Annotated in this window: 112 protein-coding genes, 3 tRNA genes and 2 pseudogenes (1 of these 117 only partly in view); 61 read left to right on the top strand and 56 right to left on the bottom strand. The window is 70.8% G+C overall.

Annotated features, from left to right (window positions below):
- A partial coding sequence (locus CR938_RS00005) for a hypothetical protein (protein WP_162123031.1) occupies positions 1-180 on the top strand: 180 nt, incomplete at its 5' end.
- An 819-nt stretch (positions 181-999) separates the two neighbouring features.
- Here the strand turns inward: CR938_RS00005 and CR938_RS00010 are convergent.
- Positions 1,000-1,995 carry a phage portal protein gene (locus CR938_RS00010; protein WP_162123032.1) on the bottom strand — a complete coding sequence of 332 codons (996 nt, stop codon included), beginning with the start codon at positions 1,993-1,995 and terminating at the stop codon, positions 1,000-1,002.
- Positions 1,995-3,761 carry a terminase large subunit domain-containing protein gene (locus tag CR938_RS00015; RefSeq protein WP_281350192.1) on the bottom strand — a complete coding sequence of 589 codons (1,767 nt, stop codon included), beginning with the start codon at positions 3,759-3,761 and terminating at the stop codon, positions 1,995-1,997. Before CR938_RS00015 ends, CR938_RS00010 begins: the two co-directional genes overlap by 1 nt.
- A gap of 151 nt (positions 3,762-3,912) precedes the next feature.
- Between CR938_RS00015 and CR938_RS00020 the strand changes: the two genes are divergently transcribed.
- The 25 genes from CR938_RS00020 to CR938_RS00140 all read left to right on the top strand — a co-directional run bounded on the left by CR938_RS00020 (position 3,913) and on the right by CR938_RS00140 (position 21,667).
- Positions 3,913-4,713 (top strand): GPO family capsid scaffolding protein, encoded by an 801-nt coding sequence (locus tag CR938_RS00020; RefSeq protein ID WP_162123033.1) that lies wholly within the window; start codon positions 3,913-3,915, stop codon positions 4,711-4,713.
- 14 nt (positions 4,714-4,727) lie between these two features.
- A complete protein-coding gene (locus CR938_RS00025) occupies positions 4,728-5,741 on the top strand; it encodes a phage major capsid protein, P2 family (protein WP_162123034.1) in 1,014 nt (337 codons plus the stop codon).
- An 11-nt stretch (positions 5,742-5,752) separates the two neighbouring features.
- Complete coding sequence (gene gpM, locus CR938_RS00030) at positions 5,753-6,610, top strand: phage terminase small subunit (RefSeq protein WP_246190910.1); 858 nt, start codon at positions 5,753-5,755, stop codon at positions 6,608-6,610.
- Positions 6,611-6,706: 96 nt separating this feature from the next.
- Positions 6,707-7,168 carry a head completion/stabilization protein gene (locus tag CR938_RS00035; protein ID WP_162123035.1) on the top strand — a complete coding sequence of 154 codons (462 nt, stop codon included), beginning with the start codon at positions 6,707-6,709 and terminating at the stop codon, positions 7,166-7,168.
- Positions 7,168-7,380, top strand: coding sequence for a tail protein X (locus CR938_RS00040; RefSeq protein ID WP_211365139.1), 213 nt, complete (start codon positions 7,168-7,170; stop codon positions 7,378-7,380). The genes CR938_RS00035 and CR938_RS00040 overlap by 1 nt, the downstream gene beginning before the upstream one ends.
- A gap of 3 nt (positions 7,381-7,383) precedes the next feature.
- Positions 7,384-7,710, top strand: coding sequence for a phage holin family protein (locus CR938_RS00045; RefSeq protein ID WP_162123036.1), 327 nt, complete (start codon positions 7,384-7,386; stop codon positions 7,708-7,710).
- Positions 7,703-8,338: a glycoside hydrolase family 19 protein gene (locus CR938_RS00050; protein ID WP_425502381.1), complete on the top strand. Its 636-nt coding sequence runs from the start codon at positions 7,703-7,705 to the stop codon at positions 8,336-8,338. Before CR938_RS00045 ends, CR938_RS00050 begins: the two co-directional genes overlap by 8 nt.
- Positions 8,338-8,898, top strand: a complete 561-nt coding sequence (locus tag CR938_RS00055) for a hypothetical protein (protein WP_246190914.1) — start codon at positions 8,338-8,340, stop codon at positions 8,896-8,898. Before CR938_RS00050 ends, CR938_RS00055 begins: the two co-directional genes overlap by 1 nt.
- Positions 8,895-9,308, top strand: a complete 414-nt coding sequence (locus CR938_RS00060; protein WP_162123037.1) for a phage tail protein — start codon at positions 8,895-8,897, stop codon at positions 9,306-9,308. Before CR938_RS00055 ends, CR938_RS00060 begins: the two co-directional genes overlap by 4 nt.
- The gene (locus CR938_RS00065) at positions 9,305-9,763 is read left to right on the top strand and encodes a phage virion morphogenesis protein (RefSeq protein ID WP_162123038.1); all 459 of its coding nucleotides are present in this window, start codon (positions 9,305-9,307) and stop codon (positions 9,761-9,763) included. Before CR938_RS00060 ends, CR938_RS00065 begins: the two co-directional genes overlap by 4 nt.
- 84 nt (positions 9,764-9,847) lie before the next feature.
- Positions 9,848-10,744 carry a baseplate assembly protein gene (locus CR938_RS00070; RefSeq protein WP_162123136.1) on the top strand — a complete coding sequence of 299 codons (897 nt, stop codon included), beginning with the start codon at positions 9,848-9,850 and terminating at the stop codon, positions 10,742-10,744.
- A complete protein-coding gene (locus CR938_RS00075; protein ID WP_246190916.1) occupies positions 10,737-11,279 on the top strand; it encodes a phage tail protein I in 543 nt (180 codons plus the stop codon). The genes CR938_RS00070 and CR938_RS00075 overlap by 8 nt, the downstream gene beginning before the upstream one ends.
- The gene (locus CR938_RS00080) at positions 11,276-12,817 is read left to right on the top strand and encodes a tail fiber domain-containing protein (RefSeq protein WP_162123040.1); all 1,542 of its coding nucleotides are present in this window, start codon (positions 11,276-11,278) and stop codon (positions 12,815-12,817) included. The genes CR938_RS00075 and CR938_RS00080 overlap by 4 nt, the downstream gene beginning before the upstream one ends.
- A complete protein-coding gene (locus tag CR938_RS00085) occupies positions 12,814-13,179 on the top strand; it encodes a hypothetical protein (RefSeq protein WP_162123041.1) in 366 nt (121 codons plus the stop codon). The genes CR938_RS00080 and CR938_RS00085 overlap by 4 nt, the downstream gene beginning before the upstream one ends.
- A complete protein-coding gene (locus CR938_RS00090) occupies positions 13,179-13,829 on the top strand; it encodes a hypothetical protein (RefSeq protein WP_162123042.1) in 651 nt (216 codons plus the stop codon). The genes CR938_RS00085 and CR938_RS00090 overlap by 1 nt, the downstream gene beginning before the upstream one ends.
- A 108-nt stretch (positions 13,830-13,937) precedes the next feature.
- A complete protein-coding gene (locus CR938_RS00095; protein WP_162123043.1) occupies positions 13,938-14,528 on the top strand; it encodes a phage baseplate assembly protein V in 591 nt (196 codons plus the stop codon).
- The gene (locus CR938_RS00100; protein WP_162123044.1) at positions 14,525-14,878 is read left to right on the top strand and encodes a GPW/gp25 family protein; all 354 of its coding nucleotides are present in this window, start codon (positions 14,525-14,527) and stop codon (positions 14,876-14,878) included. The genes CR938_RS00095 and CR938_RS00100 overlap by 4 nt, the downstream gene beginning before the upstream one ends.
- 21 nt (positions 14,879-14,899) lie before the next feature.
- Entirely contained in the window at positions 14,900-16,090 is a 1,191-nt protein-coding gene (locus CR938_RS00105; RefSeq protein ID WP_162123045.1) for a phage tail sheath protein, read from the top strand.
- Positions 16,091-16,112: 22 nt separating this feature from the next.
- Positions 16,113-16,622, top strand: coding sequence for a phage major tail tube protein (locus tag CR938_RS00110; RefSeq protein ID WP_162123046.1), 510 nt, complete (start codon positions 16,113-16,115; stop codon positions 16,620-16,622).
- Between the two features lie 180 nt (positions 16,623-16,802).
- Entirely contained in the window at positions 16,803-17,096 is a 294-nt protein-coding gene (locus CR938_RS00115) for a phage tail assembly protein (RefSeq protein ID WP_162123047.1), read from the top strand.
- The gene (locus CR938_RS00120; protein ID WP_425502383.1) at positions 17,093-17,224 is read left to right on the top strand and encodes a GpE family phage tail protein; all 132 of its coding nucleotides are present in this window, start codon (positions 17,093-17,095) and stop codon (positions 17,222-17,224) included. The genes CR938_RS00115 and CR938_RS00120 overlap by 4 nt, the downstream gene beginning before the upstream one ends.
- Before the next feature lie 15 nt (positions 17,225-17,239).
- Positions 17,240-17,485, top strand: coding sequence for a hypothetical protein (locus CR938_RS00125; RefSeq protein WP_162123048.1), 246 nt, complete (start codon positions 17,240-17,242; stop codon positions 17,483-17,485).
- Between the two features lie 33 nt (positions 17,486-17,518).
- Positions 17,519-20,227, top strand: coding sequence for a phage tail tape measure protein (locus tag CR938_RS00130; protein ID WP_162123049.1), 2,709 nt, complete (start codon positions 17,519-17,521; stop codon positions 20,225-20,227).
- Positions 20,228-20,237: 10 nt separating this feature from the next.
- Positions 20,238-20,651, top strand: coding sequence for a phage tail protein (locus CR938_RS00135; RefSeq protein WP_162123050.1), 414 nt, complete (start codon positions 20,238-20,240; stop codon positions 20,649-20,651).
- Positions 20,648-21,667: a phage late control D family protein gene (locus CR938_RS00140; RefSeq protein WP_162123051.1), complete on the top strand. Its 1,020-nt coding sequence runs from the start codon at positions 20,648-20,650 to the stop codon at positions 21,665-21,667. The genes CR938_RS00135 and CR938_RS00140 overlap by 4 nt, the downstream gene beginning before the upstream one ends.
- Before the next feature lie 66 nt (positions 21,668-21,733).
- Here CR938_RS00140 and CR938_RS00145 read toward each other — a convergent pair whose 3' ends face one another.
- On the bottom strand, positions 21,734-22,084 hold the full coding sequence (locus CR938_RS00145; protein ID WP_281350193.1) for a helix-turn-helix domain-containing protein: 351 nt from the start codon (positions 22,082-22,084) through the stop codon (positions 21,734-21,736).
- 88 nt (positions 22,085-22,172) lie between these two features.
- Here CR938_RS00145 and CR938_RS00150 point away from each other — a divergent pair, with 88 nt between their 5' ends.
- The 3 genes from CR938_RS00150 to CR938_RS00160 all read left to right on the top strand — a co-directional run bounded on the left by CR938_RS00150 (position 22,173) and on the right by CR938_RS00160 (position 23,048).
- The gene (locus CR938_RS00150) at positions 22,173-22,400 is read left to right on the top strand and encodes a helix-turn-helix domain-containing protein (RefSeq protein WP_162123053.1); all 228 of its coding nucleotides are present in this window, start codon (positions 22,173-22,175) and stop codon (positions 22,398-22,400) included.
- A 67-nt stretch (positions 22,401-22,467) separates the two neighbouring features.
- A complete protein-coding gene (locus CR938_RS00155) occupies positions 22,468-22,773 on the top strand; it encodes a hypothetical protein (protein ID WP_162123030.1) in 306 nt (101 codons plus the stop codon).
- The gene (locus tag CR938_RS00160) at positions 22,761-23,048 is read left to right on the top strand and encodes a hypothetical protein (RefSeq protein WP_162123054.1); all 288 of its coding nucleotides are present in this window, start codon (positions 22,761-22,763) and stop codon (positions 23,046-23,048) included. The genes CR938_RS00155 and CR938_RS00160 overlap by 13 nt, the downstream gene beginning before the upstream one ends.
- A 13-nt stretch (positions 23,049-23,061) precedes the next feature.
- Here CR938_RS00160 and CR938_RS00165 read toward each other — a convergent pair whose 3' ends face one another.
- The 4 genes from CR938_RS00165 to CR938_RS00180 all read right to left on the bottom strand — a co-directional run bounded on the left by CR938_RS00165 (position 23,062) and on the right by CR938_RS00180 (position 24,989).
- A complete protein-coding gene (locus CR938_RS00165; RefSeq protein ID WP_162123055.1) occupies positions 23,062-23,424 on the bottom strand; it encodes an HVO_A0114 family putative DNA-binding protein in 363 nt (120 codons plus the stop codon).
- 19 nt (positions 23,425-23,443) lie between these two features.
- Positions 23,444-23,869, bottom strand: a complete 426-nt coding sequence (locus CR938_RS00170; protein ID WP_162123056.1) for a type II toxin-antitoxin system HicB family antitoxin — start codon at positions 23,867-23,869, stop codon at positions 23,444-23,446.
- Between the two features lie 9 nt (positions 23,870-23,878).
- A complete protein-coding gene (locus CR938_RS00175; RefSeq protein ID WP_162123057.1) occupies positions 23,879-24,061 on the bottom strand; it encodes a type II toxin-antitoxin system HicA family toxin in 183 nt (60 codons plus the stop codon).
- A 442-nt stretch (positions 24,062-24,503) separates the two neighbouring features.
- Positions 24,504-24,989: a hypothetical protein gene (locus CR938_RS00180; protein WP_162123058.1), complete on the bottom strand. Its 486-nt coding sequence runs from the start codon at positions 24,987-24,989 to the stop codon at positions 24,504-24,506.
- Positions 24,990-25,290: 301 nt separating this feature from the next.
- On the opposite strand from CR938_RS00180, the gene CR938_RS00185 reads away from it, so the two are divergent.
- The 6 genes from CR938_RS00185 (at position 25,291) to CR938_RS14880 (ending at position 31,224) form a co-directional block, all read left to right on the top strand.
- Positions 25,291-25,542 (top strand): hypothetical protein, encoded by a 252-nt coding sequence (locus CR938_RS00185; protein ID WP_162123059.1) that lies wholly within the window; start codon positions 25,291-25,293, stop codon positions 25,540-25,542.
- Positions 25,539-25,793 carry a hypothetical protein gene (locus CR938_RS00190; RefSeq protein WP_162123060.1) on the top strand — a complete coding sequence of 85 codons (255 nt, stop codon included), beginning with the start codon at positions 25,539-25,541 and terminating at the stop codon, positions 25,791-25,793. The genes CR938_RS00185 and CR938_RS00190 overlap by 4 nt, the downstream gene beginning before the upstream one ends.
- Positions 25,790-26,545 (top strand): KilA-N domain-containing protein, encoded by a 756-nt coding sequence (locus tag CR938_RS00195; protein ID WP_162123061.1) that lies wholly within the window; start codon positions 25,790-25,792, stop codon positions 26,543-26,545. The genes CR938_RS00190 and CR938_RS00195 overlap by 4 nt, the downstream gene beginning before the upstream one ends.
- Positions 26,542-26,778, top strand: coding sequence for a hypothetical protein (locus CR938_RS00200; protein ID WP_162123062.1), 237 nt, complete (start codon positions 26,542-26,544; stop codon positions 26,776-26,778). The genes CR938_RS00195 and CR938_RS00200 overlap by 4 nt, the downstream gene beginning before the upstream one ends.
- Positions 26,768-29,494, top strand: coding sequence for a toprim domain-containing protein (locus CR938_RS00205; RefSeq protein WP_162123063.1), 2,727 nt, complete (start codon positions 26,768-26,770; stop codon positions 29,492-29,494). Before CR938_RS00200 ends, CR938_RS00205 begins: the two co-directional genes overlap by 11 nt.
- 179 nt (positions 29,495-29,673) lie before the next feature.
- Complete coding sequence (locus CR938_RS14880; RefSeq protein WP_425502385.1) at positions 29,674-31,224, top strand: recombinase family protein; 1,551 nt, start codon at positions 29,674-29,676, stop codon at positions 31,222-31,224.
- On the opposite strand, the gene CR938_RS00220 is transcribed toward CR938_RS14880, so the two are convergent.
- From CR938_RS00220 to accD, 21 genes and pseudogenes are all read right to left on the bottom strand, one after another.
- A tRNA-Met gene (locus CR938_RS00220) sits at positions 31,181-31,257 on the bottom strand. The two genes, CR938_RS14880 and CR938_RS00220, sit on opposite strands and share 44 nt — an antisense overlap.
- A gap of 142 nt (positions 31,258-31,399) precedes the next feature.
- Positions 31,400-32,848, bottom strand: coding sequence for an NADH-quinone oxidoreductase subunit NuoN (nuoN, locus tag CR938_RS00225; RefSeq protein ID WP_162123064.1), 1,449 nt, complete (start codon positions 32,846-32,848; stop codon positions 31,400-31,402).
- 13 nt (positions 32,849-32,861) lie between these two features.
- The gene (locus CR938_RS00230) at positions 32,862-34,367 is read right to left on the bottom strand and encodes an NADH-quinone oxidoreductase subunit M (protein WP_162123065.1); all 1,506 of its coding nucleotides are present in this window, start codon (positions 34,365-34,367) and stop codon (positions 32,862-32,864) included.
- Positions 34,368-34,392: 25 nt separating this feature from the next.
- Positions 34,393-36,492, bottom strand: a complete 2,100-nt coding sequence (nuoL, locus tag CR938_RS00235; protein WP_162123066.1) for an NADH-quinone oxidoreductase subunit L — start codon at positions 36,490-36,492, stop codon at positions 34,393-34,395.
- Between the two features lie 244 nt (positions 36,493-36,736).
- The gene (nuoK, locus tag CR938_RS00240; RefSeq protein ID WP_162123067.1) at positions 36,737-37,042 is read right to left on the bottom strand and encodes an NADH-quinone oxidoreductase subunit NuoK; all 306 of its coding nucleotides are present in this window, start codon (positions 37,040-37,042) and stop codon (positions 36,737-36,739) included.
- Positions 37,039-37,686: an NADH-quinone oxidoreductase subunit J gene (locus CR938_RS00245; protein ID WP_162123068.1), complete on the bottom strand. Its 648-nt coding sequence runs from the start codon at positions 37,684-37,686 to the stop codon at positions 37,039-37,041. Before CR938_RS00245 ends, nuoK begins: the two co-directional genes overlap by 4 nt.
- Positions 37,687-37,693: 7 nt before the next feature.
- Positions 37,694-38,182 (bottom strand): NADH-quinone oxidoreductase subunit NuoI, encoded by a 489-nt coding sequence (gene nuoI, locus CR938_RS00250; protein WP_162123069.1) that lies wholly within the window; start codon positions 38,180-38,182, stop codon positions 37,694-37,696.
- A gap of 4 nt (positions 38,183-38,186) precedes the next feature.
- Positions 38,187-39,278, bottom strand: a complete 1,092-nt coding sequence (gene nuoH, locus CR938_RS00255) for an NADH-quinone oxidoreductase subunit NuoH (protein ID WP_162123070.1) — start codon at positions 39,276-39,278, stop codon at positions 38,187-38,189.
- Positions 39,275-41,515, bottom strand: a complete 2,241-nt coding sequence (gene nuoG / locus CR938_RS00260; RefSeq protein WP_162123071.1) for an NADH-quinone oxidoreductase subunit NuoG — start codon at positions 41,513-41,515, stop codon at positions 39,275-39,277. Before nuoG ends, nuoH begins: the two co-directional genes overlap by 4 nt.
- The gene (gene nuoF / locus CR938_RS00265; RefSeq protein WP_162123072.1) at positions 41,512-42,873 is read right to left on the bottom strand and encodes an NADH-quinone oxidoreductase subunit NuoF; all 1,362 of its coding nucleotides are present in this window, start codon (positions 42,871-42,873) and stop codon (positions 41,512-41,514) included. The genes nuoG and nuoF overlap by 4 nt, the downstream gene beginning before the upstream one ends.
- Positions 42,874-42,880: 7 nt before the next feature.
- Positions 42,881-43,408 (bottom strand): NADH-quinone oxidoreductase subunit NuoE, encoded by a 528-nt coding sequence (gene nuoE / locus CR938_RS00270; protein ID WP_162123073.1) that lies wholly within the window; start codon positions 43,406-43,408, stop codon positions 42,881-42,883.
- Positions 43,405-44,705, bottom strand: a pseudogene (locus tag CR938_RS00275) (NADH-quinone oxidoreductase subunit D). The gene nuoE and the pseudogene CR938_RS00275 overlap by 4 nt, the downstream one beginning before the upstream one ends.
- A gap of 8 nt (positions 44,706-44,713) precedes the next feature.
- On the bottom strand, positions 44,714-45,466 hold the full coding sequence (locus CR938_RS00280) for an NADH-quinone oxidoreductase subunit C (protein ID WP_162123074.1): 753 nt from the start codon (positions 45,464-45,466) through the stop codon (positions 44,714-44,716).
- A gap of 27 nt (positions 45,467-45,493) precedes the next feature.
- Positions 45,494-46,069, bottom strand: coding sequence for a NuoB/complex I 20 kDa subunit family protein (locus CR938_RS00285; protein WP_162123075.1), 576 nt, complete (start codon positions 46,067-46,069; stop codon positions 45,494-45,496).
- Positions 46,060-46,416: an NADH-quinone oxidoreductase subunit A gene (locus CR938_RS00290; protein ID WP_162123076.1), complete on the bottom strand. Its 357-nt coding sequence runs from the start codon at positions 46,414-46,416 to the stop codon at positions 46,060-46,062. The genes CR938_RS00285 and CR938_RS00290 overlap by 10 nt, the downstream gene beginning before the upstream one ends.
- A gap of 336 nt (positions 46,417-46,752) precedes the next feature.
- A tRNA-Leu gene (locus CR938_RS00295) sits at positions 46,753-46,837 on the bottom strand.
- Positions 46,838-46,878: 41 nt separating this feature from the next.
- On the bottom strand, positions 46,879-47,322 hold the full coding sequence (secG, locus tag CR938_RS00300; RefSeq protein ID WP_162123077.1) for a preprotein translocase subunit SecG: 444 nt from the start codon (positions 47,320-47,322) through the stop codon (positions 46,879-46,881).
- Positions 47,323-47,336: 14 nt separating this feature from the next.
- Positions 47,337-48,095: a triose-phosphate isomerase gene (tpiA, locus tag CR938_RS00305; RefSeq protein ID WP_162123078.1), complete on the bottom strand. Its 759-nt coding sequence runs from the start codon at positions 48,093-48,095 to the stop codon at positions 47,337-47,339.
- Positions 48,096-48,188: 93 nt separating this feature from the next.
- Complete coding sequence (locus CR938_RS00310; RefSeq protein ID WP_162123079.1) at positions 48,189-49,127, bottom strand: isopenicillin N synthase family dioxygenase; 939 nt, start codon at positions 49,125-49,127, stop codon at positions 48,189-48,191.
- Positions 49,128-49,195: 68 nt separating this feature from the next.
- Positions 49,196-50,554, bottom strand: coding sequence for a phosphoglucosamine mutase (glmM, locus tag CR938_RS00315; RefSeq protein ID WP_162123080.1), 1,359 nt, complete (start codon positions 50,552-50,554; stop codon positions 49,196-49,198).
- Complete coding sequence (gene accD, locus CR938_RS00320) at positions 50,551-51,429, bottom strand: acetyl-CoA carboxylase, carboxyltransferase subunit beta (RefSeq protein ID WP_162123081.1); 879 nt, start codon at positions 51,427-51,429, stop codon at positions 50,551-50,553. Before accD ends, glmM begins: the two co-directional genes overlap by 4 nt.
- 151 nt (positions 51,430-51,580) lie before the next feature.
- Between accD and CR938_RS00325 the strand changes: the two genes are divergently transcribed.
- Positions 51,581-52,051: a DUF4442 domain-containing protein gene (locus tag CR938_RS00325; RefSeq protein ID WP_162123082.1), complete on the top strand. Its 471-nt coding sequence runs from the start codon at positions 51,581-51,583 to the stop codon at positions 52,049-52,051.
- Here CR938_RS00325 and CR938_RS00330 read toward each other — a convergent pair.
- Positions 52,003-53,379 carry a hypothetical protein gene (locus CR938_RS00330; RefSeq protein WP_162123083.1) on the bottom strand — a complete coding sequence of 459 codons (1,377 nt, stop codon included), beginning with the start codon at positions 53,377-53,379 and terminating at the stop codon, positions 52,003-52,005. The two genes, CR938_RS00325 and CR938_RS00330, sit on opposite strands and share 49 nt — an antisense overlap.
- A gap of 65 nt (positions 53,380-53,444) precedes the next feature.
- On the opposite strand from CR938_RS00330, the gene CR938_RS00335 reads away from it, so the two are divergent.
- The 5 genes from CR938_RS00335 (at position 53,445) to CR938_RS14885 (ending at position 60,599) form a co-directional block, all read left to right on the top strand.
- Positions 53,445-54,122: a DUF502 domain-containing protein gene (locus CR938_RS00335; protein WP_162123084.1), complete on the top strand. Its 678-nt coding sequence runs from the start codon at positions 53,445-53,447 to the stop codon at positions 54,120-54,122.
- A gap of 20 nt (positions 54,123-54,142) precedes the next feature.
- The gene (locus tag CR938_RS00340) at positions 54,143-54,901 is read left to right on the top strand and encodes a queuosine precursor transporter (RefSeq protein WP_162123139.1); all 759 of its coding nucleotides are present in this window, start codon (positions 54,143-54,145) and stop codon (positions 54,899-54,901) included.
- A 74-nt stretch (positions 54,902-54,975) separates the two neighbouring features.
- Entirely contained in the window at positions 54,976-56,013 is a 1,038-nt protein-coding gene (locus CR938_RS00345) for a serine hydrolase domain-containing protein (protein WP_162123085.1), read from the top strand.
- A gap of 95 nt (positions 56,014-56,108) precedes the next feature.
- The gene (locus tag CR938_RS00350; protein ID WP_162123140.1) at positions 56,109-57,005 is read left to right on the top strand and encodes an ABC transporter ATP-binding protein; all 897 of its coding nucleotides are present in this window, start codon (positions 56,109-56,111) and stop codon (positions 57,003-57,005) included.
- 2,595 nt (positions 57,006-59,600) lie between these two features.
- Entirely contained in the window at positions 59,601-60,599 is a 999-nt protein-coding gene (locus CR938_RS14885; protein ID WP_425502386.1) for a M1 family aminopeptidase, read from the top strand.
- A gap of 48 nt (positions 60,600-60,647) precedes the next feature.
- Here the strand turns inward: CR938_RS14885 and CR938_RS00360 are convergent, their stop codons facing one another.
- Together CR938_RS00360 and CR938_RS00365 are read right to left on the bottom strand one after the other, a co-directional pair.
- Positions 60,648-62,282 carry a phytoene desaturase family protein gene (locus tag CR938_RS00360; RefSeq protein ID WP_162123087.1) on the bottom strand — a complete coding sequence of 545 codons (1,635 nt, stop codon included), beginning with the start codon at positions 62,280-62,282 and terminating at the stop codon, positions 60,648-60,650.
- Between the two features lie 62 nt (positions 62,283-62,344).
- Positions 62,345-63,718 carry an MBL fold metallo-hydrolase RNA specificity domain-containing protein gene (locus CR938_RS00365; RefSeq protein ID WP_162123088.1) on the bottom strand — a complete coding sequence of 458 codons (1,374 nt, stop codon included), beginning with the start codon at positions 63,716-63,718 and terminating at the stop codon, positions 62,345-62,347.
- 170 nt (positions 63,719-63,888) lie between these two features.
- On the opposite strand from CR938_RS00365, the gene CR938_RS00370 reads away from it, so the two are divergent.
- Together CR938_RS00370 and CR938_RS00375 are read left to right on the top strand one after the other, a co-directional pair.
- Entirely contained in the window at positions 63,889-65,949 is a 2,061-nt protein-coding gene (locus tag CR938_RS00370) for a M13 family metallopeptidase (protein WP_162123141.1), read from the top strand.
- Between the two features lie 136 nt (positions 65,950-66,085).
- Positions 66,086-68,095 (top strand): M13-type metalloendopeptidase, encoded by a 2,010-nt coding sequence (locus CR938_RS00375; protein WP_162123089.1) that lies wholly within the window; start codon positions 66,086-66,088, stop codon positions 68,093-68,095.
- Positions 68,096-68,108: 13 nt separating this feature from the next.
- Here the strand turns inward: CR938_RS00375 and CR938_RS00380 are convergent, their stop codons facing one another.
- Positions 68,109-68,783 (bottom strand): rhomboid family intramembrane serine protease, encoded by a 675-nt coding sequence (locus CR938_RS00380; protein ID WP_162123090.1) that lies wholly within the window; start codon positions 68,781-68,783, stop codon positions 68,109-68,111.
- A 48-nt stretch (positions 68,784-68,831) separates the two neighbouring features.
- A complete protein-coding gene (locus CR938_RS00385) occupies positions 68,832-69,176 on the bottom strand; it encodes an MGMT family protein (protein WP_162123091.1) in 345 nt (114 codons plus the stop codon).
- A 43-nt stretch (positions 69,177-69,219) separates the two neighbouring features.
- Here CR938_RS00385 and CR938_RS00390 point away from each other — a divergent pair, with 43 nt between their 5' ends.
- The gene (locus CR938_RS00390; RefSeq protein WP_162123092.1) at positions 69,220-69,630 is read left to right on the top strand and encodes a hypothetical protein; all 411 of its coding nucleotides are present in this window, start codon (positions 69,220-69,222) and stop codon (positions 69,628-69,630) included.
- 34 nt (positions 69,631-69,664) lie between these two features.
- On the opposite strand, the gene CR938_RS00395 is transcribed toward CR938_RS00390, so the two are convergent.
- Both CR938_RS00395 and CR938_RS00400 read right to left on the bottom strand, forming a co-directional pair.
- A complete protein-coding gene (locus CR938_RS00395) occupies positions 69,665-70,786 on the bottom strand; it encodes an inorganic phosphate transporter (RefSeq protein ID WP_162123093.1) in 1,122 nt (373 codons plus the stop codon).
- A 70-nt stretch (positions 70,787-70,856) separates the two neighbouring features.
- The gene (locus CR938_RS00400; RefSeq protein ID WP_162123094.1) at positions 70,857-71,483 is read right to left on the bottom strand and encodes a DUF47 domain-containing protein; all 627 of its coding nucleotides are present in this window, start codon (positions 71,481-71,483) and stop codon (positions 70,857-70,859) included.
- A 216-nt stretch (positions 71,484-71,699) separates the two neighbouring features.
- On the opposite strand from CR938_RS00400, the gene CR938_RS00405 reads away from it, so the two are divergent.
- Both CR938_RS00405 and CR938_RS00410 read left to right on the top strand, forming a co-directional pair.
- Entirely contained in the window at positions 71,700-73,046 is a 1,347-nt protein-coding gene (locus tag CR938_RS00405; protein ID WP_162123095.1) for a hemolysin family protein, read from the top strand.
- Positions 73,030-73,665 (top strand): exopolysaccharide biosynthesis protein, encoded by a 636-nt coding sequence (locus CR938_RS00410; RefSeq protein WP_162123096.1) that lies wholly within the window; start codon positions 73,030-73,032, stop codon positions 73,663-73,665. The genes CR938_RS00405 and CR938_RS00410 overlap by 17 nt, the downstream gene beginning before the upstream one ends.
- A gap of 9 nt (positions 73,666-73,674) precedes the next feature.
- Here the strand turns inward: CR938_RS00410 and CR938_RS00415 are convergent, their stop codons facing one another.
- From CR938_RS00415 to CR938_RS00425, 3 genes are read right to left on the bottom strand one after another with little or no spacing between them, the layout of a single operon-like run.
- Complete coding sequence (locus CR938_RS00415) at positions 73,675-75,798, bottom strand: putative bifunctional diguanylate cyclase/phosphodiesterase (RefSeq protein WP_162123097.1); 2,124 nt, start codon at positions 75,796-75,798, stop codon at positions 73,675-73,677.
- The gene (locus CR938_RS00420) at positions 75,795-76,739 is read right to left on the bottom strand and encodes a phosphate/phosphite/phosphonate ABC transporter substrate-binding protein (protein WP_246190919.1); all 945 of its coding nucleotides are present in this window, start codon (positions 76,737-76,739) and stop codon (positions 75,795-75,797) included. Before CR938_RS00420 ends, CR938_RS00415 begins: the two co-directional genes overlap by 4 nt.
- A 26-nt stretch (positions 76,740-76,765) precedes the next feature.
- Entirely contained in the window at positions 76,766-77,584 is an 819-nt protein-coding gene (locus CR938_RS00425) for an RNA methyltransferase (RefSeq protein WP_162123098.1), read from the bottom strand.
- Between the two features lie 91 nt (positions 77,585-77,675).
- Here CR938_RS00425 and CR938_RS00430 point away from each other — a divergent pair, with 91 nt between their 5' ends.
- Positions 77,676-78,500, top strand: a complete 825-nt coding sequence (locus CR938_RS00430) for an inositol monophosphatase family protein (protein WP_162123099.1) — start codon at positions 77,676-77,678, stop codon at positions 78,498-78,500.
- A 291-nt stretch (positions 78,501-78,791) separates the two neighbouring features.
- On the opposite strand, the gene secF is transcribed toward CR938_RS00430, so the two are convergent.
- From secF to CR938_RS00460, 6 genes are all read right to left on the bottom strand, one after another.
- Entirely contained in the window at positions 78,792-79,757 is a 966-nt protein-coding gene (secF, locus tag CR938_RS00435) for a protein translocase subunit SecF (RefSeq protein ID WP_162123100.1), read from the bottom strand.
- Positions 79,758-79,773: 16 nt separating this feature from the next.
- Positions 79,774-81,615 carry a protein translocase subunit SecD gene (gene secD, locus CR938_RS00440; protein ID WP_162123101.1) on the bottom strand — a complete coding sequence of 614 codons (1,842 nt, stop codon included), beginning with the start codon at positions 81,613-81,615 and terminating at the stop codon, positions 79,774-79,776.
- Between the two features lie 59 nt (positions 81,616-81,674).
- Positions 81,675-82,016 carry a preprotein translocase subunit YajC gene (yajC, locus tag CR938_RS00445; RefSeq protein WP_162123102.1) on the bottom strand — a complete coding sequence of 114 codons (342 nt, stop codon included), beginning with the start codon at positions 82,014-82,016 and terminating at the stop codon, positions 81,675-81,677.
- Between the two features lie 150 nt (positions 82,017-82,166).
- Complete coding sequence (tgt, locus tag CR938_RS00450; RefSeq protein WP_162123103.1) at positions 82,167-83,285, bottom strand: tRNA guanosine(34) transglycosylase Tgt; 1,119 nt, start codon at positions 83,283-83,285, stop codon at positions 82,167-82,169.
- 85 nt (positions 83,286-83,370) lie between these two features.
- Positions 83,371-84,438: a tRNA preQ1(34) S-adenosylmethionine ribosyltransferase-isomerase QueA gene (queA, locus tag CR938_RS00455; protein WP_162123104.1), complete on the bottom strand. Its 1,068-nt coding sequence runs from the start codon at positions 84,436-84,438 to the stop codon at positions 83,371-83,373.
- Between the two features lie 37 nt (positions 84,439-84,475).
- Positions 84,476-84,907 (bottom strand): Lrp/AsnC family transcriptional regulator, encoded by a 432-nt coding sequence (locus CR938_RS00460; protein ID WP_162123105.1) that lies wholly within the window; start codon positions 84,905-84,907, stop codon positions 84,476-84,478.
- 187 nt (positions 84,908-85,094) lie between these two features.
- Here CR938_RS00460 and CR938_RS00465 point away from each other — a divergent pair, with 187 nt between their 5' ends.
- The gene (locus tag CR938_RS00465) at positions 85,095-86,588 is read left to right on the top strand and encodes an aminotransferase class III-fold pyridoxal phosphate-dependent enzyme (protein ID WP_162123106.1); all 1,494 of its coding nucleotides are present in this window, start codon (positions 85,095-85,097) and stop codon (positions 86,586-86,588) included.
- Between the two features lie 48 nt (positions 86,589-86,636).
- Here CR938_RS00465 and CR938_RS00470 read toward each other — a convergent pair whose 3' ends face one another.
- A complete protein-coding gene (locus CR938_RS00470) occupies positions 86,637-87,260 on the bottom strand; it encodes an inorganic diphosphatase (protein WP_162123107.1) in 624 nt (207 codons plus the stop codon).
- Positions 87,257-88,390: an NHL repeat-containing protein gene (locus CR938_RS00475; RefSeq protein WP_162123108.1), complete on the bottom strand. Its 1,134-nt coding sequence runs from the start codon at positions 88,388-88,390 to the stop codon at positions 87,257-87,259. Before CR938_RS00475 ends, CR938_RS00470 begins: the two co-directional genes overlap by 4 nt.
- 163 nt (positions 88,391-88,553) lie before the next feature.
- On the opposite strand from CR938_RS00475, the gene CR938_RS00480 reads away from it, so the two are divergent.
- A complete protein-coding gene (locus CR938_RS00480; protein ID WP_162123109.1) occupies positions 88,554-90,941 on the top strand; it encodes a TonB-dependent receptor plug domain-containing protein in 2,388 nt (795 codons plus the stop codon).
- A gap of 524 nt (positions 90,942-91,465) precedes the next feature.
- Positions 91,466-92,098, top strand: coding sequence for a uracil phosphoribosyltransferase (gene upp, locus CR938_RS00485; protein WP_162123110.1), 633 nt, complete (start codon positions 91,466-91,468; stop codon positions 92,096-92,098).
- 268 nt (positions 92,099-92,366) lie between these two features.
- Here upp and CR938_RS00490 read toward each other — a convergent pair.
- The 7 genes and pseudogenes from CR938_RS00490 to rsmD form a co-directional block, all read right to left on the bottom strand.
- Positions 92,367-94,100: pseudogene (locus CR938_RS00490) on the bottom strand (glycoside hydrolase family 9 protein); the annotation flags it as partial.
- 109 nt (positions 94,101-94,209) lie between these two features.
- A complete protein-coding gene (locus tag CR938_RS00495; RefSeq protein WP_162123112.1) occupies positions 94,210-95,100 on the bottom strand; it encodes an MBL fold metallo-hydrolase in 891 nt (296 codons plus the stop codon).
- 49 nt (positions 95,101-95,149) lie between these two features.
- A complete protein-coding gene (gene ggt / locus CR938_RS00500; protein WP_162123113.1) occupies positions 95,150-96,910 on the bottom strand; it encodes a gamma-glutamyltransferase in 1,761 nt (586 codons plus the stop codon).
- On the bottom strand, positions 96,907-97,188 hold the full coding sequence (locus CR938_RS00505) for a YfhL family 4Fe-4S dicluster ferredoxin (RefSeq protein WP_162123143.1): 282 nt from the start codon (positions 97,186-97,188) through the stop codon (positions 96,907-96,909). Before CR938_RS00505 ends, ggt begins: the two co-directional genes overlap by 4 nt.
- Before the next feature lie 51 nt (positions 97,189-97,239).
- Positions 97,240-97,743, bottom strand: a complete 504-nt coding sequence (locus CR938_RS00510) for a hypothetical protein (protein ID WP_162123114.1) — start codon at positions 97,741-97,743, stop codon at positions 97,240-97,242.
- 34 nt (positions 97,744-97,777) lie between these two features.
- Positions 97,778-98,281, bottom strand: coding sequence for a pantetheine-phosphate adenylyltransferase (gene coaD / locus CR938_RS00515; protein ID WP_162123115.1), 504 nt, complete (start codon positions 98,279-98,281; stop codon positions 97,778-97,780).
- Between the two features lie 10 nt (positions 98,282-98,291).
- Positions 98,292-98,924: a 16S rRNA (guanine(966)-N(2))-methyltransferase RsmD gene (gene rsmD / locus CR938_RS00520; protein ID WP_162123116.1), complete on the bottom strand. Its 633-nt coding sequence runs from the start codon at positions 98,922-98,924 to the stop codon at positions 98,292-98,294.
- Between the two features lie 84 nt (positions 98,925-99,008).
- Here rsmD and ftsY point away from each other — a divergent pair, with 84 nt between their 5' ends.
- From ftsY to CR938_RS00535, 3 genes are read left to right on the top strand one after another with little or no spacing between them, the layout of a single operon-like run.
- On the top strand, positions 99,009-100,226 hold the full coding sequence (gene ftsY / locus CR938_RS00525; protein WP_162123117.1) for a signal recognition particle-docking protein FtsY: 1,218 nt from the start codon (positions 99,009-99,011) through the stop codon (positions 100,224-100,226).
- Entirely contained in the window at positions 100,226-101,311 is a 1,086-nt protein-coding gene (gene mutY, locus CR938_RS00530) for an A/G-specific adenine glycosylase (protein ID WP_162123118.1), read from the top strand. Before ftsY ends, mutY begins: the two co-directional genes overlap by 1 nt.
- A 2-nt stretch (positions 101,312-101,313) precedes the next feature.
- Positions 101,314-101,589, top strand: a complete 276-nt coding sequence (locus CR938_RS00535; RefSeq protein ID WP_162123119.1) for an oxidative damage protection protein — start codon at positions 101,314-101,316, stop codon at positions 101,587-101,589.
- A 48-nt stretch (positions 101,590-101,637) separates the two neighbouring features.
- Here CR938_RS00535 and CR938_RS00540 read toward each other — a convergent pair whose 3' ends face one another.
- Entirely contained in the window at positions 101,638-102,096 is a 459-nt protein-coding gene (locus CR938_RS00540; RefSeq protein ID WP_162123120.1) for a DUF6491 family protein, read from the bottom strand.
- Positions 102,097-102,257: 161 nt separating this feature from the next.
- On the opposite strand from CR938_RS00540, the gene CR938_RS00545 reads away from it, so the two are divergent.
- From CR938_RS00545 to dxs, 6 genes are all read left to right on the top strand, one after another.
- Positions 102,258-102,333 (top strand) — tRNA-Phe (locus tag CR938_RS00545).
- 208 nt (positions 102,334-102,541) lie between these two features.
- A complete protein-coding gene (locus CR938_RS00550) occupies positions 102,542-102,733 on the top strand; it encodes a hypothetical protein (RefSeq protein WP_162123121.1) in 192 nt (63 codons plus the stop codon).
- Positions 102,734-102,810: 77 nt separating this feature from the next.
- Positions 102,811-103,365, top strand: a complete 555-nt coding sequence (locus tag CR938_RS00555; RefSeq protein ID WP_162123122.1) for a lipocalin family protein — start codon at positions 102,811-102,813, stop codon at positions 103,363-103,365.
- A 33-nt stretch (positions 103,366-103,398) separates the two neighbouring features.
- A complete protein-coding gene (locus tag CR938_RS00560; RefSeq protein ID WP_162123123.1) occupies positions 103,399-103,884 on the top strand; it encodes an LEA/WHy family protein in 486 nt (161 codons plus the stop codon).
- Between the two features lie 46 nt (positions 103,885-103,930).
- Complete coding sequence (locus CR938_RS00565) at positions 103,931-104,581, top strand: HNH endonuclease (RefSeq protein WP_162123124.1); 651 nt, start codon at positions 103,931-103,933, stop codon at positions 104,579-104,581.
- Between the two features lie 93 nt (positions 104,582-104,674).
- Complete coding sequence (dxs, locus tag CR938_RS00570) at positions 104,675-106,585, top strand: 1-deoxy-D-xylulose-5-phosphate synthase (protein WP_162123125.1); 1,911 nt, start codon at positions 104,675-104,677, stop codon at positions 106,583-106,585.
- Here the strand turns inward: dxs and CR938_RS00575 are convergent.
- Positions 106,530-107,696, bottom strand: coding sequence for a TraB/GumN family protein (locus tag CR938_RS00575; RefSeq protein ID WP_162123126.1), 1,167 nt, complete (start codon positions 107,694-107,696; stop codon positions 106,530-106,532). The genes dxs and CR938_RS00575 overlap by 56 nt on opposite strands.
- Before the next feature lie 128 nt (positions 107,697-107,824).
- On the opposite strand from CR938_RS00575, the gene CR938_RS00580 reads away from it, so the two are divergent.
- On the top strand, positions 107,825-108,058 hold the full coding sequence (locus CR938_RS00580; RefSeq protein WP_162123127.1) for a hypothetical protein: 234 nt from the start codon (positions 107,825-107,827) through the stop codon (positions 108,056-108,058).
- A 236-nt stretch (positions 108,059-108,294) separates the two neighbouring features.
- A complete protein-coding gene (locus CR938_RS00585) occupies positions 108,295-108,876 on the top strand; it encodes a hypothetical protein (RefSeq protein ID WP_162123128.1) in 582 nt (193 codons plus the stop codon).
- A 975-nt stretch (positions 108,877-109,851) separates the two neighbouring features.
- Here CR938_RS00585 and CR938_RS00590 read toward each other — a convergent pair.
- On the bottom strand, positions 109,852-111,282 hold the 3' portion of the coding sequence (locus CR938_RS00590) for a YfjI family protein (RefSeq protein WP_162123129.1). 645 nt of this gene lie beyond the right edge of the window; 1,431 of the gene's 2,076 nt are visible here — the last part of the coding sequence; its start codon lies beyond the right edge, outside the window — the gene reads right to left on this strand; the stop codon is at positions 109,852-109,854.

The following is a 111,282-nucleotide window of genomic DNA, read 5'->3' on the forward strand; positions in this document are numbered from 1 at the left end:
ACCCTCGCCGCCCGCGAAGTGCTGGCCGAACTGGCTCCGGACGGCATCACCGTCACCACAAGCGAAAACGGCGACCTCGTCGCCGAGATCGCCGCTTCGCCTGTGCAGCTAAATGTGGTAGCGGGGGGGCGCTCCGTACTCTGGCTGTCACAGCCGATTCGGATCAACATCCTTCGCTGAGCGCGGCATTCTACAGATCGACCAGTCAGAGGACAAGTCGCCCGGCTACCAGTCTGGCGGCAGCCACACGCTCCGTCGTTGTTGTGAGCTCCGGGCGCGGGGCTGGGGCCGATCGACTTTGCCGTGGCCGGGCAGCGCTCGGCCACCGCTCTGCCGGCTGCCCAGGAGACCATGTGTTGCGCTTGTCATGGAAGTGACGGAGATCGCCCTGATTCAAAAAAATCTGTGACCATCGGAAACGGGTTACAAAGGTTACATGCCGGTTCTCATTGAGATTTACCACTTACAATTCAATGACTTATGTAACATTGTTAAAGGTTACATTTGGGTAACTTTTAGGTTGTCATGCAACCTTGCAGAAGGTTGCTTCGTCGACCTCGACAGCCCTTTAAAATCAATGACATAACCTCGCATGCAACCTGATGTAACCTTTCCGGGTTGCATGATTACTTCATGCAAATCAATCACTTAACCTGGAAATTCGGGGCATGTAACCTTTGCAACCCGTTTCCGATGGGCACGGAGAAATTGGCCCGCCGCGGCCGGCCCTCCCCCCTCATGTTCCACGCAGGGAATCGCAGGGTTCCACGCGCCCACGTCAGCGACGCCACGCCTGATGCGCCGTGGCGATCCTCCACTTGCGGGTGTGCAGAAAAAACCGCATGCGAAGCGCCGGCGTGGCGCGGGGAGAATGCGGCGCGCGGCTGGTGCCGGCGGTGGGGGCGGACGCCGCGGCACGAAAAAGCCGCCTCGAGGGCGGCTTGTGGGGAGGGCTGGGGCCGGGCAGGGCTGCTGCGGGGCAGCAGATATCCTGGCGCGCTACGGTTGATGCTGGAACCGGGTGAAGCGGATCACCTCTTCCCCCACCCAGTCGTTGACCTTGAGCATCCTGTGCTGGAGCGGCTCGAGCTCCAGCATCGCCCAGACCTGGGCGGCCTTGCCGATGTCGCCGAACCCGCCGGCATTCGTCGGCACCACGCCCAGCAGCTGCGGCGGCACGCGCAGCGCGGCGAGCATGTCGTCGCGCGTGATGTTCTTGACGCCGGTGAACTCGTCCTTGGCGGCGACTTCGCTGACCGGGATCAGCTGGATGCCATCCTTCTTGCCGTTGGGCGAGTGGAGGAACAGGTTGCGGAAGTTGCCCGGCCCCCGGGCGTTCTTGAGCGCATCGCGCAGTGCGCTGACGTCAGCGTCGTTCACCTGTGGATCCGATAGGTACAGGATGAACCCGGCGTGGCTGCCGTTGTTGTAGTACTTGCGCCGGAACAGCGTAGCCGATTCGTTGAGCAGCGCCGCCTGCATGGCCGGCAACCACTCGGGCAGCCCGTAAATCTCCTGGTCCACGCTGGCTTCGCGCAGCTGGAACACTTTGCCGCGCGGAAATTCATGGTCCTGCCCCCAGCCTGTGACCTGGAAGAACCGCCCCGGGTCCACGCCGCGGCGCACGTACCGGGCCAACGGCGGAACCAGGGCCTGCGGCGCGCCCAGCCGATTGTCGCGGCGTTCGAGGTAGGCCATGCCGAAGGTGAGCCAGTCAGTGGCGAACTGCTCGAACGCCTCCCGCGACAGCAGCCGGTGCGGCACGAAGGTGCGTGCCAGCATGTTGCGCTTGAACATCAGCCCGGTCTGCAGGTAGACGTTGCTGCGCGTCAATCGCGCCAGCGCATGCAGTGGCAGCGGCGGCTCGTACCAGCGTCCGTTTTTCCAGCACTCCACGTAATCCAGCAACCCGCGCGAATCGAGCACGGGTTCCGGGTCACCAAACGTGAAGGCCTCGATACGCGGCTCCTGCGTCGCCGTGGTCTCGTGGATCATTACAGGATCTCCATCATGCTGCCGGAGCGCCCGGCCTGGCTCTCCAGCGGTTCGTTATGCAGGGCGTGCATCAGCGCCCAGGCCAGATCGGCGTGGCCGGTGATCCGGTTGCGCCCAGCGGTATAGGTCACCTGCCGGCCGCTGGCGGTCACCGTCTTCTGGATCGCGAGCAGCGCCTGGGTGAGATCGGTCCAGCCGGCGTCGTACTGCAAACGACGGTTCTTGATCACGTCGTAGGCCTTGAGCACCAGGGCGTTTTTCAGTTCGACCGAGTACTGCATGGCCGTCACCGCCGGGAAGAACTGCCGCACCAACTGCGCCACGCCGGACCCCATGCCGGTGGCATCGATGCCGATATAGGTGACCCAGTACCGATCGGTGACCTTGCGTATCGCCTCCGCCTGGGCCGCGAAGTCCATGCCCCGGAACTGGTGCCGCTCCAGCACCCGAAACGGCTCGCCCGGCGTGGTCGGCGCAGCCACCACCACCAGTCCGGCGCTGTCGCCGGTCTCCGCCGGGTCGTAGCCCACCCACACCGGACGATCGCCGTAAGGCCGCACGGCGAACGGCTTGAAGTCCCCGGCCCAATCGACCAGGGCGTCCACCTGGCACGGCTGCAGCATCGCCAGCGGAAATACGCTGGCGCTGTCGTCGATGAACTTGCACAGAAACAGATTCGCGAAATCCTCCGCGCTGTACTCCAGCCGCAATTCCTCGATGTCGAACAGCGTGCAGCCGGCGCGCTCGGCATCCTCGATGGTGACGATCTGGCGCCAGATGCGGTCCTCGCACAGCCGCCCGCTGGCCAGCGCCTTGTGGCTCACGTCGATCTCGATCTGCTGCGCCGCAGTACGCCCCTTGTTGAGCCGGGTGCCATCCCAGAACGGACAGGCCTCGTGCGCCAACGTGCTGGGCGTGCTGAAGTAGGTCTTTCGCCAATGCTTGTGTGTGGCCATGGCGCTGGCCAGCTTGTTCAGCTCGCCGAACCTCGGCACCCAGAAAAACTCGTCGAAGTAGAAATCGCCGTGGTAGCCCTGCGCGGTTCGGCTGCTGGTACTGACGAAACGGATTTCCGCACCGTTGTCCAGCTTGATCAGGTCATCGTTGGCGCGCAGCTCGCGGTCCAGAACCTGGCGCACGAAGTCCTGCATGTAGTTTTTGAAGATGAAGCTCTGGTTCTTGCTGGCCGACAGGAAAATCTTGTTGTGGCCGGTTTCCAGCGCATCCACCAGCGCCTCGCGGGCGAAGTAGAACGTCGCGCCGATCTGGCGGCTCTTGAGGATGACCCGGGTACGCTGGTTCTTCTCGCGATACCACGCCCGCTGGTACTCGAAGCAGGCGTCCAGGAACGCATCCTTCAGCCGCTCGATTTCATCATCGCTGAAGGCATTCTTCTTCGGCGGCTTCTTCGGCCCTGCATTGCGGTTGGCCACCGCGGGGTTCAGGTCCGCTTCGTTGCCCCCGCCCTGGTAGCGCTGGATGCGCGCCTGCCGCTCCAGCTGCCGGTGCAGCAGGTCAATCTCCTTGAAGTCCCCTCCGCTCTTGCCCTCCTTCAGGATCAACTGCACCAGCCGCGCCTCCAGCGCCCCGCCGATCCGCTCCACGTTGCCGGCGTCGTCCCACCCGTCCCGGGCTTTCCAGGCATGGACCGTTTTCTCGTTCAGTGCCAGCTCGCGCGCGATCTCGCACACGCGCCATCCCGTCCAGTACAGGAAACGGGCACGCCGGCGCGGGTCCATGTCGACGTAGGCAGCATTCTCGATCACGGCAGCCAGCCTGCGTGATGCGGCTCAACCTCCGAAGTTCTCCACGGCGTAAATCGTCCATCTACACCGCGCCCGCGTTGCCGCCGGCTGCCGGCCTGCCCACCCTGCTGAACCGAGATAGCGCCGCAGGCGCGTTGGGAACGAGGCCAGCATGAGCAAGAAGTACCGCAGCAAGTGGTTCCGCGTCGCGGTCGAAGGCGCCACGATCGACGGGCGCAGCATCGACCGTAAGTGGATCGAGGAAGCCGCTGCCAACTATGACCGCAACACCTATGGCGCGCGCGTGTGGATCGAGCACCTGCGCAGTCTGACTGCGGACGACAGCAGCCTGTTCCCGGCCGTTGGCGACGTGCTTGCGCTGAAGGCCGAGGAGGTGTCCATCGGCGGCGAGAAGAAGCTGGCCCTGTACGCGCAGATCGAACCCACCGAAAAGCTGGTGGAGATCGTCAACACCCGCAAGCAGAAGATCTACACCAGCGTGGAGATCACACCGAAATTCGCCGACACCGGCCAGGCCTACCTGACCGGCCTGGGCGTCACCGACAGCCCGGCCAGCCTCGGCACTGAAGCGCTGGTATTCAGCGCCGTGCGCCGGCAGCGCGGCGACCGTGTCTACAGCCCCGGCGAGGAGACGCTGATCGAGTTCGAGGAAGCAGACGCGCCCTCGAAGCTGGATGCGCTGTTCGCCAGGCTGGAGACCCTGCTGGGCGGCAAGCCGGCACGTCATGACCCGGGCCCGGAACCACTGCCCGCCCTGGTGCGCGAGTTCGCTGAGACCGCGCGCAGCGATGTCGCGGAACTGCGCGCCGCCCTGGACCGGAACGCCACCGCCCTGGCGGAGCTGCGCGCCGACGTCACCGCCCTGCGCGACCAGTTGTCCGCCACGTCGGACGGCAGCCCCCCACGTCCGGTCGTCGCCGGCGCCCACAACATCGCCCTCACCGAATTCTGAGATCCGGAGCCCCCATGCGCACTGCCACCCGAACCCACTTCGACGCCTATCTGTCGCGGATCGCGCAGCTCAACGGCGTGTCCGATGCCACCCGCATCTTCAGCACCAGCCCCAGCGTCCAGCAGACGCTGGAGACGAAGATGCAGGAGTCCAGCGAATTCCTGCGCCAGATCAACATGATCGGCGTGCGCGACCTGGCGGGCCAGAAAGTGGGCCTCACCATCACCAGCACCATTGCCAGCCGCACCGACACCAGCGGCAGCGGCGTGCGCAGCCCCATCAATGTGGCCGACACCGACGCCCGGGGCTACGAGTGCAAGCAGACCAATTTCGACACCGGCATCCCCTATGCCCTGCTGGACGCCTGGGCGAAGTTCCCGGACTTCCAGACGCGCCTGAGCAACGCGATCCTGCGCCAGCAGGCGCTGGACCGGATCATGATCGGCTTCAACGGCGTCAGCGCCGCGGCCACCACGGACCGAGCCACGCATCCGCTGCTGCAGGACGTGAACATCGGCTGGCTGCAGCACTACCGCGACGACGCCCCGGCCCGCGTGCTGGACGAAGGCGCCACCAGCGGCGTGGTCAAGGTGGGCGGCACCAACCCGGACTACGCCAACCTCGACGCGCTGGTCATGGACGCCGTCAACAGCCTGATCGAACCCTGGTACCAGGACGACACCCGCCTGGTGGCGATCGTCGGCCGCGACCTGCTCAACGACAAGTACTTCCAGATCGTCAACCGCAACCTGGACCCGACCGAGCAGCTGGCCGCCGACATCATCACCAGCCGCAAGCAACTGGGCGGCCTGCCGGCGGTGCGCGTGCCGTACTTCCCCACCGGCACCATCCTGATCACGGCCCTGTCCAACCTCTCGCTGTACTGGCAGGAGGACGGCCGCCGCCGCTACATCCGCGACGAGCCGGAGAAGAACCGCGTCGCCAACTACGAATCGTCCAACGACGCCTACGTCGTCGAGGACTACGGCTTCGGCTGCCTGATCGAGAACATCCAGCTGGGCGACTGACGGAGGCCCGAATGAGCATTGCCCGACGCAGTTTCGAGGCCAAAGCGGCCGCCCACCGGCGCGCGCGCGCCGCCGCCGCGGCCGAGGTCGCGCGCAAGGCCACCGCCGCGGCCGAGCCCACCCGCGTCCAGCCCGCGATCGCCACGGCGGTCATGCCGGCACCGGTGCAGACCCCGGCCCAGCGCACCCGGGTACGCAAGCAGGTGACGGTGGAGCAGGCCGATGGCAGCGCCCTGCGAGGCGACCTCACCCAGTACGAACAGCACCTGGCCAAGCTCCAGCAGGACCGGCTGCGGCTCAAGCAAGTGCAGTCCAAGGCCGCCAAGTCCCAGATCAAGCGCGAGCTGGTGGCCGAATACGACCCCTACCTGGACGGCGTGCTGGCCGCCGACACCGGCTCCCCCGACGAAGTGCTGACCACCTTGCTGGTGTGGAACATCGATGCCGGCCGGTTCGAGCGTGCCCTGGAGCTGGCCGCCTATGCCTTCCGCCACGGCCTGGAAACCGCCGACCGCTTCAGGCGCACCCTCGGCACCCTGGTGGCCGAGGAAATCGCCGAGGCCGCGCTGGACGCCCTGGCCGCAGGCGACGCCGTCGGCCACGTGCCCGTGGACGTGCTGGCCCGCACTGCCGACCTGGTGACCGGCCAGGACATGCCCGACGAAGTGCGCGCCAAGCTCTTCCTCGCCCTGGGCCGCAGCGTGCTGGCGAATGCCGGGGACGCCGGGGACGCGCCCGGCGCCGAATCGCTGTCCCATGCCGTGGACTGGCTGCAACAGGCCATCGCCCTGCACGCCGGATGCGGCGGCAAGAAGGATCTGGAGCGCGCCCAGCGCCTCCTGAAGAAACAGGCCGGCCCTGCCGGCTGACCAGGCGCCCCCGCGCACCCGCCGGCTCCGGGCATCACGCGGCCTCTCTCCCCGCGTGCGCTGCCCGGACCACCGGCGACCTGAACAGGAACCACCATGTCCGGCTTCATCGCCACCGCCCCGTCCACCGCGTCCGGCCTCGCCAACGACGGCTGGTGGCCCGACGTGTCCGTGCAGGCCGTGCGCGACGAGCTGCGCCTGGACGGCACCGTGACCGAAGCCCGCCTCGAGGCCGCCCTGCTGGCCGCGGTGATGACCGTGAACGACGAACTGGCCGCCTGGCGCGCCGCCCGGGAAGCGGAAGGCCACGCCACCCTGGCCGACGTACCCGCCCCGCAGATCGGCGGCGCGTCGCGCCTGGTGCGGCTGTACCTGCGCGCCACCGCGTGCTGCGCCGCGGCCGACATCGCCGAGCAGTACCGCAGCTTCGATGCGACCAGCGCGGGAAACCAGCGCGCCGACGCCCTGACCCCCTCGATCGACGAACTGCGCCGCAACCAGCGCTGGGCGATCCGCGACCTGCTCGGCGCCGGCCGCGTCACCGTGGACCTGATCTGATGCGCGTCGCCGCACGCCAGCACGACACCCTCGACGCCCTGTGCTGGCGCCACCTGGGCCGCACCGCCGGCGTCGTCGAACAGGCGCTGGACCTCAACCCCGGCCTGGCCGCGCTCGGCCCGGTCCTGCCCATCGGCACCGTGGTCATCCTGCCGGACACCCCCCCTGCCACCGAACCCCACGTCCAACGCCTCGTACAGCTCTGGAACTGACCCATGCACACCCCACGCGACCCCACCAGCATCAGCCTGCTGACCTACGCCTGGGTCATTGCGCTGTCGTCATTCGGCGGCCTGGCCAGCTTCCTGGGCAAGTACCGCCGCGGCGAAGTGCGCGCGATCAACATCACCGAGCTTGTCGGCGAACTGGTGATCAGCGCCTTCGCCGGCATCATCACCTACTACCTGTGCACGTGGTCGCAGCTGGATCCGATGCTGACCGCCGCCCTGGTCGGCATCTGCGGGCATATGGGCAGTCGCGCAGTGCTGCTGGCCGAGCAGCGCCTGCGTCGCATGTTCGACCGCATGGGACCCCATGCTTGACGCTGCCACCTTGTCCCACGTGATGGGATGTCCGATGCGCCGCGCCGCCCACTGGGCCACCCCTCTTGCCCGTGCCATGGAACGCCACGGCATCACCACCCCCCGTCGCGCCGCGCACTTCCTGGCCCAGATCGGACACGAGAGCGCGAGCCTCTCGCGCCTGGAGGAGAACCTCGACTACAGCGCCGCCCGTCTGCGCGAGGTCTGGCCATCCCGGTTCGACGCCGCCACCGCCCGCGCCTACGCCCGCCAGCCCGAACGCATCGCCAACCGCGTCTACGCCAACCGCCTGGGCAATGGCGACGAAGCCAGCGGCGACGGCTGGACCTACCGCGGCCGCGGACCGATCCAGCTCACCGGCCGCGCCAACTACCGCCGCATGGCCCGGATCACCGGCCTGCCCCTGGAGGCCCAACCAGCGCTAGCCGCCGAGATCGACGCGGGCGCACTGATCGCCGCGGCGTGGTGGCAGGACGCGGGACTGAACACGCTGGCCGACACCGGCGACATCCTCGATGTCAGCCGCCGGGTGAACCTGGGCACCACCCGGACCCACCGCATGCCCAATGGGCTGTCGGACCGGATCACCCGCACCCGCCGCGCCCTGGCACTGCTGGAGGCCGCCTGATGCCGTCGCTGCGCCTGCTCTCCTCGATGGCCCTGGTGGCGGTACTGGCCCTGGCCGCCGCCGGTGGCTGGTGGCAGGCGCGCCGTCTGGCCGCCGCGCAGGCGGCCGTCTCACAGGCCGCCGCCGAACGTGAGGCCCTGCATGCCACGCTGGCGCGCCTGCGGGCCGAACTCGATGCCGCCCGCGCCACGCCCACCCTCATCACCCGTTACGTCGACCGCGTGCAGCACGTCCAGGCTGCCGCCCACGCCATCCGCCAGGAGATCCCTGCCCATGTCACGCCTGCTGCCGATGCTGCCTGCCCTGTGCCTGCTGGCTTCGTGCGCATCCACGACGCCGCGGCCGCCGGCCTGCCCGCCCCGGACCCCGCCGCCGGAGATCCTGATGCGCCCGCCCCCGGCCTTGCGCTCTCTACCGTCGCCGACACCGTCGCCGACAACTACGCCACCTGCCACGCCATCACCGAGCAACTGACCGCGCTGCAAGACTGGGCGCAGCGCCAAGCCGCGACCGAGCAGCAGCCGGAAACTGCGGCTGCCGATGCCATGGTGACCCGATGATCAAGCCTGCCGCGCTGCGCGCCGCGCTCACCGCCGCCCTGCCCGACCTGGCCCGCGACCCGGACCGGCTGCTGGTCTTCATCGACGCCGGCAGCGTCGTCTCCACCCACGCCGAGGGGCGCAGCTTCGAATACCGCTACACCCTCAACATGATCATCACCGACTTCACCGGCGACCCGGACGCGGTGATGATCCCGCTGCTGGACTGGGTGCGCGAGCACCAGCCGGAACTGATGGCCAACTGGACCCACCACGAGCGGATCACCTTCGAAGTGGACGTGCTGGCCAACGACGCCGTGGACCTGTCGATCGCCCTGCCCCTGACCGAACGCGTGGGCGTGCATACCGACGCCGAAGGCGGCACCGCCATCGAACACTACCCCGAGCCGCCCCGCTGGCCGGCCCCATGAGCGAGCTGGACGCACTGGAAACCTGGGCGGCGCCGCTGCTGGCGCGGCTGCAGCCGGCCCAGCGCACCCGCCTGGCCCGCGCCATCGGCACTGCCCTGCGGCGCAGCCAGGGCCAACGCATCGCCCGCCAGCGCAACCCGGACGGCAGCCCCTACGCCCCGCGTCGCACACGTGCACGCGTGCGCGACAAGGCCGGCCGCATCCGCCGCACCCGGGCGATGTTCGCCGGCCTGCGCAAGGCCCGGTATTTGATCGTCCGGGCAGGCCCGGACAGCGTCGCTGTGGGGTTCATCGGTCGCACCGCCCGTATCGCCCGCGTCCACCAGGAGGGGCTGGTCGATGCCGTGGCCCCAGGGGGCCCGCGCGTACGCTACCCGCGGCGCGTCCTGCTGGGGTTCACCGACGCCGACCGTGACCGGATCCGACACCTGCTGTTCGAGCACCTGGGCGCATGATCCCGCACGGCATGTACGGCGCCCGGTTGTACCGCCCCGGCTTACCGCATGGCATGGATGCGCGATCCCGATTCCGGGGCGACCATGCCAGCCATGACCTTCACCGCGGTCGACCTCTCGCGCCTGCCCGTCCCGGACATCATCGAGCAGCTCGACTACGAAACGCTGCTCGCCGATGCGCTGGCCCAACTGCGCGCCCTCGACCCGACCTTCGACGCCCTGGTCGAATCCGATCCCGCCTACAAGATCCTGCAAGTTGCGGTGTACCGCGAACTGCTGCTGCGGCAGGACTTCAACGAACGCCTGAAGGGCACCATGCTGGCCTACGCCACCGGCGCGGCCCTGGACCACCTGGGCGCGCTGATGGGCGTGCAACGGCTCGTCCTGGACCCGGGCGATCCAGGCAACGGCATCCCCGAAACGCTCGAATCGGACACCGACTTCCGCCGCCGGATCCAACTGGCGCCGGAGGGATTCTCCGTCGCCGGCCCCGAGGGCGCATACGTCTACCACGCACTGGCGGCCCATCCGGACGTGCTCGATGCCAGCGCCACCAGCCCCTCCCCCGGCGAGGTGGTGGTCACCGTGCTGTCGCGGCATGGTGACGGCAGCGCATCTTCGTCCCTGCTCGATGCCGTATCGGCGTCGCTGTCCAGCGACGACGTGCGCCCCATGACCGACCACGTGACCGTGCAGGGGGCCACCATCGTCCCCTACGCGATCGCCGCCACCCTCTACACCTACGCCGGCCCGGATCCGGCCGTGGTGCTCGCCACGGCCCAACGCCGGCTGCAGGCCTACGTGTCGCAGTCCCATCGGCTGGGCCGCGACGTCGCCCTCTCCGGCATTTTGGCCGCCCTGCATGCCGAAGGTGTCCAGCGCGTGGCCCTGTCTGCTCCCACTGCCGACATCGTGGTCGACCGCACCCAGGCGGCCTGGTGCGCCAGCATCGACATCGCGCATGGAGGCGTCGATGAGTAGCCTGCTGCCGCCGAATGCCACCCAGGCCGAACGTGCGCTGGAGGCCGTCACAGCCCGCATCGGCAGCGTTCCCATCCCGCTGCCTGCGCTGATCGACCCCGCCACCTGCCCCGAGCCGCTGCTGCCGTGGCTGGCCTGGGCGTTGTCGGTGGACAACTGGTCGGCCGACTGGCCCGTGGCCGTCAAACGCGCCCAGGTCGCCAACGCCATCCCGATCCAGCGCCGCAAGGGCACCGCGGCCAGCGTTCGGCAACTGGTGGCCGCCTTCGGCGGCAACATCGCCCTCCGTGAGTGGTGGCAGCAATCGCCGCCAGGCACCCCGCACACGTTCGACATGACGCTGACCGTCGCTGCCGGCACTGCGGCCGATCCAGCGTTCATCGATGCCGTCATCCTCGGCGTCCACCGCACCAAACCGGTCCGCAGCCACTTCACATTCACCCTGGGCCTGTCGGCGGCCGGCGCCCTCGGGCTGGCCGCTGCGGCGCGCCTGATCGCCTACCGCCGCCTGCACCTGCAGCAACCTGCCCCATGACGACCCTGCCCATCCACATCACGGCCCAGGGCCGCGCCGCCCTGGTCAACGCCACCCACACCGGCACCGCCCCGGTGACGATCGCCAGCGTCGGCGTCACCGAGACCTGGTTCGACCCGTCCACCGACCCGCCGGCCCTGCCCGGTCAGCTCAAGACCCTGTCCACCATCGCCGGCACGGTCGTGGCCGCCGACGTGATCCACGTGACCCTCCGCGACGACAGCGCGGACGCCTACGACCTGCGCGGCTTCGGCCTGTACCTGGATGACGGCACCCTGTTCGCCGTCCACGCCCAACCCGACGTGATCCTGGCCAAGACGGCCAGCACGATGCTGCTGCTGTCGGCCGACATCCAGCTGGCCGACATCGATGCCGCCAGCATCACATTCGGCGATGCCAGCTTCGCCAACCCGCCCGCCTCCGAAACCGTCTCCGGCGTGCTGCGCCTGGCCACCGACGCCCAGGCCATCGCCGGCACCGACCGCACCCGCGCGGTACCGCCGGGCGCGCTCAAAGCGGCACTGGACGCACGCCTGGGCCCGGCGGCCCCATCCTCGTTCATCAAGGGCCTGCTGTCGCTGGCCACGGCTGCCGCCCTGCGCGCCGCCCTGTCCATCAAGTCGGCTGCGCTGAAGGACGAAGGCGCGGGCAAAGGCCTGGACGCCGACACCGTCGACGGACGTCACGCAGCCGAGTTCGCAGCGGCCGCGCATACGCACGGCTGGACCGACATCATCGGCACGCCCACCGCTTTCCCTCCGGCCGCGCATACGCACGGCTGGACCGACATCACCGGCACGCCCACCGCTTTCCCTCCGGCCGCCCACACGCACGCGGCGGCTGACATCATCAGCGGCACGCTGAATGCCGACCGTATTCCGACGCTGGCGATATCCAAAGTGGCGGGCCTGCAGGGCGCGCTGGACGGCAAGGCCAACTCCGATCACACGCACTCGGCTTCGGACATCACCAGCGGCACGCTTTCTGACGCGCGGCTGCCGAGCACGATGCATGGCAAGACGTTCCTGGACAGCTGCACGATCAAGGGAGGTCTTGCCCTTGGCTCGCAGGCAATCTATCTGTACGAGAAAAGCAGCGACGGCAGCCTTGGCGTTCGTGTTGGTCCCGAAGGTGGGCCGCACGGCTGGTTTTCGTTCAATGCGGACGGAAGGTTTGTCGTGCCAAACAACGGCGCCAGCTTTGGCGGAACCGTCTATGCAAGCTACGTGACGGCAAGCGGGTTTTCGGTTGCCTCGTCACGCAAGCTGAAGCGCGACATCAGGCCGCTACACGTCGACGCCGACATCGTCGACCGCTTCCAGCCCGTGACCTTCCGGTACAAGGCCGCGCCCGAACGCGAAGTCGCCGGCCTGATCCGCGAGGATGTCGCCGACATCTTCCCGCTGGCGTGTACCGAAGACGGCATCGACTATGGCCAGCTGGTACCCCTGCTGATCGCAACGATCCAGCACGACCGCGCCCAGCTACGCGACCTGGCCGCTCGCGTGGCGGCGCTCGAACACCGGAGCAACGCATGACCAACACCCGCATCCGCACCGACGCACTCGGCAATCGCATCGAGCGCATCGCGACAGAGACTCACATCTTCTATGACCCGGCCCATCCCGCCACGGCGCAGATCGTCTTCCAGGGCGAGGAATACCTGACCGATGCCGGTGGCGATACCATCGTCGCGAAGATCGACGGCCGGCAGTCGCTCCGCATCGAGCTGGCGGACATTGCCGCCAAGACCTACGACGCCGGCACTGACCCTGTGACCGGGGCCAATCTGTCGCAGATCAGCCCCGCTGGTATCGCGCAGATCATCCGCGCGGTGTACGACGCCGAGCACAACCTGGCCCATGCCGCTGGCGTCGCCGATCCTGAAGGCGCAGCATGATGCCTGCCGGGTACCGCAACAGCGCCGGCGTCGACTTCGACGAACTCTTCGACCCATACGAGCAGGGCGAAAAACCGGCACCCACGGGCTATCGCACGTCCGATGGCGCTGACCTGTGCGAGCGATATGCACCGCTCGCATACGGCAGCAAGGGGCCGGATGTCGGGTACCGCAACAGCGCCGGCTTGGACCTGTCGAACCTGTGGGCGGCGCGGGGCACGGCGCAATACATCACCTGGAACTTGCCGCCAATCGTCGCGGCCGGCAATTCGAATCAGCTTCACCCGAACGGCCACGCCTCGTTCGAACTTCGCAACAACGGGGAAATTTGGACCTACGTCAACAACCCAGGCGCGGTCGCGAACAAGCTTGCGAACTACGTTTCCGATCCGTCGAAGCTGTCGCAATACGAAGTCCTGGTCACGAAGACATCCGGCAACGCGACTGTCGAGAACGCGGGGTCGTGGCAGAACCTGGGCACGTCCCGATGGTTCGGCTACGACGTGAACGTGTTGGACACGACCTATACCGCCGTTTGCACGGTTCAGATTCGCAAGGTCGGGACGACGACCATCGTCGCCAGCACGACGGCCAGCCTTAGCGCGCGCTGGAGTTCCGCCGGCGGTGGCGGGCCGCCGATCTTGGAGTAAGCGCGGACATTCCCGCGGCGCGAATTATCGACATACGCAAGTCCGTATGCACTGCCATTACACGACACAACGCTGCCGCCGCCGCCACCGTCGCGGCAGGATGCTCGCATGACCCGCTCCGCTGCACTCGACCGCATTGCCAACCTGATCCGCTTCGGCACCGTTGCCGAGCGCGACCTGACACGCGCCCTGGTGCGGGTGCGCAGCGGCGGGCTGCTGAGCGACTGGCTTCCGTGGTTGGTGCCGCATGCCGGGGCCGGGCGTACCGACTGGTCGCCGCCCGCGCTGGGCGAACAGGTCCTGGTCCTGTGCGTGGAGGGCGATGCCACTGCGGGCGTCGTGCTGCGCGCCCTGTACTCCGACGACGTGGCGCCCCCGGCCAACGCCGGGGACGTGCACCGCAGCGTCTACGCCGACGGCGCGGTGGTCGAGTACGACGCCGCCGCGCACGCACTGACCGCCACCCTGCCCGCCGGCGCCACCGCCACGCTCACCGCCGATGGCGGCATCACCCTGAACGGCCCGGTGACGATCAACGGCACCTGCGATATCAGCGAAACGCTCACTGTCGCGGCGGACATCGACAGCAGCGGCACCCTCACCGCCAGCACCGACGTGGTGGGCGGCGGCATCAGCCTCAAGGGCCACAAGCACACCGGCGTCCAGACCGGCAGCGGCGTGACCGGAGGTCCGCAGTGAGGGGCATGAGCGCCGCTAACGGCAAAGCGCTGGAGGGCGCCGCGCACGTGGCGCAATCCATCGCCGACATCCTCACCACCCCCGTCGGCACCCGGGTCATGCGACGCGACTACGGCTCGCTGCTGCCGGAGCTGATCGACCAGCCCATCACCCCCGCCGTGCTCACCCGCATCTACGGTGCCATCGCGGGCGCGCTCATGCGCTGGGAGCCCCGCCTGCGCATCACCCGCATTGCCCTGGCCAGCGGCAGCGCCCACGGTGCGTTCACCGTCCACCTGGACGGCCACCGTACCGACGTCCCCCTGGCAAGCGAATACACGCGCCTGTCCCTACCGCTCATCTTCCGCTAGGCCGCATCGAGGAGCCGATCCATGCCCGACATCTACCACCACGGCGTACTGGTCAACGAGATCAACACCGGCGCCCGCCCCATCCGCACCGTCTCCACCGCCGTGATCGGTCTGGTGGCCACGGCCGACGACGCCGATGCGACCGTCTTCCCGCTGGACCGCCCGGCCCTGGTCACCGACGTGGCGGCCGCGCTGGCCGCAGCCGGCACCACGGGCACCTTGCGCCCGGCCCTGCAGGGCATCGCAGACCAGTGCAGCCCGGTGGTGGTGGTGGTGCGCGTGGCCGAAGGGACCGGCGAGAGCCCGGAAGAGATCGAAGCCGCAACCACCAGCAACGTGATCGGCACCGACACCGCCGACGGCAAGACCGGCCTGCAGGCCCTGCTGGTGGCCGAGGCGCAACTGGGCGTGCGGCCGCGGATCCTGGGCGCGCCCGGCCTGGACACCCCGCCCGTGGCCACGGCGCTGGTCACCATCGCGCAGCAACTGCGCGCCATGGCCTATGCCGCGGCCTGGGGCTGCAAGGACGTGGCGGAGGCCGTGCTCTACCGCGACCAGTTCGCCGCACGCGAGCTGATGCTGATCTGGCCGGACTTCCTGGCATGGGACACCGCCGCCTCGGCCACTGTGGCCGTGCCCGCCGTGGCCCGCGCCCTGGGCTTGCGGGCGAAGATCGACCAGGAACAGGGCTGGCACAAGACCCTCTCCAACGTGGCCGTCAACGGCGTGACCGGCATCAGCAAGGACGTGAGCTTCAACCTCCAGTCGCCCAATACCGACGCAGGCACGCTCAATGCCGCGGACGTGACCACCCTGGTCAACATGAACGGCTATCGATTCTGGGGCAGCCGCACCTGCAGCGACGACCCGCTGTTCGCCTTCGAAAGCGCCACCCGCAGCGGCCAGATCATCGCCGACACCATCGCCCACGGGATTGCCGGATTCGTCGACAAGCCCCTGCACCCCTCGATCGTCAAGGACATCGTCGAATCCATCAACGCCAAGCTGCGCAGCCTGGTCGCCCAGGGCTACCTGATCGGCGCCAGTTGCTGGTACGACGCCGACAACAATCCGGTCTCGGGCCTGTCTGCCGGCCAGCTGCGCATCGACTACGACTACACCCCGGTGCCGCCGATCGAGCAACTGGGCCTGAACCAGCGCATCACCGACAGCTACTTCGCCGACTTCGCCGCCCGCGTGGCCGGCACCTGATTCCGACTCCCCGGAGACGCCCATGGCACTGCCCCGCAAGCTGAAGAACTTCAACGTCTTCGTCGATGGCGAAAGCTTCATCGGCCAGGCCAAAACCATCACCCTGCCCACCCTCACCCGCAAGATGGAAGACTGGCGCGGCGGCGGCATGTCCGGCCCGGTGAAGGCGGACCTCGGCCAGGAGCCCATCGAGTTCAAGGCCGTCTACGGCGGCCTCATGCGCCCCCTGCTGGCCCAGTACGGGGTGACCACCCACGACGGCGTGCAGATTCGCTTCGCCGGCGCCTACCAGCGCGACGACACCGGTGCGGTGGACGCCGTGGAAGTGGTGGTGCGCGGCCGCCACAGCGAGATCGAATTCGGCGATGCCGCCGCCGGCGAGGACACCGAGTTCACGGTCACGACCCAGTGCAGCTACTACAAGCTCACGGTCAACGGCGCCGTCGTGGTGGAGATCGACCTGCCCAACATGGTCGAGACCTACGGCGGCACCGACGTCATGCGCACCATCCGCAACGCCATCGGCATGTAACCGTTCCCTGCGAGCGCGCCGGGAAGCCGGCCGCGCGCGCCGGACGCTGCGACGGACGGGCGCCTCACCCCCGCCGGAGCGGCCCCGGATGCCAGCCGGTGGAGCGCCACCCGACAGTGAGGCTCGGGAGCGCCGGCCGACGCCCGGCGCAACACCCCATTCCCCTGCCTGGAGATCCGCATGAGCAACCCCGACGTCGTCACCGTGCCGCTGGACACGCCCATCACCCGCGGCGAGCAGACCATCGACAGCCTCACCCTGCGCCGGCCCGACGCCGGCAGCCTGCGCGGCCTGAAGCTGTTCGACGTGGTGCAGATGGACGTGCTGGCACTGCAGACCCTGCTGCCGCGCATCACCGCCCCCACCCTCACCAGCGCCGACGTCGCGGCCCTGTCCGCCCCGGACCTGTTCAAGCTGGGCGCCGAGGTCGCCGCTTTTTTCGTGCCGAAGGAGCCCGCCACGGCCTCCCCGTGACCGTGGACGACGCCATGGCCGACATCGCCGCCGTGTTCCACTGGCCGCCTTCGGAAATGGCCGCCTGGTCGCTGGCCGAGCTGATGGACTGGCGGGAACGGGCCCGCCTGCGCAGCGGAGGCGAGTGATGCTAGAGTGCGCCCATGACGCTGCTCATTCTCGTCTTCGCGGGGACCGGCCTGGCCTTCCTCGGCCTGATGGTGCTGTGGGCGCTCTCGCTCATGGTCGAGCCGTTCATCGGCAAGGCGCCCGCCGGCCCCTTGCCCACGGCGGAAACCGCACAGGCGCCGACCACTACGCACCGCACGCGCCTGCGCGACCGCGTGCTGCTGGTGCTGCTGGCCTCCGCCCTGGTGGGCGCCGCCCTGCAACTGTCTGGCCTGATCTGACGCGGGGCGGCGCCGTGCGCGGGAGGGCCGCGCATGGCTGACACCCTGCAACTGAAGGTCGTCCTGTCGGCCATCGACAAGGCCACCGGCCCGCTGAAGAAGCTCATGGCCGGCAGCCAGGGCGTGGCGTCGGCCCTGCGCGAGCAGTACGACGCCCAGCGCCAGCTGAAAGCCCAGCTGGCGGACATCCGCGCCTTCCGCACCCAGACCGATGCCGTGCGCCGTGCCCACGCCGCCTTCGAGGCGCAACAGGCCAAGGTGCGCGAGCTGGCGGCCCAGATGCGCGCCGCCGAGGCGCCGGGCAAGCAACTGACCCGGGCCTTCGACCAGGCCCGCCAGCAGGCCGCCCGGCTCAAGGCCGCCCACCAGCAGCAGGCCGAGGCCTTGCAACGCCTGCGCGGCACGCTGGCCGCGGCCGGCATCGGCACCCGCGACCTGGGCAGCCACGAGCGCCGCCTGCGCGGCGAGCTCGAACGCACCTCGGCCGCCATCGCACAGCAGAAAACCCAGCTGGACAGGCTGGCCAGCGCCCAGGCGCGCGCCCAGAAGCTGCACAGCGGCGGTATGACCGTGGCCGCCCATGGCGCCGGCATGGCATTCGCCGGCCAGCGCGTCCTGCGCGCCGCGGCCGCCCCGGTAGCCGAGGCGATCAGCTTCGAGTCGGCGCTGGCCGACGTGCGCAAGGTGGTGGACGGGCTGGAGGATCCGGTGGCCTTCCGGCAGATGGGCCGCGACATCCAGGATTTGTCCATGCGCCTGCCGATGACGCAGCAGGGCATCGCCCAGATCGTCGCCGCCGCCGGCCAGGCCGGCATCGCCCGCGAAGAGCTGCTGCGCTTTGCCGAAGACGCCGGGCAGATGGGCGTGGCATTCGACATCACCGCCGACGAGGCCGGCCAGATGATGGCCACCTGGCGCACGGCCTTCCGCGCCACCCAGGACGAGGTGGTGGAACTGGCCGACCAGATCAACTACCTGGGCAACACCACCTCGGCGAGCGTGCAGAAGATCAGCGACGTGGTCACCCGCATCGGCGCGCTGGCCGAAGTGGCCGGCCTGCAGCGTGGCGAGTTGGCGGCGCTGGGCGCCACCATTACCGGCGTGGGCGTGCAGGAGGAGATCGCCGCCACGGGCATCAAGAATCTGCTGCTGCGCCTGACCGCCGGCGAGGCCGCCGCCAAGAGCCAGCGCGCCGCGTTCGAGAAACTGGGCCTGAGCGCTGAGCGGGTGGCCGCCGCCATGCAGACCGATGCCAAGGGCACCATCCTGGACGTGCTCGAGCGCATCGGCACCCTCGATGCCGACGTGCAGGCCTCCGTGCTGAGCAAGCTGTTCGGCACCGAATCGGTCGGGGCCATCGCCCCGCTGCTGACCAACCTGCCCCAGTTGCGCGAGAACCTGGACAAGGTGGCCGATGCCCAGCGCTACGGCGGCAGCATGGCCGCCGAGTACGCCACCCGCATGGGCGCTTCAGAGAACGCCCTGCAACTGGCCAGGAACGCCGCGCGGGTGCTGGCCGCCGGCGTGGGGGAGACCCTGCTGCCGACCATCAAGGCGCTGGCCGCCAGCGTGGCCGGGATGATCGAGCGCATGGTCAAGTGGGTCCGCGCCAACCCCGGTCTGGTCCGTGCCCTGGCGCTGGCCGCGGCCGGCGGTGCGGCGCTGGTCACCGCCCTGGGTAGCCTGCTGACCGTCGGCGGCCTCGGCGCGATGGCCCTGGGGCAGATCCTGAAGGTGGCCAGCCTGCTGTCCGGCGGCGCCGGCCTGGCCGGCCTGCTGGGCACCCTGGGCGGCCTGTTGCCCCCCCTGCTGCTGGTGGCCGGCGCCGGCCTGCTGATCTGGAAGTTCTGGCAGCCGATCAAGGCCTTCCTGAGCGGGGTGTGGGACGGGTTCGTGCAGGGCTTGCAGCCGGTGCTGCCCGTGCTGGGCATGCTGCGCGAGACCTTGGGCAAGATCCTCGCACCCGCAGCGACCGGCGAGGCGTCACTGCTCAGGATCGCCAACGTCGGCCAGCTGGTCGGCGACATCCTTGGCCGGCTGGCGACCCTCGTCATCGTCCCCCTGGGGCTGGCGCTCCAGGGCCTGGTCATGTTCATCCAGTGGGTCGGCACGCAGATCGGCCGGTTTGCCGGCTTCATCGTCGGCCACCTGTCCGCGCTGGGGACGATCCTCCAGGGCGTGTTCACCCTGGATGCGGGCACCGTCATGGCCGGCTTCCTGGCGCTGTGGCAGAACATCAACCAGTTCTTCGGCGGCCTGCCGGCCAGGCTGGCCAGCTTCGGCGTGGCCATGGTGCAGGGGCTGGTGGACGGCATCCGCTCGATGCTCGGTGCCCCGGGGCGCGCGTTGGCGGAGATGGCCGACGGCGCCATCGGCACGCTCAAGACGCTGCTCGACATCAACAGCCCCAGCCGCGTGTTCGCCCAGCTGGGCCAGCACACCATCGCCGGCCTGACGCAGGGCATCGAGGCCGCCCGCCGCGGACCGGTGGCGGCGGTGGCCGGCATTGCCGGACAGGTCACGCGGGCCGCCGGCACCGCGCTGGCCGCCGGCAGCCTGGCCGCGCCCGTGGCCATGGCCGGTACGCCAGGACCTGCCGCTGCGCCGCACTACGAGATCCACGTCTACGCCGCCCCGGGCATGGACGCGCAGGCCGTGGCCCGCGCCGTGGCCGCCGAATTGGACCGCCGCGAAGCAGCCCGCGCCGCGCGCCGCCGGTCCACCCTGGGCGACATCGACTGAGGACCGCCGCATGCTCATGTGCCTGGGCACGTTCGTTTTCGGCCTGACCACCCTGCCCTACCAGCAACTGCAACGGCAGGCGGCATGGCGGCATGCGGCCAGCGATCGCATCGGCGCCCGCGCCGCGCACCAGTTCCTGGGCGTGGGCGAGGAAACCGTCACCCTTTCGGGCTGGATCGCCCCGGAGCTGGCCGGCTCCCTGCTCTCGCTGGACGCCCTGCGCGACATGGCCGACGCCGGCCAGCCGCAGGCGCTGGTGGACGGCACCGGCCAGGTGCATGGCGCCTTCGTGATCACCGGCCTGGACCAGACCCAGACCCTGTTCTACCCCGACGGCACCCCACGCCGGGTGGAGTTCCAGCTGGCCCTGCGCCGCGTGGCGGAGGACACCATGGCCGGCCCCGGGGCCAGCGCCAAGCCATGAGCACCGCACGCTACCCGACCCCCGCGTGGCGTGTGACCCTGGACGGCACCGACCTGACCGCCCGCATCGCCCCGCGCCTGCTGTCCCTGGAGCTCACCGAATGCCGCGGCGGCGAGGCCGACCAGCTGAGCCTGGCCCTGCACGACCACGACGGCCGCCTGGCCCTGCCGCGACGCGGCGCCGTGCTGCGCGTGGCGCTGGGCTGGCACGGCAGCGGACTGGTGGACAAGGGCGCGTTCCGCGTCGACGAGGTCGAGCACAGCGGCGCGCCCGACAGCGTGACCGTGCGTGCGCGCAGTGCCGACCTCACCGCCGGCATGCGCACCCGCCGAGAACGCAGCTGGCATGCCACCACCCTGGGCGCCGTGCTGCGTGCGATGGCCAGCGAGCATGGCCTGATCCCGCGCATCGCACCGTCCCTGGCCAGCACCCCGCTGGCGCATCTGGACCAGCAGAACGAAAGCGACGTGGCCTTGCTGACGCGGCTGGGCCAGCGCTTCGACGCCGTGGCCTCGGTCAAGGCCGGCGCTCTGGTCTTCGTCCCCATCGGCAGCGGCACCACCGCCGGCGGCGACCCGCTGCCCGGCATCACCCTGACCCGCGCCGACGGCGACCGCCACCGCTATAGCACGGCCGACCGCGACACCTACACCGGCGTGCGCGCGTACTGGAACGACCGCCCGGGCGCCCGCCGCCGCTCCGTGCTGGTGGGCGACGACGGCAACGTCCGGGCCTTGCGCGAGACCTACAGCAGCGAACGGGTGGCCCGCGAGCACGCCGACGCCGAATGGAAACGCCTGCAGCGCGGCACCGCCCGCTTCGAACTGCAACTGGCCCTGGGCCGCGCCGACCTGTCTCCCGAGCAGCGCGTCACCGTGACCGGCTTCAAGCCCGAGATCGACGGCACCGGCTGGCTGGTCGTGCGCACCAGCCACACCGTGACCGGCGACAGCGGCTTCACCACGCGCGTGGAGATGGAGCGCGACGCGGGAGACGGGAGTCAGGCGGCCAACTGACCGGCCAGCCCCAGCACACTGTCCATAGCATTCCCCCTGAATGCGTAACGCTCCAATAGGATCAGCTTAACCCGCCTTCCGCTGCGCGGCTACCGGTGCCGCTGCCCCCGATTGCGCCAACGCAGCGCTGGCCGAATCCAGCGCCGCGCGGCCCTTGGCGTCGCTGGCGCGGTAGTTGGCCAGCAGCGCGGCCTCGCGCGAGGTCAGCTGGCTGGCATTGCGCTGCCCGGTGAGCACGTACAGCACATCCACGCCGTGAGCGGCCCAGGCGGCCAGTGCGGCCGCGTCCGGGCTCCGCTCGTCCGCTTCGTACTGCGATAGCGTCCGCCGCGACTTCAGCCCTGCGGCCTCGGCGAACTGGGTCTGGGTCATGCCGAGCCGGGTCCGCTCCTCGGCCAGCCGCTTCCCTATGGTCACATTCGCTCCCTCAAATTATTGACAATGGGCACGAACGATCACATCATCCGCCCCGATGGGTTCAGAGTACCCCACCGGAGAAGCGAGCATGCATCCCAACCAAGTCCGCGCCCGCTTGATGGAGCAGGGCCTGTCCTACCGACAGTGGGCACTCGCGCGGGGCTTCGACCCCCATGCAGTTGCCCTGGTGGTCAGGCGCTATGCCGGCGCCAGCACGCTGCCCCGCGGGCGGCAGTCGTACCGGATCCTGCGCGACCTGTCCCGGACCATCGGCCAGGAAGTCACGCCTGGCGTCCTGCGCGGCGACGGCCTGTAAGCGGTCCGCGGGCATGTCTACCACCGGCACACGTGTGGTCTTCCGCTGCGAGGCCTGCGGAGGCGCATTGCGCAAGCGCAGCAGCTTCCGCTCCCACCAGTTCTTGCGGCACGACCTCTGGCAATGCACCAACCCACTGTGCAGCGCCAGCTACGTCGGCTTCAGCGAGCTGACATCGCTGGCCAGTCCCAGCGGCCTGCCCGACGCCCCGCCCAGCGAACTGCCGCCCACGCCGGTCTGCCTGCGCCGGATGGCCGAGGCCGCCTGGCGCGGCGCGCGGGCCGACGGCCAGCAGGAACTGTTCGAGTCCTCCGAGGGCGCCGCCCCTGGCGTCCCGGCCTGCTCCAGGAGAGAACGTCCATGCAATCGGTGATCGAACTGGCGGACCTGTCCGCCGAACAGCAGCTTTGCCTGGAAACGGCCGTGCGCTGCGCCGGCCTGACCGAAGTACAGCCACACCTGTGGACCGGCACCCTGGCCCGTGCGGGCAGTGCCCGGCGCGGCTTCGTCTACCGCGCCACCGTCGAACCGCTGATCGACCGGGGCCTGCTGCGTCACGCCCTGGTCGGAATTCTCCCCACCGACGCCGGCATCGAGCTGGTCGACTGCGGCCGCGTGGCGCGGGCGGTGGCGGAGGGCCGGGCATGACGGCCCGGCCCCATCACGCCGCCATGGCCGGCGCGCCGAACTCGAAATGCACCCGCACCCGGTCGTACGGGAACAGGTACTTGCCCGCGGCGGTGCGCTCCACCAGCCCCGCCGTGACCAGGGCCGCCATGTCGGTATGGACGGCTTTCACGTCCCGGCCCAGCCGGCGCGCCAATTCGCGGATGCCGATTTCGCCGGCGCCGGTCATGGCTTCCAGGATGTTCCAGCGCGCCGGCGTGAGCGTGCGCGACATCAGTTCCGCCGAAGCGAACGTGTGCCGTGCGGTGGCGTCGGCCGCCCCCCGGAGCGAGGCCAGCATGCGGCGCTTCACGTCTTCCAGGGGCTCGACGCTGATGGTCAGGGTTTTCTCGTCCATTTCATGCCTCCAGGCGGGCCTATCCGTTCGCGCGGGGATCGGTCAGGCTGCGGCCCATCGCCGCGCGGGCCGCCTCCACCAGAAAGCCGCTGCGCGTGGCGCCATGCGCCTTGGCGAAGGCATCGATTTGTGCCAGCACGCGCGCCGGCACGGTGATGTTGATCTTCTCCGCCGGGCCCAGGTACTTCTCGACCGGCACGTCCACGAAGCCGAACACGAAGCCGGCCAGATCGGGATTGGCCTGATGCTCGGCCAACGGCCTGGGCACCGGAATCGTGCCGCCGTCCTCCAGCAGGGTTTCCACGTGCAGGTCGATGGCCTCCTTCGCGTTCTCGAAGGCCTCCTCCAGCGTATCTCCGGCCGAAAAGCAGCCCGGCAGATCCGGAACGACCACGCCGAAGGCGGTGGTGTCGTTGCCCGGTTCAATCGCAATCAAGAATTTCATGGGTTCACCTCACTTCAAGCCGGCGGCCTTGCGGATGCTGTGGACCAGGCCCTTGCCCAGATCCTTTTTCGGGTGCGGCACGCTGACGTGACCTGGCTTGGCCGGGTGTCGGAACACGTGGTGGCTGCCTTTCACGCCGCGCAGTTGCCAACCATCGGCTTCCAGTTCCCGAATCAGGTCCGCGCTCTTCATGGTGTGTATGATACCCACTTGGTGGTTATTGTCAACACCATGCGCGGCGCGGAGTATGCCTGGCCAGGCGCAGCGGGAGGGTTGACAGCCGCCGCCGGCCGGCCCACTATCGGCCCCGCAGCGGCACAATCCGCTGCCGGGCTTGGCAGCCCGAATGGACAAGGCGCACTAAGCGCCGCTGCCGTGTGGCGCTTTTTTCATGCCCGCGCGCAGCGGGCTGATGCTCGCTCTACGGCGGGCGGTGCGCGGAGGGCGCAAGCCCTGCCGGTCCTTGTCCCGGTCTGCCAACCGCGTACCGTCCGCCACCCCATGCTTGGCAGCTTGGCTGGCGGACTCCTTCAACGACAAGGAGCCCACCATGCGTAATCGCACCCTCATTGCGTCCGCCGCGCCCGCGGCCAACCAGGACGCGCCCTACCACGACCTGTTGAATGGCGACGGCTCAGGTGATCAGCAAACTGCTGCCGCCGCCACCGCCCACCGCTTTGCCGCAGGCCGGGCATTCCCAGCGGCCATGGCGCTTTTGCAGCACCGCGCGCCGGCCCTGGTCGAAGCAGGGCTGGCAGGCGTAATGCGGCGGTTCCACCGCGTGCGGCACGGCGATGGACTGCATGACGAAGACACCCGGCGCAATTTCGGCCAGGCGGTAGCGGTCGCGCGCATCGGCCATGGTGTGCAGACGGGCGCGCAGTTCGGCGTTCTCCTGTTGCAGGCGGGCGTACGCGGCTTGCAGGTCGAGCATGCGTTGCTGGAGGTCGATCATGGCGTGGTTGGCCTTTGCGAGCGCGGCAGCCGACGCGGTGAAGTCCCGTACCTCCAGCGCCGCCCTGGCGATGGCAACGGTATTGGCCGCACCGCCAACCGCTGCGGTGATGAGCGAGAAGTCCATGAAGTCCCCGGTGCAGGTGAGGTCGATCGGCGTCGCCAAGCCTGCACCGGGGCTTCGCCCTTGACAACCGCCTACAGCCGGCCCACCATCGGCCCCGCACCCGCCAAATCGGGTGCCGGGATTGGCGTCCCGGACTTCAAAGGCGCATCAAGCGCCCTCTGCCGAGCCGGCGCTTTTTTCATGCCCGCTCCGCAGCGGGCGGCTGCTCGCATGCTTCATGGCGGGCGGTGCGTGGGGGCTTCGGCCCGCCGGGTGCCTTTGACCGGTACGCCAACCCGCACCGTCCGCCACCTTCGATTGGCGTCGAAGTGGCGGACTCCAACCATCAAAGGAGTCCACCATGCGTAATTGCACCCGCATTGCGTCCGCCGCGCCCGCGGCCAACCAGGACGCGCCCTACCACGACCTGTTCAGCCTGCTGCACAAGCTCGACCGCGTGCGGCAGCTAGCGATCGAGGACTGGCAGCGCCTCACCGACCTGATCGAGTCCGCAGGCCGCCCGCTGGAGCGGATGACCGTGGGCGAGCTGATCGCCCTCCTCGACCTGGCCCTGCTCGCCGCCGGCTGGCGCGGCAAGGGAGGTGCGGCATGAAGGCCACGGTCACCTTCCAGATCGACACCGACGCCCTGCATTGCCTGCGCGACGACTACCTGGCCGCGCTGTGGCACGTGGCGCAAGCCAACCCGGCGCCGATCGAGCAGGACGCGCCCGGGCGGCTGGCCGAGCACATCGGGCGGGAGATCATCCGCCGCTGGCTGGCGGCCACACCGCCGCTGCTGTGGGAACACCAGGGCGCACACGCGGAGTTCTGCCGCCGGCTGGCGCAGGAGGCGCGGGCATGAACGCGCTGACCATCGCCGGCACCGGCATCCGCACCGACGCAGCGGGCCGCTACTGCCTGAACGACCTACACCGGGCGGCAGGGGGCGAATCTCGGCACCAGCCCGCGTTCTGGCTCCGGAACGCCCAGACCCAGGCCCTGATCGAGGAAATCGGGGCCTCTGCAAATTTGCAGACCCCCGTTTCCACCGTGAACGATGGCAGGAACAACGGCACCTACGTCTGCAAGGAGCTGGTCTACGCCTACGCCATGTGGATCAGCCCGGCGTTCCACGTGCAGGTGATCCGGGCCTATGACGCGCTGGTGGGTGCCGGCCGTGCCCCTGTCGGCCCGGATCTGCGGGATGAGCTGATCGCTGCCCAGCAGCGGGTGATCGAGCTGCAGTCCCGCCTCCGGGTGGCACCCGCGCCGGCGCCGGCAACGCGGCCACCAGCGACCGCCGGCCTGCCTGCCGACCATCCCCTGGTGGCGGCATTCTGGCAGGCGTTCCACGGGCTGAACGAGACCGAGGGCGGGCGGCTGAACCATGCGCCAGACCCTGCCGACGTGTGGCTCAACCTGACCGAGGTGCAGGAGGCGGCGCGGCGCTGGGGCCAGCCGCTGCCCGCCACGGCCGCGTCGCTGCGCGTCCTGTTGCGCCCCAGCCTGCGCCCGCGCTTCCCCACCAGCAACGTGGCCACCCGCCCCCGCCGCAGCGGCAACCCGATGCGGGTATGGATGTTCGCGTACGGGCCGGGGGAGGTGCTGCCATGAGGTGGGGCCGGTTCCTGGCAGGCCTGGCGCCGCGCGACCGGGCCGACCACTACCGCGAGTGCCTGCAGGCGCTGTGCGATCTGATGGATCCGGACACGACGCTGGACGCGGCGGGCCGGCGGCGGGTGGCGTTGCTGCTGGACCACCTGGTCGGCGGGCTGGACGGCGCGCTCCAGGACGCCGCGGGGCAGGAGGCCGCGTCCACGCAGGCGGAGGGCCGCGATGGAGGCTGATCTGCTGCACCAAGTGCTGGCGCGCGTGCAGCAGGACTACGGCTTCAAGCCGCCGCGCGGGGAATACCTGCGCGGCGGCCGCTGCCCGGCCTGCGGACGCAAGGAGCTGTACGCCAACGCCAGCCGGCCGTGGGTGCTGCGCTGCGGGCGGCTGAAGAACTGCGGGCAGGAGTTCCCGGTCAAGGAGCTCTACCCGGATCTGTTCGACGACTGGAGCAAGCGGTTCCAGCGCAGCGACGCCAAGCCCAACGCTGCGGCCGATGCCTACCTGCAGTTCAACCGCGGCTTCGACATCCGGGCCATGGCCGGCTGGTACACGCAGGAGACGTACTACGACCGGTCCATCGGCCAGGGCACGGCCACGGTGCGGTTCCCGCTGGACAAGGGCGGGTACTGGGAGCGGCTGATCGACCGGCCGGGCCGCTTCGGCAAGCAGAAGGCGCGGTTCGCGCCGGGCCAGAGCTGGCGCGGGGTGTGGTGGGTGGCGCCGACGCTCAAGAACCGGCTGGCCTCCCACGAATGCCGGGAAATCTGGATCGTGGAGGGCATCTTCGACGCGATCGCGCTGATGCAGCACGGCATCGATGCGGTGGCGGCGCTGAGCTGCAACGCCTTCCCCGGCGAGAGCCTGGAGGCGCTGGCCAAGGTGCGCGCCGGGCATCTGCCCACCCTGGTGTGGGCGCTGGACAACGACGTGGCCGGGCAGGGCTTTCTGGATGGCCACGTGCGGCAGGCGAAGAAGCTCGGGTTCACCAGCCGGGCGGCCCTGATTCCGCAGCCGCCCGGCCGCAAGCTGGACTGGAACGACTTGCACCTGCGGGCGCTGGCCATCGCCGACCCTGCGGAAGGCGCCAAGCGCTGGCAGCGCGACATCGAGGAGGCCCGCTACCACGGGGCGCTGGCCCTGGCCGACAGCCCCAAGGCCAAAGCCATGCTGATGTACCGGCACACCCGGCGCACGGCCTTCGACCTTGAGTTCGGCCACCGGATGTACTGGTTCCAGATCAACGCGGCGGCGTTCGAGAAGAAAAAGGCGGAGTACCTGGGCCAGCACGACCTGGACGAGCTCGACGACGAAGCCGAAGCCAAGCTGGAAGCGGCGTGCAGCAGCGTGACCGAGATCGCGCCATGCCGCTTCCAGGCGCTGTACTTCCAGCGCAATCCGGTGACGGACGAGAGCTGGTACTTCTTCCGCGTGGATTTCCCGCACGATGGGCCGTCGGTCAAGAACACCTTCACCGGCAAGCAGACCACCAGTGTGGCCGACTTCAAGGCGCGCCTGCGCAGCATCGCCGCCGGCGCGGGGTTCAGCGGCAACCAGCACCAGTTCGACACCATCATGGACCGGCAGTTGTTCAACCTGCGCCAGGTGGAAACGGTCGACTTCGTGGGCTACTCGCGCGAGCACGGGGCCTGGGTGTTCAACGATTTTGCCGTGCGCGACGGGGCGGTGATCGAGGCCAACGCGGAGGAGTTCTTCGAGTTCGGCAAATTGCGCCTGAAGACCACGCAGAAGAGCATCGCGCTGGCGGTGAACCGGGATCCGGAGGCGTTCCGCACCGACTGGGTGCAGTGGCTGTGGACGGCCTTCGGCACGCACGGGATGGTGGCGCTGGCGTTCTTCTTCGGCAGCTTGTTCGCCGAGCAGATCCGCGCCGCGCACAAGAGCTTCCCCTTCCTGGAGGTGACCGGCGAAGCCGGCGCGGGCAAGACCACGCTGCTGACGTTCCTTTGGAAGCTGCTGGGCCGCAGCGACTACGAGGGCTTCGACCCGAACAAATCCTCGCTGCCCGGGCGCAGCCGGGCCATGGGGCAGATCAGCAACATGCCGGTGGTGCTGCTGGAGTCGGACCGCAGCACGCCGGACAAGTCGCACGCCAAGAGCTTCGACTGGGACGAGCTGAAGGACTTCTACAACGGCGGCACGCTGCGCACGCGCGGAGTGAAGAACGGCGGCAACGAGACCTACGAGCCGCCGTTCCGGGGCACCATCATCATCAGCCAGAACGCGGCGGTGGATGCCAGCGAGGCCATCCTCAGCCGCATCGTGAAGCTGCATTTCGTGCGGCCCACGGTCACCACCGAGAGCCGGATCGCGGCCGACAATCTGAACCACGTCGGCGTGGAGGAGGTCAGCCACTTCATGCTCAAGGCGATCCGCGCCGAAGCACGCATCCTGGAAACCTACCAGGCGCAGTTCCGCCATTACGAGGAGCAGCTGCGCCGCCATCCGGAGCTGCGTATGGAGCGTATCGCCAAGAACCATGCGCAGATGCTGGCGCTGCTGGACTGCCTGCGCTTCGTGGTGGACATCCCCGCCAGCTGGCTGGAAGCCACCCGCCAGGCGCTGGTGGGCATGGCCGTGCAGCGGCAGTGGGCGCTCAACGCCGACCACCCGCTGGTGCACGAGTTCTGGGAAGTGTTCGAGTACCTGGAATCGGTCGCCGATGGGCCGGTCGTGAATCACGCCCGGGACCCGGAACTGATCGCCATCAATCTGAACCACTTCCAGAAGAAGGCGATGGAGCACAACCAGCGCATCGCCGACCTCAACACCCTGCGGGCCCTGCTGCCCAACAGCCGGCGGCACCGCTTGGTGCGCATCAACCACCCGGTGTCCAGCGCCTTGTTCAGCCGGCCCGACCCGCACGATGACTTCGGCGACCAGCGGGTGCCGCGCACGGTGAAGTGCTGGGTGTTCGAGCGGCGGACCTGATCCATGGCCCGAGATCCGCGCATCACGCCCGCCGAACTGGCCCTGGTCCGCGCCCTCGCGGCGCGGATCGTGGACGGCTATCTGCACGAAAAAGCCCAGCGGCAGCAGGCAGATGGCCCCATGCGTCCAAATCCTGTCCCGTTGCCGACGCCGCTACGGCCTGTCTAGCATCCGACGCCATGCGTGTAGCCGCCTACGCCCGTTACAGCAGCGACAACCAGCGCGACGCTTCCATCGACGACCAGTTGCGCAACTGCCGCGCCTACGCGCGGCGCCAGGGCTGGCCGGAACCCAGGCCCTACACCGACGCGGCGATCAGCGGCGCCCGCAACGACCGTCCCGGTTACCGCGCCCTGCTGGCCGACGCGCATCTGTTCGACGTGATCCTGGTCGATGACCTCTCCCGCCTGAGCCGGGACAGCGCGGAGCTGGCGCACGCCGTGCGGCGAATGAAGTTCCACGGCGCGCGGCTGATCGCCATCAGCGACGGCGTGGACACCGACCGGCGATCGCACAAGCTCGATGTCGGCATGCGGGCGCTGATGTCGGAGCTGTACCTGGACGACCTGGCCGACAAGACCCATCGTGGCCTGACCGGCCGGGCCCTGGCAGGGGCCAGCGCTGGCGGCCTGCCCTACGGCTACCGGGTGGTGGGCACCGGGCAACGCGAAATCGACCCGGACCAGGCCGCGGTGGTGCGGCGCATCTTCCAGGAGTACCTGGCCGGCCGCAGCCCGCGCGAGATCGCTGCGGGACTCAACCGCGAGCACGTGCCCTCCCCGCGCGGCGGCGCGTGGGCCATGTCGGCCATCTACGGCGACACGCGCCGGGGCATCGGCATCCTGGCCAACCCCATCTACGCCGGCCGGCAGATCTGGAACCGCTCACGCTGGATCAAGCACCCGGACACCGGCAAGCGGGTGCGGCAAGAGCGGCCACCGCAGGAGTGGATCATCAGCGAGCATCCGGAGCTGGCCATCGTCGACGCTGCGACCTGGGATGCCGCCCAGGCGCGCCTGCAGGCCCGGCAGCACCGCCCGGCCAACGGCCGGCGCGGGGGGCCGGGCCGCAGCCCGCGCTACCTGCTGTCCGGGCTGCTGCGCTGTCCCAAATGCCGCGGCCCGATGGTGATCGTGGACGCATACCGCTACGGGTGCAGCCGGGCCAAGGCCACCGGCGGCACAGGCTGCAGCCACACCTCTGGCGTCCCCCGACGTGCGCTCGAGCGCGGGCTGTTGCAGCACCTCGTCGAGCATCTGGACCGGCCGGAGATCTTCGCCGCGCTCCGTACTGCCGTCAGCGAGGCGCTGGCCTGCGCCGGCCCCGACTTGGCGGGGCTGCGGCAGCAGCTGGCCAAAGCCGAGCGCGTGCGCGAGAACATCGCCGCCGCCCTGCGCGCCGGCATCATCACCCCGACCACCCGCGAAGAGCTGGAACGCGCGGAGGCGGAGATCGCCAGGATTCGCACCGAACTCGAGGGGGCCCGCACCTGGCAACCTGCCCAGATCGTCCCGCGCCTGGCCGAACGCTGGCGGCATGCCCTGCTGACCCTGACCGCGTACCGTACCGACACCCTCGCCGCCCGCGAAGTGCTGGCCGAACTGGCTCCGGACGGCATCACCGTCACCACAAGCGAAAACGGCGACCTCGTCGCCGAGATCGCCGCTTCGCCTGTGCAGCTAAATGTGGTAGCGGGGGCAGGATTTGAACCTGCGACCTTCGGGTTATGAGCCCGACGAGCTGCCAGACTGCTCCACCCCGCAGCAGAGATTGAGATTATGGGGGATTCCGGGACGCTTTGCAAGCCTTTCCGGCGGCTTCCGTACCGCCCCGTCCCCGCCTTCCGGAAACACGGGACCCGGCACGAGGCCGGGCCCGTGCGGCGGCCGGAAATGCTAGCGGCGCTCACATGAACGCGCGCTGGCACCAGACCATCAGCGGGTTCCAGGCCAGGCCCAGGGCCAGCAGGCCCAGGGAGTTGACGCCCAGCACCACGCCCAGCACCCGGTCGTTGCTGGCCGCCAGCGGCGCCCCGACCGGCTCGTCGAAGTACATGACCTTGATCACGCGCAGGTAGTAGAACGCGCCGATCACCGCACAGACCACGCCCAGCAGGGCCAGCCAGAGCATGCCGCCCTGCACCGCCGCGCCCAGCACGGCCACCTTGGTCCAGAAGCCCAGCAGCGGCGGCACGCCGGCCAGCGAGGCCATGACCAGCAGCACCAGGCCGGCCATCCACGGGTTGCGCGCGTTCAGGCCCTTGAAGTCGTCGATGTTCTCGGCCTCGAAGCCCTGCCGCGACAGGGCGATGATCGCGCCGAAGGCCGCGGCCGACATCAGCGCGTAGGCGATGGCGTAGAACAGCGCCGCCGCGTAGCCGCGCTCGTCGCCGCCGGCCAGGCCCATCAGCAGGAAGCCGATATGCGAGACGGTCGAGTAGGCCAGCATGCGCTTGATGTTGGACTGGGCCACGGCCATCAGGTTGCCGACCACCAGCGACACCGCCGAGAGCGCGGCCAGCAGCCAGCGCCACTCCTCGGCCATCGGGCCGGCGCCGATCTCCAGCAGGCGCCAGGCCATGCCGAAGGCGGCCAGCTTGGGCGCGGTGCTGACGAACAGCGCGACCGGGGCGCTGGCACCCTGGTACACGTCCGGCAGCCACATGTGGAACGGGGCCGCGCCGAGCTTGAAGGCCACGCCGGCGACCATGAACACCACGCCGGTCAGCAGCAGCACGCGCTCGTCGGACTGGGCCATGGCCGCGTTGATGGCGCCCAGCTGCAGCGTGCCGGTGGCGCCGTAGACCAGCGACATGCCGTACAGCAGCAGGCCGGAGGCGAGCGAGCCCAGGACGATGTACTTCATCGCCGCCTCGGTGGCCTTGCCGTTGTCGCGGTCCACCGCCACCAGGGCGTAGGAGCACAGCGCAAGCAGCTCCAGGCCCAGGTACACGGTTACCAGGCTGCCGGCCGAAACCAGCATCATCATGCCGGAGGTGGCGAACAGCACCAGCACCGGCACCTCGCCCTTGTACAGGTTGCGCTCGCGCAGGTAGCTCCAGCCGTAGACCAGGGTCAGGCCGCTCATCGCCACGATGGCGATCTTCATCACGTCCGCGGCGGTGTCGCGCACGAACATGCCGTTGAAGACCTCGCCCTGGCCACCGCTGCCGGCGGCGAGCATGGCCAGCACGACCGCGAGCACCAGCACGGAAAGGAAGTGGGTCCAGACCTTGTGGCGGACCCCGATGAACAGGTCGGCCATCAACAGCGCGAAGGCGCCGCCGATCATCACCAGTTCTGGCAGCAGCGGCAGCAGCTCGGCTGCGGACGGCATGGCGTGGGACGTGATCATCTTCGGGGAATCCTTACAGCTTGCTGGTGGCGATCTGGGTCGCCAGGTGCGCGATCGACGGTTCCATCAGGTCGGTGAGCGGCTTGGGCCACACGCCGAGCAGCAGCACGCCGGCGGCGAACGCGCCCAGCACCAGCGCCTCGCGGCCGTTGATGTCCTTCAGCCCGGCCACGTGTGCGTTGCCGACCTCGCCGAAGTACACGCGGCGGTACAGCCACAGGGTGTAGGCCGCGCCGATCACCAGGGTGGTGGCCGCCAGGAAGGCGATGACCGGGTGCTTCTGGAAGCTGGCGAGGATCACCATGAACTCGCCGACGAAGCCGCTGGTGCCCGGCAGGCCCGCGTTGGCCATGTAGAACAGCATGGAGAACGCGGCGAACCAGGGCATGACGTTGGCCACGCCGCCGTAGTCGGCAATCTGGCGCGAGTGCATGCGGTCGTAGAGCACGCCGATGCAGGAGAACATGGCGCCGGAGACGAAGCCGTGCGAGATCATCTGCATCATCGCGCCCTGCAGGCCCAGGCGCGCGGCGTCCACCGAGCCGAAGTCGCGCACCAGGGTGAAGGCGATGAAGGTGCCCAGGGTGACGAAGCCCATGTGCGCCACGGACGAGTACGCCACCAGCTTCTTCATGTCGTCCTGGACCAGGGCGACCAGGCCGACGTAGATCACCGCGATCAGCGACAGGGCGATGATCAGCCAGGCCCACTCGTGGCTGGCGTCCGGGGTGACCGGCAGGTTGAAGCGCAGGAAGCCGTAGCCGCCGATCTTCAGGGCGATGGCCGCCAGGATCACCGAGCCGGCGGTCGGCGCCTCCACGTGGGCGTCCGGCAGCCAGGTGTGCACCGGGAACATCGGCACCTTCACCGCGAAGGCGATGGCGAAGGCGAAGAACAGCCAGGTCTGCTCCCTGGCGGTCAGCGGCAGCGCGTACAGGTCGGCCAGCTGGAAACTGCCGCCCTTCAGGTACAGGTAGACCAGCGCCACCAGCATCAGCACCGAGCCGAGGAAGGTGTAAAGGAAGAACTTCATCGCCGCGTAGATGCGGCGGGGGCCACCCCAGACGCCGATGATCAGGAACATCGGGATCAGCATGGCCTCGAAGAACACGTAGAACAGGATGGCGTCCGTGGCGGCGAAGATGCCCACGGTCACACCCTCCAGCAGCAGGAACGCGGCCATGTACTGCGACACGCGCTTCTGCACCGAAGTCCACGCGCCGATCAGCGTCAACGGTGTGACGATGGTGGTCAGCAGGATCAGCGCGACGGCGATGCCGTCGACGCCGAGGTTGTAGTGGATGTCGTACGCGGGGATCCAGGCGTGCTGTTCGACGAACTGCAGCCCCGGGTTCGCGTAGTCGAAGCCGGTCAGCAGGCCGAGGCTGGCGACCAGGGTCGCCAGGGCCACGGCCAGCGCGGTCCAGCGCGCGGCGGAGGCACGGTTGCCCAGTGCCAGCACCAGTGCGCCACCGACGATCGGCAGCCAGATCAGGACACTCAACAGGTGGTTCGCCACGTCGTGTTCTTCCGTGCAGTTCAGTTCATCGCCAGAAACGCATGAGCACGGCCAGCAGAGCGATCAGGCCGACGATCATGGCGAAGGCGTAGTGGTACAGGTAACCGGATTGGGTGCGGCGCAGCAGGGCCGCCGACAGGTCGACCACGCGCGCGGCGCCGTTGACGACACCGTCGATGATGTTGCTGTCGATCCAGCGCGACACCCGGCCCAGGCGCAGGCCGCCGCCCGCGAAACCCTTGATCCACAGGTGGTCGAAGCCGTACTTCTCCTCCAGCACGCGCACCAGCGGCGCGAACGCGCGACGGGCACGGCCGGCCAGGTCCGGCTTCCACAGGTACATCAGCGCCGCCAGCAGCAGTCCGGCCACGGTGAGCCAGAACGCCGGCATCATCATGCCGTGCAGGGCGTAGGCCACCGGCCCGTGCCACATCTCGCGGCCCAGTGCGGCCACGGTGTCGCGCGCCGGGTCGAGGAAGTCGATGGCGCCGGTGAAGAACGACACCTCCTGCCCCGGAACCAGCGCCTCGCCGTGGTGGCCGCGCCAGTCGGTGCCAAACAGCATCGGACCGATGGTGAAGAAGCCGATCAGGATCGAGGGGATGGCCAGCAGGATCAGCGGAATGGTCACCACCTTCGGCGACTCGTGCGGCTCGTGCGCGCCGTGGCCGTGGTCGTCGTGGCCATGCGCATCCGCGCCGTGGGCGTCGTGGCCGTGGCCACGCTCCGCGTGGACGTTGCGGAAGCGCTCCTCGCCGTGGAAGGTCAGGAACAGCAGGCGGAAGCTGTAGAAGCTGGTCACGATCACGCCGCCCAGCACCGCCCAGTAGGCATAGGTGGCGATCCAGCCACCGTGGTGCTGCGCGTGGTGCGCCGCGGCCTCGATGATCGTGTCCTTGGAGTAGAAGCCGGAGAAGAACGGCGTGCCCACCAGCGCCAGCGTGCCGATCACGCTGGTCCAATACGTGACCGGCATGTATTTGCGCAGGCCGCCCATCTTGCGCATGTCCTGCTCGTGGTGCATGCCGATGATGACCGAGCCGGCGGCCAGGAACAGCAGCGCCTTGAAGAAGGCGTGGGTCATCAGGTGGAACACCGCCGCCGAGTAGGCCGACACGCCCAGCGCCACGGTCATGTAGCCCAGCTGCGACAGGGTCGAGTACGCGACCACGCGCTTGATGTCGTACTGGACGATGCCGATCAGGCCGGTGAAGAACGCGGTGGTGGCGCCCACGAGCAGGACCATGGCCAGCGCGGTCTCGGACAGCTCGAACAGCGGCGACATGCGGGCGACCATGAAGATGCCCGCGGTCACCATCGTCGCGGCATGGATCAGCGCCGAGATCGGGGTCGGGCCCTCCATCGAGTCGGGCAGCCACACGTGCAGCGGCACCTGCGCCGACTTGCCCATCGCACCGATGAACAGGCACACGCAGATGATGGTCGCCACCTGCCAGCTGTGGCCCTCGAAGATCTGCACCTGGGCGCCTTCCAGCAGCGGCGCGTTTGCGAACACGGTGGCGTAGTCCAGGGTGCCGAACCACAGCAGCACGCCGGCGATGCCCAGCAGGAAGCCGAAGTCGCCAACGCGGTTGACGATGAACGCCTTCATGTTGGCGAACACCGCGCTCGGCCGCTTGAACCAGAAGCCGATCAGCAGGTACGAAACCAGGCCCACCGCCTCCCAGCCGAAGAACAGCTGGAGGAAGTTGTTGCTCATGACCAGCATGAGCATCGAGAAGGTGAACAGCGAGATGTAGCTGAAGAAGCGCTGGTAGCCCGGGTCGTCGGCCATGTAGCCGATGGTGTAGATGTGCACCAGCAGCGAGACGAAGGTGACGACCACCATCATCATCGCGGTCAGGCGGTCGACCATGAAGCCGACGTGCGCGGCGTACTCGCCCACCTGGAAGAAGGTGTACACGTTCTGGTTGAACGGCGAGGCGCCGCCGAACACCAGCTGGTACAGCACCCAGCACGAAAGCGCGCAACTGACCGCCACGCCGAGGATGGTCGCGCTCTGCGCGCCCCTGCGGCCGACCTGGCGCCCGAACAACCCGGCGATGATGCTGCCCAGGAGCGGGGCCAGCACGATCAGCAGCAGGTGGGTTTTGGAGATGATCATGGTGTGCCGTCTGTTTCCGTTCGTGCCTGTCGATGCCGGCCCGGACCCGCGTCCGCCGCCGTGCATGGCGCAACTTCCAAACTCGCGCCGGCCGGTTCCCCGGCCGGCGGCGGCGTTCCGTCCCCGGAGCACCGCCTGATGCCTATTCCCCGCCTTCCCTGGCGGCACCGCGGACCCCTCGCGGGGCCCTGCCCGGCCTTCCCTCGCCGGGCGCCGGCCGGGCCGGGCGCCCTGCCCGGCCCCGTCAGCCCTTCAGCGCATCCACCTCGCCGACGTTGATCGTGCCGCGGGTGCGGAACAGCGCGACCAGGATCGCCAGGCCGATGGCCGCCTCGGCGGCCGCCACCGTCAGGATGAAGAACACGAAGATTTGGCCGGCCGCGTCACCCAGCTCGCGCGAGAACGCGATGAAGTTGATGTTGACCGCCAGCAGCATCAGCTCGATCGACATCAGCAGGACGATCACGTTCTTGCGGTTGAGGAAGATGCCGGCCAGGGCGATGCAGAACAGCACCGCGCCCAGCGCCAGCATGTGTCCGAGGCTGATCATGCGTTGCCCTCCTGGGACGGGGCCTCGGCCTGGGCCGGGGCGGGCTTCTCCGCCGGCATCGACACCAGCCGCAGGCGGTCCTGGGCCCGCACGCGCGACTGCTCGGCCGGGTTCTGGGTCTTCACGCCGGTGCGCCGGCGCAGGGTCAGGGTCACCGCCGCGATCACCGCCACGGTCAGGATCACCGCGGCGAACTCGAACGGCAGGATGAAGCGGGTGAACAGCTCGCCGGCCAGCCACTTGGTGTTGGAGGCGTCGGCGGCCGCCTGGGCGGCGTTGTCCGGGAACGGCGCCGCGGCGCGGGCGCGCACGCCGATCAGGGCCAGCAGCTGCACCAGCATGGCCACCGCGACCACCAGGCCCACCGGCAGGTAGCGCACCCAGCCCTCGCGGACCGCGGCCACGTCGATGTCCAGCATCATGACCACGAACAGGAACAGCACCATCACCGCGCCGACGTACACCAGGATCAGGGCCACGCCGAGAAACTCGGCGCCGACCAGCAGCCAGGTGCAGGCCACCGAGAAGAACGTCAGGATCAGGCACAGCACCGCGTAGACCGGGTTGCGCACGCTGATCACCGCGCCGGCGGAAACCACCGCGACGGAGGCGAATGCGTAGAAGCAGATCTTGATCCAGTCCATCTCGACCTCAGCGGTAGGCGGCGTCGGCCGCGCGGCGTTCGGCGATCTCCGCCTCGAGGCGGTCGCCGAGGGCGAGCAGCTGCGGCTTGGTGATGATGTTCTCGCCGCGCTTCTCGAAGTGGTACTCCATGATGTGCGTCTCCACGATCGAATCGACCGGGCAGCTTTCCTCGCAGAAGCCGCAGAAGATGCACTTGAACAGGTCGATGTCGTAGCGCGTGGTGCGGCGGGTGCCGTCCGCGCGCGGCGCCGACTCGATGGTGATCGCCAGCGCGGGGCACACAGCCTCGCACAGCTTGCACGCGATGCAGCGCTCCTCGCCGTTCGGGTAGCGGCGCAGCGCGTGCAGGCCGCGGAAGCGCGGCGACTGCGGGAACTTCTCCATCGGGTACATCAGCGTGTACTTCGGACGGAAGAGGTACCTGAGGGTGAGCCACAGGCCCTGGACCAGCTCCAGCAGCAGCAGGCTCTTGAAGTAGTGGACGACTTTGTTCATGGAATCAGGCGCCCTTCTCGAACACGCCGTAGAACACCATCAGCGAGGTGACCGCGATCCAGGCAATGGTCAGCGGGATGAACACCTTCCAGCCCAGGCGCATGATCTGGTCGTAGCGGTAGCGCGGGAAGCTGGCACGGAACCAGATGTAGGCGCTGGCGAAGAAGAACACCTTCACGAACAGCCAGGGCCACCCGCCCTTCCAGATCCAGTCCACCCACGGCGACACGTCCGCGGTGATCCAGCCCTGGAGCGGGCTCAGCCAGCCACCCAGGAAGAAGATCGAGATCAGGAAGCTAACCAGGATCATGTTGGCGTACTCGGCCAGGAAGAACAGCGCGAACGCCGAGCCCGAGTACTCCACCATGTGGCCGGCCACGATCTCCGACTCGCCCTCCACCACGTCGAACGGGGCGCGGTTGGTCTCGGCCACGCCGGAGACCCAGTACACCACGAACAGCGGCAGCAGCGGCAGCCAGAACCACTCGAAGAAGCCGGCGTCGCCCGCCTGCGCCATGACAATGTCGGTCAGGTTCAGGCTGCCGGCGGCGATCAGCACGCCGACCAGGGCGAAGCCCATGGCGATCTCGTAGCTGACCACCTGCGCGGCCGAGCGCATCGCGCCCAGGAAGGCGTACTTCGAGTTCGAGGCCCAGCCGGCGATGATGATGCCGTACACGCCCATCGAGGTCATCGCCAGCAGGTACAGCAGGCCGGCGTTGGCGTTGGACAGCACCAGCTGGTAGTCGAACGGCACCACCGCCCAGGCCGCGAAGGCCGGCGCCAGCACGATCAGCGGCGCCAGCACGTACATGGCCTTGTGCGCGTTGGCCGGCTGGATGACTTCCTTGAACAGCAGTTTGAAGACGTCGGCGAACGCCTGGAAGATGCCCATGCCGACGTACATCGGCCCGTGGCGCACGTGCATCCAGCCGATCAGCTTGCGCTCCCAGACCACGTAGAACGCCACGGCGATGATCACCGGCATGGCGATGGTCAGGATCTTCAGCACGATCCACAGCGCCGGGCCCAGCTCGCCCAGCCCGTAGAACCACTCGCGCAGCGGTCCGACCGCGTTGATCAGCAGCTCATTCATGCCTTGACTACCTCGACACGGCCGGCCCCCAGCGGCGCGGTGGCGCCGTGCCCGCCCTCGATCCATGCCACGCCCGCGGCCACGCGCGCGTCCACCGCCACAGGCAGGGTCGCGGTGCCGTTGGCCGCCTTCACCCTGGCCACCTGGCCGCCCGCCACGCCGGCGGCCTCGGCATCGGCCGGGTTGAGCACGACGCGCGGGGCGGTGTTGAGCGGGTGCGCCTGCAGCGCGGCGGCGCGGCGCACCACCGCGTCGGTGCGGTAGATGGCCGGCACCAGCGCCAGCTCCAAACCGCCCTGCCCGGCCTCGCCGGCACGGCCGGGCGTCGGCGCTACCGCGGCGGCGCCGGCCAGGGACGCACGGGCGCCGGCCAGGTCGGTGAAGTCGAAGCCTTCCAGGCCCAGCTCGCCCCCCAGGGCACGCAGCACGCGCCAGCCCTCGCGGGCCTGGCCCGGCAGCTTGCCGCCGGCTCGGGTGCCCTGGTCCATGCCGGCCAGGTTGGTCAGCGTGGCCTCGATCTCCGGCAGCAGGCCGATCGGCAGGATCACGTCGGCCACCTCGTGGGTGGACTCGCAGGCGAAGTGGCTGAAGGCCACCACCCTGGCGCCCTTGAGCGCCCTGAGCGCGGCGCCGGTGTCGGCGAAGTCCAGGCCCGGCTCGATGCCGTACAGCACGTACGCGCCGCGCGGCTCGGCCAGCATGGCGGCGGCGTCGCGACCGGCCGGCAGCACGCCGGCGCGGGCCAGGCCCACGGCGTTGGCGCCCTGCGGGATGCGGCACAGCGCCGCGCCGGTGGCGGCGGCGAACTCGCGCGCGGCGGCGCGGATGGCCGCGGCCTGCGGATGGTTCTCGGCGATCGCGCCGACGATCAGCACCGGACGGGTGGCACCGCGCACGGCCTCGCGCAGCGCGGCGTCGCCCAGCGCCTCGGCGAAGCGCGACGGAGGCACGATCTGCTTGCCGGCCAGGGCAAAGGTGAACTCGAAGTCCACCGGGTTGATCGCGTGGATGCGCGCGTTGCGCTTGACCTGGGCCTTGCGCAGGCGGGCATGCAGCAACGGCACCTCGTGGCGGATGTTGGTGCCCAGCAGCACCACCACGTCGGCCTGCTCGATGTCCGCCGGGGCGGCGGCGAACGGCTCGGCCACGGCCGCGTCGGAGAAGTCGCGGTTGAAGATGCGGTGGTCGAGGTTACCGGTGCCCAAGCCCCTGGCCAGGCGCGCCAGCAGGCCGCCCTCCTCGTTCGAGGTGGCCGGGTGCACCAGCACGCCCAGGTCGTCGCCCCTGTGCTCGCGCAGGATCGCGGCGGCGGCGGCCAGCGCCTCGTTCCACGGCGCCTCGCGCCACTGGCCGTCGGCGCCCTTGACCATCGGCACGGTGGCGCGGTCGGCGGCGTACAGGCCCTGGTGCGAGTAGCGGTCGCGGTCGGACAGCCAGCACTCGTTGACCGCCTCGTTCTCGCGCGGCACCACGCGCAGCACCTCGCCACGGCGGCTGTGCAGGAACAGGTTGGAGCCCAGCGCGTCGTGGTAGCCCAGCGACTCGTGCGCGATCAGCTCCCACGGGCGGGCGCGGAACTGGAACACCTTGTTGGTCAGCGCACCCACCGGGCAGACGTCGATGACGTTGCCGGACAGCTCGGTGGTCAGCGGCTTGCCGTCGTAGGTGCCGATCTGCAGGTTCTCGCCGCGGTACATGCCGCCCAGCTCATAGGTGCCGGCGATCTCCGCGGTGAAGCGGATGCAGCGCGTGCACTGGATGCACCGCGTCATCTCGGTGGCCACCAGCGGGCCGAGATCCTCGTCGGGCACCACGCGCTTGGGCTCGGCGAAGCGGCTGACCGAGCGGCCGTAGCCCAGCGACAGGTCCTGCAGCTCGCACTCGCCGCCCTGGTCGCAGATCGGGCAGTCCAGCGGGTGGTTGATCAGCAGGAACTCCATGACGTTGCGCTGGGAGCGCAGCGCCTTGTCGGAGCGGGTGTAAACCTTCATGCCGTCCATCACCGGCGTGGCGCACGCCGGGGCCGGCTTCGGCATCTTCTCCACCTCGACCAGGCACATGCGGCAGTTGGCCGCCACCGCCAGCTTGCTGTGGTAGCAGAAGCGCGGGATCGGGATGCCGGCCCTGTCCGCGACCTGGATGATCATCGAACCCTTGGGCGCGGCCAGCTCCACGCCGTCGATGAAGACGGTGACGTGGTCGGGCGGCAGGTTGGGATTGACGGGCTGCGCGCTCATGCGGCCACCTTGCCTCCGTTGACCGTGCCGGCGCGCTGGTCGTCGACCAGGAAGCGGCGGTTCACGATCGCGTACTCGAACTCATGCCAGAAATGGCGCAGGAAGCCCTGCACCGGCCACGCCGCGGCTTCGCCGAAGGCGCAGATGGTGTGGCCCTCGATCTGCCCGGCCGCGGTGCGCAGCATGTGCAGGTCGTCGAGCGTGGCCTCCAGGTTGGCGATGCGGGTCAGCATGCGGTACATCCAGCCGGTGCCCTCGCGGCACGGCGTGCACTGGCCGCAGCTTTCCTTGTAGTAGAAGCGGGCGATGCGCTGGCAGGCGCGGACCATGCAGGTGGTCTCGTCCATGACGATGACCGCGCCCGAGCCGAGGCCGGAACCGGCCTTCTGGATCGAGTCGTAGTCCATGGTCAGGCCCATCATGACCTCGCCCGGCAACACCGGCATCGAGGATCCACCCGGGATCACCGCCTTGAGCTTGCGGCCACCGCGCACGCCGCCGGCCATCTCCAGCAGCTCGGCGAACGGGGTGCCCAGGCGGATCTCGTAGTTGCCCGGCCGGTTCACGTGGCCGGACACCGAGAAGATCTTGCAGCCGCCGGCGTTCGGCTTGCCGAGGTTGAGGAACCACTCGGGGCCGTTGCGGATGATCGCCGGCACCGAGGCATAGGTCTCGGTGTTGTTGATCGTGGTCGGCTTGCCGTACAGGCCGAAGTTGGCCGGGAACGGCGGCTTGAAGCGCGGCTGGCCCTTCTTGCCCTCCAGCGACTCCATCAGCGCGGTTTCCTCGCCGCAGATGTAGGCGCCGGCGCCCAGCACGTTGTAGATGTCGATGTCCACGCCGGAGCCGAGGATGTTCTTGCCCAGCCAGCCGTGGGCGTAGGCCTCGGCGCGGGCCTCCTCGATGTGCTCGAACGGCTCGTGGTGGAACTCGCCGCGCAGGTAGTTGTAACCCACCGTCGAACCGGTGGCATAGCAGGCGATCGCCATGCCCTCCAGCACCGCATGCGGGTTGTAGCGCAGGATGTCGCGGTCCTTGCAGGTGCCCGGTTCGGACTCGTCCGAGTTGCAGAGGATGTACTTCTGCATGTCGCCCTTGAGCATGAAGCTCCACTTCAGGCCCGTGGGGAAGCCCGCGCCGCCGCGGCCGCGCAGGCCGGACTGCTTGACCATCTCGATCACGTCGGCCGGCGGGATCTTCTCGGTCAGGATCTTGCGCAGCGCCTGGTAGCCGCCGACCTTCAGGTAGTTCTCGTACGACCAGGGCTTGTCGAAGTGCAGCGTCGTGTAGACCGCCTGGTGCTCCTTCGGCGCCGGGCCGACCGGGCCGTAGCCCTCTGAGTGCGGATGATGTGCCATGCCGTGCTTACTCCAGCGCGTCCAGCAGCTCGTCGACCTTCTCGGGCGTGAGCTTCTCGTGGTAATGGCCGTTGATCACGACCACCGGCGCGCCGCAGCACGCGGCCACGCACTCCTCCTCGCGCTTCAGGTAGATGCGCCCGTCGGCGGTGGACTCGCCCAGCTTGCAGCCCAGCTTCCTCTCGGCGTGGGCCACCAGCTCCTCGGCACCGTTGAGCCAGCAGCTGATGTTGGTGCAGAAGGCGACGTTGTTGCGCCCCACCGGCTGGGTCTCGAACATCGAGTAGAAGGTGGCGACCTCGTAGGCCCACACCGGCGGGATGTCGAGGTACCTGGCCACCGCGGCGATCAGCTCGTCGGTCAGCCAGCCGCCGTTCTGCTCCTGGGCCGCGTGCAGGCCCTGCAGCACCGCCGACCGCTTGCGGTCCGGCGGGAACTTGGTCAGCCAGTGGTCGATGTGCGCGCGCGTCTTGTCGCTCAGCACGACCATCGGGTCGACGTTGCGCGCGTTCTCGAAGTTACCGGTGGCCTTCATCGATCCACCTCACCAAACACAAGGTCATAAGTACCGATCATCGCGACCACGTCGGCCAGCATGTGCCCGCGCACGATCTCGTCCATCGAGGACAGGTGCGCGAAGCCGGGGGCGCGCAGGTGCACGCGGAAGGGCTTGTTGGCGCCGTCGGACACCAGGTAGCAGCCGAACTCGCCCTTGGGCGCCTCGACCGCGGCGTAGGTCTCGCCGGCCGGCACGCAGTAGCCCTCGGAGAACAGCTTGAAGTGGTGGATCAGCGCCTCCATGTCGTCCTTCATCTCCTCGCGGGGGGGGGGGCGACCTTGAAGTTCTTCACCATGACCGGGCCGGGGTTGGCCTTCAGCCACTTCACGCACTGCTCGATGATGCGGTTGGACTGGCGCATCTCGGCCACGCGCACCAGGTAGCGGTCGTAGCAGTCGCCGTTGGTGCCGACCGGGATGTCGAAGTCGACCTCGGCGTACTTGGCGTACGGCTGTTTCTTGCGCAGGTCCCAGGCGATGCCCGAGCCGCGCAGCATGGCGCCGGTCATGCCCCACTTCAGGGCCTGCTCCGGGGTGACCACGCCGATGCCGACGGTGCGCTGCTTCCAGATGCGGTTGTCGGTCAGCAGCGTCTCGTATTCGTCCACGCGCTTGGGGAACTCGCGGGTGAAGTGCTCGAGGTAGTCGAGCAGCGAGCCCTCGCGCGCCTCGTTCAGGCGCTTGAGCTCCTTGCCCTTACGCCACGGCGACTCCCTGTACTTCGGCATGCGGTCCGGCAGGTCGCGATAGACGCCGCCGGGGCGGTAGTAGGCCGCGTGCATGCGCGCGCCGGACACCGCCTCGTAGACGTCCATCAGCTCCTCGCGCTCGCGGAACGCGTACAGGAACACCGCCATCGCGCCCAGGTCCAGGGCATTGGAGCCGACCCACATCAGGTGGTTCAGGATGCGGGTGATCTCGTCGAACATCGTGCGGATGTACTGCGCACGCTCCGGCGCCTCGATCCCCAGCAGGTTCTCGATCGCGCGCACGTAGGCGTGCTCGTTGCACATCATCGACACGTAGTCCAGCCGGTCCATGTAGCCGATGGACTGGTTGAACGGCTTGGACTCGGCCAGCTTCTCCGTGCCCCGGTGCAGCAGGCCCACGTGCGGGTCGGCGCGGACGACGGTCTCGCCGTCCATCTCCAGGATCAGGCGCAGCACGCCGTGCGCGGACGGGTGCTGCGGGCCGAAGTTCATGGTGAAGTTGCGGATCTCCTGCCGCGGGGTCGCCTGCGCGCCCGCGGCCTGCGGAGCCTGTTCGTGGTGCATGGTGACGCTCACTTGGCGGCCTCCCGTTGCTCGGCCTCGCCCCTGGCGGTCTCGTAGCGGGCGTCGTCGCGGATGACGCGCGGCACGCCCACGCGCGGCTCGACCGAGGTCACCGGCTCGTACACCACGCGCTGGCGCTCCTCGTCGTAGCGCACCTCGACGTTGCCGATCAGCGGGAAGTCCTTGCGGAACGGATGACCGACGAAGCCGTAGTCGGTCAGGATCCGGCGCAGGTCCGGATGGCCCTCGAAGACGATGCCGTACAGGTCGAACGCCTCGCGCTCGAACCAGTTGGCGCCCGGCCAGATGCCGGTCAGCGACGGCACCACCGGCAGCTCGTCGTTGGGCGCGAAGCAGCGCAGCCGCAGGCGGCGGTTGTTGGCGTAGGACAGCAGGTGCACGACCACCGCGAAGCGGCGCTCGGGCGCGGCGATCTCGGCGACCTGGGCGCCGGCCTGGCGGGCCGGGCGCTCGCCCCAGCGGAAGCGGCCGACGTTGCGACCCTCCACGCCGCGGCTGAAGCCGCCGGAGGAGACGTCATGGGTGTCCCACTCGGCGCTGCCGTAGCCGAGGTAGTCCACGCCGCAGAGGTCGGTCAGCTGCTCGAAGGCGAACTCGTCGCGCAGCGCGCGGCAGGTGTCCAGCCACTGGCCGGACGGCACCATGAGCGTGACCTCCCCGCGGGGCTCGGCCACGGTGACCTCGGCGCCCGGGAAACGGTCGCGCAGTCGTTGGGCGAAGGAAGCAGCAGGCTCGGCCATGGGGCTTGGCGGCTCCGGAAATGGGGGTCAGCGGGCGATGGTGTTGGGCTTCTTGGCCACGGTCTGCGTGCGCCAGATCTTCTTCTGCAGCTGCAGGATGCCGTAGACCAGCGCCTCGGCCGTGGGCGGGCAGCCCGGCACGTAGATGTCGACCGGCACGATCCGGTCGCAACCGCGCACCACCGAGTAGGAATAGTGGTAGTAGCCGCCGCCGTTGGCGCAGCTGCCCATGGAGATCACCCACTTGGGATCGGGCATCTGGTCGTAGACCTTGCGCAGCGCCGGGGCCATCTTGTTGACCAGGGTGCCGGCCACGATCATCACGTCGGCCTGGCGCGGCGACGGACGGAACACGACGCCGTAGCGGTCCAGGTCCAGGCGCGCGGCGCCGGCGTGCATCATCTCCACGGCGCAGCAGGCCAGGCCGAAGGTCATCGGCCACATGGAGCCGGTGCGCGCCCAGTTGACCAGCGCGTCCACGCTGGTGGTCACGTAACCCTTCTCCAGGAGCGGGTTTTCGCCTTCCGGCCGCAGGATGTCGTCCACCCGCCCTTCCGGGATCGGGTTGTTCATCAGCCGGTCCAGCGTCTGGATCACTCCCATTCGAGCGCTCCCTTCTTCCACACGTAAACGAAGCCCAGGAACAGCATGCCGACGAACAGGGCCATGGTGACCAGCGCGCGCGGCCCCAGCTCCTGGAACACGAGGGTCCACGGCACGATGAAGATGATTTCCAGGTCGAAGACGATGAACTGGATGGCGATCAGGTAGTAGCGCACGTCGAACTTCATGCGCGCGTCCTCGAACGCCTCGAAGCCGCATTCGTACGGCGACAGCTTCTCCGCGTCCGGGCGCCGCGGGCCGAGCACGCGGCCGACGATGATCAGCGCGACGCCGATCCCGGTGGCCACGATCAGGAACAACAGGGTCGGCAGGTATTGGGCCAGCACGTGTGGTTCTCTCTTGCCTCTGCCCGGCGTGCCGGGCCTGGGTTCGCGTGCGCGGAGGACTTCCGCCCACGCCCTTTGTACTTCATGCCGCGGAGGGGCCGCGTGCATGCGCCGCGCCCGCATGAATACGGGCCTTGGCGCCGTATCCGCTGCGATTGTGCACAGCTGCGGAATTGTAGCCGTTCGCACGCACGCGAGTAAACGCTATCACGTCCCGCCGCGGCCGCCGGAAACCTTCAACACAACCATGAAAAAAGGCCCGCCGGAGCGGGCCTCGGGTCCGTTTGCGGCTTCCACCGGGCGGCGCCGGAACCCCTGCGCCACCCGCGCTGTGTTTGGTGCCCAAGAGGGGACTCGAACCCCTACGACTCTCGTCGCTACCACCTCAAGGTAGTGCGTCTACCAATTCCGCCACCTGGGCATGGAACCTGCCGGTTTCGGCCGGCGCCGTATTGTACCGCCTTACTGCGCCGGAGGAGGAGCCTCCCCCTCCTGCTGCGGGGCGGGAACCGCCGCCTCGCCCTGCGCCTGGGCCGGCTGCGCGGCCGGCACCTCGGACGGGGCGGCGACAGCCGGCGGCGGCACCGCCAGCTCGCCCGGCGCGGCGGCCGGCACCGCGGGGACCGCCGCCTCGCCCATCACGCCCAGGTCCGGGCCGGCGGCCGGGCGGGCATTGTGGGTGGCGTACCAGGCCATGAACATGCTGATGCCGAAGAACACCACGGCCAGCCACTTGGTGGTCTTGGACAGGAAGTTGGACGCGCCGCGCGCGCCGAACACCGTGCCCGAGGCACCGGCGCCGAAGCCCGAGCCGGCGGCCGCGCCGGCGCCGCGCTGCAGCAGGATCAGCGCGATCATGGCCACCGCCACCAGCACGTACACCACGTTGAGGATCACCATCAGCATCGTCTTGTCTCGACTTACCGGCCCGCCGCCACGCCGCGGGCAATGTCCAGGAAATCGGCAGCCACCAGCGAGGCACCGCCGATCAGCCCGCCGTCCACGTCCGGCTGCGCGCACAGGGCCGCGCAGTTGTCGGGCTTGACGCTGCCGCCGTACAGGATGGGCAGCGAATCGGCGATTGTAGCATCGTGCGCGGCGATCTGGCCACGGATGAAGGCATGGACCGCCTGGGCCTGCTCCGGGGTGGCGGTGCGGCCGGTGCCGATGGCCCAGACCGGCTCGTAGGCCACCACCGCGCCGGCGAAGCCGGCCACGCCCACCAGATCCAGCACCGGCTGCAGCTGGGCGGCGATCACCGCCTCGGTGCGACCGGCCTCGCGCTCCTCCAGACGCTCGCCCAGGCACAGCACCGGGGTGAGGCCGGCGGCCAGCGCCGCCTGGAACTTGCGGGCCACCAGCTCGCTGCCTTCGCCGTGGTAGGCGCGCCGCTCCGAATGGCCGACCAGGACGTAACGGGCGCCCACGTCCGCCAGCATGGCCGCGGCGACCTCGCCGGTGTAGGCGCCCTTGTCGTGGCAGCTCACGTCCTGCGCACCGAAGGCCACGGCACTGCCGGAGAACTCCCGGACCAGCCCCTCAATGTACGGGAACGGCGGCAGGACCACCAGCTCCACACCCTCCACCGGGGCGGCGGCGGCCACCTGGCCGACCAGCTGGCGGGCGAATTCGCGGGTGCCGTGCAGCTTCCAGTTGCCGGCGACGATCTTGCGGCGCATGCGTGTTCTTTCCCTGGGAAACGTGGCGCGGAAGGATACCCGCGGCGCGGCCGTCCTGCGCGCTGACAGCGCAGGACAGCCGCCCGGCGCCGCCTACTTCAGCTTGATCTCGCGCAGGCGCTGCTCGAGGAACTCCTGCGCGGTGATCGGCTCCGGATAGTGGTCCGGGTTGTCCGGGGTCACGCAGGACGGCAGCGTCTTGATCAGGAAATCCGGGTTCGGGTGCAGGAAGAACGGCACCGAGTAGCGCGGCTTGCGCGCCTCCTCCCCCGGCGGGTTGACCACGCGGTGGATGGTGGACGGGTACACGTGGTTGGTCAGGCGCTCGAGCATGTCGCCGATGTTGACCACGATGGTGTCGCCCTCGGAGGTGAAGGGTACCCACTCGCCCTTCTTCGACAGCACCTCCAGGCCGGCGGCGCTGGCGCCGACCAGCAGGGTGATGAAGTTGATGTCGCCGTGCGCGCCGGCGCGGACGTTGGGGATGTCCGGCTGGGTGATCGGCGGGTAGTGGATCGGGCGCAGGATCGAGTTGCCGAAGTTGGTCTTGTCGGCGAAGAAGTCCTCCGGCAGGCCGATGTGCAGCGCCAGCGCGGCCAGCACGCGCGAGCCCAGGTTGTCCAGGGCGTTGTACAGCGCCAGGCCGTACTCCTTGAACTCCGGCACTTCCTCCGGCCACACGTTCGGCGGCATCACCGGGCGGTACCTGGAGTCGTCCGGGATCTCGCGGCCGATGTGCCAGAACTCCTTCAGGTCGTAGTGCTGGCTGCCCTTGGCGGTCTCCACGCCGAAGGGGGTGTAGCCGCGCGCGCCGCCGCCGCCGGGGATGTGGTACTTCATCTTCACCTCCTCGGGGAGGGCGAAGAACTTCTGGAAGGCGGCGTAGGCGTTGTCGACCAGCTCCTGCGGGATGCCGTGGTTGCAGATGCCGGCGAAACCCCATTCGCGGTAGGCCGCGCCCAGCTCGGCGACGAAGGCGTCGCGGTCGCTGTCGTAGCGGGTGATGTCGAGGGTGGGAATGCGGGAACTCATGGGAATGCTCCAGTGGGGAACCGGCGCCGGCACCGCGGCGGCCGGGAGAAAACGCGCCGCCGCGGCACTCAGCCCGCGGCGGCCGAGCGCACGGCCTCGGCCAGGCGCTCCAGGGTGGCCTGCATCAGCGCCTGGTCGTCGGCCTCGACCGTGACCCGCACCACCGGCTCGGTGCCGGACGGGCGCAGGAAGGCGCGGCCCCTGCCCTGCACCGCGGCCTGGGCGGCCTGCAGGGCCCGGCGCACGCCATCCGACTCGACCACGGCCCTGGCCGGGACGCCGTCCAGGCGCACGTTGACGGTCTTCTGCGGCACCGTGGCCAGCCCGTCCAGGGCCTGGCGCAGGCTGCGCCCGGACCGGCGCAGCACATCCAGCACCTGCAGGGCGCTGATGATGCCGTCGCCGGTGGTGGCGCGGTCCAGGCACAGCAGGTGGCCGGAGGCCTCGCCGCCAAGCACGCCGCCGCCCTCGACCAGGGCCTGGTGGACGTGGCGGTCACCGACCTTGGCCCGCTGGAAGGCGATGCCGGCCTCGGCCAGGGCGCGCTCCAGCCCGTAGTTGGTCATCAGCGTGCCGACCACCGGGCCGTGCAGGCGGCCGCTGGCCTGCCAGTCGCGGGCCAGCACGTACAGCAGGCCATCGCCGTCCACCACCTGGCCGCGGTCGTCGGCCATCAGTACGCGGTCGCCGTCGCCGTCGAAGGCGATGCCCAGGTCCGCGCCGGCCTGGCGCACGTGCGCGGCCAGGTTCTCCACGTGCATGGAGCCGACGCCGTCGTTGATGTTCAGCCCGTCGGGGGCGTTGCCGATGGCCACCACGTGCGCGCCCAGCTCGCGGAACAGCAGCGGAGCGATGTGGTAGGTGGCGCCGTGCGCGCAGTCCACCACCAGCTTCATCCCGCGCAGGTCGAAGCCGCGCGGCACCGAGGCCTTGCAGAACTCGATGTAGCGGCCGACCGCGTCGCGCGCGCGGGTGGCCTTGCCCAGGTTCTCGGACTCGACGGTGGCGAACGGCTCGTCCAGCGCGGCCTCGATCGCCAGCTCGGTGGCGTCGTCCAGCTTCTCGCCCTCGGCCGAGAAGAACTTGATGCCGTTGTCGTGGTGCGGGTTGTGCGAGGCGCTGATGACGATGCCGGCGTCCGCGCCCAGGGTGCGGGTCAGGAACGCCACCGCCGGGGTCGGCATCGGCCCCAGCAGCTGCACGTCCACGCCGGCGGCCACCAGGCCCGCCTCCAGCGCGGCCTCGAACATGTAGCCGGAGATGCGGGTGTCCTTGCCGATCACCACCGAGCGGCGGCCACTGCGGCCGCGTGCCAGGACCCGGCCCAGGGCGTTGCCCAGGCGCAGCACGAAGTCGGCCGAGACCGGCCCCTGCCCGACCCGGCCGCGGATGCCGTCGGTGCCGAAGTAGCGCCGTGTCCCGCTCATGCGGCTTCCTGCGGACGCGGCTGGCGGGTCAGCAGGGCCAACAGCGTGGCCAGGCGGTCGCGCAGCTCGCGGCGGTCGCAGATCTGGTCGATGGCCCCGTGCTCGAGCAGGAACTCCGAGCGCTGGAAGCCCTCGGGCAGCTTCTCGCGCACGGTCTGCTCGATCACGCGGGGGCCGGCGAAGCCGATCTGCGCCCCCGGCTCGGCGATGTTGATGTCGCCGAGCATGGCCAGGCTGGCCGAGACGCCGCCGGTGGTCGGGTGGGTCAGCACCGAGATGTAGGGGATGCCGGCCGCGCGCAGGCGGCCCAGTGCCGCCGAGGTCTTGGCCATCTGCATCAGCGAGAACAGGCTCTCCTGCATGCGCGCGCCGCCGCTGGCCGAGAAGTTGACGAACGGGGCGCGCAGCTCCAGCGCCCGCTCCGCGGCCAGGGCGAACTTCTCGCCCACCACCGAGCCCATCGAGCCGCCCATGTAGGCGAAGTCGAAGGCGCTGGCCACCAGCGGCCGGCCCTTGAGCTGCCCCTCCATCGCCACCAGGGCATCGAACTCGCCGGTGGCCTTCTGGGTGGCCTTGATGCGGTCCGCGTAGCGCTTCTGGTCGCGGAACTTCAGCACGTCGGTCGGCGCCAGGTTCGGCGCGATCTCCCGGGTCGAGCCGGGGTCGAACAGGGCGGCCAGCCGCGCGCGGGCGCGGATCGGCCGGTGGAAGGCGCACTTCGGGCAGACTTCCAGGTTCTCCTCCAGCTCCGGGCGGTACAGCACCGCGCCGCAGCGGTCGCACTTCTCCCACAGGCCCTCGGGGATGCTGCGCTTGCGCCCACCGGCGGCCTCGGTGCGGATGCCGGAGGGCATCAGTTTGCTGAGCCAGCTCATTGGCGGATGTCGTTTTCCGTATGGCGGCCGTCACCGGCCGGTAAAGGGTGACAGTCTAGCCCAGCGGACCCCGGCCCGGCCTGGCCGGAAGCAGCCGTACCAGTGCGTATGGTAACCTGACTGGTCCCCCGCCCCACCCCGCACCATCCCGATGAAGCCGTCCACCCTGCGCCTTGGCATGAACCTGTGGCCGCCGTTCCTGTTCTCCGGCGTGCACGTGGCGGAGATCGCCCCGGATTGGCGCTACGCGCGCGTCGAGCTGCGCCTGCGCCCGTGGAACCGCAACTACGTGGGCACCCACTTCGGCGGCAACCTGTTCGCCATGACCGACCCGTTCTGGATGCTGCTGCTCATGCACTGCCTGGGCCGGGATTACTACGTCTGGGACCGGGAGGGGCGGATCGAGTTCCTGCGCCCGGGCCGCAGCCACGTGTCTACCGAGTTCCGCATCGGCGACGCGGTGCTGGCGCAGATCCGCCAGGCCACCGCCGGCGGCGACAAGTACCTGCACTGGTTCGAGAACGACGTGGTGGACGCCGAAGGCCAGGTGGTGGCCCGGGTGCACAAGCAGGTCTACGGGCGGCGCAAGCCCGACCGCCGCCCTCGGGGCGCGGCCGGCTGAAGCCGGCTGGCCGGCAGCGGCACCGTCCAGCTGTCGGCCGCCTCCGGGCGCCGCTGCCAGTAGCGGGCGGTGCCGAGTGTGCCGGCCCGTGGATCCAGGCGCAGCGGGCGCGCCGGGCTGCGCATGGCTGCCGGCAGGCGCTCGAGGAGGACCGGTTCCACCGTCCCCTGCCCCCGCAACCAGAGCAGCGCGGCCACGGCGCGCAGCTGGGCGGCGGCGTCCTGCAGGCGCCGGGCGTATCCGGCATGGGCCGGCACGGCCACGTCCGCCGCCCGGCAGCCGACCAGGTTGGCCAGGCAGCGCAGCGGTCGGCGCGGCGGCGGCGGCGGGCCGTCCAGCGGCAGGTCCCGGGCCAGCCTGGCGCGCGCCTGCGCGCCGCAGTACCAGGCAAAGCGCGGGGCGATCCGGGCGGCGGTCAGCCCGGGGTCGAACAGCAGGCGCCCGGCCCATCCCGCCGGCCCGCTCCCCACCCCGCCGTGCTCGGCCGTGGCCGCGCGCAGGGTGCCGAGCACCATCCGTCCCTCGGCCAGCATCGCCCGGCACACGCCCTCCTCCAGCGCCAGCGGCAGGGCCACGGCGCGCGCGCAGGCCGCCGGCAGCGGATGGTCGGCCGGCAGTTCGGCCAGCATCTGCGCCAGCAGGGTGGCGTTGCTCTCCACCAGCGTGCCGCCCATGACACTGCCGGCCAGGGAGTCGCCCCCCTCAAGCAGCCGCCGCCCCAGTGCCAGGTCGGCGCAGGCGTCGGCCAGGGCCAGGTCCACCTGGCCGGCGGCGAAGCGCCATGCGGTGCGGGTGGCCAGCCGGGCCAGGCCCTGGAAGCCGGGCAACGGCAGGTCCAGGCGCGGCGGGAACGGGTTGCGGAAGTGGTCGTAGCCGCGCAGGGCCTCTGCCCGCCGGAGCAGGCCGGGGTTGCGTTCCAGCAGGTCCGCGTAGGCGGCGGGGCGGGCGCGCCCCCGCTCCAGGCAGTCCGCCGCCTGCGGCGCGCACCAGGGCGGATCGCCCTCGCGCGCGTCCTCCAGCAGCGGCCACTCGTCAAGGGCGCTGCGCCAGCGCGGCATCCCGGAGGCATCCGCACCGGCCGCGGCGTAGCGGCGCAGGTCCTCGGCCAGCAGCGGCACCTGGCGCGATTCGGGCACGTCGTGGCGGCCGGTGTAGAGGGCGGCGAAACCGTCGCGTCCCTGCGGCGGCGGCACGGGGGCCTCCAGCAGGGCCAGCGCCCGGCGCTCCTCCGGCGCCGGCCCCAGCGCCCGCGCCAGTGCGTACAGCCCGGCGGCGGCCAGCACCAGCAGCGCCAGCCCGCCGGCCAGCCGCTCGAGGCGACGCCCCATTCCGACCTCCCTTGGCCTTCCCGCGGGCCGGCAAGCTAGCAAGGCGGAAGGCTACAATCCAGCCCATGTCGCCCGCCCCCGCCGCGCCGCAGCGCGCCTCGCTGCAACGCCTGTTCCTCACCGGACTGCTGACCCTGTTGCCGCTGTGGCTGACCTGGGTGGTGATCAAGTTCGTGTTCGTGCTGCTGTCCGGGATCAGCAGCCCGTGGGTGGTGCCGGTGTCGCAGCGCATCGCCGGTTCGTTCCCGGACGCGCTGGGCTGGATCAACGCCCTGTGGGTGCAGAACACCATCGCCATGCTCGCCACCCTGCTGGTGATCCTGGGCGTGGGCGTGCTGGCGCGCCGGGTGATCGGCCAGCGCCTGCTGCACTGGCTGGAGGCGCTGATCGCGCGGGTGCCGCTGGCCAACGTGATCTACACCAGCGCGCGCAAGCTGCTGGACATCCTGCAGACCAAGCCCGGCAGCACCCAGCGCGTGGTCCTGATCGACTTCCCGCACCGGGACATGAAGTCCATCGGCCTGGTCACCCGGGTGCTGCGCGAGGAAGGCACCGGCCGCGAGCTGGCGGCGGTGTACGTGCCCACCACGCCCAACCCGACCTCGGGCTACCTGGAGGTGGTGCCGGTGGAGCAGCTCACGCCCACCGACTGGACCGTGGACCAGGCCATGGCCTTCATCATCTCCGGCGGCGCGGTGGCGCCGGACAGCATGCCCTTCACCCGGGCGGGTGAGCGCCGGTAAGCGCGCCGGCCCCGCGCACGCTGGACGACCGCGCGGTCAGGCTGTTCATCGCCCTGGCCGCGTTCTTCTGCGTCAACGCGGCGCTGGCCGAGTTCATCGGGGTCAAGATCTTCGCCCTGGAGGACACCCTCGGCTTGGCACCGCTGGAGTGGAACCTGTTCGGCCAGAGCGGCTCGCTGAGCTTCACCGCCGGCACCCTGCTGTGGCCGATCGTGTTCGTCATGACCGACACGATCAACGAGTTCTTCGGCCGCCGCGGCGTGCGCTTCATCTCCTGGCTGGCCGCCGGCCTGATCGGCTACGGCTTCCTGTTCGCCTTCGCCGCCATCGAGCTGGCGCCGGCCGGCTGGTGGCGCGAGGCCGCGCAGGCGCAGGGTGTGCCCGACTACCAGGCCGCGTTCGCCGCGGTGTTCGGCCAGGGCCTGTGGACCATCGCCGGCTCGCTGACCGCGTTCCTGGTCGGGCAGCTGATCGACGTGTCGGTGTTCCACCGCATCCGCCGCGCCACCGGCGAGCGCCACGTATGGCTGCGCGCCACCGGCTCGACCGCGGTCTCACAGCTGGTGGACAGCTTCGTGGTGATCTGGATCGCCTTCGTGCTCGGCCCGCAGAAGTGGCCCACCTCGCTGTTCCTGGCGGTGAGCACGCTCAACTACGCGTACAAGATGGCCTGCGCGGTCGCGCTGATCCCGCTGCTGTACCTGATGCGGCGCGGCATCCAGGCCTACCTCGGCCCGGAGCGGGCGCGCCAGCTGCGCGAGCAGGCCGCCGCGGCCTGACCCCATCTTCCGGCACATCGCCGCGGCCGCCGCGCCGGGCTAAGTTGCCGGCAACGACGGCCCGGAGGCTACCGATGCTGCGACTGCTGCCCCTGCTGATGCTCGCCGGCGCGCCCGCGCCGGACACCGCCATGGAACGGCTGGAAGCGCTCATGCGCGATTACCGGGGCCAGGTGCCTGGCGCCTCGGTGCTGGTGCTGCGCGACGGCCAGCCGCTGGTGCGGCGCGGCTGGGGCCTGGCCGACCTGGAGGCCGGCATCCCGGCCGGCCCGCACACCAACTACCGGCTGGCCTCGGTGACGAAGCAGTTCACCGCCGCCGCGGTGCTGCTGCTGGCCGAGGACGGCCGCCTGTCCCTGGACGATCCGGTCAGGCGCTGGCTGCCCTCGCTGCCGCCGGCCGCCGACGCGGTGACCCTGCGCCACCTGCTCAGCCACACCTCCGGCCTGGTGGACTACGAGGACGTGATGCCGGAGGGCCAGGACCGGCAGGTGCACGACGCCGACGTGCTGCGCCTGCTCGAAGGCCAGGACCGCACCTGCTTCCCGCCCGGCTCCGCCTACCGCTACAGCAACAGCGGCTACGCCCTGCTGGCGCTGGTGGTCGAACGCGCCTCCGGGCTGGACTTCGCCACCTTCCTGCGCCGGCGCATCTTCCGGCCGCTGGGCATGGCCGGCACCGTCGCCCACCGCGAGGGCGTGGACGTGGTCGCGCACCGCGCCTGGGGCTACAGCCTGGTGGACGGGGTCTGGGTGCGCACCGACCAGAGCCCGACCAGCGCGGTGCTGGGCGACGGCGGCATCTACTCCAACCTCGACGACCTGGCGCGCTGGGACGCGGCGCTGTACGACGACCGCCTGCTGCGCCCGGAGTCGCTGGCGCTGATGTTCTCCCCGGCCACCGCCACGGACGAGCCGGACGTGCCGCACTACGGCTTCGGCTGGCGCCTGAACGGCGACAGCGTCTGGCACAGCGGCGAGACCATCGGCTTCCGCAACGTGATCGTGCGCTGGCCGCGGCAGCGGCTGACCGTGGTCGTGCTGACCAACCGCAACGACCCGGAGCCCTACCCGCTGGCGCTGGCCATCGGCCGCCTGTTCGGCGCGCCCTGACCCTGGGAATTTCCGGACCATCGGCCGCGCCTTCCGCCGATGGTGCCGCCGACACGTACGCCCCACCCTTTCCCGGCTTCCAAGGAGGATGACGGATACTCCAGATCCGTTCGCTGTCCAAGACCTACGCCAACGGCGTGCAGGCGCTCAAGGACGTTTCGCTCGACATCCCGCGCGGCATGTTCGGCCTGCTCGGCCCCAACGGCGCCGGCAAGTCCACGCTGATGCGGACCATCGCCACGCTGCAGGATCCCGATTCCGGCAGCATCACCCTCGACGGCCTGGACGTGCTGGCCCACAAGGAGCAGGCGCGCAAGCGCCTGGGCTACCTGCCGCAGGACTTCGGTGTCTACCCGAAGGTCTCGGCCGAGGCCATGCTCGACCACCTGGCGGTGCTCAAGGGCATCACCGCCCGCGGCGAGCGCCGCGAGCTGGTGCAGGCGCTGCTGCAGCAGGTCAACCTGTGGAACGTGCGCAAGCGCAAGCTCGGCACCTTCTCCGGCGGCATGCGCCAGCGCTTCGGCATCGCCCAGGCGCTGATCGGCCAGCCCTCGCTGATCATCGTGGACGAGCCCACCGCCGGCCTCGACCCTGAGGAGCGCAACCGCTTCCTCAACCTGCTGGCCGAAATCGGCGAGAACACCGTGGTGATCCTGTCCACCCACATCGTCGAGGACGTGACCGACCTGTGTCCGCGGATGGCCATCATCGCCGCCGGCCAGGTGCGCCTGGCCGGCGAGCCGCGCGAGGCGATCCGCTCGCTCGAGGGCCGCGTCTGGCGCAAGCGCGTGGAGAAGGAGGAGCTGGACCGGCTGGTCCACGAGCACGCCGTGCTGTCCACCCGCCTGGTCGCCGGCAAGCCGGTGGTCCACGTCCTGGCCGACGCCAACCCGGGCGAGGGCTTCGACGCGGTGCCGGCCAGCCTGGAGGACGTGTACTTCGGCGAGCTGCGCAGGGCGGCCCTGGCTTCCACCCCTGCGAAGGCGGCCTGAGCCATGCTGCGCCACATCCTTGCCTTCGAGGGCCGGCTGCTGCTGCGCAACGGCGTGTTCTGGATCGTGCTGGCGGTGTTCGGGCTGATCGGCTTCACCGCGATGGCCTCGGAGAACGTCAGCTTCGGCGGCGGCGTCGGCAACATCCTGCGCAACGCGCCCGCGGTGGTGATCGCGCTGCTGGGCGGCTTCAGCGTGCTGAGCGTGCTGCTGTCCACCATCTTCGTGGCGGGCATCGCCCTGCGTGACTTCGAGCAGCGCACCGGCGAGCTGTTCTTCTCCACGCCACTGCGCAGGCGCGACTACCTGCTGGGCCGCTTCGGCGGCGGCTTCCTGGCCAGCCTGGCCATCATGCTGGCCGCCGCCGGCCTGTGGCTGGGCAGCCTGATGCCGTGGCTGGACCAGGAGCGGCTTGGACCGACGCCCTGGGCGGCCTTCGCCTGGTCGTTCGCGGTGCTTGTGGTCCCCAACTTGCTGTTCCTGTCGGCGCTGCAGTTCCTGCTGGCGGTGGCCACGCGCTCGATGCTGCACACCTACATCGGCGCGATCGCCTTCCTCGTGCTGTGGACGGCGTCCGACTCGCTGGTATCCGACCTGGACAGCCGCTGGATCGGCGCCCTGGTCGACCCGTCCGGCGGCAACGCCTTCTCCGAGCACATCCGTTACTGGTCCGCCGCCCAGTACAACAGCCAGCTGCCGGAGCTGGGCGGCCTGCTGCTGGGCAACCGCCTGCTCTGGCTGGGCATGGCGGTGCTGCTGCTGGTGCTGGCCTTCCGCCTGTTCCGCACCGACCGCGAGGGTCTGGTGCTGCGCCGGCGCAAGGCCGACGCCGGAGCGGCCGCCCCCGCCGCCGCCCCGGCGGCCGCCGCCACGCTGCGCCTGCCCANCGTACAGGTGCGCGAGGGCCCCGCCGCGCGCTGGACCCAGTACCTGCGCCTGGCCCTGTTCGACCTGCGCGCCGCGCTGCTGGGCGCACCGTTCCTGGTGATGCTGGTCCTGGGCCTGCTGGTGATCTTCACCGCGCTGCAGTTCGGCTCCAGCCTGTTCGGCACCGACGTCTATCCGGTGACCCGGCAGATGCTGCAGACCATCAACAACGCCATGGGCGTGTTCCTGGTGGTCGTGGTGACCTTCTACGCCGGCGAGCTGGTCTGGCGCGAGCGCGCCGGCCGCGTGGCCGAGGCCACCGACGCCATCGCCCTGCCCGACTGGGTGCCGCTGGCCTCGAAGATGACCGCACTGGTGGGCCTGGTGCTGGCCATGTTCGTGGCCGGCGCCCTGTTCACCGTGCTCTGGCAGCTGGGCCATGGCTTCACCGCCATCGAACCGGGCCTGTACCTGAAGGGCATCGCCCTGGCGGCGATCCCGTTCGTGCTGCTGGCGGCGCTGGCCCTGTTCCTGCAGGTCGTGACCGGCAACAAGTTCGTCGGCTACCTGCTGATGATCGTGTACCTGGTCGCGGACGCGGCCCAGTCCATGCTGCACTTCGACCACGTCCTGTATGCCTACGCCTCGGCGACGCCGCTGCCGTACTCGGACATGAACGGCTACGGCCACTTCCTGGCGCCGTACCTGACCGTGAACGCTTACTGGGCGGCGCTGGCACTGGCCCTGCTGGTGGTGGCGGCGCTGTTCTGGCCGCGTGGCACCTCGCTGGCCTGGCGCGACCGCCTGCGCCAGGCCCGGGCCCGCCTGCGTGCGCCGGCGGCGGCCACGCTGGCCGTCTCCCTGCTGGCCTTCGCCGGCCTGGGCGGCTGGATCTTCTACAACACCAACGTGCTCAACGAGTACGTGCCGGGCGACCTGGCCGAGGAACGCGCGGCCGACTACGAGAAGAAGTACCGCCGCTACAAGGACCTGGCGCAGCCGCGCATCGCCTCGATCCGCGCGGACGTGGACATCTTCCCGGAGGAGCGCCGGCTGGAAATCCGCGGCCGCTACCGCCTGGAGAACCGCACCGGCGCGCCGGTGGACGAGCTGCACGTGCGGGTGGATCCGCGCCACCAGGTACGCCGGCTGGAGTTCGGCCCGCACACCGTGGCCAGCGCCGACGAGGTGCACGGCTATACCATCTACCGCCTGGCCGAGCCGCTGACCCCCGGCGCGTCCATGGACTTCGCCTTCGAGCTGTCCGTGCGCCCGGAGGGATTCCCGGTGGACGGCGGCGGCACCCGGGTGGTGTACAACGGCTCGTTCTTCAACAACCACGCCGTGCTGCCGCAGTTCGGCTACGACGAAGGCCGGCAGCTACAGGACCGCAACAAGCGCCGCAAGCACGGCCTGCCGGAACTGCCGCGGATGAACCCGATCGACGACCCGGCCGGCCGCAACGCGAACGTCCTGGATGCCGCCGCCGACTGGGTGGAGTTCGAGACCGTGGTCTCGACCTCGTCGGGGCAGATCGCGCTGGCGCCGGGCTACCTGCAGCGCACCTGGGAGGAGAACGGCCGCCGCTGCTACCACTACAGGTCCGAGGCGCGCGTGCTGCCGTTCTTCTCGTGGCTGTCGGCCGACTGGAAGGTGGTGCGCGACCGCTGGAACGACGTGGCCATCGAGGTCTACCACCACCCCGCCCACGCCTGGAACGTGCCGCGGATGGTCGAGGCGACGAAGAAGTCGCTGGACTACTTCACCCGCAACTTCTCGCCGTACCAGTTCCGCCAGTTCCGCATCCTGGAGTTCCCGGGCTACCAGTCGTTCGCCCAGGCCTTCGCCGGCACCATCCCGTACTCGGAGTCGATCGGCTTCATCGCCGACCTCCGCGACGAGGACGACATCGACTACGTGTTCTACGTCACCGCGCACGAGGCCGCGCACCAGTGGTGGGCGCACCAGGTACTCCCGGCCAACGTGCAGGGTGCAACCATGCTGGCCGAGTCGCTGGCGCAGTACTCGGCGCTGATGGTGATGGAGCGGGAGTACGGCCCGCGGCAGATGCGCCGCTTCCTCAAGTACGAGCTGGACCAGTACCTGACCAACCGCGCCACCGAGCGGGTGCAGGAGCTGCCGCTGGCCCTGAACGAGAACCAGCAGTACATCCATTACCGCAAGGGTTCGGTGGTGTTCTACGCGCTGCGCGACGCCATCGGCGAGGAGCGTCTGAACGCCATCCTGGCCGAGTTCCTGCAGCAGTGGGCGTTCAAGGGCCCGCCCTACCCGACCACACGCGACTTCCTCGACCTGCTGTACGCACGCACCGAGCCCCGGCACCATCCGTTCATCCGCGACCTGTTCGAGCGGATCGTGTTCTGGAACCACCGCACCACGCGGGCCGAAGCGCGCAAGCGCGAGGACGGCAAGTACGTGGTGACGCTCCAGGTGCACGCGGAGAAGGTCTCCACCGACGGCAAGGGCAAGGAGACCCAGGAGCCAGTGGACGTGCTGGTGGACATCGGCGTGTTCGCCCGCCCGCCGGGCGGCGGCGAGGCCGACGAGAAGGTCCTGTACCTGGCCAAGCACCGCATCACCCAGGCGGAGACCACGCTGGAGCTGGTGGTGGACGAGCTGCCGTACGAGGCCGGCATCGACCCGTACAACAAGCTCATCGACCGCTCCTCCGGCGACAACCGCCGAAGGGTCACCCTGGTGCAATGACCCCGGACCGGCCCCGCCACGCACGGGGCCGGTTCTTTCGCCTCCGCCTCACGCGGGCGTGCGGGCGCCGCGGCGGCCCCGACGCAGGTCGGCGGTCACCACCCGCGCGGCGTTGTGTCCCGGCGCGCCGGTGACGCCGCCGCCGGGATGGGTGCCGGAACCGCACAGGTACAGCCCCGGAATGGCGCCGCGGTAGCCGGCCTGACCCAGCATGGGCCGCGCCGAGAACAGCTGGTTCAGGCTCAGCGCGCCGTGGAAGATGTCGCCACCGACCAGGCCGAACTCGCGCTCCAGGTCCAGCGGCGAGAGCACCTGCCGGCCCAGCACCGAGGCCGCGAAGCCCGGCGCGTAGCGGTCCACCGTGGCGATCATCAGGTCGGCCACCTCCTCGCGGTGGTCGTCCCAGCTGCGCCCATCGGGCAGCTGCGGGGCCACGTGCTGGCAGAACAGGCTGGCCACGTGCCGGCCCGGTGGCGCCAGCGAGTCGTCCAGGGTCGAGGGGATCAGCATCTCCACGATCGGCTCGCGCGACCAGCCGTGCTCCCGCGCGTCCCGCCAGGCCCGGTCCATGTAGTCCAGGCTGGGGGCCAGGATGATGCCGGCGGCGAGGTGCTCGCCCGCGCCCGGCAGCGCGGTGAAATCCGGCAGCCGCGACAGCGCCACGTTCATGCGGAAGGTGCCGGAGCCGCAGCGCCAGTGGCGCATGCGCTCGCGCACCGGCTCGGGCACCGCCCCGGCCGGCAGCAGCTGCTCGTACAGCAGCTTGGGATTGACGTTGGCCACCACCGCGCGGGCACGCAGCGTACGGCCGTCCTCGGTGGCCACGCCCACCACGCGACCGCCCTCCACCAGCACCTCGCGCACACCGGCCCCGATGAGCACGGTGACGCCGGCGGCCTGCGCCGCGCGCGCCATGGCCCGGGTGATCGCGCCCATGCCGCCGATGGCGTGGCCCCAGGCGCCCTTGACCCCGTTGGCCTCGCCGAACACGTGGTGCAACAGCACGTAGCCGGTGCCGGGGTGGTACGGGCTGGCGTAGTTGCCCACTACGCCGTCGAAGCCGAACAGGGCCTTGATCGGGGCGCTCTCGAACCACCGGTCCAGGTATTCGGCCGCCGACACGGTGAACAGGTCCAGCAGGTCCTGGCGCAGCGCCGGCTCCAGCGCGTGCAGACCGCGCCCCAGCCGGGCGGCGCGCAGCAGCTCCGGCAGGGCCTGCCACCAGCCGCCGTCGGTGACGTTGGGTGGCGGCTGCAGGGCCAGGGCGCGCAGCACGTCGGCGATCGCCTCCAGCCGCGCCGAGTACAGCGGCAGCGCCGCGGCGTCGCGCCGCGAGAACTTCGCCACCTCCGCCCGGGTCCTGCCCGCGCCGGTGAGCAGGTAGCCACCGTCCGGCAGCGGCAGGAAGTTGTCGCGCGGGCGCCGCACGATGCGCAGGCCGTGGCCGTGCAGGTCCAGGTCCTCGATCACCTTCCGCTGCAGCAGGGAGACGGTGTAGGAGGCCACCGAGTTGCGGAAGCCCGGGAAGAACTCCTCGGTCACCGCCGCGCCGCCGACCATCTGACGGCGCTCGAGCACGGTCACCTCCAGCCCGGCGCGCGCCAGGTAGAAGGCGCACACCAGGCCGTTGTGGCCACCGCCGACCAGCACCACGTCCTGCGTTCGTGAACCGGACCGTGCCATCCGTCCTCCGCCGTGGGTACCACGCCGGCACGTTACCGCAAGCGCCGGCCGCGGGCAGCGGGCTATACCGCCAAGCGCATCCCCGGCCGCGCCAGCGTGGCCTGGACGCCGTGCCGGCGGCGGAGCTCGGCGGCCAGCGCCTCGCGGGCCGGATCCTCGCCGTGGACCAGGGCCAGCGGCGGCGTGCCGCGGAACTGCCCGTACCACTCCAGCAGGCCCGCCTGGTCGGTGTGCGCGGACAGCCCGCCGATGGTGTGCACCTGCGCCCGCACCCGGTACTCCTGGCCGTGGATGCGCACCCACGGCACCCGTTCCACCAGCTTGCGCCCCAGTGTGCCTTCGGCCTGGTAGCCGACGATCACCACGTGGGTGTCGTCGCGCTCGATGCGGTGGCGGAGGTGGTGCAGGATGCGGCCGCCGTTGGCCATGCCCGAACCGGCGATCACGATCACGCCGTTGTGCAGCACGTTGATCGCGCGCGACTCGTCACTGCTGTCGGTCAGGCGCAGGTTGGGCAGGCGGAACGGCGAGGGCCGGCGCCGCCACACCGCCCGCGCCTGCTCGTCGAACAGTTCCTGGTGGCGCTCGTACACCTCCACCACCCTTCCGGCCATCGGGCTGTCCAGGAAGATGCGCCAGCGCGCCAGCCCCCACTCGTCCCAGTAGCGCGCGAACCAGTACAGCAGCTCCTGGCTGCGGCCCACGGCGAAGGCCGGGATCAGCACGCTGCCGCCCTCCGCCCAGGCCTGGGCGAACACCGCGCCGAGCTCGCGCACGGTGGCGGCGCGGTCGCGGTGGCGGCGGTCGCCGTAGGTGGACTCCATCAGCACCAGATCGGCCTCGGCGACGGCTTCCGGATCGCGCAGGATCGGCGTGCCCTTCGGCCCCAGGTCGCCGGAGAACACCAGCTTGCGGCCGTCGGCCCACAGCTCGACGATGGACGAGCCGAGGATGTGCCCGGCGTCGCGCAGGGCCAGCTCCACCCCAGGCAGGATCGGCGTGCGTGCGCCGTAGTCCAGCGGCCGCAGCAGCGGCAACACCCGGGCCACGTCCTCGCGGGTGAACAGCGGCGCCTGCGGCGGCTCGTCGTCCTCGCGCCGGCGGTTGGCGCGCTCGGCATCGGCCTCGGCCAGCGAGGCCGCGTCCAGCAGCATCACCGGCAGCAGGTCGGCCGTGGCCCGCTGCAGCCAGATGGGGCCGCGGAAGCCGCGCTTGACCAGCAGCGGCACCCGCCCCACGTGGTCGATGTGGGCGTGGCTGAGGACCAGCCCGTCCACGCCGGCCGGGTCGAACGGGAAGGCCCCTGCGTTGCGCGCCTCCAGCTCGCGCCGGCCCTGCAGCAGCCCGCAGTCCAGCAGCAGGCGCCGGCCGGCCGCCTCGACCAGGTGCATGGAACCGGTGACCTCGCCCGCCGCGCCGTGGAATTCGACCAGCATCGCGCTCCCTCCCCAGGACCTGCCGCCCATTGTGCATGCATGACCTCCGGCAGTGCCGGCCTGCCCGGACGCGGGCGTACAGTCGCCCGATGCGCCCCGACCGGGGTGCCTGACCATGCCCGCACCCCGGGCCGGAGGACCCGCAAGTGAACATCCGCAAACCCCAGATCCTGCTGATGCCGCTGGCCATCGCCGCGGCCCTGGCCGCCTGCTCCAAGCAGGACGCGGCCACCACCGCCGCCGAGCCGGCGGCCCTGACCCTGGACGAGAGCAAGCTCCCGCCGGTCAACCGCTTCAGCATCGACGACCTGGACCCGGGCATCGACGCCTGCACCGACTTCGGCGCCTACGCCAACGGCAAGTGGCTGGCCGCCAACCCGATCCCCGGCGACCGCACCAGCTGGGGCGCGTTCGAGATGCTGGACGAGCGCTCCACCGCCGTGCAGCACCAGCTGGCCGAGCAGGCTGCCGCCGACACCGCCGCCACCGGCGTGAAGAAGATCGTCGGCGACATCTGGGCCACCGGCATGGACGAGGCCAGGATCAATGCCCAGGGCATCGAGCCGCTGGCCGCCGAGCTGGCCGCGATCGACGCGCTGGCCGACGGTGCCGCCATCGCCGAGTACCTGCGCACCACCGCGGCCAAGGGCGGCGGCTTCCTGATCGACTTCGCCGCCGAGCCGGACTTCCAGAATCCGGAGATCAACATCGCCTACGCCTCCCAGGGCGGCCTGGGCCTGCCGGACAGCAAGTACTACTTCGACGCCGACAAGCAGGCCATCCGCGAGGCCTACGTGGCCCACATCGCCAAGGTGCTGGAGCTGTCGGGCGTGCCGGCCGACGAGGCGGCCAGGCAGGCGGCCGACGTGATGGCCTTCGAGACGCGCCTGGCCAAGGTCTCCAAGTCCCGCGAGGAGCTCTCGCGCGACGTGTCGCTGTTCTACAACCTCGTCGAGGTGGCCGAGGCCGACAAGCTGACCCCGAACTTCCCGTGGTCGCGCTTCTTCGAGTCGCAGGGCGTGGCCGTGCCGGAGAAGTTCTCCCTGGCCATCCCCGACTTCCACCGCGAGGTGGACAAGGCGCTGGCCGACACCGACCCGGCCGTGTGGCGCGCCTACCTGCGCTTCCACACCGTGGACGGCGCCTCGCCGTTCCTGAGCGACGCCTTCGTCGAGGAGAACTTCAACTTCTACTCCAAGACCCTGCGTGGCCAGAAGGAGATGCGCCCGCGCTGGAAGCGCGTGCTGGGCACGATCAACATGCTGGCCGGCGAGGCGCTGGGCCAGCTGTACGTGCAGGTGGCCTTCCCGCCGGAGTCCAAGGCCAAGATGGAGGCCCTGGTCGCCAACCTGGGCGATGCGCTGAAGGCGCGCATCGAGAACCTGGAGTGGATGAGCGAGGAGACCAAGGCCAAGGCCCTGGCCAAGCAGGCCGGCTTCACCGCCAAGATCGGCTACCCGGACAAGTGGCGTGACTGGACCGGCCTGCAGACCGGCCGCGACAGCTACCTGGCCAACGTGCTGGCCGCGCGCGAGTTCAACTACCGCTGGAACATCGCCAAGATCGGCCAGCCGGTGGACCGCGACGAGTGGGGCATGTCGCCGCAGACGGTCAACGCCTACTACAGCCCGCTGCGCAACGAGATCGTGTTCCCGGCCGCCATCCTGCAGCCGCCGTTCTTCGATCCGGAGGCCACCGACGAGATGAACTACGGCGGCATCGGCGCGGTGATCGGCCACGAGATGACCCACGGCTACGACGACCAGGGCAGCCGCTTCGGGCCGACCGGCAAGTTCGAGAACTGGTGGACCGACGAGGACGCCGCCGGCTTCAAGGCCCGCACCGGCAAGCTGATCGCGCAGTTCGACGGCTACACCACCGCCGACGGCCTGAAGGTCAACGGCCGCCACACCCTGGGCGAGAACATCGCCGACCTGGGCGGCCTGGCCACGGCCTACGACGCGATGAAGAAGGCCACCGAGGGCACGCCGGACCCGATGACCGACGGCCTGACCCGCGACCAGCGCTTCTTCCTCAACTGGGCCACGGTGTGGCGCCGCAACTTCACTCCGGAGGAGCTGAAGAACCGCATCGCCACCGACGAGCACGCCCCGGCGCAGTTCCGCGCCATCGGCGCCCCGTCGAACCTGCCGGCCTTCGCCGCCGCCTTCCAGTGCAAGCCGGGCCAGCCCATGGTCCGCACCGGCGAGGACCAGGTGGTGATCTGGTAAGCGGCACCGCCGCCGCGACACCCGCGCGAGGCCCGGCTCCGTCCGGGCCTTGCTTTTTCCGGGCCGCGCCGGCGTGGACGGGGCCGTGCGGGGCGGTTGCTACACTCCGCCCACCTCCCGGGCACCGGTGCCGCCGATGACGACCAGGATCCGCCCGCTTGCCCTCGCCCTGGGCCTCGGCCTGGCCGTCGCCGCCGCCAGCCCCGATGCCGGAGCGCAGCGCAAGCGCGCCGGCCGCGCGCCCGCCGCGCCGGCACAGTGCACCGACTTCTACGCCCAGGCCAATGCCGACTGGCTGCAGGCCCACCCGGCGTCGGCGCCCGACGCGGCCGCCAGCGCCCTGGCCGGGCTGGCCGAGCGCGCCCTGCAGCAGCAGCGGGAGCTGCTGGAGGAGGCCATGCGCGCACCGCGCAACGAGGTGCAGAAGCTGCTGGGCGACTTCTGGGCCAGCGGCCTGGACGAGGCCGCTGTGGAGGCCGACGGTTCCCGTCCCATCGCGCCGCTGCTGTCGCGCATCGACGCCATCCGCCGCTCCAGGGACGTGCCGGCGGCCATCGCCGCCCTGCACCAGGTCGGCATCCCGGTGGCCTTCAACTTCGCCCCGGACGTGGACCTGCGGGCGCTGGACCGGCACATCGGCTACTTCCTGCAGGGCGGCACGGGGCTGCCCGACCCGGCCTTCTACACCCGCGACGACGCCGACACCCGCGCCCTGCGCGGGCGCTACCGCGGCTACGTCCGCCAGATCCTGGCCCTGACCGGCACCCCGCCGGCACGGCTGGACGCCGACGTGGACGCGGTCCTGGAGATCGAGACGGCCATCGCCCGCAAGGCGCAGCCGGCGGCCGACCTGACCGACCCGTTCCGCACCTACGCCCCGGTGCCGGTGGCCGAGCTGGCCCGGCGCTACCGCAACCTGCAGCTGGGCGCCTTCCTCGGGGCCCAGGGGGTGGAGAACGACCTGGTCTCGCTGCCGGACCCGGCCCTGTTCGCCGAGCTGGACGCCATGGTCCAGCGGGTCCGCCCCGAGCCATGGCAGGCCTACCTGCGCTGGCGCGTGGGCGATGCCATGGCCCCGTACCTGTCGCGCAGCTTCCGCGAAGCCAGCTTCGCCTTCCGCGGCCAGGTCCTGGCCGGGCAGCCGGAGCCGCCGCCGCGCTGGCTGCAGGTGCTGGAGGCGATCAACACCGCCGCCGGCCCGATGCTGGGCCGCGAGTACGCCGCCCGCCACATGTCCGCCGAGGCGCGGGCGCTGGCCCTGCGCACCGCCGCGCAGGTGCACCAGGCGCAGCTGGCCGCGCTGGAGCACGCCGCCTGGCTCGGCCCGGAGGCCCGGGCCGAGGCCCGCGCCAAGCTGCAGGCCCTGGAGATCGAGGTCGGCACCCCGCGCCGCGACCTGGACTACACGGTGCAGCCGATGGGCCGCGGCAGCTTCGGCGGCAACATGCTCATCGCCTCCACCTGGCGCCATCGCGAGGAGATGCGCCGGATCGGCAAGGGCAACGCCGAGCGCCGCTGGGACATGCTGCCGCAGCAGCCGGCCCTGGCCTACGACCTGGCCCAGAACCGCCTGATCGTCACCGCCGCGGTGTTGCAGCCGCCAGTGTTCGACCCCGCCGATCCGGCCACCGTGTACGGCGCCTTCGCCGCCCTGGTCGGCAACCAGCTGACCCGCGCGGTGGACGGGCGCGGCGCCCGGGTGGATGCCGGCGGCGCGCTGCGCGACTGGTGGACGCCGGCCGAACGCGCCGCCTGGGCGCGGCTGGGCGAGCGCCTGGCCGCGCAGCTGGCCGCCCAGGACTCCCCCGGCGTGCCGGGCGCCAAGGTCGACGGCGGGCGGGTCAAGGACGAGACCCTGGCCGACCTGGCGGGCCTGGAGCTGGCCTGGCAGGCCTGGTCGGCCGCGCATCCCCAGGCCGACCAAGCGGAGCACCAGGCCTTCTTCCGCGCCTGGGCGCGGCTGTGGGCGCAGCAGGCGGGCGGAAACGTGGCCGCCGGGCGCCTGGCCGCGGACATCCACGCCCCCGGCCCGCTGCGCAGCAACGTGCCGCTGGCCAACCTGCCGGCCTTCGCCACGGTCTGGGGCTGCCAGCCCGGCCAGCCGATGCGGATGCCGGAGGCCGGGCAGGTCCGGGTCTGGCGCTGAGCCGCCGGCCTGCCTACTTCACCCGGCGCAGGTAGGGCGGCCCGCCGCGCCGGCGGCCGCCGCCGAACGGCGGCTGCCCGCGCCAGTAGCGGATCACCAGCCAGCCGAACAGCATCCCGCCCAGGTGGGCGAAATGGGCCACGCCCGGCTGCAGGCCGGTGAAGCCCAGCAGCAGGGTGATCAGGCCGAACACGATGACGAAGGTCCGCGCCCGCATCGGGATCGGCGGGAACAGCAGCATGACCCGCTGGTTGGGGAACAGCATGCCGTAAGCCAGCAGCAGGCCGAACACGCCGCCGGAGGCGCCCAGGGTCGGATAGGCCGGGCCGCCCTGGCGGACCATCCACCAGCCCACCGCCAGCTGGCACAGGCCGGCGCCGGCCACGCAGATCAGGTAGTAGGCCAGGAAGCGGCGGCTGCCCCAGGTCAGCTCCAGCGGCGCGCCGAACATGTACAGGGCCAGCATGTTGAACAACAGGTGGCCGAAGCCGCCATGCAGGAAGCCGTAGGTCAGCAGCTGCCAGGGCTGGAAGTTCTGCGCCGGGGTGAACGGGTCGAAGCCCAGGGCGCTGGGCGGCCACAGCATGAAGGGGTCGAAGGTGGCCGGCCCCAGAAGCAGCTGCAGCAGGAACAGGGCCACGTTGGCCACCAGCAGCCCGCGGGTGGCGGAAGGCAGTCGCGAGAGCATCCGCGGCATCCGTGAATGTGGACGCCCATCATACCGGCCGCCGGTCGCCTACGGATCGGGGGGGGCCCACAGCACCGCGTCCAGGTCCCGCGGCGCGGCCGGACGCCGCACCCGGCCGCGCTCCACCACCAGGCCTTCGGCGCGCAGGCGGCGGCACTGCTCGTGCCAGCCCGGCGAGCCTTCCGGGAAGGCGATGCGCCCGTCCGCGCGCACCACCCGGTGCCAGGGCAGGTCCGGATCGGTGTTGCCGGCCAGCACCCGCGCCGCCAGACGTGCGCGCCCGGGCAGGCCGGCGCGGCGGGCGACCTCGCCATAGCCGGCCACCTGCCCGCGCGGGATGGCGCGGACCACGGCCAGCAGGCGTTCGGCGGCGTTGGCGGACCGGGCGGGCATCTGCCGCTAGCATAGCCCCGAGCCCCGTCCGAGGGGCCCCGCCATGCGCAGCTTCGAGCACGTCCGCGGCCACCTGGCCGCAGCCGGATTCCGGCTGACCCTGCAGGAGCCGTACGTGACCTGCGTGGAGCTGTCGCTGCAGGGCGGCACCCGCCACCAGTCCATCTTCGTCGGCGAGCTGGAGGGCGAGGACGGCCGCCCGCTGCTGCGGGTGAGCACCCCGGTGGGTCCGGCCGCGGGCGTGGACCCGCTGCGCGCCCTGGCCTTCAACTGGCACAGCCGCACCGGATACCTGGCGGTGGCCGACCTGGACGGGGAGCCCTACCTGCAGCTGTGCGAGAACCGCCCCTACGAGTGCCTCACCCCGGCCGAGCTGGAGCGGCTGGTGCTGGAGATCGGCGGCCTGGGCGACCGCATGGAGCGGGAACTGTCGGCCGACGGGGACATGCTCTAGGCAGGCGCCGCGCGGCTGGGCCCGCCCCGCACGGTCAGGCCCAGCCCAGCGCCTCCATCGCCCGCAGCGACAGGTAGGCCAGGCTGCCGGCGGCCGGGATGGTCAGGATCCAGGCCCAGACGATGCGCTCGACCACGCCGAACTTCAGCGTCCGCGGGTTCTTGGCGAAACCCACGCCCATGATCGCGGTTGAAATGCTGTGGGTGGTGGACACCGGCATGCCGAAGTGCGCGGCCAGGGTCAGGATGGTGGCCGAGCTGGTCTCGGCGGCGAAGCCGTTGATCGGGTGCAGCTTCACCATCTTGTGGCCCAGCGTCTTGATGATGCGCCAGCCGCCGGAGGCGGTGCCGGCGGCCATCACCAGTGCGCAGGTCAGCACGATCCAGGTGGCGATGTCCTCGCCGGCGTTGTTGTCCGGGTGCATGAACCACAGCCAGGACGGCAGCGCGTCCAGGGTGCCGGCCGACTCGGCCGCGAACAGGGTCAGGGCGATGATGCCCATGGTCTTCTGCGCGTCGTTGTGGCCATGGGCGAAGCCCATGAACGCCGCCGACAGGATCTGCGCCTTGCCGAAGAAGGCGTTGACCCAGCGCGGCCGCGCCAGCCGGCGCAGCAGCCCGCCGGCGCGGGCCATGCCGGAGATGATCGCCCACAGCAGCAGCATCGTCGCCACGCCCAGCACGAAGCCGGCCAGCGGCGAGGTGATCATCGGCAGGAACACCTTCCACAGCAGGCCCTGGTTCTTGGTCCAGTGCTCGCCGGCCTGCGACCAGATCAGCGCACTCCAGTCGTTGTGCGCGGCCGCCAGGGCCGCGCCGCACAGGCCGCCGATCAGAGCGTGCGAGGACGAGGACGGCAGGCCGAACCACCAGGTGATCAGGTTCCAGCAGATGCCGCCCAGCAGCGCGCACAGGATCACCTGCGAGGTCACCTCGACGACGTTGACGTCGATCAGGCCGGTGGCAATGGTCTTGGCCACCGCGGTGCCGGCCAGGGCGCCGATCAGGTTCATGCCCGCGGCCAGCATCACCGCGTGTCCCGGACTCAGCACCTTGGTCGCCACCACCGTGGCGATGGAATTGGCGGTGTCGTGGAAGCCGTTGATGAACTCGAAGACCAGCGCGGCCAGGATCACCACCAGCACGAGCGTCAGCATGACATCACTCCCTGCGTATCGGCGCCCGCCGTGGCGGCGACCGCGCGCGCGAAAAGCCCGGCGCCGGACATCACGAGTTCTTCAGCACGATCTGGTAGGCGACCACGCCGGCCTCGCGGCAGCGGTCGATGGCCTTCTCCAGGATCTCGAAGAACTCCTTGAGCAGGAACATCTGCAGGTGGTCCAGCCGGCCGGAGTAGATGTCGCGGTACAGCTCCAGCATCAGCCGGTCGGCCTCGTTCTCGATCACGCGCAGCTTCTCGTTGAGCGCGGTCATCTTGTCCAGGTTCATGTGGCGCAGCTGGCGGACCATCTCCACCACCACGCCGGCGGCCTGCTCCAGCATGGCCGCGCGCGGGGCGAAGTCGATGTGCGCCAAGTGCTGGGTGGCCAGCGAATAGCGGTCGGCGAACTTCTCGACCTGCTTGGGGATCTTGTACAGCGCCGAGCCGAGCGCTTCGATGTCCTCGCGCTCCAGCGGGGTGATGAAGCTCTCCACCAGGGCCTGGCTGATCTTCTCCGAGGCCACGCGCTCGCGCTGGCGGGCCAGCTTGAAGGCGTCCAGGGCCGGCTGCCGGTCGGCGGCCTTCATCATCTCGTGCAGGGCCCGGGCGCTGTCGTAGGCCGCCTCGGCCGCCTCGTCCAGCAGGACGAAGAACTGCTTGCCTGAACCGAAGATGGTCTGCAGTGAGAACATGTGCGGGGTCCTGCTGGTCAGGGCGGGGGAATCGGCAAATTATGACAGGCGTCCCCCTACCACGGGTACCGGGCCCGCCCCCGGGCCGCCCGGTGGTTCTGGTAAGATCGCCCTGCGCCCCCGGGGCGCACCCTATGGACGACGACCCCCATCCTCCCTCTCGGCGCCGCCCCTGCGGCCTCCCCCCTCCCCTCCCACGCCGCGGGGTGATCCGGCGTGGCTGAGGCGCTCATCGTCCTTGCGCTGATCCTGCTCAACGGCTTCTTCGCGATGTCGGAGATGTCGGTGATGACCTCGCGCAAGAGCCGGCTCAAGCAGATGGCCAGGGCCAGCAAGCGCGCCGGCCGCGCCCTGGCGCTGGCGCAGAAGCCGGAGAACTTCCTGTCCACGGTGCAGATCGGGATCACCCTGATTGGCATCCTCACCGGCCTGTTCGGCGGCGAGGCCATCGGCCTGGCCATCGCCGGGCACCTGCAGTCCGCCTTCCCCGCCCTGGCGGCCGACTTCACCCTGTTCGGCCAGCCGCAGCCCTGGGCGGCGGTGGTCGGCAAGGCCCTGGCGGTGGCCCTGATCACCTACGTGACGCTGATCTTCGGCGAACTGGTGCCCAAGCGCCTGGCGATCACCGCCCCGGAGAAGATCTCCGGCTTCGTCGCCCTGCCCATGGGCGTGCTGGCCAGGGCCGCCTTCCCGTTCGTGTGGCTGCTGTCGCAGAGCACCCGCCTGGTGCTGCGCATGCTGGGCCTGGGCAAGGACCAGGTCAGCACCGTCAGCGAGGAGGAGATCCGCATGCTGGTGGCCGAGGGCCACGAGCAGGGCGTGATCGACGCCCACGAGCGCGACATGGTCAACCGCGTCATCCGCCTCGGCGACCGCACCGCCGACAGCATGATGACCCCGCGCAACCGCATCGCCTGGCTGGACGTGAACGCGCCGCTGGAGGAGAACCTGGAGACGATGCGCGAGCACCAGTATTCGCGCTACCCGGTCTACCGCGGTGGCGACCAGGACGTGGTCGGCATCCTCGAGATCAAGTCCCTGCTGCGCGACCCGGGCCGGCCGCTGACCGAGCAGTCGCTGCTGGAGCACGTGCGCCCGCCGCTGTTCGTGTCCGACTCCACCCACGCCACCAAGCTGCTGGAAATCTTCCGCGAGGAGCAGCAGTCCATGGCCCTGGTGGTGGACGAGTACGGCGACATCCAGGGCCTGGTCACCGTCAGCGACCTGATGGGCGCCATCGTCGGCCGCCTGCAGGCGGTGGAGAACAACGACGGGGACGCCCTGGTGGTGGCCCGCGACGACGGCTCGCTGCTGGTGGACGGCGCCCTGCCGACCGACGACCTGCGCGAGCTGATGGAGGGCGCGCCGCTGCCGGACATGGGCGATGCCGATTACCACACCCTGGCCGGACTGTGCATCGCCCACTTCGGCCGCATCCCCCTGGTGGGCGAATACTTCGACTGGGCCGGCTGGCGCATCGAGGTCGTGGACCTGGATGGCGCGCGCATCGACAAGCTGCTGCTGCGGCGGCTGGAGCCGGGCGAAGATGGCGCAGCCGCATGAGCAGCCCCGTCCCGCCGGCAACGGCGTGGTCCGGCTGCTGGACGCCTTCTCCGCCGGCGACCCCGGCCAGGTCCTGAGCCTGCGCGAGCTGCTGGCCGGGTTGCGCCACAGCGCCTTCGGCATGTTCCTGTTCGTGTCGATCCTGCCCGGCTTCATCCCCATCCCGGGCGTGGGCGGCGCGGTGGGCGCGCCGCTGGTGATCCTGATCGGCCTGCAGCTGCTGGCCGGGCTGCGCCAGCCCTGGGTGCCGGACTTCATCGGCCGGCGCGGCCCGCGCCGCGCCACCATGGTCCGCTTCTGCGACCGCATCCGGCCGTGGCTGGGGCGGCTGGAGCACCTGATCCGCCCGCGCCTGCAGGTGCTGACCGACAGCCGCGCCGCGCGCGTGTTCACCGGCCTGCTGCTGGTGCTGCTGGGCGTGCTGCTGGCCCTGCCGATCCCGCTGACCAACTACCTGTTCGCCGGCCTGATCCTGCTCTCCGCCCTGGCGCTGATGGAGCGCGACGGCGTGCTGCTGCTGGCGCTGTGGCTGGCCTCGGCCGCCGCCCTGGCGGGCATGGCCCTGGTGTCCGGGCAGCTGACCGCGCTGGTCGCCTCCTGGCTGCGCTACCTGGGCTGAGGCCCGGCCTCAGCGGGTCCGCCGCGCCAGCAGGTGGGTGAACTCGGCGGCGCTGACCGGGTGGCTGAGCCAGTACCCCTGGACCAGGTCGCAGCCGCGCTCGGCCAGCAGGTTGTACTGCGCCTCCTTCTCCACGCCCTCGGCCACCACGGTGATGCCCAGCGAGTGGGCCATGGCGATGATGGCGGTGGTCAGGGCCAGGTCGTCCGGGTCGCGCTGCAGGTCGGCCACGAAGCTGCGGTCGATCTTCACCCCGTCCACCGGCACCCGGCGCAGGTGGCTCAGGCCGGAGAAGCCGGTGCCGAAGTCGTCCAGCCAGACCTTCACGCCGGTGCTGTGCAGGCGTGCCAGCAGCGCGGCGGCCTGCAGCTCGTCGGTGAGCACCGCCGTCTCGGTCAGCTCCAGGTGCAGGCAGGAGGCCGGCAGGCCGGTCTCGCGCAGGCAGTCGGCGACGATGTCCGGCAGGTCGCCGCGGCGCAGCTGGCGCGGCGAGATGTTCACCGAGACGAACAGCTTCTCCCCGCCCAGCTCCATCCAGCGCATGGCCTCGGCGCAGGCGGCGTGCAGCACGCGCGGGCCCAGGCTCTCGATCAGCCCGCTCTGCTCGGCCACGTCGATGAACACCGACGGGGCGATGGTGCCCAGCATCGGGTGCTGCCAGCGCAGTAGGGCCTCGGCGCCGACCACCTTGCCGTCGGTGGTGCGGCACACCGGCTGGTAGACCACGCTCAGCTCGCCGCGTTCCCAGGCCCCGCGCAGCTCCTGCTCCATGTGCACGCGGCGCTCGACCGCGTGGTCCATGGCCCGGCTGTAGAAGCGGTAGCCGTTCTTGCCGGCCATCTTGGCCTGGTACATGGCGATGTCGCCGTTCTTCATCAGCGCGGTGGCGCTGGAGGCGTCCTCCGGGAACAGGGTGATGCCGATGGAGATGCCCAGCACCAGCTGCCGCTGCTGCACCTCCAGCGGGCGGCGCAGCTCGCCCACCATGGCCTCGGCCAGGCGGGTGGCGACCGTGCGCACGTCGCCCTCCTGGACCACGACCACGAACTCGTCGCCGCCGAAGCGCGACAGCAGCGCATCCTCGCCGCCGTGGCGCCGCACCGCTTCGCGGATCCGGGTGGCGCACTGCAGCAGCACCTCGTCGCCGGCCTCGTGGCCGAGGGTGTCGTTGACCCGCTTGAAGTCGTCGATGTCGGCGAACAGCAACGCCAGCTGCCGGCCGGTGCCGCGCAGCAGCGACAGGCGGTGCTCCAGCGCGTCGCGGAAGGCCAGCCGGTTGCTCAGGCCGGTCAGCGCGTCGGTGTAGGCCATGCGCCGCACCTCGCGGTCGTGGCGCGCCACCGCCTCGCTCATGCGGTCGAAGGCCCGCTGCAGGTCGCCCAGCTCGTCGTTGCGCTTGCCACCGTGCTGGCGGACGCTGTAGTCGCCGGCCTCGATCCGACGGGCGGAGGCGGCCAGCTGCCGGATCGGCCAGACCAGGGTGCGCTGCACCCAGCCGGCGGTCACCACCACCACGCCCAGCAGCAGGGCCAGCAGCAGCCACAGCCAGCCGCGCTGGCGCCGGGACAGCTCCTCGATCTGCTCGTGCAGGCGCTCGGCGCTGCGCTGTTCGTAGCGGTTGGCCGTGGTCAGCGACAGACCGACACGGACCCCGCCGATGCGCTTGCTGCCCACCCGGATCGGCACCGAGATCTCCAGCACCTCGGGCGTGGCCTGGCTGACCGGCTCGCGTGCGTCCACCGCGCGCCGGGCCAGCGGGTCGGGCATCTGCCGGCCGAAGCCGGTGATCTCGGTGGAGCCGTCGTGGACCAGCCGGTCCTGGGCGTCGAACACCAGCAGGTAGTCCACCAGCTCGTCGCGCATCTGATCGCGCAGCAGCTCGCCGATGGCGTCCAGATCGGAGTAGTAGAGGGGATTGGCCAGGTTGTCGGCCAGGGAGCTGGCCAGTGCGCGCCCGTGCGAGTGCAGGTACTCGTCCACCATGGAGTGGATCACGGCGCCGCTGATGGTCTGCGACTCGCGCTGGACTAGCTGCTGCTGGCGCAACAGCAGCCCCAGCAGCACCAGCACGACCAGCAGCACCAGGGCCATGGCGAGGAGGAAACGCGCCTGCAACCCCAAGCGGAGCTTCATTCCACCTCCGCGCGCACCCGGGCGACGCCGGCGCGCAGCCCGTCCAGCGCCTGCTCCAGCCGAGCGTCCACCGGCAGGAAGCGGGAAGTACCGAAGAACAGCCGCAGGGCCTCCCTGGCCTCGGGATCGTCGGCCGCCTGCAGCAGCACCTCGCGCAGCCGGTTCTCGACCTCCGGCCGCAGGTCGGCGCGCACCAGCTCCAGCGCGCGCGGGTATTCCGGCGTCTGGTGGATGATGCGCAGGTCGGCGCGCAGCGCCGGCGGCGTGCGCTGGGGATCCTCCCAGTCCAGGTTGCTGAAGACGCCGGCGTCCACCAGGCCCTTCTGTACCCAGACGGAGATGTTCAGCTCCGAGCGCGCGAACAGGTAGCCGATCCGGCCCGGCGAAGGCCGCTCGTCCGGCCCCAGCAGGATCTCCGGCTCCAGGCCGGCCTCCAGCAGCGTGATCATGGGCACCATGTAGGCGCTGGTGGAGGCGGTGCTCTGCATGGCCACGGTGCGGCCGCGCAGGTCCTCGATGCGCCGCACCGGGCTGTCGCGGCGGGTGAAGAACACCGTGTGGTAGCGGCTGACCCCGCTGCGCTCGGTGAGCAGGAGCAGGCGCGCACCGGCGCGCTGCTGCAGCTGCACCGCGGTGCTGGTGGTCTCGGTGACCCAGTCCACGCGCCCGCGGCGCAGGTAGCTGGCCATCTGCTGGGCGTCGCGCGCCATCAGCACCCGCCCCTCGGTGATGCCCACCTCGCGCATGCGCGGGACCACGTAGTCCAGCAGGGCCTTGAGCTGGTCGTAGTGGGCGGCCGGGTCGTCACTGATGCGGCCCAGCACCAGCACGTGGCGGTCGTCCACCGCCCGCGCCGCCGGCGGCAGCAGGACGAGCAGCACCGCCCAGGCCATGGCCTGGAGCCAGCGTCGCAGCATGCGCGGTGCGGCCTCCCCCTTCATGGCGAGGAAGCCTAGCGGAAAGGCGCTCAGTCCGATAGCCGGGATTGTCCGCCCGGCGTGCCGGAAGTGCCGGGCATGCCGGCCAGGCGCGCCATGCGCTGGGCGTCGGCCAGGATCCCCCGCAGCAGGCGCACTTCGTTCACGGTCAGGTCGGCGCGCAGGAACAGCCGGCGCAGCTTGCGCATGGCCGAGTCCGGCGCTCGCCCCTTGTGGAAGTCGATGGCCTGCAGGGTGTCGGCCAGCTGGGCGAAGAAGCCCTCCAGCTCGGCGTGCGCGGCGGGCATGTCGTCCGGCCGCGGCGGCGGTGCCGGCGCCCCGGCCGGGGCGGCCGCGAGCAGGGCCAGGCGCAGCTCGTAGGCCAGCACCTGCACCGCCGCGGCCAGGTTGAGAGAGCTGAACGCCGGGTCGGAGGGGATGTGCACCGAGGCGTGGCACAGCTGCAGCTCCTCGTTGGTCAGGCCGGTGCGCTCGCGCCCGAACACCAGCGCCACCGGCCCCTCGCCCGCCCGCTGCAGCGCCCGCGCCGCGGCCGCGTCCGGCTCCAGCTGCTCGAGCTGGACCTTGCGGCTGCGCGCGGTGCAGCCCAGCACCAGGCGGCAGTCGGCCACCGCCTCGGCCAGGGTGGCGTGCACGGGGGCAGCCCGGATCAGGTCGTCGGCGCCGGCGGCGCGGCGGTAGGCCTCGTCGTTGGGCAGGATCTCGGGGGCCACCAGGACCAGGCGGGACAGGCCCATGGTCTTCATGGCGCGGGCCGCGGCGCCGATGTTGCCGGGGTGCTGCGTGCCGACCAGGACGATGCGGAGGTTGTCAGCCGGGGCTGCCGGCGCGGGGGAGGAACTGGACATGCCGCAGATGGTAAACTGTGCGACCGGCCTCGCGCCGGCCCTGCTCTTTTCCTTCGCCGTTCCTTCCGTAGCCCTACCGGGAGCCTTCGCCTTGCTGAAGCCCGTCGTCAACGTCATGGTCAAGGCCGCCCGCCTCGGCGGCAACGTCCTGCTGCGCAACATCAACCGCCTGGATGCGCTGAACGTGGTCCAGAAGCAGCGCATGGACTACGCGAGCGAGGTGGATGCCGAGGCCGAACAGGTCATCGTGAAGGAACTGCGCCGCGCCTACCCCGACTACGGGGTGCTGGGCGAGGAAGGCGGCCACCAGCCGGGCCGCCAGAAGCGCCTGCAGTGGGTGATCGACCCGCTGGACGGCACCAGCAACTACCTGCGCGGCTTCCCCCACTACTGCGTGTCCATCGCCCTGGTGGACAACGGCGAGCCCACCGACGCGGTGATCTTCGATCCGCTGCGCAACGAGCTGTTCGCCGCCGGCCGCGGCGCCGGGGCGGTGCTAAACGACCGCCGCATCCGCGTGTCCGACCGCAAGGACCTGGGCGGCGCGGTGGTCGGCACCGGCTTCCCGCCGCGCGAGCGCGCCCGCGCCGGCGCGCAGCTGAAATGCGTGGACGCGCTGCTGGCCCACGCCGAGGACGTGCGCCGCACCGGCTCGGCCGCGCTGGACCTGGCCTACGTGGCCTGCGGCCGCCTGGACGCCTATTTCGAGGCCGGGGTGAAGGCCTGGGACATCGCCGCCGGCGTGCTGCTGGTGCGCGAGGCCGGCGGCCGCATCTGCGACTTCCGCGGCGCCGCCACCCCGCGCATGGACGAGCGCGGCCCGGATTCGCGCCAGATCATCGCCGGCAACGTGAAGGTGGCCGACGAGCTGCAGAAGCTGATCGTCAACACGGGGTACGCGGCCGCATTCGATTGAGCGTGCCGCCACCCGGAAGAAGGGCCGCCTGCGGGCGGCCTTTTTTGCCCGCCCGGCGGCGCCGCCCCGGCGTGGCGGTGGAACGCCCGCCCCCGGATGCGCCGGCCGGGTCGCGGCGTACGCGGCTCCCACGGATGGCCGCACCGCTCCCGCAGGCCGCGCCGGCGGCGACGCGGCGGGCCGGGCCGGCCGGATGCCCCGTCCCGGAACGCGTGCATGCCCGGAACCTGCCCGTGAAAAAAGAAGCCGCCCGGGCGGGCGGCTCCCATGGGACCGTGGCGGGCGCCGCCGTCAGGGGCGGCGGGCCAGCGCGGTCTCGTCCTTGGCCTTGGGCAGCAGGTCCTGCTTGGTGACCTTCAGCGCGCCCACGGTCAGCATCGGACAGGCCAGGAAGATCGAGGACAGCGTGGCGACCACGCAGCCGATCATCTGGGTCAGCGCCAGGCCCTCCAGCGAGCCGCCGCCGTACAGGTACAGCGCCAGCACCGACAGGAAGAACACCAGCGAGGTGATGATGGTGCGCGACAGGGTCTGGTTGATGGAGCGGTTGAACACCTCCAGCGGCTCCGCGCGCAGGCTGCGGAAGTTCTCGCGCACGCGGTCGAACACCACGATGGTGTCGTTGATGGAGAAGCCCATCACCGACAGCAGGCCGGCCAGCACGGTCAGGTCGAAGTCCAGGCCGGCCCAAGCGAAGTAGCCGGCCGTGACCAGCACGTCGAACAGCGTGGTCACCGTGGCCACCACCGCGAACTTCCATTCGAAGCGGAAGCCGATGTAGATCAGGAAGCCGACCACGACGAAGATGGCCGCGTACAGACCGTTCATCGCCAGCTCGCGGCCCACCTGCGGGCCGACGAACTCGGTGCGCAGCAGGGTGGCGCGGTTGTCCGGGGAGGACACCGCCGCCAGCACCTCCTGGGCGGTGCGGTTGTTGGCGTCCGTGCTGGTCTCGCCGTCGCGCGGCTGCAGGCGCACCAGCAGGTCGGTGCCCGAGCCGAAGTTCTGCACCTGGGCGCCGGCGTAGCCGGCCGCCTCCAGGCGTGCGCGCACCTGGTCCACTACGGCCGGCCGCTCGAAGCGCATCTCGACCACGGTGCCGCCGGTGAAGTCCAGCGCGTAGTTGAAGCCCTTGCCGGCGATGCCGGCCAGCGCCGCGAGGAACATCAGCGCGGCGACAGCCATGGCCACCCAGCGCATCTTCATGAAGTCGATGCGCGGCTCGTGCGGAATCAGGGTCAGCGGGAAGATCTTCATGGTTTCCGGTCCTCCCTCAGACGGCCAGGGACTTGAGCTTCTTGCGGCGGGCGTACAGCAGCACCGCCAGGGCACGCGACACGGTGATCGCGGTGAACATCGAGGCGAGGATGCCGATCATCATGGTCAGGGCGAAGCCCTTGAGCGGACCAGTACCGAAGGCATACAGCGCCAGGCCGGCGAGGATGCCGGTGAGGTTGGCGTCGAAGATGGTGCCGGAGGCCTTCTCGTAGCCGGCGGCGATGGCGGCCTTGGGCGGCACGCCGGCGCGCAGTTCCTCGCGGATGCGCTCGTTGATCAGCACGTTGGCGTCCACCGACAGGCCGATCGACAGGACCAGGCCGGCGAAGCCCGGCAGGGTCATGGTGGCGCCGAACAGCGACATCACCGCCACCACGATCAGCAGGTTGAACACCAGCGCCAGGCCGGTCAGCACGCCGAACATGCGGTAGTAGACGGCGAAGAACACCAGGGTGAACAGGAACGCGTACAGCACCGCGGTCACGCCGCGCTGCACGTTCTCCTTGCCCAGGCTGGGACCGACGATCTTCTCCTCGACGAAGTCCATCGGCGCGGCCAGCGAGCCGGCGCGCAGCAGCTTGGCCAGGTCGTCGGCCTCGGCCTTGTCCAGGCCGGTGGTCTGGAAGTTCTTGCCGAACACGCCGTTGATGGTGGCCACGGAGATAACCTCCTCGCGCACGCGGAAGCTGCGCACCTCCCGGCCGTCCACCTCCTTCACCTGCGGGATGCGCTCGGTGTAGACCACCGCCATCGGCTTGCCGACGTTGGCGCTGGTGAAGTTGAACATGCGCTCGCCGCCGACGTTGTTCAGGGTGACGCTCACCGCCGGCAGGCCGTTCTGGTCCACCGTGCTCTGCGCGGCCACCATCTGGTCGCCGGTGACGATCACGCGCTTGCTCAGCAGCACCGGCGAGCCGTCGCGGCGGTAGTACACCCGCGCCTCGGGCGGGACGCGGCCGGTGGCCACGGCGTCGTAGGCGTTGCCCTCCACCACCGCGCGGTACTCCAGGGTGGCGGTGGCGCCGATCATGCGCTTGGCCTCGGCGGTGTCCTGCACGCCGGGCAGCTGCACCACGATGCGGTCGTCGCCCTGCCGCTGGATGATCGGCTCGGCCACGCCCAGCTCGTTCACGCGGTTGCGCAGGGTGGTGATGTTCTGCTCGATGGCCGATTCGGCGATCTGGGCCAGCTCGGACTCGGGGATGCGCACCACCAGGGCGCCGCCCCGGGTGTCCACCGACAGGGTGGGCATGGCGCGGGCCAGCACGTCGCGGGCCGCGGCCGGATCGGCGCCCGAGCCCAGGCTCACCGCGATCGAGTGGTCGGGGCGGCGGTCCACGGCGGTGTAGCGGATGCGGTTGTCGCGCAGGGTGACGCGCACGTCCTCCACATAGGCGTCCACCCGCTTCTCCAGCGCGGCCCTCTGGTCCACCTGCAGGACGAAGTGCACGCCGCCGCGCAGGTCCAGGCCCAGCACCATGGGCTTGGCACCCAGGCGCTCGAGCCAGGCCGGCACGTTCGAGGCCAGGTTCAGGGCGACGGTGTAGTTCTCGCCCAGGCCGGAGCGCAGGGCGTCGGCAGCGGCGGTCTGCGCGTCGGCGTCGTCCAGGCGCACCATCAGGTTGCCGTCCTCGACCGCGATGGACTTGGCGGCGACCCCGGCCTCCTTCAGCTGCGCCTCGACGCGGGCGCGCAGCGCCTCGTCCAGCTCGGCGCCGCGGCTGGCCGTGATCTGCACGGCGTAGTCGCTCTGGTAGACGTTGGGCAGCGCGTACAGCGCGCTCGCCACCAGCACCAGCAGGATGACGAAGTACTTCCAGCGGGGAAATTCGAGCATTGCGGGCCCCCGCGCGGCCCCGCCCGCGCGGGACCACGCTCAGCGGTGGGATGGGAAGGTCAGGCGGACTTCAGGGTGCCCTTCGGCAGGACGTTGGCGATGGCGCCCTTCTGCACGCGGATGCGCACGTTGTCGGCCACTTCCAGGGTGACGAAGTTGTCGCCGATGTCGGTGACCACGCCGGCCAGGCCGCCGTTGGTCAGGACCTCGTCGCCGCGGGAGAGCTTGCCCAGCATGGCCTGATGCTCCTTCTGCCGCTTGATCTGCGGGCGGATCATCAGGAAGTACATGATCGCGATCAGGATGATCGGGAACAGCAGCATGCCGAAACCGCCGCCCTGCGGCGCGGCGGCCGCGTTGGCGAGGATGACGGGCGTGCCGAGGGTGGCGAGAACGCTCATTGGGATGTTCCTGCTTCGTTCGAAATAGCCGGGGATTATGCCATAGGGCCGCCGCAGCCCATTGCAAGGGCGCCGCCGGGGCGCCGGCCCGGCCTCCGCCCCCTGCCGACACCACCGGCCGGGATGCGCCCGGGACCGGCCGCCGCCGGCTCAGCCCCCGGCGCGGGCCGCGTAGAACTGGCGGCGGAACTCGGCGAAGCGCCCCTCGGCGATGGCCGCGCGCATGTCGGCCATCAGCTTCTGGTAATACCAGAGGTTGTGCAGGGTGCCCAGGATCGGCCCCAGCATCTCGTTGCAGCGGTCCAGATGGCGCAGGTAGGCGCGGCTGTAGCCGCCGCTGCAGGCCACGCAACCGCAGCCCGGCTCGATCGGGTCCAGGTCGCGCTCGTAGCGGGCGTTGCGGATGCGCACCGTGCCGAAGGAGGTGAAGTAGTGGCCGTTGCGCGCGTTGCGGGTGGGCATCACGCAGTCGAACATGTCCACGCCGCGGGCCACGCCCTCGACCAGGTCCTCCGGCCGGCCCACGCCCATCAGGTAGCGCGGGCGGTCGGCCGGCAGGCGCGGGTGCAGGTGCTCGAGGGTGGCGTTGCGCTCCTCCTCCGGCTCGCCCACCGCCAGGCCGCCGATGGCGTAGCCGTCGAAGCCTATCTCCATCAGCCCGTCCAGCGAGCGACTGCGCAGGTCCGGGTACACGCTGCCCTGGACAATGCCGAACAGCGCCGCGTCGTTGCCCAGCCCGTCGTGCGCCTGGCGCGAGCGCCGCGCCCAGCGCAGGCTCAGCTCCATCGAGCGCCGCGCCACATCCTCCGTGGCCGGGTACGGGGTGCACTCGTCGAAGATCATGACGATGTCCGAGCCCAGCACCTTCTGGATGCGCATGCTCTCCTCGGGCCCCAGGAACACCTTCGAGCCGTCGGTGGGGGCGGCGAAGGTCACGCCCTGCTCGGTGATCTTGCGCCGGTGCGCCAGCGAGAACACCTGGAAGCCGCCGGAGTCGGTCAGGATCGGCCCGTCCCAGCGGGCGAAGCCGTGCAGGCCGGCGTGGTCGGCGATCACGTCCAGGCCCGGGCGCAGGTACAGGTGGAAGGTGTTGCCGAGGATGATCTGCGCGCCCAGCGCGCGCACCTGGTCCGGCAGCACGCCCTTGACCGAGCCGTAGGTGCCCACCGGCATGAACGCCGGCGTCTCCACCGTGCCGCGCGGGAAGGTCAGGCGGCCGCGGCGGGCCGCGCCATCGGTGGCCAGGAGCTGGAACTGCAGTCGGGACATGGAATGGCGGGGAATCGTGGGCCGGCTATTGTCGCCGATCGCCGCCGCGGCCGCCGCAGCGGGGGCCGGGCGGCCGCGCCGGGGGCTACGGCGCCGCGTCCTGCCCCCACAACAGCATGGCGTCGCCGTAGGAGAAGAAGCGGTAGCGCCGCGCCACCGCGTGGCGGTAGGCCTCCAGGATGCGTTCGCGGCCGGCGAAGGCCGACACCAGCATCAGCAGCGTGCTTTCCGGCAGGTGGAAGTTGGTCACCATCGCGTCCACGCTGCGGATGCGGTAGCCGGGGAAGATGAAGATCCGCGTCTCCCCGGCGAAGGGCTGCAGGCTGCCGTCGCGCATGGCCGTCTCCAGCGCGCGCACCACCGTGGTGCCCACCGCGACCACCCTGCCTCCGGCCGCGCGCGTGCGCTGCACCTGGGCCACCAGCTCGGCGCCCACGTTGAGCCACTCGCTGTGCATGCGATGCTCGCGCACGTCCTCCACCCGCACCGGCTGGAAGGTGCCCGCGCCCACGTGCAGGGTGACGTGGCCGAACTCCACGCCGCGCTCGCGCAGGGCCTGCAGCAGCGGCTCGTCGAAATGCAGGCCGGCGGTGGGCGCGGCCACCGCGCCGACCTTGCGCGCGAACACGGTCTGGTAGCGCTCGGCGTCGTCCTGGCCCGGCTCGCGGCGGATGTACGGCGGCAGCGGCAGTCGCCCGGCCCTGAGCAGCCACGGCTCCAGCCCGCCGTCCACGTGGAAGCGCAGCAGGAAGAACTCGCCGGCGCGGCCCAGCACCTCGGCGTGGCCGCCGGCGTCCAGCAGGATGCGCGCACCGGCCCTGGGCGACTTGCTGGCGCGCATCTGCGCGCGCGCCTCGTCGCCGGGCAGCAGGCGCTCGATCAGGATCTCGACCCGGCCGCCGCTTTCCTTCTGCCCGAACAGCCGCGCGGGGATCACCCGGGTGTCGTTGAACACCAGCAGGTCGCCCGGCCGCAGCAGCCCGGGCAGATCGCGCACGTGGCGGTCCTCGAACGCGCCCGGCGCCGGCGGCACCACCAGCAGGCGGCTGGCCGAACGCTCCGGCAGCGGCGCCTGGGCGATCAGCTCCTCGGGCAGGTCGTAGTGGAAGTCGGACTTCTTCAAGGCGGCGGCCACGGCTGGGGAGCCGCCCATTGTAGTGGAGCGCCCCGCCCGCGCCGCGCGCGGCCGCTCAGCGCTCGAACTTGGTGGACAGGATGATGGCCGAGGAAGTGCGCTCCACCCCGTCCACCGCGCCGATGCGGTCGGTCAGCTCGTCCATGGCGCCCACGTCGGAGGCCACCCCCAGCGCCACCAGGTCGAACGGCCCGCTGACCGAATGCAGCGCGCGCACTTCCGGCATCTCCGCCAGCGCCCGCACTACAGTGGCCATCTTCTTCGGCAGCACGGTGATCATGATGTGGGCGCGGATCCGGTCCTGGTCGTAGCCCTCGTGCAGGCGCACGGTGTAGCCGCGGATCACGCCCTGCCGCTCGAGCCGGTCGATCCGGCTCTGCACCGTGGTCCGCGACAGGCCCAGCCGCCGGGCGATCTGCGCGGTGGAGGCGCGGGCGTCCTCGCGCAGCAGGGCGATCAGGCGCTCGTCCGAGGGGGTGACCTTCATTCTGCCCAGGCTCCTTCGTCGTTCCGACGAAATATACGGTGTTTCCGCACAGTTCATCACTGCCGAACGACGATCCCGGCCGGCTACCATCCCGACAAGGCCGTCCGGCGCATGGTCCGGCCGGCGTTGTCCATCCATCGACGGCCCGGCCACGACCGGGCCCGCCTGAAATCCCGGGAGGTTGTCCATGTCCGTTCTTGCTCCACTCGCCCCGCTCCGCGCCCACGCCGGCCAGCGCCTGACCACGGGCCTGGACGACGCCACGGTGGAGCGCCTGGCCGCCAGCCACCCGGACCTGGGCGCCGCCATCAACGCCGCCGCGGACGAATACGCACGCCTGCGCGGCGAGTTTGCCGACCTGCTGGACCTGGACGAGGAGGCGCAGCTGAGCACCCTGCAGGCCGGTTACGTCAACTTCTACGCCGACGACTCGGTCAACCCGTACGTGGCCCTGGCCGCGCGCGGCCCGTGGATCGTTACCCTCAAGGGCGCGGTGCTGTACGACACCGGCGGCTACGGCATGCTCGGCCTGGGTCACGCCCCGGCCACGGTGCAGGAGGCCCTGGCCCGTCCGCAGGTGATGGCCAACATCATGACCCCCAGCCTGTCGCAGCTGCGCTTCGAGCGCCGCATCCGCCAGGCCATCGGCCTGCGCAACGGCTGCCCCTACGCCGCCTTCATGTGCCTCAACTCCGGTTCGGAAGCCGTCAGCCTGGGCACCCGCATCGCCGACGTGAATGCGCGCGAGATGACCGAGCCGGGCGCGCGCCATGCCGGCCGCGCCATCAAGCGCGTGGTGGTCAAGGGCAGCTTCCACGGCCGCACCGAACGCCCGGCGATCTACTCCGACTCCACCCGCAAAACCTACCAGCAGTACCTGGCCAGCTTCCGCGGCGAGGACTCGGTGATCGCCGTGCCGCCCTACGACGTGGCCGCGCTGGAGCAGGCCTTCGCCGACGCCGAAGCCAAGGGCTGGTTCATCGAGGCCGTGCTGCTGGAGCCGGTGATGGGCGAAGGCGACCCGGGGCGCTCGCTGCCGCCGGCCTTCTACGCCGCCGCCCGCCGCCTGACCAGGGAGCATGGCAGCCTGTTGCTGGTGGACTCCATCCAGGCCGGCCTGCGCACCCATGGCGTGCTGTCCATCGTCGACTACCCGGGCTTCGAGGACCTGCCGGCGCCGGACATGGAGACCTATTCCAAGGCACTCAACGCCGGCCAGTTCCCGCTGTCGGTGCTGGCGGTCAACGAGCGCGCCGCCGCGCTGTACCGCAAGGGCATCTACGGCAACACCATGACCACCAATCCGCGCGCCCTGGACGTGGCCTGCGCGGTGCTGGACAGCATCACCCCGGCCCTGCGCGAGAACATCCGCGCGCGCGGCGCGGAGGCGCTGGCCAGGCTGCGCCGCCTGCAGCAGGAGCTGGGCGGGGCGATCACCAACGTGCAGGGCACCGGCCTGCTGTTCTCGTGCGAACTGGCGCCCGAGTACAAGTGCTACGGCGCCGGCTCCACCGAGGAGTGGCTGCGCCGGCACGGCCTCAACGTGATCCACGGCGGCGCCAACTCGCTGCGCTTCACCCCGCACTTCGCCATGGACAGCGAGGAGGTGGACCTGCTGGTGTCCCTGGTCGGCCGTGCCCTGCGCGAGGGCCCGCGCCGCGAGCAGGCCTCGGCGGCCTGAGCCACGCTTCCCGGCCGGCGACGCCGGCCGGGTCGACGGGCTACCCGGCTACTTCGCCAGGTAGCGCGCCAGCGCTGCGGCGACGGTGGCACGGGCCTCGCCGGCATCGCCCCATCCGGCAAGCTCCACCGTGTCGGCGCCTGCGGGCAGCTGCTTGTAGACGCGGAAGAAGGCCTCGATCCGCTCTCGCTCCATCGGTGCGAGGTCGCCCAGGTCGCGGATCGGCGCGAAAGCGGGATCCACCGCGTCCATCGGCACGCCGACGATCTTGGCGTCCTCCTCGCCGCGATCACGCATGCGCAGCACCGCCACCGGGCGGAACCGCACCAGCGTGCCCGGATGCAACGGCTGGCGGGTCAGCACCAATGCGTCCAGCGGATCGCCGTCGCCGGCCAGGCTGCGCGGGATCGAGCCGTAGTTGGCCGGATAGGCCACCGGCATCGACAGGAAGCGGTCGACCTCGCCCAGGCCCTCGTCGTTGATCTCGTACTTGGTCGCGCTGCCGGCGGGGATCTCCACCGCCAGCAGCACTTCCTCCGGCGCTTTTGCCGGCTGGTCCACGTGCAGCGGATGGCGGACCGCTGGCCCGCCTGCCACGGCCACCGGCGCCAGGCACGCGGCCAGAAGCAGCGCCAGCAGACCCGCCGATGCCTGCCGGCCCGCCGGACTCATCGCGGGCACTCCGGCAGCGAGAGCGCCGCGGCGATATCGCGCCAGTCGAACGCGGCCACGGCCTGGTCCAGGTGCGAGGCGTACAGCACGCCCTGCGGGAAGCGCGCATCGCCGCGCTCGTCCAGCCAGATGCCATCGGTCAGGCCGGTGACCTCGCCCGCGAATGAGCCCGCGTGCGCCAGGCTGCGGCGGTCGAACAGGTGGAACACGGTGCGGGCGGCGAACTGGTCGCTGCCCACCCACCAGCCGCTGCCATCCGCACAGCGCAGCAGGGCGATACCCTCGGCCTGGGCCCGGTACTGGCTGGCGCCCACGTCGCGGCCGCGGTAGCGACCCTGCAGGTCGTACTCGCGCAGGCGGGTGCCGGTGGGCACGTCCTCCTCGGCCACCAGCAGGCGGTCGTGGGCTTCGTCGCCGAACAGCGACTCCGGCACCCGGATCGCGCCGGCGGCGCTGGTGTCGCCGAAGGTCCCGGCGGCGCGCGCGCTCCAGCCGTCCGCGGCCTGGACCACCTCGTAGCGGCGGAAGCGCCGGTCCAGCTGGTCCAGCGGCGGCACGATGTCGTCGCCCTGCGCGTCCTCGCCGGCCATGTAGGCGTCGCTGACCAGTACCTCGTAGCCCTGGCCGCGGTGGCGCACCCATAGGCCGTAGGGCTGCTGCAGCCCGTCCTGGCCGAAGCTCAGCAGGGGAACGAAGTCCGGCAGGGAGAACATCTGCACCCGGCGGTTGTCGCGCTCGACCACGAACAGGTAGCGGTCGTCGATCGTGGCCACGCCGTTGGGCCTGCGCAGCTGGCCCGGGCCCGTGCCCGGACCACCGACGGTACGCAGGCGCCGGCCGTTGTCGCCGTCGTAGACCACCAGCCGGTCGGTGGCCTTGGCGCTGGCGACCAGCATCCGCTTGCCGTCCTGGATCCAGCTGGCCGGCGAATCGATGTTGTCCTCCGGCGTGGGCGGGGTCAGGAAGGCTTCCTTCACCACCACATGCGGTACCTGGTGGTCGCGCAGCAGGATGTCGTCCCCGTCGTACTGGTCGGGCTCGCGGTCGGCCGCCCCGGACGAGGGCGCATCGGGTTGGCATGCCGCCAGCACAAGCAGCGCCAGCAGTGCGAAGAACGGATGCAGTTTCATGGGACTCCCCGGCAGGTTCGTGACGCGAGGCATCCTATGAAGCGATTGTGACAGCCACGCGTCGGCAATCGCCTGGTCGTCGATCCATCACGTGTCACAACGCTGCCATCTGCCGCGGCGACAGTTCCGTCCGTTTTCCAGCCTCCCTTCCGGAACGGAACCGATGACGCGTACCCCGCTGGCCACCTGCATTTCCCGCGCCCTCGCCTGCAGCCTGCCGCTGCTCCCATGCATCGTGCTCGCCGCGCCCGGGCCGGCGCCCTCGGCGGCCGGCGAGCCGAAGCAGCTCGATGCAGTCGTCGTACAGGCCGATATCGCCTACCGCAACCGCTCCGGGGATATCGAACCGACCCTGGTGTACGACCTGGAGTATTTCCAGCGTTTCGAGCCCAACACCGTCGGCGACATGCTCAAGCGCGTGCCCGGCGTGGGCTTCGTGGGCAGCGACATCATGGAGTACGACGGCGCGCAGCTGCGCGGCCTGGGCGGCGGCTACACCCAGGTGCTGATCAACGGCAAGAAGGTGCCCGGCGCCGGCGACGACCGGTCCTTCTACGTCGACCGGATCCCGGCCGAGATGGTCGACCACATCGAGATCAAGCGCAGCGCCAGCGCCAACCGCAGCGGCGACGCCGTCGCCGGCGCCATCAACATCGTCCTGCGCGACGCCTACGTGTTCGACGGCAGCTACATCCGCGTCGGCGTGAACCGCTGGTACGACGGCGAAACGAACCCGACCTTCGGCGCGGTGACCTCATTCGAGGCACTCGGCGGCCGCCTGCTGGCGGGCGTCAACGTGCAGGACCGCTACCGCTCCAAGTTCAAGCGCTCGGACCGCTTCACCGACGACACGAGGGAGGAGAAGGTCAGCTGGGAGGACCAGACCGAGGTGAAGGACGGCCGCGACTACTCGGCCAACCTGAGCTACACGGCCGACGTGGGCCAGACCGGCCGCTTCAGCCTCGACGCCTTCTACGTCAAGACCGACCGCGACGTCACCGAGGTGTCGTTCGAGGAGGAGCTGGACGACGACGAGGTCCAGAACAAGCGGGTGCCTGGCCTGAACCCCTACGACCAGAAGAACTACGGCATCGGTCTGGACTACCGCTTCGACATGGCTGGCGGCACCACCCGGCTGAGCCTGGACCACGCCCGTTTCGAGAATTACGAAGGCACCACCGAGGGCGAGCACGTCTACGTCGGCGATGCGGCCGGCTGGGACGAGACCTGGAGCATCGACGGCGCCGAGTGGGACGAGACCGTCTACGAGGCCGAGGCTATCGACGCCAAGGACAGCGAGACCGGCTTCACCTTGGCGCACAAGCGCCCGGCCGGCGGCGCCGAACTGGAGTTCGGCGTGGATGTGCGCAACAAGAAGCGCGAGAGCCTGGTCACCAGCTACGAGTGGGAGGCCGACGAGGAAGGCCAGGCCGCGCCGGCCTTCCCGGCCGACTACGCGCTCGACGGCAGCGTGGCCTCGGTGATCGAGGAGAAGCGCGTGGACCCGTACGTCATGCTCAGCGGCAAGGGAGCGGTGTTCGCCTGGGAGGCCGGCCTGCGCTACGAGACCACCCGCGGCCAGGTGGACTACCTGGAGGACGGCGAAAGCGAAGGCCGCGTCGACAAGGACTACAACGAGCTGCTGCCTTCGGTGAACCTGCGCTGGGACGTCACCGACGCCGACCGCATCACCCTGTCGCTGGCCCGCACCGTCAAGCGCCCGAACTTCAACGAACTGATCCCGGCACTGCTGGACAAAGAGTTCGGCGACAACGACTACATCGGCAACCCGGAGCTGGAGCCGGAGACGGCCAACGGCATCGACCTGGGCTTCGAACGCCGCCTCGGCCGCCGCGGCGTGGTGGGCCTGAACTTCTTCTACCGCGACGTGAAGGACCTGGTCGAGCTGGTGAACACCGGCGAGCCCAGCAAGGCCGCGATCAAGGACTACAAGAAGGACATCGACAAGATGGTCAAGGACGGCGACTACGCGAGCGAGGCGGAAGCCATCGCCGCCAACCCGTTCCAGCCGGACAGCTGGCTGTTCACCTCGGCCAACGTCGGCGACGGCAAGGTCTACGGCTTCGAGTTCGACCTGTCCACCCCGCTGTCCGTGTTCGGCATGGACAACACGGGCGTGTTCCTGAACTACTCGTGGGTCGATTCGAAGGTGGACGACTTCATGGGCGAGCGCCGCTTCAACGACCAGGCCAAGAGCACCTTCAACATCGGCTTCATCCAGGACCTGCCGACGCTGGCCGCCAGCTTCGGCCTGACTTACCGCAAGCAGGGCGACGCCTACGCCCGGTTCCTCGGCGAGGAAGCCATCATCCGGTACGGCGAGGAGCTGGACGCGTTCGTGGAGAAGCGCTTCGGCGACAGCTTCTCGGTGCGCCTGTCGGCCAACAACCTGCTCGACGCGAGCAAGGACGAATTCTTCGACAAGTTCAAGACGCTGGAGGACCAGCTCGACCGCAACTACAAAGAGTACGAGCTGGAGACCGAGGAAGCCGGCCCGAGCTACCAGCTGGTCATGCGCTGGGCGTTCTGACGGCACGCACCGGGGGAAGGAGGAGCCGGCGCAGGCCGGCTCCTTTTTTGGACCGGTCTGGAAGGCGGAATGGCGAGGATGCCGCGGCGGATGCCGGTGACCATGGACGGGGAGGCTGCGGCTGTGGCCGTGCCGTCCCATGCTGGCCACTTCGTCATCCATTCGCCCGCGTCGCCGGCAAGGCCGGCTCCTGCGAGCACATGTCGCGGCCGCCCGACGCATGAGAAACGCGCAGGAACGCCCCACCCTGTAGGAGCCCGCCTTGCGGGCGACATGCCCGCCGGATGGCTGGCCGCCTCGTCATCCCGTCGCCCGCGTCGCCGGCAAGGCCGCCTCCTGCGAAGGCGGCGGCTCGCGAAGACGCGGGCGCTGCCCGTGCTTCTGGCGACCGCAGCGACGCCCGCCAACGATCGCGGCAGGACACGGCCTCCCCAACGCACCCGGCTTTTGCAGCCCTGCCAGCCCCTCGCGGATCCGTGGCCGGACCGGGCAGACTATGCCCACCCCTACCGCACCGTCCCGCCATGGCCGCCGTCGAAGTCCGCCACCCGCTGGTACAGCACAAGATCGGCCTGCTCCGCGACGCCTCGCTCAGCACCAAGGGCTTCCGCGAGCTGGTGACCGAGCTGGGCACGCTGCTGGCCTACGAGGCCACCGCCGACCTGGCGATGGAGACCGCCACGGTGGAGGGCTGGGCCGGCCCGGTGCAGGTCAAGCGCATCGCCGGGGCCAAGATCACCCTGGTGCCGATCCTGCGCGCCGGCCTGGGCATGCTGCCGGGCGTGCTGGCCCTGATCCCGGCCGCCAAGGTCAGCGTGGTCGGCCTGCAGCGCGACGAGCAGACCCTGCAGCCGGTGCCCTACTTCGAGCGCCTGACCGGGCGGCTGGACGAGCGCGACGCGCTGATCCTGGACCCGATGCTGGCCACCGGCGGCTCGCTGGTGGCCACCATCGACATGCTCAAGCGCGCCGGCGCGCGCCGGATCAAGGGCATCTTCCTGGTGGCCGCGCCCGAGGGCTTAGCCGCGGTGGAGGCCGCGCATCCGGACGTGCAGATCTACACCGCCGCCATCGACGAGCGCCTCAACGACAAGGGCTACATCCTTCCCGGCCTGGGCGACGCCGGCGACCGCATCTTCGGCACCCGGGTGGATTGACCGTTTCCGCGCACCTCCTGCGGGCGGTTTGACGCGGGGCGAGGATGCGTGTGTGCCGGTGCCGGCCCGCGGTCGCGTACGCGGAGCCGTCGCAGGAGCCGCGCCAGCGGCGGCCTGGACGGCACCGCCCAAGCCGGCGCCGGGCCACGCGGCGACCGCAGCCGGAGGCGAACGCCCGGGCGCTTCCTGGCGTGCCTTGTGCGTGGCGGTTGAACGCGGGATCCGGACGCGCCGGCCGGTTCGCAGCTGCATGCCCGTACGGGGACGGGGGTGTGAGGGCCTGCAGGGCCGCGGCCACGTACACCAGCGGGGCGTTCCAGTTGATCGCCACCTCGTTGCTGGCGTAGCTGCACTCGTGGTCCAGCCAGGACAGCGCCGGCCGCTTCGACGGATAGGGCACGCCCTGGCAGTCGCGTGCGTCCTGCTGCCCCGGATTGGGCCCGCCGGACAGCCAGCCGGGCACCGGATCAGCGATGCCGTCGGCGGCCGAGGGCCGGTGGTGGATGTGCCGGGGCGTGCGCAGGCCCTGGCCGGTGACGAAGGACACGCCCAGCGGATTGCGCCCCAGCACCCAGTCCAGCTGCGACTGCGCCGCGTCCAGGTATTCGCGCCGCTGCGTGAGGCGGTAGCCCTGCAGCAGCATCAGCGCCTGGTTCAGCGCCACCGCGTTGCTGCCCCAGACGAAGTCCTCCGGCTGCATCGCCACCCGCCAGGGCGACGCCTGCCAGCGCGCGGCCAGGCGCGCGGCCAGCCGCTCCAGCCCCGCGGCCACGCGCCGGCGCGCCGCATCGTCCGGCAGGCGGTCGGCATGGTGGGCCAGCGACACCCAGCCCAGCGCGCCCACGTCCGGCCACGCGGGCACGCCCGGGTCGCGGGCGTGGCGCTCGAAGGCCCGCCAGTACTCCGCCTCCCCGGTCAGCAGGTACAGCTCGGCCGCGGCCCAGGCGAACTCGTCGTCGAAATGCCCGTCGCCGTAGGCGCCGGGGGCCACGTCTTCCGGCTGCCGGTACGGCAGGTCCGGGTGGGCCAGCGCCCAGCGCCAGGCCGCCTCCGCCGCCGCGCGCATGCGCGCCGGCACGCCGGGGAAGTGCGCCTTGAAGGGCGCGTACACCCGCGCGGCGGTGGCCATCACCGCGGCGAAGTCCAGCGCCGCCGCGGTGCCGCGGCCGACCATGTAGCGCCGCGCCGTGTCCGCCTCCGGCATCACCATGCCGGAGAACCGCAGCGTGGTGAGCTTGTGCCAGACCCCGCCGTCGGCCGGGTCCTGCATGGCCAGCAGCCACTCCAGGTTCCACCAGGCCTCGTCGAGGATGTCGGGCACCGCGTCGCCGCTTTCGGGGATGCCCAGGTCGCGCTCCTGGAAGAACCGCGGGTAGTGCTCCCACGCCGCCAGCAGGGTCCAGGTGCTGATGCCGGAGTTGACCACGTACTTGTTGTAATCGCCGGCGTCGTACCAGCCCTTGGGCGCGGAGACCACGCTGCCGGCAGGTAGCGCCGGGGTGGCGGCGGAGGGATGGATTTCCACACCGGTGTCCGGGTGCCCGGCCGCACGCGCGTACACGCCGGCGTGCTCCGGCGCCAGCGCGGTGCCTGCACGGTTGAAGTAGAACGCCTTGAGCGCGGCATCGGCCAGGCCGGCATGGGCCTGGGCGTCCACCACCAGCGGATCGGGCACCGGATGCCCGTCCACCTTCAGCCGGTAGCGGCCCGGCTCGGCCAGCGCGCTCAGGTCGGCCACCGCCGCCCGGGTGCCGGAGGCGTCCCAGCGCACGGCCGGGCCGAAGCGGCCGCGCAGCACCACCTGCCCGTCCTCGCGCTCGACCTCGAAGGCCCGGGGCGCGCCGCCCTCGGCCACGACCAGTTTGCGCGCGCCGGGCAGGAAGCCCAGCTGGTCCATGCGCACCTGCACGCCGGGCGCGGCGCGGGCGGCGGGCACGGCCGCGCCCAGCAGCGCGGCCAGCAGGGGAACGGACAGGAACGGCGGCAGGCGGCGGACTCGCATGCGGGACCTCCCCGGTCGAAGGGCCGCGCCATCCTCCGGCCGCCGCCGGGCCGCGGCAAGCCGCGCCGCAGCAGGAGCGGCTCCGCGGGAACACCGGCGCCGCGGCCGCTCAGCCGGCCAGCGGCATCGCCTGCAGCTCGGCCAGTTCGCCGGTGGTGCCGTAGCGCCCCTTCCCGTCGCGGACCACTTCCGCCAGGGCGCAGCCGGTGTCGTGGGTGAAGAACAGGCGCACGCCGCGTGCCAGCTTGTCCTCGAGGAAGGCGCGCTTCTCGTCGATGAGCAGCTCGGCGTTGCGGTCGTAACCCATGGTGATGGGCAGGTGCACCCAGAACCGGCCCGGGATCAGGTCGGCGCAGAACACCACGCCGCCGTGCGGCTGGCCGTCCACCATCCTTGGGCCGACGATCTCGGCCATCATCAGGCCGGGGGTGTGGCCGTCGCTGTAGTGGAAGCGCACCGCCTCGCCCAGCGCCCGCGAGTACGGGCCGTCCACGATCTCCAGGCGGCCGCTGGCCTCCAACAGGCCGGGCAGTTCCGGGATGAAGCTGGCACGGTCGCGCGGGTGCGGATGGCGCGCACGCTCCCAGTGGCGGGCGCCGACCAGGTAGGTCGCGTTGGGGAACAGCAGCTCGGGCGCCCTGCCCTCGGCCCACGGCGCCAGCAATCCGCCGGCATGGTCGAAGTGCAGGTGGCTGAGCACCACCACGTCGATGTCCTCGTGCTCGAAGCCGGCCGCGCGCAGCGAGTCCGCCAGCACGTGGCGGTCCTCCTGCACCCCGTAGCGTTCGCGCAGCTTCGGCTCGAAGAACGCGCCGATGCCGGTCTCGAACAGGACGGTCTTGCCGTTGAGCGGGCTGGCCAGCAGCGCGCGGCAGGCCAGGTCGATGCGGTTGTGCTCGTCGGGGCTGACCCACTTCTCCCAGAGGGCGCGGGGCGCGTTGCCGAACATCGCCCCGCCGTCGAGCTTCTGCGAGTTGCCGCGGATGGACCAGAGTTTCATGCGCGAATGCTAGCCGCGTGCCGGTTAAGAACCCGCAAGCCGGCCGCGCTCAGGGCGCGGCCGCCGCCTCCATCTGCCGCACCTGCGCGGAGCTTTCGCGGTAGCGCGGATCGCCGCCGGCCTGCAGGGTGCCGCTGCGCAGGTCCCACATCACGGTCTGCAGGTTGCCCCACACGTGGCTGGAGGCCCGGCCGCTGACGTTGTCCTCGGGCAGGTCCAGGGTGTGGCCCATGGCGCGCAGACGCTGCGCGGTGGCCGCGTCGAACGCGCCGCGCTCGGCCAGCACCACATCCGGCCACCACTGGTGGTGGAAGCGCGGCAGCGCCGCCACCTCCTGCGCGCCCAGGCCATCGTCGTAGCCCAGCACGCCCAGCAGCACCATGGTGATGATGCGGCTGCCGCCCGGGGTGCCCAGCACCGCGATGCGGTCCGGCGAGAGCATGAAGGTCGGGGTCATCGAGCTGAGCGGGCGCTTGCCCGGCTGCGGCGCGTTGGCCTCGTAACCCATCACGCCGAAGGCGTTGGGCTGGCCCGGCAGCAGGGCGAAGTCGTCCATCTCGTTGTTCAGCAGCACGCCGGTGCCCGGCGGCACCAGGCCCGAGCCGAACAGCAGGTTCACCGTCTGGGTGACTGCGGCGCGGTTGCCCTCGGCGTCGATGATCGAGAAGTGGGTGGTCTCCTCGTCCTCCAGCGGCGTGGGCAGGCCCGACAGCGCGTCGCTGGGGGTGGCCTTCTCCGGGTGGATGGTCGCGCGCAGGCCGGCCGCGTAGTACGGGCTGGTCAGCACGTCCACCGGCACGTGCACGAAGTCCGGGTCGCCCAGGTAGAAGGTGCGGTCGCGGTAGGCGCGGCGCATCGCCTCGATGGTCAGGTGCGCGCGCGCGGCCGGATCCAGCCCGCGCAGGTCCCAGGCGGAGAGGATGTTGAGCATCTGCGCCAGGGCCACGCCGCCCGAGGACGGCGGCGGCGCGGTGACGATCTCCCAGTCGCGGTAGCGGAAGCGCAGCGGCTCGCGCTCCTTGACCCGGTACGCGGCCAGGTCCTCGGCGGTCCACTGCCCGCCGGCGGCGCGCACGCCGGCCACCAGCTTCTTCGCCACCGGGCCGCGGTAGAAGCCGTCGAAGCCGCGCTCGGCGATCGCCTCCAGGGTCCGCGCCAGGTCGGGCTGGCGCAGGATCTGCCCCTCGCGCATCGGCTTGCCGTCGATCAGGAAGGCCTGGCGGGTGCCGGGGTAGCGCTCCATGACCTCGCGTCGGGCCGCGTAGCCGCGCTCCAGGCGGCCGTAGACCGGGAAGCCGTCGCGCGCCAGGCGGATGGCCGGGGCCAGGCTCTCGGACAGCGGCAGGCGGCCGTAGCGCTCGGCCACGTGCACCAGTGCCGCCGGCAGGCCGGGGATGGCGGCCGCCCACGGGCCGTTCTGGGCGCGGTCGCTGTCCAGCTTGCCGTCGGCGCCGCGGTAGCGCTCGGAAGTCACCGCGGCCGGCGCGGTCTCGCGTGCGTCCACGAACACGTCGCGGCCGCTGGCCGCGTCGTGCAGCAGGAAGAAGCCGCCGCCGCCCAGGCCGGAGCTGATCGGCTCGACCACCGACAGCGCGGCCGAGACCGCCACGGCGGCGTCGAAGGCGTTGCCGCCCTTGGCCAGGACCTCGAAGCCGGCCTCGGTGGCGGCCGGATGGGCGCTGGCGATGGCCGCACCCGGCGGATGCGCGGTGGCGCCGGCCTGCCCGCGCGCGGGCGCTTCGGCGTGGACGGGGAGCGCGGCCGGCACCAGCAGGGCCAGTGCCAGCAGGACGCGATGGACAAGGGTCATGGAGCGGCCTGGTGCGGATAGAGCTCAGAGTGCTCCCGCTGCAGTCGGCGAAGCTTCTCCAGCAGCGCCTCCCTGCTCTCGGGATGCTCGGGGTCCGGATCGATGCATTCCACCGGGCAGACGGCCACGCACTGCGGCTCGTCGAAGTGGCCGACGCATTCGGTGCAGCGCGCCGGATCGATCACGTAGATGGTCTCGCCCATCGAGATGGCCTGGTTCGGACAGGCCGGCTCGCAGACGTCGCAGTTGACGCAGGTCTCGTTGATGCGCAGCGACACGACGGGCGTCCGCACCGGCGGCACCCGCGGGCGCCACCGGTGCGATTCTCCTTACTTGGCTTCGATGAACACGTACTCGGCGCCGGTTGGGGCGATCGCCGCCTCGACGCGCGGGTTGTCGGCCGCGTCGCCGATGAACAGGATGCGCACGCCCTTCATGGTGTCGGCCGGCACGTCCTTGAACGCCACCTCGATCAGGTCGGCCATGCGCGCGGACGCCGGCGAGCCGAAGGCCAGCAGGTTGCCCTTCTGGATGCCGCGGGCCATGGCGGTGGTGGCCGCCTCGACCTGGCGCTGGTACTTGGCCTCGAACTCCGGGTCCGACTCCGGCGGCAGGTAGTACAGGAACGGGTTGTTGGTGATGGTGCCCATGTTCTCCTGCACCACCTGCGGCAGGTAGGCCTTCCACGCGGCGTCGTCGTCGCGCGGCGGAGCGGTCAGCACCTTGGCCTCGGCGGCCTCGTTGGCCACCTGCGCCTCGTCCTTATTGCAGCCGGACAGCGCCAGGGTCGAGGCCAGGCAGACGGCCAGCAGCACGCGGGTATTGCGGTTCATGGGAAACCTCCCTTGGGGTACTTGGATTGAGAGATCAGTCGGAATTCGCCTCGCCCCGCCATGCCGCCTGCAGGGCCGCGGCCACCGCCGGCGTCACGAAGCCCGAGACGTCGCCTCCCAGTCGGGCGATCTCGCGCACCAGCGAGGATGAGATGAAGCTGTACTGTTCGGCCGGGGTCAGGAACAGGGTCTCGACCTCCGGGATCAGGCGGCGGTTCATGCTCGCCATCTGGAACTCGTACTCGAAGTCGGACACCGCGCGCAGGCCGCGCAGCAGCACCCCGGCCCCCACCTCGCGCACGAAGTGCGCCAGCAGCGTGTCGAAGCCGCGCACCTCCACGTTGGGATGGCCGGCCAGGGCCTCGCGGGCCAGGCGCACGCGCAGCTCCAGCGGCAGGGTCGGGCCCTTGGTCGGGCTGGCGGCCACGCCCACGACGATGCGGTCGAACAGCGGCGCCGCGCGCGCCACCAGGTCGATGTGACCGTTGGTGATCGGGTCGAAGGTACCGGGATAGACGGCGGTGCGGCTGTTGGCCACAGGCGTTCACTCAGGGGGCTGGGTGGGCGCCGGCGAGTGTATCAGCGCGCGTGTTCCCGGGGCCACGGTACAGTGCAGCACGCGCCTGCGCGGTGCGCAGCTCGCGGTGCGGCAGCCAGCCCGGAGGCGGCGCGGGCGCCGCCCCCGGCGGCGACTCCACGTACAGCCAGCCGCCCGGCGCCAGCCACGGCGCCAGCGCGCGCAGCGCCGGCTCCCACAGTGCGGCGGCGAACGGGGGATCGAGGAACACGATGTCGAACGGCTCCGGCGTGGCCGCAGCCAGCCAGCGCAGCGCGTCCTCGCGCACCACCCGCACCCGGTCGTGCGCGCGCAACCGCTCCACGTGGCCGGCCAGGGCGGCGGCCAGGGCCGGATCGCGTTCCACCAGGGTGGCGTGCGCGGCCCCGCGCGAGACCGCCTCCAGCCCCAGCGCGCCGGTGCCGGCGAACAGGTCCAGCACGCGCGCGCCCGGCAGCGCCGGCATCAGCCAGTTGAACAGGGTCTCGCGCACGCGGTCGGAGGTCGGACGCAGGCCGGGGGCATCGGCCACCGGCAGGCGGGTGCCGCGCCAGCGGCCGCCGATGATGCGCACCACGCCGGGCTGGCGCGGGGCGGCGCCACGGGCCGGGGGACGGCGGCTCATCGGCCGCTCCGCGAAGGGATCGCCGCAGGGGGCATACACGTCGGCTTTGCTAGCATGTGCGGCATTTTCCGACATTCCCGCGCAATGATCAGTTTCTTCCGCCGCAAGAAGCCCGAAACTCCGCCCGCGCCGCCGTCCTCCGGCAGCCGCTTCAGCGCGGAGGAGCTGGCCGCCGCGTTCCCGCAGGCGCCCGCCGGCGAGGCGCCGGCCGGGGCAGCGGCGGAGCCGACGGCGGCCGATGCGGCCGCGCCGCAGCCGGCGCCGGAAACCGCCGCGCAGGCGCCCGAGACCGGCGCCACGCCCACGCCCACGCCCACGCCCGCCGGACCGGCCGAGGCCGAGCCAGCCGCCGAGCCGCCGGCCGCGCCGGCCGCGCCGGCCGGCAGGCGCGGCTGGCTCGAGCGCCTGCGCCGCACCAGCGCCGCGCTGGGCCTGGGCGGCCTGTTCTCGCGCAACCCGAAGCTGGACGAGGCGCTGCTGGAGGAGATCGAGACCGCCCTGCTGACCGCCGACGTCGGCGTGCCGGCCACCACCGCCCTGGTGGAGTCGCTGCGCAAGCGCATGAAGGCACGCGAGTTCGCCGACGCCCGCGCCATGCTCGCCGCCCTGCGCGCCGACCTGGTGGAGATGCTGCGCCCGGTGTCGCGGCCACTGCGCATCGACCCCGCGGCCAGGCCGTTCGTGCTGCTGACCGTGGGCGTCAACGGCGTGGGCAAGACCACGACCATCGGCAAGCTGGCCCGCCGCTTCCGCGAGGAGGGCCACAGCCTGATGCTGGCCGCCGGCGACACCTTCCGCGCCGCCGCGGTGGCGCAGCTGCAGGCTTGGGGCGAACGCAACGGGGTGACCGTGATCGCCCAGGGCCAGAACGCCGATCCGGCTTCGGTGGCCTACGACGCCCTGCAGGCGGCCAGGGCCCGCGGCATCCAGGTGCTGATCGCCGACACGGCCGGCCGCCTGCACACCCAGGTCGGCCTGATGAACGAGCTGGGCAAGATCAAGCGCGTGCTGCAGAAGCTGGACCCGGCCGCGCCGCACGAGGTGCTGATGGTGATCGACGGCACGACCGGCCAGAACGCGCTCAGCCAGCTGCGCCAGTTCCACGCCGCGGTGGGCGTGACTGGACTGGTGGTGACCAAGCTGGACGGCACCGCCAAGGGCGGCGTGGTGTTCGCCCTGGCGCGCGAGTTCGGCATCCCGATCCGTTTCGCCGGCATCGGCGAGCGCCCGGAGGACCTGCGCGTGTTCGACCCGGAAGCCTTCGTGGACGCCCTGCTGCCGGAAACCCTGGGCAACGCCTGATGCCGCGCGCGCGCCGCACCGCCCCCGCCGCGGTGCCACCGGCCGCGGCCGGCGACGACGGCTTTGCCGCGCGCCTGCTGGCCTGGTTCGACCGCCACGGCCGCCACGACCTGCCCTGGCAGCATCCGCGCACGCCCTACCGGGTGTGGCTGTCGGAGGTGATGCTGCAGCAGACCCAGGTGGCCACGGTCATCCCCTACTTCGAGCGCTTCGTGCGCGCTTTCCCCGACCTGCCGGCGCTGGCCGCGGCGCCGGCCGACGCGGTGATGGCGCACTGGGCCGGGCTGGGCTACTACTCGCGCGCCCGCAACCTGCACGCGGCGGCCAGGCTGTGCGTGGAGCGCCACGGCGGCGAGCTGCCGCGCGACCTGGAGGCACTGACCGCGCTGCCGGGCATCGGCCGCAGCACCGCCGGCGCGATCCTGGCCCAGGCCTGGGGCGACCGCTTCCCGATCCTGGACGGCAACGTCAAGCGTGTGCTGGCCCGCTACCACGGCGTCGAGGGCTGGCCCGGCCTGCCGGCGGTGGAGAAGCGCCTGTGGGCGTTGGCCGAATCGCACCTGCCGCACGCACGCCTGGCCGACTACACCCAGGCGCAGATGGATTTCGGCGCCACCCTGTGCACGCGCGCGCAGCCGGCCTGCGTGCTGTGCCCGCTCAACGACGCCTGCGTGGCCCTGGGCGCGGGCCGCACCGGGGAACTGCCCGCACCGCGCCCGGCCAGGGTGTTGCCCGAGCGCAGCGCGGTGGTGCTGCTGGCCGAGGATGCGGAGGGCCGCCTGCTGCTGCAGCGGCGCCCGCCCACCGGCGTGTGGGCCACGCTGTGGTCGCTGCCGGAGGCCGAGGACGAGGCCGCCGCGCGCGCCTGGTTCAGGCGCCACCTGCAGGGCCGCTGGGCGCCCGAGCCGCTGCCCGAGCTGCCGCACGCCTTCAGCCACTACCGCCTGCGCCTGCGCCCGCTGCGCCTGCGCCGGGTCGCGCCGCGGCCGGCGGCGGGCGACAATCCCGACCTGCGCTGGGTGGCACGCGCGGAACTGCACGCCCTCGCCCTGCCCGCCCCGATCCGCAAGCTCACCGGACCCTGAAGATGCCCCGCACCGTCTACTGCCAGTACGAAAAGCGCGAAACCGAAGGCCTGGACTTCGTCCCCTGGCCGGGCGAACTGGGCCGGCGCATCCACGCCCACATCGGCAAGAACGCCTGGAACGCCTGGCTGGCGCACCAGACCATGCTGATCAACGAGAACCGCCTGTCCCCGCGCGACCCGAAGCACCGCGCCTTCCTCGAGGCGGAGATGGAGAAGTTCCTGTTCGGCGGCGGTGCGGAGAAGCCGGCCGGCTACGTGCCACCGACCGCGGACTGACTGCGCGTCCCGCGCCGGCACGCGCCCGGGCGCCCTGCCGCGCCGGCCCTACGGCGTGGCTTCCGCCTCGCGCTGCTTCACCGCGGCCTCGCGCAGTTCCTGCTGGGCCTGGCGCAGGCCGGCCACATCCACCCGGCGGATGCTCTGGATGCGGCAGGGAATCCGCCCCACCTCGCTCACCCCCGGCCCCAGCGGGATCACCTCGTCGAAGCGCGCCTGCACCTGGCTGCCGGTGCTGGTGAGGGTCATGCCCGGGGCGTGGTCCAGGTCCTGGCAGCGCCCGGCCAGCTCCAGCAGCCAGGCCTCGCACGGCCGCGTCCACACCACCAGCGCCTCCTCGCCCAGCGGGGTCCAGCCGCTCGGGCGGCCGAACAGGGTGAAGCTGCGCACCTCCTCGCCGGCGTGCGAGCGGTACAGCGCCAGGCGCTCGGCATCGCTCATCCGCGGCATGCCGGCGCAACCGCCGAGCACGGCCGCCAGCGCAAGCATGGTCAGGCTCTTCCTCATCGCGAATGCTCCCGTACGGACGACTGCGGCGATCATCCCGCGCCACCCCTCGCCCGCCAACGTGCCCGGCGAAGGATGTTCAGCGTGGATGAGGCTTGTCGGGACGTTCCGTCCCCGCTATCATGCCGCTCCTCGTCGCGGCACCGCCGCCACGGAACACCGGCCGGGTAGCTCAGTTGGTAGAGCAGGGGACTGAAAATCCCCGTGTCGGGGGTTCGATTCCCTCCCCGGCCACCATCGGATTCGAAAAAGGGCCTGCTGCGAAGCAGGCCCTTTTCCGTTGCAGCGGTGCCGTGCAACGGCGCCCGCCTGCGTGGCATCCGGCCCATCTGGGCGGAATTTTCCTACACCTCACTGCGCCACCAGCCGATGGTGGCACCAGGCGCGACGTGCATGATGGCGGCCACCCGAAGCCCCGCCCACACGCAAGGCCATGGAACATCGAGTGCTGACTGTCGCCAAGGACCACCGAGGCTGCACCGTGTTCGACAACGGGCGCGCCCTGGCGGTGTATCCGGACGAGGAATCGGCGCTGGACCTGGCGCTGCTGCTGGCCGACGCCACCCGCCTGCGCAACCACCCCGTGCTGGTGCAGGTCTCCCGCTACGGCCAGCCGCCCCGCCGCCTGTCCTGCTGACCCGCGCGCCCCGCGTGGACGCGGGGGCCACCATCCTGGATGCTAGGATCGGCCGCAGGTCGCCCGGAGGAGGCTCCATGCGTGCGCTGATCCCGCTGCTGCTGTGCCTGGCGCTGTTCCCCGCCCCCGCCCGGGCCGCCGGCCCGGTCGCCTCGGTGCCCGAGCTGGACCTGTCGCGCTATGCCGGCCTCTGGTACGAGATCGCGCACCTGCCGCTGTCCTTCCAGCGGCGCTGTGCCGGCGACATCACCGCCCAGTACGCGCTGCGCAGCGACGGCACCATCAGCGTCCACAACGCCTGCCGCACCCACGACGGCAACCGTATCGAGGTCGACGGCGTGGCCCGCCCGGTGCCCGGCCACCCGGGCCGGCTGCGCGTGCGCTTCGCCCCGGACTGGCTGGCGTGGGTTCCGTTCGTGTGGGCCGACTACTGGGTGATCGCCCTGGACCCGGACTACCAGTGGGCGGTGGTGGGCGACCCGGACCGCGACTACCTTTGGATCCTCTCGCGCGAACCGGCGATGGACCGCACCCTGTTCGAGCAGCTGCGCGGCCGCGCCGAAGCCATGGGCTACGACCTTGCGCCGCTGGTGCTCGCCGCCCCGCTGCGCGAGCCGCTGCCCGAGCCGTAGTATCCTGCCGCCCTCGCGGTTCTCGGAGGCGGCATGAAGCGGATCCTGCACATCCTCGCCACCCTGGCCCTGCTGGCGGCGGCGGCCCTGGGCGCCGGCTGCGCCGGCGGCGCCAAGCGCGTCTCGCCGCCGGCGGCCATGGTCCAGCAGCTGCAGGTCCAGGCCGACGGCAGCTGGACCGTGGACGTGCGCCTGCACAACTACAGCAGCGTGTCCATGCGCTTCGACCACGTCCGCCTGGAGCTGAGCGTGGACGAGCACCCGGCCGGCACCCTGGAGGCCTCGCCCGCCCTGTCCATCGGCCCGACCGCGGCCGACGTGGTCCAGGTGACCCTGCGCCCGCAGCCGATGGCGCGGCTGGCGGTGGCCGACGCGCTGGCCTCCCGGCGCGCCCTCTCCTACCGGCTGGAGGGCACGGTCCGGGCCACGCCCGACGAGGCCGGCAAGGCCCGGGAATTCAAGGGGGACGGCCAGAGCGCGCTCAACCCCGCCCCGGGGCTGGAAGGCGTGCTGCGCTGAACGCGGTACACAAACCGTCTCCGATCGGGTATAAGCTCGATTCCCGATGGAGACGGACGCTGCCAGGACAGGTCTGATCTACGCCGGAACGGAGGCGCCGCGCGCGTCCCCGGTCGCGGGGCGGCCCTTCTCGCCCAACCTGCGGGTCCTGTCCCTGGATTCCCATGGCCGCGCCATGAGCTGGATCCACTGGCAGGAAGCCACCTGCCTGTACGCGCGCGACGCGGTGGCCTGGACCATCGGCGAACCCTGCATGCGCGTGCACGGCGGCACCAACCGCCTCACCGGCGACCGCAGCGTCATCGAGCTGCACCCGATCATCGCCACCCGCGGCCACCCGCGGAACCGCGCCCTGGACCCGACCCCGGCGCTGACCAACTCCGCCCTGTTCGCCCGCGATGCCTACCTGTGCATGTACTGCGGCGGGCAGTTCCCGCGCCCGTACCTGACCCGCGACCACGTCCTGCCCCTGTCCCGCGGCGGCAGGGACGTGTGGGAGAACGTGGTCACCGCCTGCTTCCAGTGCAACTCGCGCAAGGGCAACCGCACCCCGGCCCAGGCCAACATGCCGCTGCTGGCGGTGCCGTACCGGCCCAGCTGGATCGAACACCTGATCCTCTCCAACCGCAACATCCTGGCCGACCAGATGGCCTTCCTGAAGGCGCAGCTGCCCAGCCGCTCCAAGCTCTGCGCCTGAGGCGGGCCCGCCCCGGAGCGCCTCCTGAACGGGCTTGCTTGCCCCCCGCCATGAACCGGGAGGAAAATGGGCGATCCTCACGACTCCCTCCCGATGAGCATCGACTCCTCCCGTTACCCGCGCCTTTCGCGCATCGACTCGCCGGCCGACCTGCGCAAGTTCGACGAGGCCGAGCTGCCGGCGGTGGCGGAGGAGCTGCGCGCCTTCCTGATCGAATCGGTCGGGCGCAGCGGCGGCCACTTCGCCGCCGGCCTGGGCGTGATCGAGCTGACCGTCGCCCTGCACTACCTGTACGAGACGCCGAAGGATCTGCTGGTGTGGGACGTGGGGCACCAGACCTACCCGCACAAGATCCTCACCGGCCGCCGCGACCGCATCCACACGGTCAAGCAGAAGGGCGGCATCGCCCCCTTCCCCAAGCGCGAGGAAAGCGAGTACGACACCTTCGGCGTCGGCCACTCCTCCACCTCCATCTCCGCCGCGCTGGGCATGGCCGTGGCCCTGCAGCGCGCCGGCGACCCGCGCAAGGTGGTGGCGGTGATCGGCGACGGCGCGATGACCGCCGGCATGGCCTACGAGGCCCTGAACCACGCCGGCGGCATGGAACCGGAGCCGGACCTGCTGGTCATCCTCAACGACAACCGGATGTCCATCTCCGAGAACGTGGGCGGACTGACCAAGATGCTGGGCCGGCTGTCCAGCAGCCAGACCCTCAACCGGATCCGCGAGGGCGGCAAGAAGCTGCTGGGCGACAAGAACAAGCCGCCGGCGCGCTTCGTCAAGCGCTGGGAGGAACACTGGAAGGGCATGTTCGTGCCCTCCACGCTGTTCGAGGAGATGGGCTTCCACTACACCGGCCCGATCGACGGCCATGACCTGCCGGCGCTGCTGGGGGCACTGCGCACCCTGCGCACCCTCAAGGGCCCGCAGCTGCTGCACGTGATCACCACCAAGGGCAAGGGCTACCACCTGGCCGAGGACGACCAGATCGGCTACCACGCCGTCGGCCCGTTCGACCCGGCCAAGGGCGTGGTGGCCAAGCCCGGCGCCAGGAAGCCCACCTACACCGACATCTTCAGCGACTGGCTGTGCGACATGGCCGCGGCCGAGCCGCGCCTGCTGGCCATCACCCCGGCCATGCGCGAGGGCTCGGGCCTGGTGCGCTTCAGCAGGGAATACCCGGAGCGCTACTTCGACGTGGCCATCGCCGAGCAGCACGCGGTGACCCTGGCCGCGGGCATGGCCACCCAGGGCGCCAAGCCGGTGGTGGCGATCTACTCCACCTTCCTGCAGCGCGGCTACGACCAGCTGGTCCACGACGTGGCCACCCAGAACCTGGACGTACTGTTCGCCATCGACCGCGGCGGCGTGGTCGGCCCCGACGGCGCCACCCATGCCGGCAACCTGGACCTCAGCTACCTGCGCTGCGTGCCCAACATGACGGTGATGGCGCCGGCCGACGAGAACGAGTGCCGGCAGATGCTCACCACCGGCCTGCGCCACCCCGGCCCGGCCGCGGTGCGCTACCCGCGCGGCACCGGCCCCGGCGTGGCCGTGGATCCGGCCCTGGAGACCCTGCCCATCGGCAGGGCGCAGCTGCGCCGCAGCGGCGGCCCGATCGCCCTGCTGGCCTTCGGCGCCACCGTCGCCGCGGCCGAGGAGGTCGGCGCCGAGCTGGGCCTGACCGTGGTCAACATGCGCTTCGTCAAGCCGCTGGACCGCGCCCTCATCCTGGAGCTGGCGCGCACCCACGAGGGCTTCGTCACCATCGAGGACAACGTGGTGGCCGGCGGCGCCGGCTCGGGCGTGTCCGAGCTGCTGGCCGCCGAGGGCGTGGTGCTGCCGGTGCTGCACCTGGGGCTGCCCGACGCCTTCCAGCACCACGCCAGCCGCGAGGACCTGCTGGCCGAGGCCGGCATCGACGCGGCCGGCATCCGCGCGGCGGTGCTCAAGCGTTGGCCCCGGCTGGCCGACGCCACCCTGCCCCACGCGGCCGGCGCCTGAAGCCGGCCACGGCCGCTAAGGCCGCGCCGCTTCCGGCGGCGCGGCGTCCGCCTCCACCCCGGTTTCCGCGTCCTCCCCGTCCGGCGCCTGCACCCGGCAGCCGCGCGCCCGCAGCGCCGCGATGAAGCCGTGCCGGTCGTGCAGCAGGTGGCCGATCGGCAGCACGGCGAAGGAGACCGGATGTGCCTCCAGCGCCGCCAGCGCCGCCTCCACCCAGCGCCCGCGCACCCGTGCCTCGATGTCGTCCAGCCCGCCGGCGCGCGGTGTCGGAGGCCATCCAGGCGGCGAGGCAGGCGGAGGCCTGGCCGCCGTCGTCGGGCATCGCGCGCAGGGCGGCGATGTCGCCGGTGGCCCAGGCGTTGGCGCGGCGCACCGCTTGCGGCAGCTGGTGTTCGACCAGGTCCAGGGTGCGGCGGAAGCACTCCAGGTCCTGCGGCCACAGCGGCTCGGCGCGGAACTCGGCCAGCGCCCGGCGCGGATCCTCCACCTTTATCTCCCCCCCGGTGGCCACCGGCTGCAGGCCGCGCGTGTCCACCACCGAGGCGATCAGCGGCCAGACCACCCGGTCGCCGTCGGCGCGCAGGCCGTGCTCCTCCCGCGCAGCCCGGTACAGCTGGTAGGCGGCGATCTCCGGACGGCGCTTCCCGATGCCGCGCTCGCGGCCCAGGTAGCGCGCCTTCAGCCGGCTCCAGCGCGCGTACAGGTCCGGCGGCAGCACCTGCTGCAGGCTCCTGCCGCCGGGATTGCGCATGGCCCGGTAAGCCGCCGGCACCAGCACCAGGCCGCGCAGCAGGCCCACGTCGGCCTTGACGCCCACCTCCGGCGCCTGCAGCACCGCGCCGGCCTCGGCCAGCACCTGGCGCACCTCGTCGGCCTGCCACTGGATGTCGCCCGGCAGCGGCGACTGCGTGCCGAGGATGTGGAGCACGTGGCCGTCGCGGCTGACCCGCCACAGGCCCGGCCCCGGCTGCGCCCCGGTGACCACCACCGGCGCCATTTCCACCACCGCCCCGGCGCCGGGCGGCGGGGCCCGCGGGCCGTCGGCCCGCGCGACGCCGGCCGCCAGCACCGCCGCCAACCCGAGCATCGCCGCGAAGGATGCCTCGCGCATCGCGCTCCCCCGTCACAAACCCCGCCCAGGATAGGCAGCCGGCATGCGGCACCACCAGCCCGCCCGCCTCACGCCACGGCCACGTCCGCGACACGGGCGGTTGACGGCCCCGGGCCGAGGATGGGGCCATGGACGCCCGCCCCCACATCGAAGCCGAACTGGCCCGCCTGGAACGCCGCCTGCCCGTCCTCCCCGGCCAGTGCAAACCTGACCGGGCGCTGGAAGCCTTCGCCCGCGAGGCCCGGCCGCTGACCGCCGATCCCCCGGCGGAACTGGAGGCCTACATCCACCAGCGCCTGAACTGCATGCTGGCCGAGGCCGGGCTGGCGCCGGAGGGCGAGCTCTGCACCCGACAGGGATGAAAGTCCTGCCCTCCGACGCCCCGGTCCCGGCCTTGACATTGCGTCCGGTTGCTCATACGCCTCCCGCAGCGCAAGGAGCAGGAGCATCTCCACGGCAGCCAAGAAAGCGTTCGAATTGCGCATGGTCGCCGGGCTCCTCCGCCGGCTCGGCTTCCCGCACGACACCGTCGCGCCATTGAAAGACCCCCCACGACGGCCCCGACGTGCTCATCACGGCGCATGGGTGCTCCATAGGCGTGGAAGTCACCCAGATCCAGACGCCCCCCGAAGAGCGGGAGTCGTACTCCTGGATGGAAGAGATAGTCCGCCGCGCCGAACGCGCCTACCTCGATGCAGGCGGCCCACCCGTCCGGGTCCAGTTGTCCTTCCTGCCGGGGACCAACCTCCGCGGAGTGGACAGGCGCGAGGCCGGCCGTTCCCTGGCGCAATTCCTGCTGGATCCACCTGGAAGCGTGCACTCCGGGATCAGCTCCGTGGAGCCGCGCAACATCCCGGGCCCGCTGTCCGGCCATGTCCTCCAGTTGCAGTTCTGGTCCGAACCGGACCCGGGACCTTGGCAATGCATCCAGGCGGGGCCGGTCGAAGCGTTGACCGACGAGGTTCCTGCTGCCGCGATAGCCAGGAGAACCGAGCGTCTTCCCGCATACCGGAACAAAGGCTTCGACAAATACTGGCTGCTGATCTGCGCTCCCCCTGAAAATCCGGCCTGCAGGTTTGAAGATGGCCGGAACTTCAGCCCGTCCACGATCGAGTCCCCCTTCGACCGGACGTTCTTCTACGACGGCTGGCAGATGTTCGAGCTGGGCAACCGGAAATGACCAGCACCACGCCGGAGAACCATGACGCACCGTGGCGGGAGGTGTCACCCGGTCGAGGCGATGGGTGCAGATGGTGTGCTGAACGAAAAAGCGGCCTGCGATGCGATCGCGGTAGCCTCTACACAATAGCAGGCTACAGGCCCCTAACTGTGCGGGTTTGCCAGTTTTGCGGTGCGCAGTTACCGCCAAAGTTACCGCCAGCCGTTCGCTGCTTGGCCTTGCCGATGCCGTCGTTTGCACCGAAATGGTGCATCCGCGATTTCCGCGGCGGCGAAAAAAACCTCTCCGTGGGGCGGCGGCTGGTCCGTGGACCCTCGGCCGTCGAGCTTTGCCCCGCCCCCCATACGGTCACGCCGCCCAGCCCGACTGCCCCCCCCCGGCCGTCGCAGCCTCCAGTCACCGCAGCGGTGGCGCTGCATCGGCCAGCGTGACAGGTGTCCCAGGTCACAGCCGCCCATGCCGGCGGGCGGGGTCACGGTGTCGGGCAGGGAGTGCCGGCAATCGCCGCAGGCCACCAGCGGGCGCGGGATCGCCTTTCCGACCCTCCGCCTGAAACACCACGGGCACGCCTTTACCTTCGGCGGACAGCCCGGCCACAGCAGGACCGGGCCGCAGCCTTCGCAGGTGCACGCTACAGGCTCGCCCCATCCCGGCGGCACCATGCCCGCGTCCATTTGCTGCCCGGCCTCCAGTGCGAGCAGGTACGCCCGCAGGGTGTCATCGGGCAGGCCGGCGCAGGCGACCGCATCGGCATCGGCCAGCCCGTGCACAAGCCCGGCCGGCAGCCCCTCATCGGCGGCCAGGGCCAGCAGCCGCGCGCGCTGTTCCTTCGCTTTCTCAGCGTCGCCCCCCTGCGATTTTTGCGATTCTGCGATTCTTTGGGCTGTCGGGGTGCCGAGAATCGCAGTAATCGCAGGAATCGCAGCGGGTCCGGTTTCCGAATCACGCAGCAGGCGTGCGAGTAGCCCGGCCATCTCAGCCGCCCTCCGGTGCGATGCGCCAGACGTTCCGGCGGTGACGGCCGTCTAGCTCCATGCCGCCTTCCACGGCTTCAGCCCAGCCGGCCCGTTCAAGCTCGCCCATTGCCCGCGCGAAGGTTTCCCGCTCACGGATGCGCGCGGGCCCTTTGTGAAGGGCGTCCGTCGAATACAGCAAGGTCCGACCGGTTTCGTGGCACCACTTGAGCAGCGCTTCCGCGTCCCGAACCTCCGGCGAGACTTCCGCCGTGCCGGCCAGCCTTACGGCCTCGTGCAGGTGCCACAGCGCCAGTTCCGCCGCCCGCGCCATCGTGCCGGCGTCGATTTCCTGCGCCGCCGTCGATTCCAGCAGAGTCAACACCCCGGCAATTCGCAGCGCCTGTTCCGGCGTCTTACTGGCCCACGGCTTCACGGTCGCAAACTGCCCGCCCGGCCTCATGCCGGCCTCCACTGCATCGTGAAGCTGCACCCATACCGCCTTCGCGGTCGCGTCCAGGTGCAGCGCGCGCGGCCGCAGTTCCTGCCGCTCCCCTTCCGCCAACGGTAGCGGCTGCCGGTGCAGCTCCCCAAGCCGATACGCCATGCGCGCCAGTGCCGCATCATCGCGCAGGCTCTCCGGCCGATACGCCCGCGTCCCGGCCGTCGACTCGGGCCATGCCAACAGGCACCGCGCCAGGAAGCCTTGCCCGGCCAGAACATCATCGGACAGCGCCCGCTCGGCGATGACAGGCTGCGCCAGCAGGTGCAGTGCCAGGCGGCGGCCATACAACTTGGTCGCACCATCCAGCGAGCGCACGCGATCCAGCGTGCCGTTGTCCCACAGCTTGCAGAGTGTGCCCGCCGTCCGGGCCACGGCTTCCTTGCTCATGCCGTGGCCACCGAAGACCAGCGCCGCCTCGTCCGTGAACGCGCCAACGCTCGGCCAGCCGCCCGCCAGCAGCTTTGCCAGGCCCTCGGCGGTGAAGTCCCCGACAATCAAGCGCGGAATCAACGGAGCCGGCGGGGCCGGGCCGATGGCCTTCAATGCGTCCGCCAGTCCCACGCCCTTCGACTTGCCGGCCTGCTTCCTGGCATCGGCGCAGCGCGCCTCCCATTCCGCCACGTCTGCCGCATGGGTGCGCAAGTCCAACTCGTAGCCCTTGGCCAGTTCCTTTTCGTAGTCCCGCGCAGCCCGCATCGCTTCGGCGTCTACCGCGCTCTTCCGCTCGCCCGACTCGGCAATGGTCAGCATCCAGAGTGATAGCGGGATTTCCCGCCCGTCAATCTCAACGTTAGCGAGCGCCTGCGCGGCCAGCGATGCCGCCGCCAGGACGGATGCTCCGCACACCGCATCCGGCGCTTGGATGACGCGCCGCAGGCTTTCCGCTGCCGGTTGCAGGATCGGCCCAAGCTCGGCAATGGGGTACGGCTCCGGCGGCGGCACGGGCCG

Source organism: Pseudoxanthomonas taiwanensis, from assembly GCF_010093135.1.
Taxonomy (GTDB): Bacteria; Pseudomonadota; Gammaproteobacteria; order Xanthomonadales; family Xanthomonadaceae; genus Pseudoxanthomonas; species Pseudoxanthomonas taiwanensis.

Bases quoted from the DNA above. Each gene is read 5' to 3' on its own strand.
- CR938_RS00010 (WP_162123032.1), bottom strand. From the start codon at position 1,995: ATGATCCACGAGACCACGGCGACGCAGGAGCCGCGTATCGAGGCCTTC.
- CR938_RS00020 (WP_162123033.1), top strand. From the start codon at position 3,913: ATGAGCAAGAAGTACCGCAGCAAGTGGTTCCGCGTCGCGGTCGAAGGC.
- CR938_RS00025 (WP_162123034.1), top strand. From the start codon at position 4,728: ATGCGCACTGCCACCCGAACCCACTTCGACGCCTATCTGTCGCGGATC.
- gpM (WP_246190910.1), top strand. From the start codon at position 5,753: ATGAGCATTGCCCGACGCAGTTTCGAGGCCAAAGCGGCCGCCCACCGG.
- CR938_RS00035 (WP_162123035.1), top strand. From the start codon at position 6,707: ATGTCCGGCTTCATCGCCACCGCCCCGTCCACCGCGTCCGGCCTCGCC.
- CR938_RS00040 (WP_211365139.1), top strand. From the start codon at position 7,168: ATGCGCGTCGCCGCACGCCAGCACGACACCCTCGACGCCCTGTGCTGG.
- CR938_RS00045 (WP_162123036.1), top strand. From the start codon at position 7,384: ATGCACACCCCACGCGACCCCACCAGCATCAGCCTGCTGACCTACGCC.
- CR938_RS00050 (WP_425502381.1), top strand. From the start codon at position 7,703: ATGCTTGACGCTGCCACCTTGTCCCACGTGATGGGATGTCCGATGCGC.
- CR938_RS00055 (WP_246190914.1), top strand. From the start codon at position 8,338: ATGCCGTCGCTGCGCCTGCTCTCCTCGATGGCCCTGGTGGCGGTACTG.
- CR938_RS00060 (WP_162123037.1), top strand. From the start codon at position 8,895: ATGATCAAGCCTGCCGCGCTGCGCGCCGCGCTCACCGCCGCCCTGCCC.
- CR938_RS00065 (WP_162123038.1), top strand. From the start codon at position 9,305: ATGAGCGAGCTGGACGCACTGGAAACCTGGGCGGCGCCGCTGCTGGCG.
- CR938_RS00070 (WP_162123136.1), top strand. From the start codon at position 9,848: ATGCCAGCCATGACCTTCACCGCGGTCGACCTCTCGCGCCTGCCCGTC.
- CR938_RS00075 (WP_246190916.1), top strand. From the start codon at position 10,737: ATGAGTAGCCTGCTGCCGCCGAATGCCACCCAGGCCGAACGTGCGCTG.
- CR938_RS00080 (WP_162123040.1), top strand. From the start codon at position 11,276: ATGACGACCCTGCCCATCCACATCACGGCCCAGGGCCGCGCCGCCCTG.
- CR938_RS00085 (WP_162123041.1), top strand. From the start codon at position 12,814: ATGACCAACACCCGCATCCGCACCGACGCACTCGGCAATCGCATCGAG.
- CR938_RS00090 (WP_162123042.1), top strand. From the start codon at position 13,179: ATGCCTGCCGGGTACCGCAACAGCGCCGGCGTCGACTTCGACGAACTC.
- CR938_RS00095 (WP_162123043.1), top strand. From the start codon at position 13,938: ATGACCCGCTCCGCTGCACTCGACCGCATTGCCAACCTGATCCGCTTC.
- CR938_RS00105 (WP_162123045.1), top strand. From the start codon at position 14,900: ATGCCCGACATCTACCACCACGGCGTACTGGTCAACGAGATCAACACC.
- CR938_RS00110 (WP_162123046.1), top strand. From the start codon at position 16,113: ATGGCACTGCCCCGCAAGCTGAAGAACTTCAACGTCTTCGTCGATGGC.
- CR938_RS00115 (WP_162123047.1), top strand. From the start codon at position 16,803: ATGAGCAACCCCGACGTCGTCACCGTGCCGCTGGACACGCCCATCACC.
- CR938_RS00125 (WP_162123048.1), top strand. From the start codon at position 17,240: ATGACGCTGCTCATTCTCGTCTTCGCGGGGACCGGCCTGGCCTTCCTC.
- CR938_RS00130 (WP_162123049.1), top strand. From the start codon at position 17,519: ATGGCTGACACCCTGCAACTGAAGGTCGTCCTGTCGGCCATCGACAAG.
- CR938_RS00135 (WP_162123050.1), top strand. From the start codon at position 20,238: ATGCTCATGTGCCTGGGCACGTTCGTTTTCGGCCTGACCACCCTGCCC.
- CR938_RS00140 (WP_162123051.1), top strand. From the start codon at position 20,648: ATGAGCACCGCACGCTACCCGACCCCCGCGTGGCGTGTGACCCTGGAC.
- CR938_RS00150 (WP_162123053.1), top strand. From the start codon at position 22,173: ATGCATCCCAACCAAGTCCGCGCCCGCTTGATGGAGCAGGGCCTGTCC.
- CR938_RS00160 (WP_162123054.1), top strand. From the start codon at position 22,761: ATGCAATCGGTGATCGAACTGGCGGACCTGTCCGCCGAACAGCAGCTT.
- CR938_RS00165 (WP_162123055.1), bottom strand. From the start codon at position 23,424: ATGGACGAGAAAACCCTGACCATCAGCGTCGAGCCCCTGGAAGACGTG.
- CR938_RS00170 (WP_162123056.1), bottom strand. From the start codon at position 23,869: ATGAAATTCTTGATTGCGATTGAACCGGGCAACGACACCACCGCCTTC.
- CR938_RS00175 (WP_162123057.1), bottom strand. From the start codon at position 24,061: ATGAAGAGCGCGGACCTGATTCGGGAACTGGAAGCCGATGGTTGGCAA.
- CR938_RS00185 (WP_162123059.1), top strand. From the start codon at position 25,291: ATGCGTAATTGCACCCGCATTGCGTCCGCCGCGCCCGCGGCCAACCAG.
- CR938_RS00190 (WP_162123060.1), top strand. From the start codon at position 25,539: ATGAAGGCCACGGTCACCTTCCAGATCGACACCGACGCCCTGCATTGC.
- CR938_RS00195 (WP_162123061.1), top strand. From the start codon at position 25,790: ATGAACGCGCTGACCATCGCCGGCACCGGCATCCGCACCGACGCAGCG.
- CR938_RS00200 (WP_162123062.1), top strand. From the start codon at position 26,542: ATGAGGTGGGGCCGGTTCCTGGCAGGCCTGGCGCCGCGCGACCGGGCC.
- CR938_RS00205 (WP_162123063.1), top strand. From the start codon at position 26,768: ATGGAGGCTGATCTGCTGCACCAAGTGCTGGCGCGCGTGCAGCAGGAC.
- CR938_RS14880 (WP_425502385.1), top strand. From the start codon at position 29,674: ATGCGTGTAGCCGCCTACGCCCGTTACAGCAGCGACAACCAGCGCGAC.
- nuoN (WP_162123064.1), bottom strand. From the start codon at position 32,848: ATGATCACGTCCCACGCCATGCCGTCCGCAGCCGAGCTGCTGCCGCTG.
- nuoL (WP_162123066.1), bottom strand. From the start codon at position 36,492: ATGATCATCTCCAAAACCCACCTGCTGCTGATCGTGCTGGCCCCGCTC.
- nuoK (WP_162123067.1), bottom strand. From the start codon at position 37,042: ATGATCAGCCTCGGACACATGCTGGCGCTGGGCGCGGTGCTGTTCTGC.
- CR938_RS00245 (WP_162123068.1), bottom strand. From the start codon at position 37,686: ATGGACTGGATCAAGATCTGCTTCTACGCATTCGCCTCCGTCGCGGTG.
- nuoI (WP_162123069.1), bottom strand. From the start codon at position 38,182: ATGAACAAAGTCGTCCACTACTTCAAGAGCCTGCTGCTGCTGGAGCTG.
- nuoH (WP_162123070.1), bottom strand. From the start codon at position 39,278: ATGAATGAGCTGCTGATCAACGCGGTCGGACCGCTGCGCGAGTGGTTC.
- nuoG (WP_162123071.1), bottom strand. From the start codon at position 41,515: ATGAGCGCGCAGCCCGTCAATCCCAACCTGCCGCCCGACCACGTCACC.
- nuoF (WP_162123072.1), bottom strand. From the start codon at position 42,873: ATGGCACATCATCCGCACTCAGAGGGCTACGGCCCGGTCGGCCCGGCG.
- nuoE (WP_162123073.1), bottom strand. From the start codon at position 43,408: ATGAAGGCCACCGGTAACTTCGAGAACGCGCGCAACGTCGACCCGATG.
- CR938_RS00280 (WP_162123074.1), bottom strand. From the start codon at position 45,466: ATGGCCGAGCCTGCTGCTTCCTTCGCCCAACGACTGCGCGACCGTTTC.
- CR938_RS00285 (WP_162123075.1), bottom strand. From the start codon at position 46,069: ATGGGAGTGATCCAGACGCTGGACCGGCTGATGAACAACCCGATCCCG.
- secG (WP_162123077.1), bottom strand. From the start codon at position 47,322: ATGCTGATGGTGATCCTCAACGTGGTGTACGTGCTGGTGGCGGTGGCC.
- tpiA (WP_162123078.1), bottom strand. From the start codon at position 48,095: ATGCGCCGCAAGATCGTCGCCGGCAACTGGAAGCTGCACGGCACCCGC.
- CR938_RS00310 (WP_162123079.1), bottom strand. From the start codon at position 49,127: ATGAGTTCCCGCATTCCCACCCTCGACATCACCCGCTACGACAGCGAC.
- glmM (WP_162123080.1), bottom strand. From the start codon at position 50,554: ATGAGCGGGACACGGCGCTACTTCGGCACCGACGGCATCCGCGGCCGG.
- accD (WP_162123081.1), bottom strand. From the start codon at position 51,429: ATGAGCTGGCTCAGCAAACTGATGCCCTCCGGCATCCGCACCGAGGCC.
- CR938_RS00325 (WP_162123082.1), top strand. From the start codon at position 51,581: ATGAAGCCGTCCACCCTGCGCCTTGGCATGAACCTGTGGCCGCCGTTC.
- CR938_RS00330 (WP_162123083.1), bottom strand. From the start codon at position 53,379: ATGGGGCGTCGCCTCGAGCGGCTGGCCGGCGGGCTGGCGCTGCTGGTG.
- CR938_RS00335 (WP_162123084.1), top strand. From the start codon at position 53,445: ATGTCGCCCGCCCCCGCCGCGCCGCAGCGCGCCTCGCTGCAACGCCTG.
- CR938_RS00345 (WP_162123085.1), top strand. From the start codon at position 54,976: ATGCTGCGACTGCTGCCCCTGCTGATGCTCGCCGGCGCGCCCGCGCCG.
- CR938_RS14885 (WP_425502386.1), top strand. From the start codon at position 59,601: ATGGTCGAGGCGACGAAGAAGTCGCTGGACTACTTCACCCGCAACTTC.
- CR938_RS00360 (WP_162123087.1), bottom strand. From the start codon at position 62,282: ATGGCACGGTCCGGTTCACGAACGCAGGACGTGGTGCTGGTCGGCGGT.
- CR938_RS00365 (WP_162123088.1), bottom strand. From the start codon at position 63,718: ATGCTGGTCGAATTCCACGGCGCGGCGGGCGAGGTCACCGGTTCCATG.
- CR938_RS00375 (WP_162123089.1), top strand. From the start codon at position 66,086: ATGACGACCAGGATCCGCCCGCTTGCCCTCGCCCTGGGCCTCGGCCTG.
- CR938_RS00380 (WP_162123090.1), bottom strand. From the start codon at position 68,783: ATGCTCTCGCGACTGCCTTCCGCCACCCGCGGGCTGCTGGTGGCCAAC.
- CR938_RS00385 (WP_162123091.1), bottom strand. From the start codon at position 69,176: ATGCCCGCCCGGTCCGCCAACGCCGCCGAACGCCTGCTGGCCGTGGTC.
- CR938_RS00390 (WP_162123092.1), top strand. From the start codon at position 69,220: ATGCGCAGCTTCGAGCACGTCCGCGGCCACCTGGCCGCAGCCGGATTC.
- CR938_RS00395 (WP_162123093.1), bottom strand. From the start codon at position 70,786: ATGCTGACGCTCGTGCTGGTGGTGATCCTGGCCGCGCTGGTCTTCGAG.
- CR938_RS00400 (WP_162123094.1), bottom strand. From the start codon at position 71,483: ATGTTCTCACTGCAGACCATCTTCGGTTCAGGCAAGCAGTTCTTCGTC.
- CR938_RS00410 (WP_162123096.1), top strand. From the start codon at position 73,030: ATGGCGCAGCCGCATGAGCAGCCCCGTCCCGCCGGCAACGGCGTGGTC.
- CR938_RS00415 (WP_162123097.1), bottom strand. From the start codon at position 75,798: ATGAAGCTCCGCTTGGGGTTGCAGGCGCGTTTCCTCCTCGCCATGGCC.
- CR938_RS00420 (WP_246190919.1), bottom strand. From the start codon at position 76,739: ATGAAGGGGGAGGCCGCACCGCGCATGCTGCGACGCTGGCTCCAGGCC.
- CR938_RS00425 (WP_162123098.1), bottom strand. From the start codon at position 77,584: ATGTCCAGTTCCTCCCCCGCGCCGGCAGCCCCGGCTGACAACCTCCGC.
- secF (WP_162123100.1), bottom strand. From the start codon at position 79,757: ATGAAGATCTTCCCGCTGACCCTGATTCCGCACGAGCCGCGCATCGAC.
- secD (WP_162123101.1), bottom strand. From the start codon at position 81,615: ATGCTCGAATTTCCCCGCTGGAAGTACTTCGTCATCCTGCTGGTGCTG.
- yajC (WP_162123102.1), bottom strand. From the start codon at position 82,016: ATGAGCGTTCTCGCCACCCTCGGCACGCCCGTCATCCTCGCCAACGCG.
- tgt (WP_162123103.1), bottom strand. From the start codon at position 83,285: ATGTCCCGACTGCAGTTCCAGCTCCTGGCCACCGATGGCGCGGCCCGC.
- queA (WP_162123104.1), bottom strand. From the start codon at position 84,438: ATGGGCGGCTCCCCAGCCGTGGCCGCCGCCTTGAAGAAGTCCGACTTC.
- CR938_RS00460 (WP_162123105.1), bottom strand. From the start codon at position 84,907: ATGAAGGTCACCCCCTCGGACGAGCGCCTGATCGCCCTGCTGCGCGAG.
- CR938_RS00465 (WP_162123106.1), top strand. From the start codon at position 85,095: ATGTCCGTTCTTGCTCCACTCGCCCCGCTCCGCGCCCACGCCGGCCAG.
- CR938_RS00470 (WP_162123107.1), bottom strand. From the start codon at position 87,260: ATGAGTCCGGCGGGCCGGCAGGCATCGGCGGGTCTGCTGGCGCTGCTT.
- CR938_RS00475 (WP_162123108.1), bottom strand. From the start codon at position 88,390: ATGAAACTGCATCCGTTCTTCGCACTGCTGGCGCTGCTTGTGCTGGCG.
- CR938_RS00480 (WP_162123109.1), top strand. From the start codon at position 88,554: ATGACGCGTACCCCGCTGGCCACCTGCATTTCCCGCGCCCTCGCCTGC.
- upp (WP_162123110.1), top strand. From the start codon at position 91,466: ATGGCCGCCGTCGAAGTCCGCCACCCGCTGGTACAGCACAAGATCGGC.
- CR938_RS00495 (WP_162123112.1), bottom strand. From the start codon at position 95,100: ATGAAACTCTGGTCCATCCGCGGCAACTCGCAGAAGCTCGACGGCGGG.
- ggt (WP_162123113.1), bottom strand. From the start codon at position 96,910: ATGACCCTTGTCCATCGCGTCCTGCTGGCACTGGCCCTGCTGGTGCCG.
- CR938_RS00510 (WP_162123114.1), bottom strand. From the start codon at position 97,743: ATGAACCGCAATACCCGCGTGCTGCTGGCCGTCTGCCTGGCCTCGACC.
- rsmD (WP_162123116.1), bottom strand. From the start codon at position 98,924: ATGAGCCGCCGTCCCCCGGCCCGTGGCGCCGCCCCGCGCCAGCCCGGC.
- ftsY (WP_162123117.1), top strand. From the start codon at position 99,009: ATGATCAGTTTCTTCCGCCGCAAGAAGCCCGAAACTCCGCCCGCGCCG.
- mutY (WP_162123118.1), top strand. From the start codon at position 100,226: ATGCCGCGCGCGCGCCGCACCGCCCCCGCCGCGGTGCCACCGGCCGCG.
- CR938_RS00535 (WP_162123119.1), top strand. From the start codon at position 101,314: ATGCCCCGCACCGTCTACTGCCAGTACGAAAAGCGCGAAACCGAAGGC.
- CR938_RS00540 (WP_162123120.1), bottom strand. From the start codon at position 102,096: ATGAGGAAGAGCCTGACCATGCTTGCGCTGGCGGCCGTGCTCGGCGGT.
- CR938_RS00555 (WP_162123122.1), top strand. From the start codon at position 102,811: ATGCGTGCGCTGATCCCGCTGCTGCTGTGCCTGGCGCTGTTCCCCGCC.
- CR938_RS00560 (WP_162123123.1), top strand. From the start codon at position 103,399: ATGAAGCGGATCCTGCACATCCTCGCCACCCTGGCCCTGCTGGCGGCG.
- CR938_RS00565 (WP_162123124.1), top strand. From the start codon at position 103,931: ATGGAGACGGACGCTGCCAGGACAGGTCTGATCTACGCCGGAACGGAG.
- dxs (WP_162123125.1), top strand. From the start codon at position 104,675: ATGAGCATCGACTCCTCCCGTTACCCGCGCCTTTCGCGCATCGACTCG.
- CR938_RS00575 (WP_162123126.1), bottom strand. From the start codon at position 107,696: ATGCGCGAGGCATCCTTCGCGGCGATGCTCGGGTTGGCGGCGGTGCTG.
- CR938_RS00580 (WP_162123127.1), top strand. From the start codon at position 107,825: ATGGACGCCCGCCCCCACATCGAAGCCGAACTGGCCCGCCTGGAACGC.